Annotated in this window: 104 protein-coding genes (2 of these 104 running past the window's edge); 74 read left to right on the top strand and 30 right to left on the bottom strand. The window is 62.3% G+C overall.

Features of this window, described 5'->3' with window-relative positions; all coding sequences use genetic code 11:
- From JH15_RS05085 to JH15_RS05075, 3 genes are all read right to left on the bottom strand, one after another.
- Positions 1-1,047, bottom strand: partial view of a porin family protein gene (locus tag JH15_RS05085; protein ID WP_043527607.1) — the 5' portion only. Its footprint begins 78 nt before the window's first position; 1,047 of the gene's 1,125 nt are visible here — the first part of the coding sequence; the start codon lies at positions 1,045-1,047; its stop codon lies beyond the left edge, outside the window.
- Positions 1,048-1,380: 333 nt separating this feature from the next.
- Positions 1,381-2,307 carry a LysO family transporter gene (locus tag JH15_RS05080; protein WP_043527605.1) on the bottom strand — a complete coding sequence of 309 codons (927 nt, stop codon included), beginning with the start codon at positions 2,305-2,307 and terminating at the stop codon, positions 1,381-1,383.
- A gap of 121 nt (positions 2,308-2,428) precedes the next feature.
- Positions 2,429-3,097 (bottom strand): hypothetical protein, encoded by a 669-nt coding sequence (locus JH15_RS05075; protein WP_043527603.1) that lies wholly within the window; start codon positions 3,095-3,097, stop codon positions 2,429-2,431.
- A 182-nt stretch (positions 3,098-3,279) separates the two neighbouring features.
- On the opposite strand from JH15_RS05075, the gene JH15_RS05070 reads away from it, so the two are divergent.
- The 4 genes from JH15_RS05070 (at position 3,280) to JH15_RS05055 (ending at position 6,495) form a co-directional block, all read left to right on the top strand.
- Entirely contained in the window at positions 3,280-3,837 is a 558-nt protein-coding gene (locus JH15_RS05070; RefSeq protein ID WP_043527601.1) for a DJ-1/PfpI family protein, read from the top strand.
- A gap of 52 nt (positions 3,838-3,889) precedes the next feature.
- The gene (locus JH15_RS05065; RefSeq protein WP_043527599.1) at positions 3,890-4,489 is read left to right on the top strand and encodes a TetR/AcrR family transcriptional regulator; all 600 of its coding nucleotides are present in this window, start codon (positions 3,890-3,892) and stop codon (positions 4,487-4,489) included.
- A 95-nt stretch (positions 4,490-4,584) separates the two neighbouring features.
- Positions 4,585-5,688 (top strand): alkene reductase, encoded by a 1,104-nt coding sequence (locus tag JH15_RS05060; RefSeq protein ID WP_043527597.1) that lies wholly within the window; start codon positions 4,585-4,587, stop codon positions 5,686-5,688.
- Between the two features lie 69 nt (positions 5,689-5,757).
- Entirely contained in the window at positions 5,758-6,495 is a 738-nt protein-coding gene (locus JH15_RS05055) for an SDR family oxidoreductase (RefSeq protein WP_043527594.1), read from the top strand.
- Positions 6,496-6,588: 93 nt separating this feature from the next.
- Here the strand turns inward: JH15_RS05055 and JH15_RS05050 are convergent, their stop codons facing one another.
- Complete coding sequence (locus JH15_RS05050) at positions 6,589-7,515, bottom strand: 2-hydroxyacid dehydrogenase (protein ID WP_043527591.1); 927 nt, start codon at positions 7,513-7,515, stop codon at positions 6,589-6,591.
- 274 nt (positions 7,516-7,789) lie between these two features.
- Here JH15_RS05050 and doeA point away from each other — a divergent pair, with 274 nt between their 5' ends.
- From doeA to JH15_RS05005, 9 genes are all read left to right on the top strand, one after another.
- The gene (gene doeA / locus JH15_RS05045) at positions 7,790-8,989 is read left to right on the top strand and encodes an ectoine hydrolase DoeA (protein ID WP_043527589.1); all 1,200 of its coding nucleotides are present in this window, start codon (positions 7,790-7,792) and stop codon (positions 8,987-8,989) included.
- 29 nt (positions 8,990-9,018) lie between these two features.
- On the top strand, positions 9,019-10,047 hold the full coding sequence (gene doeB / locus JH15_RS05040; protein WP_043527587.1) for a N(2)-acetyl-L-2,4-diaminobutanoate deacetylase DoeB: 1,029 nt from the start codon (positions 9,019-9,021) through the stop codon (positions 10,045-10,047).
- A gap of 49 nt (positions 10,048-10,096) precedes the next feature.
- Complete coding sequence (locus tag JH15_RS05035; protein WP_043527585.1) at positions 10,097-10,567, top strand: Lrp/AsnC family transcriptional regulator; 471 nt, start codon at positions 10,097-10,099, stop codon at positions 10,565-10,567.
- A gap of 196 nt (positions 10,568-10,763) precedes the next feature.
- Positions 10,764-12,245: an NAD-dependent succinate-semialdehyde dehydrogenase gene (locus tag JH15_RS05030; RefSeq protein ID WP_043527583.1), complete on the top strand. Its 1,482-nt coding sequence runs from the start codon at positions 10,764-10,766 to the stop codon at positions 12,243-12,245.
- A gap of 117 nt (positions 12,246-12,362) precedes the next feature.
- Positions 12,363-13,769 (top strand): aspartate aminotransferase family protein, encoded by a 1,407-nt coding sequence (locus JH15_RS05025; RefSeq protein ID WP_043527580.1) that lies wholly within the window; start codon positions 12,363-12,365, stop codon positions 13,767-13,769.
- Positions 13,770-13,876: 107 nt separating this feature from the next.
- Positions 13,877-14,863, top strand: coding sequence for a hydroxyectoine utilization dehydratase EutB (eutB, locus tag JH15_RS05020; RefSeq protein WP_043527578.1), 987 nt, complete (start codon positions 13,877-13,879; stop codon positions 14,861-14,863).
- Between the two features lie 35 nt (positions 14,864-14,898).
- Positions 14,899-15,846, top strand: a complete 948-nt coding sequence (locus tag JH15_RS05015; protein WP_043527575.1) for a cyclodeaminase — start codon at positions 14,899-14,901, stop codon at positions 15,844-15,846.
- 43 nt (positions 15,847-15,889) lie between these two features.
- Positions 15,890-16,420, top strand: a complete 531-nt coding sequence (locus JH15_RS05010; RefSeq protein ID WP_043527572.1) for a cupin — start codon at positions 15,890-15,892, stop codon at positions 16,418-16,420.
- Complete coding sequence (locus JH15_RS05005; protein WP_043527570.1) at positions 16,417-17,085, top strand: haloacid dehalogenase type II; 669 nt, start codon at positions 16,417-16,419, stop codon at positions 17,083-17,085. The genes JH15_RS05010 and JH15_RS05005 overlap by 4 nt, the downstream gene beginning before the upstream one ends.
- On the opposite strand, the gene JH15_RS05000 is transcribed toward JH15_RS05005, so the two are convergent.
- Together JH15_RS05000 and JH15_RS04995 are read right to left on the bottom strand one after the other, a co-directional pair.
- Positions 17,048-17,713, bottom strand: coding sequence for a TIGR04282 family arsenosugar biosynthesis glycosyltransferase (locus JH15_RS05000; RefSeq protein ID WP_081948891.1), 666 nt, complete (start codon positions 17,711-17,713; stop codon positions 17,048-17,050). The two genes, JH15_RS05005 and JH15_RS05000, sit on opposite strands and share 38 nt — an antisense overlap.
- Positions 17,703-18,404: a TIGR04283 family arsenosugar biosynthesis glycosyltransferase gene (locus tag JH15_RS04995; protein WP_043527567.1), complete on the bottom strand. Its 702-nt coding sequence runs from the start codon at positions 18,402-18,404 to the stop codon at positions 17,703-17,705. The genes JH15_RS05000 and JH15_RS04995 overlap by 11 nt, the downstream gene beginning before the upstream one ends.
- 124 nt (positions 18,405-18,528) lie before the next feature.
- Here JH15_RS04995 and JH15_RS04990 point away from each other — a divergent pair, with 124 nt between their 5' ends.
- The 6 genes from JH15_RS04990 (at position 18,529) to JH15_RS04965 (ending at position 25,867) form a co-directional block, all read left to right on the top strand.
- Positions 18,529-20,391 (top strand): DUF748 domain-containing protein, encoded by a 1,863-nt coding sequence (locus JH15_RS04990; RefSeq protein WP_043527565.1) that lies wholly within the window; start codon positions 18,529-18,531, stop codon positions 20,389-20,391.
- A gap of 21 nt (positions 20,392-20,412) precedes the next feature.
- The gene (locus JH15_RS04985; protein ID WP_043527562.1) at positions 20,413-21,864 is read left to right on the top strand and encodes an NfeD family protein; all 1,452 of its coding nucleotides are present in this window, start codon (positions 20,413-20,415) and stop codon (positions 21,862-21,864) included.
- Positions 21,865-21,922: 58 nt separating this feature from the next.
- Complete coding sequence (locus tag JH15_RS04980) at positions 21,923-22,702, top strand: slipin family protein (RefSeq protein ID WP_043527560.1); 780 nt, start codon at positions 21,923-21,925, stop codon at positions 22,700-22,702.
- Between the two features lie 307 nt (positions 22,703-23,009).
- Entirely contained in the window at positions 23,010-24,500 is a 1,491-nt protein-coding gene (locus JH15_RS04975) for a SulP family inorganic anion transporter (RefSeq protein ID WP_043527558.1), read from the top strand.
- Between the two features lie 90 nt (positions 24,501-24,590).
- On the top strand, positions 24,591-25,445 hold the full coding sequence (locus tag JH15_RS04970; RefSeq protein WP_043527556.1) for a universal stress protein: 855 nt from the start codon (positions 24,591-24,593) through the stop codon (positions 25,443-25,445).
- Between the two features lie 59 nt (positions 25,446-25,504).
- Positions 25,505-25,867 carry a RidA family protein gene (locus JH15_RS04965; RefSeq protein ID WP_043527554.1) on the top strand — a complete coding sequence of 121 codons (363 nt, stop codon included), beginning with the start codon at positions 25,505-25,507 and terminating at the stop codon, positions 25,865-25,867.
- On the opposite strand, the gene JH15_RS04960 is transcribed toward JH15_RS04965, so the two are convergent.
- From JH15_RS04960 to JH15_RS04950, 3 genes are all read right to left on the bottom strand, one after another.
- Entirely contained in the window at positions 25,864-26,484 is a 621-nt protein-coding gene (locus tag JH15_RS04960) for a hypothetical protein (protein ID WP_043527552.1), read from the bottom strand. The two genes, JH15_RS04965 and JH15_RS04960, sit on opposite strands and share 4 nt — an antisense overlap.
- Positions 26,485-26,576: 92 nt before the next feature.
- Positions 26,577-27,302: an outer membrane lipoprotein carrier protein LolA gene (locus JH15_RS17465; RefSeq protein WP_052383901.1), complete on the bottom strand. Its 726-nt coding sequence runs from the start codon at positions 27,300-27,302 to the stop codon at positions 26,577-26,579.
- A 47-nt stretch (positions 27,303-27,349) separates the two neighbouring features.
- The gene (locus JH15_RS04950) at positions 27,350-28,219 is read right to left on the bottom strand and encodes a MurR/RpiR family transcriptional regulator (RefSeq protein ID WP_043527549.1); all 870 of its coding nucleotides are present in this window, start codon (positions 28,217-28,219) and stop codon (positions 27,350-27,352) included.
- Between the two features lie 269 nt (positions 28,220-28,488).
- Between JH15_RS04950 and zwf the strand changes: the two genes are divergently transcribed.
- From zwf to JH15_RS04935, 3 genes are read left to right on the top strand one after another with little or no spacing between them, the layout of a single operon-like run.
- Complete coding sequence (gene zwf / locus JH15_RS04945; protein ID WP_043527547.1) at positions 28,489-29,982, top strand: glucose-6-phosphate dehydrogenase; 1,494 nt, start codon at positions 28,489-28,491, stop codon at positions 29,980-29,982.
- 1 nt (position 29,983) lies between these two features.
- Positions 29,984-30,649 (top strand): 6-phosphogluconolactonase, encoded by a 666-nt coding sequence (gene pgl / locus JH15_RS04940; protein WP_043527545.1) that lies wholly within the window; start codon positions 29,984-29,986, stop codon positions 30,647-30,649.
- Between the two features lie 15 nt (positions 30,650-30,664).
- Positions 30,665-31,327 carry a bifunctional 4-hydroxy-2-oxoglutarate aldolase/2-dehydro-3-deoxy-phosphogluconate aldolase gene (locus tag JH15_RS04935; protein WP_043527544.1) on the top strand — a complete coding sequence of 221 codons (663 nt, stop codon included), beginning with the start codon at positions 30,665-30,667 and terminating at the stop codon, positions 31,325-31,327.
- Positions 31,328-31,410: 83 nt separating this feature from the next.
- Here JH15_RS04935 and mgrA read toward each other — a convergent pair whose 3' ends face one another.
- From mgrA to edd, 7 genes are all read right to left on the bottom strand, one after another.
- Entirely contained in the window at positions 31,411-32,442 is a 1,032-nt protein-coding gene (mgrA, locus tag JH15_RS04930) for an L-glyceraldehyde 3-phosphate reductase (RefSeq protein WP_043527543.1), read from the bottom strand.
- A gap of 22 nt (positions 32,443-32,464) precedes the next feature.
- A complete protein-coding gene (locus tag JH15_RS04925; RefSeq protein WP_043527542.1) occupies positions 32,465-33,427 on the bottom strand; it encodes a carbohydrate kinase family protein in 963 nt (320 codons plus the stop codon).
- The gene (gene pgi / locus JH15_RS04920; RefSeq protein ID WP_043527541.1) at positions 33,424-35,076 is read right to left on the bottom strand and encodes a glucose-6-phosphate isomerase; all 1,653 of its coding nucleotides are present in this window, start codon (positions 35,074-35,076) and stop codon (positions 33,424-33,426) included. The genes JH15_RS04925 and pgi overlap by 4 nt, the downstream gene beginning before the upstream one ends.
- A 123-nt stretch (positions 35,077-35,199) precedes the next feature.
- On the bottom strand, positions 35,200-36,075 hold the full coding sequence (locus tag JH15_RS04915) for an aldo/keto reductase (RefSeq protein WP_043527540.1): 876 nt from the start codon (positions 36,073-36,075) through the stop codon (positions 35,200-35,202).
- On the bottom strand, positions 36,072-36,977 hold the full coding sequence (locus JH15_RS04910; RefSeq protein ID WP_043527537.1) for a D-hexose-6-phosphate mutarotase: 906 nt from the start codon (positions 36,975-36,977) through the stop codon (positions 36,072-36,074). The genes JH15_RS04915 and JH15_RS04910 overlap by 4 nt, the downstream gene beginning before the upstream one ends.
- On the bottom strand, positions 36,974-37,942 hold the full coding sequence (locus tag JH15_RS04905) for a glucokinase (RefSeq protein WP_197053272.1): 969 nt from the start codon (positions 37,940-37,942) through the stop codon (positions 36,974-36,976). The genes JH15_RS04910 and JH15_RS04905 overlap by 4 nt, the downstream gene beginning before the upstream one ends.
- Positions 37,939-39,828 (bottom strand): phosphogluconate dehydratase, encoded by a 1,890-nt coding sequence (gene edd, locus JH15_RS04900; RefSeq protein ID WP_043527536.1) that lies wholly within the window; start codon positions 39,826-39,828, stop codon positions 37,939-37,941. The genes JH15_RS04905 and edd overlap by 4 nt, the downstream gene beginning before the upstream one ends.
- A 193-nt stretch (positions 39,829-40,021) precedes the next feature.
- Here edd and gap point away from each other — a divergent pair, with 193 nt between their 5' ends.
- The 17 genes from gap to JH15_RS18030 all read left to right on the top strand — a co-directional run bounded on the left by gap (position 40,022) and on the right by JH15_RS18030 (position 55,601).
- Entirely contained in the window at positions 40,022-41,023 is a 1,002-nt protein-coding gene (gap, locus tag JH15_RS04895) for a type I glyceraldehyde-3-phosphate dehydrogenase (protein WP_043527535.1), read from the top strand.
- 230 nt (positions 41,024-41,253) lie between these two features.
- On the top strand, positions 41,254-41,583 hold the full coding sequence (locus tag JH15_RS18035) for a hypothetical protein (protein ID WP_156105247.1): 330 nt from the start codon (positions 41,254-41,256) through the stop codon (positions 41,581-41,583).
- A 58-nt stretch (positions 41,584-41,641) separates the two neighbouring features.
- Positions 41,642-42,940 carry a sensor domain-containing diguanylate cyclase gene (locus JH15_RS04885; protein ID WP_043527533.1) on the top strand — a complete coding sequence of 433 codons (1,299 nt, stop codon included), beginning with the start codon at positions 41,642-41,644 and terminating at the stop codon, positions 42,938-42,940.
- A 24-nt stretch (positions 42,941-42,964) separates the two neighbouring features.
- Positions 42,965-44,128: a GNAT family N-acetyltransferase gene (locus tag JH15_RS04880; protein WP_052383900.1), complete on the top strand. Its 1,164-nt coding sequence runs from the start codon at positions 42,965-42,967 to the stop codon at positions 44,126-44,128.
- A gap of 78 nt (positions 44,129-44,206) precedes the next feature.
- Positions 44,207-44,560: a cell division protein FtsB gene (gene ftsB / locus JH15_RS04875; RefSeq protein ID WP_052383899.1), complete on the top strand. Its 354-nt coding sequence runs from the start codon at positions 44,207-44,209 to the stop codon at positions 44,558-44,560.
- Complete coding sequence (gene ispD / locus JH15_RS04870) at positions 44,557-45,303, top strand: 2-C-methyl-D-erythritol 4-phosphate cytidylyltransferase (protein ID WP_043527530.1); 747 nt, start codon at positions 44,557-44,559, stop codon at positions 45,301-45,303. The genes ftsB and ispD overlap by 4 nt, the downstream gene beginning before the upstream one ends.
- Before the next feature lie 2 nt (positions 45,304-45,305).
- Positions 45,306-45,791 carry a 2-C-methyl-D-erythritol 2,4-cyclodiphosphate synthase gene (ispF, locus tag JH15_RS04865; RefSeq protein ID WP_043528849.1) on the top strand — a complete coding sequence of 162 codons (486 nt, stop codon included), beginning with the start codon at positions 45,306-45,308 and terminating at the stop codon, positions 45,789-45,791.
- A 24-nt stretch (positions 45,792-45,815) separates the two neighbouring features.
- On the top strand, positions 45,816-46,874 hold the full coding sequence (gene truD, locus JH15_RS04860; protein ID WP_043527527.1) for a tRNA pseudouridine(13) synthase TruD: 1,059 nt from the start codon (positions 45,816-45,818) through the stop codon (positions 46,872-46,874).
- Between the two features lie 33 nt (positions 46,875-46,907).
- A complete protein-coding gene (gene surE / locus JH15_RS04855; protein ID WP_043527525.1) occupies positions 46,908-47,654 on the top strand; it encodes a 5'/3'-nucleotidase SurE in 747 nt (248 codons plus the stop codon).
- Positions 47,641-48,306: a protein-L-isoaspartate(D-aspartate) O-methyltransferase gene (locus JH15_RS04850; protein WP_043527523.1), complete on the top strand. Its 666-nt coding sequence runs from the start codon at positions 47,641-47,643 to the stop codon at positions 48,304-48,306. Before surE ends, JH15_RS04850 begins: the two co-directional genes overlap by 14 nt.
- Positions 48,303-49,238 (top strand): DUF368 domain-containing protein, encoded by a 936-nt coding sequence (locus JH15_RS04845; RefSeq protein ID WP_043527521.1) that lies wholly within the window; start codon positions 48,303-48,305, stop codon positions 49,236-49,238. The genes JH15_RS04850 and JH15_RS04845 overlap by 4 nt, the downstream gene beginning before the upstream one ends.
- On the top strand, positions 49,231-50,469 hold the full coding sequence (locus tag JH15_RS04840; protein ID WP_043527518.1) for a peptidoglycan DD-metalloendopeptidase family protein: 1,239 nt from the start codon (positions 49,231-49,233) through the stop codon (positions 50,467-50,469). The genes JH15_RS04845 and JH15_RS04840 overlap by 8 nt, the downstream gene beginning before the upstream one ends.
- Before the next feature lie 105 nt (positions 50,470-50,574).
- Positions 50,575-51,552, top strand: coding sequence for an RNA polymerase sigma factor RpoS (gene rpoS, locus JH15_RS04835; RefSeq protein WP_043527516.1), 978 nt, complete (start codon positions 50,575-50,577; stop codon positions 51,550-51,552).
- 121 nt (positions 51,553-51,673) lie between these two features.
- Complete coding sequence (locus tag JH15_RS04830; RefSeq protein WP_043527513.1) at positions 51,674-53,131, top strand: TolC family outer membrane protein; 1,458 nt, start codon at positions 51,674-51,676, stop codon at positions 53,129-53,131.
- A gap of 123 nt (positions 53,132-53,254) precedes the next feature.
- Entirely contained in the window at positions 53,255-54,391 is a 1,137-nt protein-coding gene (gene alr, locus JH15_RS04825; RefSeq protein ID WP_052383898.1) for an alanine racemase, read from the top strand.
- Between the two features lie 33 nt (positions 54,392-54,424).
- On the top strand, positions 54,425-55,339 hold the full coding sequence (gene lpxL, locus JH15_RS04820) for an LpxL/LpxP family Kdo(2)-lipid IV(A) lauroyl/palmitoleoyl acyltransferase (RefSeq protein WP_043527511.1): 915 nt from the start codon (positions 54,425-54,427) through the stop codon (positions 55,337-55,339).
- A 106-nt stretch (positions 55,340-55,445) separates the two neighbouring features.
- Entirely contained in the window at positions 55,446-55,601 is a 156-nt protein-coding gene (locus JH15_RS18030; protein ID WP_156105246.1) for a DUF1328 domain-containing protein, read from the top strand.
- 57 nt (positions 55,602-55,658) lie between these two features.
- Here the strand turns inward: JH15_RS18030 and ettA are convergent, their stop codons facing one another.
- The 4 genes from ettA to JH15_RS04800 form a co-directional block, all read right to left on the bottom strand.
- On the bottom strand, positions 55,659-57,320 hold the full coding sequence (gene ettA / locus JH15_RS04815; protein ID WP_043527508.1) for an energy-dependent translational throttle protein EttA: 1,662 nt from the start codon (positions 57,318-57,320) through the stop codon (positions 55,659-55,661).
- Positions 57,321-57,419: 99 nt separating this feature from the next.
- Positions 57,420-57,641, bottom strand: a complete 222-nt coding sequence (locus tag JH15_RS04810) for a PA3496 family putative envelope integrity protein (RefSeq protein WP_231566370.1) — start codon at positions 57,639-57,641, stop codon at positions 57,420-57,422.
- 189 nt (positions 57,642-57,830) lie between these two features.
- Complete coding sequence (locus JH15_RS04805) at positions 57,831-58,259, bottom strand: PAS domain-containing protein (RefSeq protein WP_043527503.1); 429 nt, start codon at positions 58,257-58,259, stop codon at positions 57,831-57,833.
- A 148-nt stretch (positions 58,260-58,407) separates the two neighbouring features.
- The gene (locus JH15_RS04800; RefSeq protein ID WP_043528846.1) at positions 58,408-59,724 is read right to left on the bottom strand and encodes an MFS transporter; all 1,317 of its coding nucleotides are present in this window, start codon (positions 59,722-59,724) and stop codon (positions 58,408-58,410) included.
- A 77-nt stretch (positions 59,725-59,801) separates the two neighbouring features.
- On the opposite strand from JH15_RS04800, the gene JH15_RS04795 reads away from it, so the two are divergent.
- On the top strand, positions 59,802-60,071 hold the full coding sequence (locus JH15_RS04795) for an Rdx family protein (RefSeq protein WP_043527500.1): 270 nt from the start codon (positions 59,802-59,804) through the stop codon (positions 60,069-60,071).
- Between the two features lie 199 nt (positions 60,072-60,270).
- A complete protein-coding gene (locus JH15_RS04790) occupies positions 60,271-61,182 on the top strand; it encodes a DMT family transporter (RefSeq protein ID WP_043527498.1) in 912 nt (303 codons plus the stop codon).
- On the opposite strand, the gene JH15_RS04785 is transcribed toward JH15_RS04790, so the two are convergent.
- Positions 61,152-61,769, bottom strand: a complete 618-nt coding sequence (locus JH15_RS04785; protein ID WP_422730552.1) for an arylesterase — start codon at positions 61,767-61,769, stop codon at positions 61,152-61,154. The two genes, JH15_RS04790 and JH15_RS04785, sit on opposite strands and share 31 nt — an antisense overlap.
- Positions 61,770-61,857: 88 nt before the next feature.
- On the opposite strand from JH15_RS04785, the gene JH15_RS04780 reads away from it, so the two are divergent.
- The 6 genes from JH15_RS04780 (at position 61,858) to rfbC (ending at position 69,190) form a co-directional block, all read left to right on the top strand.
- Complete coding sequence (locus JH15_RS04780; protein ID WP_043527496.1) at positions 61,858-62,574, top strand: ABC transporter ATP-binding protein; 717 nt, start codon at positions 61,858-61,860, stop codon at positions 62,572-62,574.
- A complete protein-coding gene (locus JH15_RS04775; protein WP_081948887.1) occupies positions 62,571-65,210 on the top strand; it encodes an ABC transporter permease in 2,640 nt (879 codons plus the stop codon). The genes JH15_RS04780 and JH15_RS04775 overlap by 4 nt, the downstream gene beginning before the upstream one ends.
- Positions 65,211-65,417: 207 nt before the next feature.
- Positions 65,418-66,458 carry an NAD-dependent epimerase/dehydratase family protein gene (locus JH15_RS04770; RefSeq protein ID WP_043527494.1) on the top strand — a complete coding sequence of 347 codons (1,041 nt, stop codon included), beginning with the start codon at positions 65,418-65,420 and terminating at the stop codon, positions 66,456-66,458.
- A gap of 33 nt (positions 66,459-66,491) precedes the next feature.
- Complete coding sequence (gene rfbF, locus JH15_RS04765; RefSeq protein WP_043527492.1) at positions 66,492-67,268, top strand: glucose-1-phosphate cytidylyltransferase; 777 nt, start codon at positions 66,492-66,494, stop codon at positions 67,266-67,268.
- A gap of 24 nt (positions 67,269-67,292) precedes the next feature.
- Positions 67,293-68,645: an NAD(P)H-dependent oxidoreductase gene (locus JH15_RS04760; protein ID WP_043527489.1), complete on the top strand. Its 1,353-nt coding sequence runs from the start codon at positions 67,293-67,295 to the stop codon at positions 68,643-68,645.
- Positions 68,645-69,190: a dTDP-4-dehydrorhamnose 3,5-epimerase gene (gene rfbC, locus JH15_RS04755; RefSeq protein WP_043527487.1), complete on the top strand. Its 546-nt coding sequence runs from the start codon at positions 68,645-68,647 to the stop codon at positions 69,188-69,190. The genes JH15_RS04760 and rfbC overlap by 1 nt, the downstream gene beginning before the upstream one ends.
- Positions 69,191-69,216: 26 nt before the next feature.
- Here rfbC and JH15_RS04750 read toward each other — a convergent pair whose 3' ends face one another.
- Complete coding sequence (locus JH15_RS04750; protein WP_081948885.1) at positions 69,217-70,203, bottom strand: glycosyltransferase family 2 protein; 987 nt, start codon at positions 70,201-70,203, stop codon at positions 69,217-69,219.
- Positions 70,204-70,435: 232 nt separating this feature from the next.
- Between JH15_RS04750 and JH15_RS04745 the strand changes: the two genes are divergently transcribed.
- From JH15_RS04745 to JH15_RS04730, 4 genes are all read left to right on the top strand, one after another.
- Positions 70,436-71,848: a hypothetical protein gene (locus JH15_RS04745; RefSeq protein ID WP_043527485.1), complete on the top strand. Its 1,413-nt coding sequence runs from the start codon at positions 70,436-70,438 to the stop codon at positions 71,846-71,848.
- A gap of 147 nt (positions 71,849-71,995) precedes the next feature.
- On the top strand, positions 71,996-73,261 hold the full coding sequence (gene glyA, locus JH15_RS04740; RefSeq protein WP_043527483.1) for a serine hydroxymethyltransferase: 1,266 nt from the start codon (positions 71,996-71,998) through the stop codon (positions 73,259-73,261).
- Positions 73,262-73,489: 228 nt separating this feature from the next.
- A complete protein-coding gene (locus tag JH15_RS04735; protein WP_043527481.1) occupies positions 73,490-74,374 on the top strand; it encodes an HAD-IIB family hydrolase in 885 nt (294 codons plus the stop codon).
- Complete coding sequence (locus JH15_RS04730) at positions 74,371-75,591, top strand: glycosyltransferase family protein (protein WP_043527480.1); 1,221 nt, start codon at positions 74,371-74,373, stop codon at positions 75,589-75,591. Before JH15_RS04735 ends, JH15_RS04730 begins: the two co-directional genes overlap by 4 nt.
- Before the next feature lie 43 nt (positions 75,592-75,634).
- On the opposite strand, the gene dsbG is transcribed toward JH15_RS04730, so the two are convergent.
- Positions 75,635-76,396, bottom strand: coding sequence for a thiol:disulfide interchange protein DsbG (dsbG, locus tag JH15_RS04725; protein WP_043527479.1), 762 nt, complete (start codon positions 76,394-76,396; stop codon positions 75,635-75,637).
- Between the two features lie 124 nt (positions 76,397-76,520).
- Between dsbG and JH15_RS04720 the strand changes: the two genes are divergently transcribed.
- Positions 76,521-78,815 carry a heavy metal translocating P-type ATPase gene (locus tag JH15_RS04720; protein WP_231566369.1) on the top strand — a complete coding sequence of 765 codons (2,295 nt, stop codon included), beginning with the start codon at positions 76,521-76,523 and terminating at the stop codon, positions 78,813-78,815.
- Here the strand turns inward: JH15_RS04720 and JH15_RS04715 are convergent.
- Positions 78,789-80,570, bottom strand: coding sequence for a sugar phosphorylase (locus JH15_RS04715; protein ID WP_043527477.1), 1,782 nt, complete (start codon positions 80,568-80,570; stop codon positions 78,789-78,791). The genes JH15_RS04720 and JH15_RS04715 overlap by 27 nt on opposite strands.
- Before the next feature lie 155 nt (positions 80,571-80,725).
- On the opposite strand from JH15_RS04715, the gene nrdR reads away from it, so the two are divergent.
- The 11 genes from nrdR (at position 80,726) to JH15_RS04660 (ending at position 92,946) form a co-directional block, all read left to right on the top strand.
- Positions 80,726-81,205 (top strand): transcriptional regulator NrdR, encoded by a 480-nt coding sequence (gene nrdR, locus JH15_RS04710; RefSeq protein WP_043527474.1) that lies wholly within the window; start codon positions 80,726-80,728, stop codon positions 81,203-81,205.
- A gap of 2 nt (positions 81,206-81,207) precedes the next feature.
- Positions 81,208-82,344, top strand: coding sequence for a bifunctional diaminohydroxyphosphoribosylaminopyrimidine deaminase/5-amino-6-(5-phosphoribosylamino)uracil reductase RibD (ribD, locus tag JH15_RS04705; protein WP_043527472.1), 1,137 nt, complete (start codon positions 81,208-81,210; stop codon positions 82,342-82,344).
- 151 nt (positions 82,345-82,495) lie between these two features.
- A complete protein-coding gene (gene ribBA, locus JH15_RS04700) occupies positions 82,496-83,632 on the top strand; it encodes a bifunctional 3,4-dihydroxy-2-butanone-4-phosphate synthase/GTP cyclohydrolase II (protein ID WP_043527470.1) in 1,137 nt (378 codons plus the stop codon).
- 116 nt (positions 83,633-83,748) lie between these two features.
- Entirely contained in the window at positions 83,749-84,231 is a 483-nt protein-coding gene (gene ribH, locus JH15_RS04695; protein WP_043527467.1) for a 6,7-dimethyl-8-ribityllumazine synthase, read from the top strand.
- Positions 84,228-84,725, top strand: coding sequence for a transcription antitermination factor NusB (gene nusB, locus JH15_RS04690; protein WP_043527464.1), 498 nt, complete (start codon positions 84,228-84,230; stop codon positions 84,723-84,725). Before ribH ends, nusB begins: the two co-directional genes overlap by 4 nt.
- Positions 84,726-84,749: 24 nt before the next feature.
- Complete coding sequence (gene thiL, locus JH15_RS04685; protein ID WP_043527461.1) at positions 84,750-85,697, top strand: thiamine-phosphate kinase; 948 nt, start codon at positions 84,750-84,752, stop codon at positions 85,695-85,697.
- Positions 85,694-86,167, top strand: coding sequence for a phosphatidylglycerophosphatase A family protein (locus JH15_RS04680; RefSeq protein ID WP_043527458.1), 474 nt, complete (start codon positions 85,694-85,696; stop codon positions 86,165-86,167). The genes thiL and JH15_RS04680 overlap by 4 nt, the downstream gene beginning before the upstream one ends.
- A gap of 63 nt (positions 86,168-86,230) precedes the next feature.
- Positions 86,231-87,130 (top strand): DUF945 family protein, encoded by a 900-nt coding sequence (locus tag JH15_RS04675; RefSeq protein WP_043527455.1) that lies wholly within the window; start codon positions 86,231-86,233, stop codon positions 87,128-87,130.
- Between the two features lie 100 nt (positions 87,131-87,230).
- Positions 87,231-89,651 (top strand): endopeptidase La, encoded by a 2,421-nt coding sequence (gene lon, locus JH15_RS04670; RefSeq protein ID WP_043527453.1) that lies wholly within the window; start codon positions 87,231-87,233, stop codon positions 89,649-89,651.
- Between the two features lie 182 nt (positions 89,652-89,833).
- Entirely contained in the window at positions 89,834-91,678 is a 1,845-nt protein-coding gene (ilvD, locus tag JH15_RS04665; RefSeq protein ID WP_043527451.1) for a dihydroxy-acid dehydratase, read from the top strand.
- A gap of 191 nt (positions 91,679-91,869) precedes the next feature.
- Positions 91,870-92,946: an oxidoreductase gene (locus JH15_RS04660; protein WP_043527449.1), complete on the top strand. Its 1,077-nt coding sequence runs from the start codon at positions 91,870-91,872 to the stop codon at positions 92,944-92,946.
- Positions 92,947-92,970: 24 nt separating this feature from the next.
- On the opposite strand, the gene nudE is transcribed toward JH15_RS04660, so the two are convergent.
- Positions 92,971-93,546, bottom strand: coding sequence for an ADP compounds hydrolase NudE (gene nudE, locus JH15_RS04655; RefSeq protein ID WP_043527447.1), 576 nt, complete (start codon positions 93,544-93,546; stop codon positions 92,971-92,973).
- 88 nt (positions 93,547-93,634) lie between these two features.
- Here nudE and yrfG point away from each other — a divergent pair, with 88 nt between their 5' ends.
- From yrfG to rsd, 9 genes are all read left to right on the top strand, one after another.
- Positions 93,635-94,300, top strand: coding sequence for a GMP/IMP nucleotidase (gene yrfG / locus JH15_RS04650; protein ID WP_043527445.1), 666 nt, complete (start codon positions 93,635-93,637; stop codon positions 94,298-94,300).
- A gap of 7 nt (positions 94,301-94,307) precedes the next feature.
- On the top strand, positions 94,308-94,694 hold the full coding sequence (locus JH15_RS04645) for an RNA-binding S4 domain-containing protein (protein WP_043527443.1): 387 nt from the start codon (positions 94,308-94,310) through the stop codon (positions 94,692-94,694).
- 3 nt (positions 94,695-94,697) lie between these two features.
- Positions 94,698-95,573, top strand: coding sequence for an Hsp33 family molecular chaperone HslO (gene hslO / locus JH15_RS04640; RefSeq protein WP_043527441.1), 876 nt, complete (start codon positions 94,698-94,700; stop codon positions 95,571-95,573).
- Positions 95,574-95,827: 254 nt separating this feature from the next.
- Complete coding sequence (locus tag JH15_RS04635) at positions 95,828-97,417, top strand: phosphoenolpyruvate carboxykinase (RefSeq protein WP_422730547.1); 1,590 nt, start codon at positions 95,828-95,830, stop codon at positions 97,415-97,417.
- A gap of 130 nt (positions 97,418-97,547) precedes the next feature.
- Complete coding sequence (gene msrB, locus JH15_RS04630) at positions 97,548-98,045, top strand: peptide-methionine (R)-S-oxide reductase MsrB (protein ID WP_043527439.1); 498 nt, start codon at positions 97,548-97,550, stop codon at positions 98,043-98,045.
- Positions 98,046-98,281: 236 nt separating this feature from the next.
- Complete coding sequence (locus JH15_RS04625) at positions 98,282-100,666, top strand: Tex family protein (RefSeq protein ID WP_043527437.1); 2,385 nt, start codon at positions 98,282-98,284, stop codon at positions 100,664-100,666.
- 140 nt (positions 100,667-100,806) lie between these two features.
- On the top strand, positions 100,807-102,432 hold the full coding sequence (gene gshA, locus JH15_RS04620) for a glutamate--cysteine ligase (RefSeq protein WP_043527435.1): 1,626 nt from the start codon (positions 100,807-100,809) through the stop codon (positions 102,430-102,432).
- A 5-nt stretch (positions 102,433-102,437) separates the two neighbouring features.
- Entirely contained in the window at positions 102,438-102,959 is a 522-nt protein-coding gene (locus JH15_RS04615) for a disulfide bond formation protein B (protein WP_043528830.1), read from the top strand.
- Positions 102,960-103,080: 121 nt separating this feature from the next.
- Entirely contained in the window at positions 103,081-103,584 is a 504-nt protein-coding gene (gene rsd / locus JH15_RS04610) for a sigma D regulator (protein ID WP_043527432.1), read from the top strand.
- Here the strand turns inward: rsd and JH15_RS04605 are convergent.
- The 4 genes from JH15_RS04605 to JH15_RS04590 all read right to left on the bottom strand — a co-directional run bounded on the left by JH15_RS04605 (position 103,581) and on the right by JH15_RS04590 (position 110,375).
- On the bottom strand, positions 103,581-106,640 hold the full coding sequence (locus JH15_RS04605; RefSeq protein WP_043527430.1) for an efflux RND transporter permease subunit: 3,060 nt from the start codon (positions 106,638-106,640) through the stop codon (positions 103,581-103,583). The two genes, rsd and JH15_RS04605, sit on opposite strands and share 4 nt — an antisense overlap.
- A 3-nt stretch (positions 106,641-106,643) precedes the next feature.
- Positions 106,644-107,804 carry an efflux RND transporter periplasmic adaptor subunit gene (locus JH15_RS04600; protein ID WP_081948883.1) on the bottom strand — a complete coding sequence of 387 codons (1,161 nt, stop codon included), beginning with the start codon at positions 107,802-107,804 and terminating at the stop codon, positions 106,644-106,646.
- A 139-nt stretch (positions 107,805-107,943) separates the two neighbouring features.
- Positions 107,944-109,485: a malate dehydrogenase (quinone) gene (mqo, locus tag JH15_RS04595; protein WP_081948881.1), complete on the bottom strand. Its 1,542-nt coding sequence runs from the start codon at positions 109,483-109,485 to the stop codon at positions 107,944-107,946.
- 236 nt (positions 109,486-109,721) lie between these two features.
- Positions 109,722-110,375, bottom strand: coding sequence for a histidinol-phosphatase (locus JH15_RS04590; protein ID WP_043528825.1), 654 nt, complete (start codon positions 110,373-110,375; stop codon positions 109,722-109,724).
- Between the two features lie 151 nt (positions 110,376-110,526).
- Here JH15_RS04590 and JH15_RS04585 point away from each other — a divergent pair, with 151 nt between their 5' ends.
- Together JH15_RS04585 and ptsP are read left to right on the top strand one after the other, a co-directional pair.
- The gene (locus JH15_RS04585) at positions 110,527-111,030 is read left to right on the top strand and encodes an RNA pyrophosphohydrolase (protein ID WP_043527425.1); all 504 of its coding nucleotides are present in this window, start codon (positions 110,527-110,529) and stop codon (positions 111,028-111,030) included.
- A 62-nt stretch (positions 111,031-111,092) separates the two neighbouring features.
- Positions 111,093-113,366 (top strand): phosphoenolpyruvate--protein phosphotransferase, encoded by a 2,274-nt coding sequence (gene ptsP, locus JH15_RS04580; protein WP_043527423.1) that lies wholly within the window; start codon positions 111,093-111,095, stop codon positions 113,364-113,366.
- Between the two features lie 8 nt (positions 113,367-113,374).
- On the opposite strand, the gene JH15_RS04575 is transcribed toward ptsP, so the two are convergent.
- On the bottom strand, positions 113,375-113,967 hold the 3' portion of the coding sequence (locus tag JH15_RS04575) for an NRDE family protein (protein WP_043527419.1). 199 nt of this gene lie beyond the right edge of the window; the window shows 593 of its 792 coding nt (coding positions 200-792); its start codon lies beyond the right edge, outside the window; the stop codon is at positions 113,375-113,377.

Below are 113,967 nucleotides of genomic sequence, written 5' to 3'. Positions count from 1 at the left end.
TTGTTGAGCAAAGCGATCGCCACTCACCCGGTCAACCTGGGCCTTAAAAGCGATGTTTCTGGCCGCGTCCCAACGCACGCCAACCGCAGTGGTATCGGTGTTAGCGCTCAAGCCATAACCGTCGCCCTTGGGCTTGAAATGGGCATAGGTGGCGTACGGCATCAATGAGCCGAAGCGATATCCCGCAGTAAGGTAGTAGCTGTCGCTATCGAATTTGCCATCCACAGCGCCCTCGCCGCTAAAGCGCCGCATGACATATTCCGACATGGCCAGCAGGCTGCCGTTGTCGTACTGAAGGCCCGTACTATAAAAGTTGTCGTCGCCTTCGAGATACTTCGCCCCCATCAAATCGAGCCTATTCTCGGACTTGTAGGTATAGCCGACGCGCCCCGTCCAGTCGCCCTTCTGGGCCTTGACGTCAATTGAATAAAGCCTGTCGCTCTGCTCTTGGAATTCAAGAACGTTGTTGCCGATAAAGTTGACATTGATAGTACTATCGCTGGCTTTACCCGCCGACAGACGTGTCGTGATGTTGTAATCGCCAAGCTCGTTTTGTAGCACACCCTGGAGACCATCGAACGAGGAGGTCAATGAAGCGTCATAAACCTCGACAGGCGCACGCAGCCAGTGCTGGGCATAGCCCACATTGCGCGAATCGGAAATAAGGAAGGTAGGAACGACCATGCGCCCGGCACGCAGTGTGGCCCAGTCGGTCACGTTTGCTTGCAGGAACAGCCACTCCAGGTCGGGAGAGGAATCGCCATCACGACGACTGGTGTATCCTTGACCGACAGCAGAGAACCACTCATTGAAGGTAAGGTTCGCCTGTAACCCAAGGCGACTATCCACTCCCCAATCCCCCGAATCGGTAGCCCCTTTATGTTGCCGCCGGCTAGCGCGGAACTGGGCATCGTTGGTATCGGTGGTGACGTAACCCAGAGTACCGAAGCCGGATAAGCGAAGATCGGGAGCGGCCAAGGCGAGCTGAGTGTTCGCGCACAAGGCTGCGCCGATCAATGCCGCCGGAAGGAGCTTACGGTTTTTCATCATGACTTCCTGGTAAAAGAATCTGCAAAAGCTTGCAAACTTACTATCGGTTACCGGGCAGATAAATTTAGCAAAACATTACAAAAGTTCGTTTTTTTGTGATTGTTTTTTCCAATCAAAAAAATAATTTTTCCTATTAGATTTTTCCCTTGGTTTAAGGTATGTCCATGTAAGTAGCTTCTCAAAGTTAGCCTAGCCGCTATGCGTAAGTCCGCTGACCTTGCTCGCAGAAACGTCCTTACCGAGGCCTGCTCTGACAGCGGGGCGGTGGAGCCCGGCTAGTCAACCGAGGTGTAATCAGGGCGCGGGTCGGTTCGCTGGCCTACGCCCTTTTTATAGCGAAAGGAAAAACAGGATCAATGGCGGCGAGAGTAGCGAAAGCAGAAAGCCGCTGACCACGGCCACCGGCACGCAGGCGACACCACCGTGTTGCTGAATGACAGGCAAGGTGAAATCCATCGACGTGGCCCCGCCATAACCGATGGCCAGCGGTGTCAGGCGATGGATGGTGATCGGGATCAGCAGAAACGCCAGCAGTTCGCGGCTCAAGTCATTGAAGAAGGCGACACCACCCATGACCGGACCGAGCTGGTCACCGATCAGGATGGCTGATAGTGAGTACCAGCCGAACCCGGAGGCCATCGCCAACCCTTGGTTCCAGGCAATGCCCAGCAGTGGGGCGGCCAGCAGGCCGGCGACGAGCGAGCTACCGGCTACGGTCAGCGCAATGAAAAGGCCGTTTCGATTGAGCAGGATTTGGCGCAGCGGCATGCCTGAATTGCGCAGTTGGCAGCCGATCAGGGCCAGTAACAGGTAGAGCACCCACTCGGCCAGTGTCTCGGCCAGGTCATGCAGCTGCCCCAGGCCGAGCCAACCTATCGCCATGCCCATGACGACACCGAGGATGACCACGCCGACCAGCAGCAGCGAGCCGCGCATGGCCGCCCACTTGCTGGTCGGGGCGCCTGCCACGATCGGCGATGCGCCGCTGCGCAGGGTGCTATGCCGCGACAACCAGGCCAGGGCTGCCAGGTTACAGGCGGTGGTGATGGCGAGCAGGACGGCGGCCTGGCCCCCCATGCGCGATAGCTGCTGGCCGAGGTCTTCCAGGGCCGCCAGGCTGATGCCCATCAGCAGCAGGATCACGTAGATCGACAGGTTCACCGCATGATTGATCGCCTGCACGAGGGCAGGCCGGGACACGCGGACGAGGTAGCCGAGGATCAAGGGCAACAGCACGATCAGCACGCCGGACAGCATCGGAGCTCCTCGGTAAAAGGGGAGACAGCCGAGTCGCGGCTGCAAGGAGCCCGACGATAAGTAACCTTGCATATGAAGGCAAATATTTGTCCTGAAGGGCGATCGAAACGGCTTATGTCGATCAGGGCGAGAAGGCGATCAAGCGCAGTTGGCTGGTGAGCTCGCCGTCGCGTCGATAGTCGACGCTCAAGAGCAGCCCCGGATAGTCGGGATGGAAGCGAAACGTCAACAGGCGCTCGGGCTCATCGGGCTCCCATGTCTCGACTCTGATCGCCTCGAAGTCGCCGGCCGGCAAGGTCACGGGGGCGCGTTCGCCGACACGATAATGAAGTGTCTCCTCGCGCCCCTTGTGATCCTGATAGGTAAGTTCACAAGGCGGGGCCGTTGCCGTGCAGCTTGCCGTGTTCGCCTGACGTGACAACGCGATCAGCGCTGCCTGGCGGTCGAGTATCGGGGCGAGTTCCTGGTGACCGAGTCGATAGGAGCCCCCGATACCCAGCAGGGAATAACGACTGCTGTAAGCCGTCGCCCGGATGGTGTCCTCCTCGATGCGAAAGCGGCTGCGTTCGCTACCCTTGGCGAGCGCGACCGCCGCTTGCATATCGCTTTGCCAATGCTCGCCTTGACGGGAAAGGCGATGCGCGACACGGGCATCCGGCCAACCATCGATCCCGAGCTGGTACTCGGCGGCGAACGGTTTCAGAGAGGGCAGTGCGGCCAGGGCCAGCGTCGGCGAGACGAGCAGTGTCAATGCTAGGCCTTGCAGCAAGCAACGTAGCGAGATGGGCATTACCGGCGCTCCGGGGGGGTCAATAATCCTGTCACTAAGAGGCGGGAGACGCGTACAAGGTTCCTGCAGCTTGCCCCTCGTGCGTGATTTTTTCGTGTCGATCCACCTGCTTTTCGCAATGCCCGGGCTTGGCTACGCTGTGCTTAGCGCGTTTCAGCGCTTATTCCCGCTAGGAGCAGACCATGGCCAGACTGTTGTTGATTGCCGGTGATTTCGTCGAGGATTACGAATTGATGGTTCCTTTTCAGGCCTTGCAGGCGATGGGTCACACGGTCGATGCCGTCTGCCCCGACAAGCGCGAGGGCGACACCATCAAGACGGCCATTCATGATTTCGAGGGCGACCAGACCTATAGCGAGAAGCCCGGCCACAATTTCGCCCTCAATGCCACGTTCGGGGATATCGATCCGGCCGATTACGATGCCCTGGTGATTCCCGGCGGGAGAGCGCCCGAGTACCTCAGGCTCAACACCCGCGTCCTGGAATTGGTGGCCCATTTCTTCGAGCATGACAAGCCCGTGGCCGCGATCTGTCACGGCGCCCAGTTGATGGCTGCCGCTGTTTCGCTCAAGGGCTATCGAGTTTCGGCTTACCCAGCCTGTGCCCCTGAAGTGAAACTGGCGGGAGGCGACTTTGCCGACATCCCCGTCGATCAGGCGGTCACCAGCGGCCGTTTGGTAACCGCACCAGCCTGGCCGGCTCATCCCGAATGGCTGAAGCAGTTTCACGCCCTGCTGTAACTCCGGAGAGCGGCGCTTTACAGAATAGACCGACCGGTCTATTCTGTTTCGCATGACAACCATCACGTCGCGAGACAAGTTGATCCAGGTCGGGGCCGAGCTCATCGCCGAGCATGGCTACACCGCCACGGGCATCAACACGATCCTCAAGCAATCCGGTGTCCCCAAGGGCTCCTTCTATCACTACTTCGGTAGTAAGGAAGACTTCGGCCTGGCGGTCATCGAGAGCTTCGCGGACGCGTTCGATGAACAGCTGGCTTCCACCCTAAGGGATACATCGCAGCCGCCACTATCACGGCTGCGTCACTATTTTTCCTCGGTCAAGGAAGAAATCGCCCGGCATGAATGCGTGCGGGGCTGCCTGATCGGCAACCTGGGGCAAGAGCTTTCGTCTCACAGCGATATTCTTCGCGATCGGCTCGAAAAGGTCTTTCGTGGCTGGGAGCAGAACTTCATTGCCTGCCTCAGCGATGCCCGCGCCGCAGGGGAGATCGACGACTCTCTCGATCCCGAAACGCTGGGCAGCTTCATCCTGGTGGGCTGGGAAGGTGCCATTCTGCGTGCCAAGACGGCACGTTCGGTACAGCCCATGGAGGCCTTCGAGGCCGTGCTTTTCAAGCATGTTCTAACGTCACCCTCTCAGAGCGTCTGACTGACACAGTGCAACGTTGCCTGTCGGTGTAGCGCTTTATCGTCCGATGACTAGTAGACCGGTCTAGTCACGACTTTGTCACACAGGAGGTAGTAATGAGCGATCCACTCTTCGAACCGCTTCAATTGGGTGAGTTGAACCTGCCCAACCGTATCGTGATGGCGCCGCTGACACGTTCGCGTGCCGCCCAGCCGGGGGACGTCCCGCAGGCGATGAACGTCGAGTATTACCGTCAGCGGGCCGGAGCCGGTCTGATCATCGCCGAGGCCACGCAGATTTCGCCTCAGGGCAAGGGCTATGCCTTCACCCCGGGCATCCACTCCGAGGCCCAGGTCGAGGGCTGGCGCCAAGTCACCGATGCCGTGCATGACGCGGGTGGACGCATTCATCTTCAATTGTGGCACGTAGGGCGCATTTCGCATCCCGACCTGCAGCCCAACGGCGAGCGTCCGGTAGCGCCTTCGGCCATCAAGCCCAAGGCCCAGACGTTTGTGAGTGCCGAGTCGGGCATGGTCGATATCCCCGAGCCGCGTGCGCTGGAAACCGACGAGATTCCCGGCATCGTCGAGCAATATCGCGTTGCCGCCGAGAACGCCAAGCGTGCCGGATTCGACGGTGTGGAGATTCATTGCGCCAACGGCTACCTGCTCGATCAGTTTCTTAAAAGTGACAGCAACCAGCGCACCGATGCCTACGGCGGCTCGCTCGAGAACCGTATGCGTCTGCCGCTGGAAGTCGTCGAGGCGGTTGTCGGCGTATGGGGTAAGTCACGGGTCGGCATTCGTGTCAGCCCCACCGGCAGCTTCAACGACGTGCACGATGCCGATCCGGTCGAGACCTACGGTGAATTGGCCAAGCGCCTGAATGACCTGGGCATCGCCTACATCGAGGTCGTCGAGGACTCCTTCCAGGGCAACCATGCCAATGGGCGTCCCCAGTCGGTCATCGATGTCATTCGTGGCAATTTCAGCGGTGTCTATATCGGCAATGGCACCTACACCGCCGACGAGGCACGTGAACGCATCACAGCGGGGCAAACCGGTCTCGCCTCGTTCGGGCGCCCCTTCATCGCCAACCCCGATCTACCGGAGCGATTCCGGCAGGGTGCCGAGCTCAACGAGTGGGATGGCTCGACCTTCTACGGCGGCGACGAGCACGGCTATACCGACTACCCAAGTCTTGCCGATCAGCAGCGCTAACTGAGCTGACGGCGAGCCAAGGGCGGCTCGCGGTTGCGAGCCGCCAAACGACGCGAAAAAGGAGCATTCATGTCCGAGATTCAGGATAAGGTCGTCATCATTACCGGGGCCAGCAGCGGTCTGGGCGAAGCCACTGCGCACCGTCTCGCCAAGGGCGGGGCGAAGCTGGTACTGGCCGCACGTCGGGAAGAGCGTCTCAAGGCGCTGGCAGACGCCATCGTCAAGGAAGGCGGCGAGGCCATCTACCAGGTGACCGACGTCACCGATCGCGACCAGATGGCCTCCCTGGCCAAGACGGCACGCGACAAGTACGGCCGCATCGATGTGCTGATCAACAATGCCGGTTTGATGCCGCTGTCCCCCCTCGATCAGGTCAAGGTCGACGAGTGGGACCAGATGGTCGACGTCAACATCAAGGGGGTGCTCTACGGCATCGCCGCGGTCATGCCGATCATGCGCGAGCAGCATGCGGGCCACATCATCAACCTGTCCTCGGTGGCTGGCCATGTGGTGTTCCCGTCGGCGGCGGTCTACTGCGCCACCAAGTACGCCGTGAAGGCGCTGTCCGAAGGGATTCGCCAGGAATCCGAGGGTGAGATCCGAGCCACCAATATCTCGCCGGGAGCGGTGTCGACTGAACTGACGCACACCATTACCGATCCCCAGACGGCGGAAGGGGTCGATGAGCTCTATCAGATGGCCATCGATGCCGATGCCATCGCACGGGCCATTGCCTTCGCCATCGAGCAGCCGGGCGACGTGGACGTCAATGAGATGATCATTCGTCCCACCAAGCAGCCCCTGTAACCCGCTCTCGAATGGGTAAGACTCGGCACGCCGCGACAGTCTCTGTCGCGGCGTTTTCTTGTCAGCGCGTTGAGGAACACCGGCGATAAAAAATCAGTAACCGCTCTGAGGGTCCACCGTCTCCACCGTTTCGCCCGCTTCCCAGGCGCGCAGTGTCTCGGCGACCTGATCGGCGGCTTCCTCGACCGGGGTCGGCGCGGCCATGTGCGGGGTGATACGTACGCGGGGATGGGCCCAGAGCGGATTGTCTGCGGGCAGGGGCTCCTCGGGAAAGGCGTCGAGCAGGGCCCCGCGCAGGCGACCTTCGTTTTCGGTGTCGCCCAGCGCCTCGAGCAGCGCGGCTTCGTCGATCAGCGTGCCGCGCCCCGGGTTTATCAGCGTGGCCCCCTCGGGCAGGGCGGCGAGTGTCTCGGCATTGATGATATGGCGTGTCGCCGCGGTATCGGGCAGCAGCGTGACCAAGGTGCGAACACGGGTTAGCAAGGTATTCAGGCCGTCATCGCCGTGATGACAGGTGACGCCCTCGATCTCCTTGGGCGAACGGCTCCAGCCATGCACGGGAAAGCCGTCGGAGGCCAGGGCCTGGGCCACGTGCTTGCCGATGGCGCCGAGTCCGAGAATGCCGACCGCCCAGTCACGTTTGGCGACCAGCGGTACTTCCTTCCACTGTGCATTGCGCTCCTGGCGCAGGTAACGGTCGAAATCACGCTGGAAGTGCAGTACGCCGTAGCGCACGTAATCCGCCATGAACTCGCCCATGCCGGCATCCCGCAACTTGACGATCGGCATTCCCTTCGGCAAGCCGGGGTTGTTCAGCAAGGCGTCCACCCCGGCGCCCAGATTGACGATACCGCGCGCATTGGCATGTCGCTCGAGTAGAGAGGCGGGTGGTTTCCACACCGCCAGATAATCGATATCGTCGACCCCATCGTCGCTGGTGAAGACCTCGGCCTGGGGTAGACGTGATTTCAATGCGTCCCGCCACATCGGGGCATCGTCGATGTGCACCAGAATGCGCATGCTTGTCTCCTGTCATGGGTTCCTTTTCAGCATCATGGGCGGCGAGACGCTGTCAAGTAAAGCCAAGCGCCGAATAGGGCCTCTCGATGCGTTGAAAGCCTTTGACGGCGGGCTTGGCCGGGGTGCTAGTATCAGGGTCGGAAAACACTGTAGAAGTATCTCTCAACCGCCCTTCCTAGCCGGCGGTTTTTCGGGTCCCGATCTAAGGGCCTGGAGGTTCGGTCACCCCCGCGGGGCGGCCGGTTTCGGCGATTATCGTATGGCGAGTGGTCCAATGCCCCAGGTTTCCCTGCCTTTCACTCGTGAGGAATACGCGCAGCGACTATGGAAGGTCCGTGCGGAAATGGCCCATCGCGGTATCGACGTGATGGTCATCAGCGATCCTTCCAACATGGCGTGGCTGACCGGCTATGACGGCTGGTCGTTCTACGTGCATCAGTGCGTTCTGCTCGGCCTGGAAGGCGAGCCCGTCTGGTACGGGCGCCGTATGGATGGCAACGGGGCGCTGCGGACCTGCTGGATGGAGCCGGAAAACATCACCCATTATCCGGATTACTACGTGCAGAATCCGGACATGCACCCCATGGACTACCTGGCCCAGTCGATCATGCCCGACCGCGGTTGGCATCAGGGCGTGATCGGCCTGGAAATGGACAACTACTATTTTTCGGCCCAGGCCTATCTGAGCCTGGTCCGCGAGTTGCCCCATGCGCGGTTCATGGACGCCAATTCACTGGTCAACTGGTGCCGTGCCATCAAGTCTTCCCAGGAAGTGGCCTACATGCGCGTAGCGGCCAGGATCGTCGAGTGCATGCACACCACGATCCTCGACATGATCGAGCCGGGGCTGCCCAAGAGCAAGCTGGTCTCCGAGATCTACCGTGCCGGCATCGAGGGCTGGGTCGACGATACTGGCAAGGTCTTTGGCGGCGACTATCCCGCCATCGTGCCGATGCTGCCCACCGGCAAGGATGCGGCAGCGCCCCACCTGACCTGGGACGACACGCCGTTTCGCCAGGGGGAAGGCACATTCTTCGAAATAGCCGGAGTGTATAAGCGCTACCATGCGCCACTGTCGCGGACCGTCTTCCTGGGCAGGCCGCCCCGCGATTTCGTGCGTGCCGAATCGGCCCTGCTCGAAGGTATCGAAAATGGCCTGGCGGTGGCCAAGCCCGGCAACCGGTGCGCCGATATCGCCATGGCCCTGGGCAGCGCCATGGACAAGTACGGATTCGACCGGGGCGGGGCCCGCTGCGGCTACCCGATCGGTATCAGCTATCCTCCCGACTGGGGCGAGCGCACCATGAGCCTGCGCCCCTCCGATGAGACGATTCTCGAACCGGGCATGACCTTTCACTTCATGCCTGGGCTGTGGGAAGTGGACTGGGGGCTCGAGATCACCGAGTCGATCCTGATCACCGAGACGGGGGCCGAAACCCTGGCCGACTTCCCCCGGCAGCTTTTCGTCAAATGAGTGCAACCGGTTCGTCAAGCGAGGACACCATGAGCAAGCGTTCCACCCCGATGCGTCCCAGCCCGATTTCCGCGACTGTCGATTTCGAGGCCGACGGCGTCCAGCACGGCTTTCTCAAGTTGCCGATCTCCACTGACGAATCGGCCTGGGGGGCGGTGATGATCCCGGTGACGGTGGTCAAGAACGGCGAAGGTCCTACGGCGCTACTCACCGGCGGCAATCATGGCGACGAATACGAAGGCATCACTGCGCTGCTGAAACTCGCCCGGTCGCTGACAGCGAACGACGTTCACGGGCGGGTGATCATCGTGCCGATGATGAACATGCCGGCCGCCATGGCCGGCAAGCGGACCTCACCGATGGATGGCGGCAATCTTAACCGCAGCTTTCCCGGCGACCCGGACGGTACGGTCACCCAGCGTATCGCCGACTACTTCACACGTTATATGGTGCCGCTGGCCGACGTGGTGCTCGATCTGCACTCCGGCGGGCGGACGCTGGATATCCTGCCGTTTGGCGCCTCGCACCTGCTCGATGACAAGAATCAGCAGCGCCAGGCCCTGGCGGGCGCCAAGTCCTTCGGGGCACCGTACGCCATGATGATGTTCGAGCTCGACGCCGCGGCCCTGTTCGATACGGCGGTGGAAAGCCAGGGCAAGGTCTTCGTCGCCACCGAGCTTGGCGGCGGTGGCTCGAGCACTCCCGAGCGCATGGCCATTACCGAGCGTGGTATTCGTAATTTCCTGATCCATTACGGCTTGACCGACGGCGAGGGGGAAATGCCCGCCGAGCCCCAGATCTATCTCGATATGCCCGATGCCTCGTGCTACGTCCAGAGCGAGCATACCGGACTGCTGGAACTGACCCTGGCCTTGGGCGATACCGTCAGCAAAGGGCAGGTGATCGCTCGGGTCTACGACATGACGCGCACCGGCGCCGAACCGGTGGAATACCGTGCCCAGCGCGACGGACTGCTGGTGGCACGGCGCTTCCCCGCCCTGGTCAACATGGGTGATACCCTCGCCGTGATCGCCGAAGTGGTCGAGTCGCTGGACTGACTGGAACCGGGGCTGACTGGAGCCGTGCCGCTTGGACACTAAAGACCCGATGAAGCTCGATCGCTACGATCTGAAGATTCTGGACATCCTGGCGACCGATGGCCGGATCACCAAGTCGCGGCTGGCCGAAGCCATCAATCTCTCGGTCAGCCCCTGCTGGGAGCGGGTCAAGCGCCTAGAGAAGGCCGGTATCATCGAGGGTTATAGCGCCCGCATCAATCCGCACGTCGTGGTCAAGCGCAACCCCGTATGGGTACAGATCGAGCTCAAGGCGCACAATGCCGATAGTTTTCAGCGCTTCGAGGCTGCGGTTCAGGAAACCGCCTCCGTGACCGAGTGTGTGGCGGTGGGCGGGGGTGTGGATTACCTGATCAAGATCGAAGCCGAATCCATCGACGCCTACCAGCGCTTGATGGATCACTGGTTAATGTCGGATATTGGTATCGAGCGCTATTTCACCTATATCGTGACCAAGACGGTCAAGAGTACGCCTCCCCCCTTGGCGTGGAAGGCGGAATAACCACTTGCCGCCAAAAGTTCTGCAACATCTCTCGCCTTAGACGAAAAAAAAGCCATGGGATGCATGGCTGAACAAAAAGTCTGCTGCCCAACAAGCCGTTACCCTGTGGGTATCGGACGGCCGTGCCCGTCAGACCATTTTCGTTTCTACCGGGCAGTCCACGTTTCAGCCTGCCCGGTGCGTCGGGGAGGTACTCATGACTCAGACCATCAAGCTCAGCGATCCGCGCCTGTTTCGCCAACACGCCTACGTCGGCGGCAAGTGGACCTACGGCGACGGTGGCCGCGAGGAAGCCGTGACCAACCCGGCCAATGGCGAGGTGCTGGGCCATATTCCCTGGCTCGAGCCCGATCAGATCCGCGCTGCCGTGGATGCCGCCGAGGGTGCCTTTGCCAACTGGCGGGCACTGCGCGTCGACGAGCGCTGCGAGCGTCTTCTGGCCTGGCATGACCTGTTGCTGGAGAACCGCGAAGACCTGGCGATTCTCATGACCCATGAGCAGGGCAAGCCGCTGCCCGATGCCCGCGGCGAAGTCGAATATGGTGCGAGCTTCATTCGCTGGTTCGCCGAAGAGGGCAAGCGGACCTTCGGCCAGACCATTCCCAGCCACATTCCCAATGCCGCACTGGGCACCATCAAGGAGCCGGTAGGGATTGCCGCGCTGATCACCCCCTGGAACTTTCCGCTGGCGATGATCACCCGCAAGGCGGCGGCGGCCATGGCCGCGGGCTGTCCTGTCATCGTCAAGCCCGCCGGCGAAACCCCCTTCACGGCGCTGGCGCTGGCGGAACTGGCCGAACGTGCCTCGATCCCGGCCGGTATCTTCAACGTGGTTCTGGGCGATGCGCCCCAAGTCTCGGAAGTGCTGTGTGCCGAGGAGCGCATCAAGGCATTGTCGTTCACCGGGTCCACCCGGGTTGGCCGCCTGCTGCTCGAGCAGAGCGCCAATAGCGTCAAGCGTGTCTCGCTGGAACTGGGCGGCAATGCGCCGTTCATCGTGGGGCCGGATGTCGACCCCAAGGAAGCGGCATTTGCAGCGGTATCCGCCAAGTTCCAGACGGGCGGACAGGATTGCCTGGCTGCCGATCGCATACTGGTACACGAGTCCGTGCACGATGCCTTCGTCGAGCATTTTGCCGAGCGCATGGCGGCACTGACCGTCGGTAACGGCCTGGACAGCGAAATCGACCTGGGCCCGTTGATCCATGGCAAGGCGGTCGAGAAGGCGATGGGCATCGTCGACGATGCGATTTCCCAGGGCGCGACGCTGGTGGCTGGCGATCAATCCCAGGCGCCCGGCCCCAACTACTTCATGCCGGTGCTGCTCACCGGGGTCACCCCGAGCATGAGCGTCTGGCGCGAAGAGAACTTCTCGCCGGTGGCCGGTATCACCGCCTACAGCACCGACGACCAGGCGCTGGAAATGGCCAATGACACCGAGTACGGCCTGGCTGCGTACGTGTATACCCACGACATCCGCCGCATCTGGAAGATGTTGCGCGGTCTGGAGTACGGCATGGTCGCGGTCAATTCGGTGAAGATGACCGGTGCACCCATTCCGTTCGGTGGCGTCAAGCAGTCGGGACTGGGCCGCGAAGGCGGCACGGCGGGCATCGAGGAGTTTCTCGAGACCAAGTATTACTGTCTCGGCGCACTCGGCTCCGTCTCGGGTAGCTAGCTGAGCACTGGCCATACGGCGTTAAATCTCACTGCCCCGTTTCAAATAGCGGGGCTTGATCAACGACAAAAAACCAACATCCGGCGCAGGGCCGGCCATACCACAAGGAACATCGAGATGAGCGACCATCAGGACCTGATCGACCGTGACCGCAAGGTCACCTTTCATGCCTCCACCCACCTGCGTGATTTTGCGCACGGCGATATGCCGGGGCGCGTCATCACCGGGGGCAAGGGCATCAATATCGTCGACAAGGACGGTCGTGAATTTATCGACGGCTTTGCCGGCCTGTATTGCGTGAATATCGGCTACGGCCGTACCGAGGTGGCCGAGGCGATCTACCAGCAGGCGCTCGAGCTTTCTTACTATCACACCTACGTGGGGCACTCGAACCCGCCGCAGATTGCGCTCTCCGAGAAGATCCTCGAGCTCGCCGGCCCGGGCATGTCAAAGGTCTATTACGGCATGTCCGGCTCGGATGCCAACGAGACCCAGCTCAAGATCGTGCGCTACTACAATAACGTGCTGGGCCGCCCGCAGAAGAAGAAGGTGATCTCGCGGATGCGCGGCTACCACGGTTCGGGCATCGCCTCCGGCTCGCTCACCGGGCTCAAGGCGTTTCACGATCATTTCGATCTGCCCATCGATACCATCCGCCATACCGAGGCGCCTTGCTACTATCTGCGCAGTGCAGAGCAGGAAGGCATGAGCGAGCGTGAATTCTCTCGCCATTGTGCCGCCAGGCTCGAGGAGATGATCCTGGCCGAGGGGCCCGAGACGGTGGCTGCCTTCATCGGTGAGCCGGTGCTGGGCACGGGCGGCATCGTGCCGCCGCCCGAAGGCTACTGGCAGGAAATCCAGGCGGTGCTGGCCAAGTACGACGTGCTGCTGATCGCCGATGAAGTGGTGTGTGGCTTCGGCCGTATCGGCACCGATTTCGGCAGCCATTTCTATGGCATCAAACCGGACCTGATCACCGTCGCCAAGGGGCTGACCAGTGCCTACCAACCGCTCTCGGGGGTGATCGTCGGCGACCGGGTCTGGCAGGTACTCGAGCAGGGGACGGGCGAGTTCGGTCCCATCGGCCACGGCTGGACCTACTCAGGGCATGCCCTGGGCTGTGCCGCGGGCCTGGCCAACCTGGCGATCATCGAACGCGAAGGCTTGACCCAAAACGCCGCGGAAACCGGGGCCTACCTGCAGACCCGCATGCAACAAGCCTTCGGCGAGCATCCCATCGTGGGCAACGTACGCGGCGTGGGCATGCTCGCCGCGCTGGAGTTCTCTCCCGCGCCGAGCGCCCGCAGGGCCTTCGATCCCGCACTCAAGGTGGGGCCTCGGATTGCCGCAGCGGCGCTCGACGAGAACCTGATCGCCCGGGCCATGCCGCAAGGAGACATCCTCGGCTTTGCACCGCCGCTGGTGACGACGCGTGACGAGGTCGACGAGATCGTGGCGCGGGCCAAGCGGGCGGTGGATCGGGTGCTGGATGAACTGACCAATTCAGGTGACCTTCAGAACTGAGACTGGGTTGCTATGCTTATCGCCGTAGGGGGAGACCCTGCGACCCTGCGGCGTTTTCGTTTCCGTACACATCACGCCGTTCCTGGTGATGGCCCTGGAGAATGATTATGACACCCGCACATGGCGTGACCCTGGCGGAGATCTATGCGGCCCGTAAACGCATCGCAGGCCAGGTGACGCGTACGCCCCTGGTTCGCTCCGAGTCCCTGTCGTCACGCTTCGAGGCCGAGGTCTACCTCAAGCTCGAGACCCAACAGCCGACTGGCGCCTTCAAGCTGCGTGGCGCCACCAACATGATCGCGGCCCTCATCGAGCGTCATGGCCGTGAGGCGTTGGCCCAAGGCGTGACGACCGCCTCCACCGGCAATCATGGGCGGGCCGTGGCCTATGCCGCCGGCCGTCTGGGGGTACCGGCAACCATCTGCCTGTCGACACTCGTACCGGCCAACAAGGTCGCTGCCATCGAAGCGCTGGGTGCCGAGGTCAGGCGTGTGAGCAGGAGCCAGGACGAGGCGTTTCTGGAGGTCGAGCGGTTGGTTGAAGAGGCCGGCATGACGGCCATTCCTCCTTTCGACGATCCGTTGATTGCCGCCGGCCAGGGCACCATCGGCCTGGAATTGCTCGAGGACAGGCCCGAGCTCGACCGTGTGATTGTCGGTCTGTCGGGAGGCGGGCTGCTGGGGGGGATCGGGGCCGCCCTCAAGGGTATCCGACCCGAAATACAGGTGACCGGGGTGAGTCTCTCGCGCGGCGCAGCGATGTGGGAGAGCCTGCAAGCCGGGCGGCCGGTGGCGGTCGATGAGGTCGAGAGCCTGGCGGATTCGTTGGGTGGCGGTATCGGTCTCGATAACCGCTGTACCTTCGCCCTGGTGCGCGAGGTGATGGATGACCACTACGCTGTCTCCGAGAAAGCGATCGCCCATGCCATGGTCGACGTTCTCGCCCATGAAAAAATGCTGGTCGAAGGCGCTGCAACTGTGGGACTGGCAGCCCTCGATGAGCACCGAATCGACATCCGAGGCCAGACGGTAGCGCTGATCCTGTCGGGTAATGGCGTCGATCTCGAGACCTTCGACCGCGCCCGGGCGATGTGACCGGTATATACCAACCGTCAATCGAGGAGAGGCTCATGCAGCTCTATCAACGCGATGCCATCGAGCAGGTGGTCAAACTCGACCGCGACGCGATGATGACCGTCGAGGAAGCGTTTGCCGCCCTCGGGCGAGGCGAGGTGGTCCAGCCGCCGATCATGTCGATGGTCATGGAGGAATATCACAGCGAAGTCGACGTCAAGACCGCGCACATTCGCCACTGGCCGCGCTTTGCGATCAAGGTGAGCACCGGTGCCTTCGACAACCCCCAGCGTGGCTTGCCGAGTCTCAACGGACTGATGATGGTATTTTCCGCTGAAACCGGCGTGGTCGATGCCGTGCTGTTCGATGAGGGCTATCTCACCGCGGTGCGTACCGCCCTGGCCGGCGCGATTGCCGCCAAGGCCCTGGCCCGTGCCGATAGTCGCCGGGTCACGGTGATCGGGGCCGGCGAACAGGCCCGGCTTCAGCTCGAGGCACTTGCCCTGGTGCGTGACATCGATCATGTCGATGTCTGGGCGCGTCGTCGCGAGCAGGCCGAGGCGTATGCCGGGACCATGGGGGAGAAGGGCTTTAGCGTCGAGGTTCACGAGGATATCCGCAAGGCATGCAGCCAGGCCGACATCATCGTCACGGCGACCCCGGCGCGCGAGCCGTTGCTGGAAGCCTCGATGCTCCCCGAGGGGGTGCATGTCACCGCGATGGGCTCGGATAGCCCAGACAAGCGTGAACTCGACGATGAGGTACTGGTGCGTGCCGATGCCTTCGTCTGCGATACGCGCGCCCAGAGCGAGAACAATGGGGAGCTCAAGGGCTACGCGGCGCAGGGAAAGGCGCCTCCGTTCAAGGTCTACGAGTTGGGCCGGGTCATTGCCGAGCAGCAGAAGCTGCGTCTCTCTGATGCCACTATCACGGTCTGCGATCTTACCGGTACCGGCGTGCAGGATACCGCCATCGCCAACTTTGCCCTGAGACGCCTGGAATGATCGTCTACGCTCAGCCTTAACACCTTGGCTAGCAGGAGGTTTCATGGCGACATCCATTCCCAGGCCCCACATCACCGAGCCCGAGACGCTGTATTTCGAACCCGGCGCAGGCTTTCCCAACTCGCGGTTACCGGTGTTGCTCTACCGCCAGGTGCTGACCGGGGAAGGCGATGCCTTGGCCGCGCAATTCGAGACCCTGTTCGAGGCCCACCAGTGGCCGCCGCAGTGGCGGTACGGATTGCTCGATTTCGACCATTTTCACTCCACCGCCCATGAGGCCTTGGGCGTTTTCCGCGGCGAGGCGCATATTCGCCTGGGTGGGCCCAAGGGCCAGGAGCTCGATGTCGCCGCGGGAGATGTCATGATACTGCCCGCCGGTACCGGCCATGCCAGCCTGTCGTCGAGCAGCGATTTCGAGATGGTCGGGGCCTACCCTCCCGGTCAGGAGTGGGAGGTCGAGCGTGGTGACCCGGACCAGCTCGAGGCGGCGCGAGAACGGGTCGAGCGGATGCCGCTGCCCGCCGACGATCCGGTGGGCGGTACGCTATTGCGCCTTTGGAGGGCAGCGTCATGAAAGCGACCCTGGCCTTCGATGTGTACGGCACCCTGATCGACACCCATGGCGTGATCGTCGAGCTCGAAGCCGAGCTCGGTGAGCGTGGCATGGAATTCTCCCAGCGCTGGCGCGACAAGCAGCTGGAGTACGCCTTTCGACGCGGCTTGATGGGCGCCTACGTCGACTTTGGCCAATGCACTCGCGAGGCATTGGAGTTTACCGACAGGGCGCTGCGTACCGAGCTTTCGGAGCGCCACAAGGACCGGTTGATGGCGACCTATGCGCGCCTGCCGGCGTTTCCCGACGTACCCGAGGCGCTGGCTGAGCTTCGTCGTCGCGGCCACACCTGCGTGGCGTTTTCCAATGGTACGCGTGAGGCGGTCAAGGCGTTGCTCGAGCAGGCAGGCATCGTCGATTGTTTCGATGACATCGTGAGTGTCGACGAGATCAAGCGCTTCAAGCCGGACCCAGCGGTCTATGCCCACTTGCGCACGCGGCTGGAAGTCGACGCTAGCAAGACCTGGCTGGTTTCAAGCAACCCCTTCGACGCGATCGGGGCACGCCATGCCGGGCTGCATGCGGCCTGGGTGAGGCGAAGTGCCGAGGCGCCCTTCGATCCCTGGGGGGGCGAGCCGGACTGTACGGTCAGCGATCTGGTTGAATTGTCCGAGCGGTTGGGCTGAGCAGGGCGGCCCAGGCTCCGTCCTTTATCAGGCGACGGTAGTCTTCGTGTCGGTCGACGTCCCAGACCACCTCGGGGCAAACGAGCTTCCAGCCTAGCTCGGCGGTACGGCGGCGGGTCTGGGTCATGACGTGCTCGCTGCCCCAGTCGACCCCCTTGAATGGCTGGTAATTAGGGCGGCGCATCCCGACCAGGGCGTAACCGCCATCCTCGGCGGGCAGGAACACCGCATCGGCCTGGTTCAGGGCCGCATGACAGCGGATCAGCAATGCCGGCTTCAGCACCGGACAGTCGCTGCCGACCACCAGGCCGGGACCCTCCATGGCCGCCAATGCCTGATACATGCGTTCGCCCAGGTCGCCACCGCCTTGGGGGCGAAGCGTCAGGCGGTAGGTATCGGCCAGCTCGCGAAATAGCGCGTGATCGTGATCCAGGGCCGTCCACAGCACGACGTTAGTGGTGGCTTCGACGGCTATCGCTACCGTCTGCCGCAACAGGACTTCGTGAAGCGTGGTGGCGCCTTGCGCACCCAGATGCGGAATCAACCGCGTCTTGACCCGGCCGGGCACGGGCGCCTTGGCCAGAATGGCGAGGGGAAAATCACCACGATGAGCGAGGCTAACGGGCATGACGGTAGACCTTGGCCAATTTTGCGCTATCCACGCCCCGCCAGTAGCGATAGCGCAGTCGCCACATCAACAGAATCGTTCGCCACACGCCGTGGCGCTCCCAGCGGCGCCCCGAGCTGATCACGCACTGGTGCAGGCAGACGGGGCGCGAAAGGGCCTTGAGACGCCTGGACATCTCGATGTCCTCCATCAGTGGTTGCTCGGGAAAGCTACCGGCTCGCTCGAAGGCGTCGCGTGTCATGAACAGGGCTTGATCGCCGGTCGCAATGCCAGTGAGACGGGAGCGCGCGTTCATGCAGCGGGCGATGACAGGCAACAGCCTGGCTTGCCCCGTGAGACGGATATCGAAACGGCCCCAGGCCGCACCCGTTGCAAGGGCCTGATAGATGCATTGATCCGCGTCTTCCGGCAGACGGGTATCGGCATGTAGAAACACGACGATGGCACCTTGGCTCGCGAGGGCGCCTGCATTCATCTGCCGGGCCCGGCCGGCTGGCGATGCCATGACGCGATCACACCAGGGGGCTGCACGCCGAACGGTGTCGTCGCGGCTGCCGCCGTCGACGACGACCACCTCCGCCCCGCGCTCACGCAGGTGCGCCAGCGCGCTCAGGTGCGCCTTGATCCCCAGGGCTTCATCGAGCGTGGGAACGATGACACTCAAGGGCACAGGGCGAGGGGACAACGACATGCCGGAGTACCGCTACGTGAATGGGACATTGCCACGATACACCAGCCGAGCAGTGACGGCAGGCGGAATTGGCAAGAATCTTCCCCGGCTGCCACGCTGAACATAGCGCATACAGGAGCACATCATGGAGGAGTCTCATTTCGCCCCGGAGCAGGGCCGACGTCGCCGTGTGCGTATCGTGTGGCTGTCGCTCGCCCTTGTCGTGGGCCTTGTGGCGTTATTGTTGGTGCTTGCCTGGCAGTGGGCCTTGCCGCGTTACGTCGAGTCGCGCCTGACCGAGACATTTTCCCAACTGACCGAACGCGAGGTCACCATCGAGAGCGTCAGCTTCGACGCTCTCGATCTCGACCCTCCCGGGGTGCAGGTGCGTCTGAACGAGGCCCGCATCCCCGGTGAGGGCGATGGGCCGATGTTCGGCAGTGATGTCATCGTGGCGGAGGTTCGGTTGGCGTCGTTGTGGTCCTCGCTCTGGCACATCGACCGTCTGCGGCTGGCATCGCCCCGCCTGCACATGGTCCAGGACGCCGAGGGTGCGTTGAACCTGGCGCAGCTTTCCGTCGGCGACGAGGCGTCCGAGGGCGACGCAACGTCGGTTCGAATCGACCGTATCGATATCGAGGACGGCCGCCTCGACTGGACCAATCGCCGCCTGGAGCCGCCGGTAACGCTGACCCTGAACGCCCTGCAGGCCGAGGCCCATGGCTACGACAGCCGGTCCGACGAGCCCTTCACCCTGCAAGGTGAGGCCGACTGGAACGGAGGGACGCTGTCGGGGGAAGGGGAAATGGGCTTCTCGCCCTGGACGGTGGATGTCGAGCTTGCACCCCGCGATCTGCCGCTGACCACGCTCTCGGACTATATCGACACCTTGATGCGCGCGCGCACCCATGCCGGTCAGCTGGCAGCCGATCTCCGCGTCCAGTCCGGGGCAGCGGGCGAGGGCGCCACACGGGTATCCGGCCAGGGCACGCTCACCGGGCTCGACATGCTTGCCCCCGAGGTAGATCGCTCCCTGGCGACGGCGGAGCGTATCGATATCGAGGGGTTTGACTTCGACAGCGGTCAGCCACGGCTCGACATCGAACGGGTCGGCCTGCAATCCGCCTGGATGGACGTGCGTATCGAGGAGGACCTGTCCACCAACCTGACCGCCTGGTTGCCTCCCCAGGACGATAGCCAAGACCAACAGACACAAGACGAGAATCCGCTTCAGTACCGCATCGGCACCCTCGCCATCGAACAGGGCGCGGTGGCGTTCTCCGACCACCACCTGCCGCAACCGTTCGAGATCGATTTCTCAGCCCTTCAAGGCGAATGGCGGCAATTGAGTTCGGCGCAGGAAGGCGACGGGCAATTGGCGCTTGTCGGGGAAGTCTCCGAGGGGTCGCCCATGCGTATCGAGGGGATGTTCGACCCGCTGGGCGACAGGCTTCAAGGCAACCTGCGCCTGGAATTCGAACGCCTGGCGATGACCCACTTCGCGCCTTACGTGCGCGAGTTTGCCGGTTACACGGTTGAACAGGGTGAGGCCACGCTATCCCTTGATTACCGCCTCGAACAGGGGCAACTGAACGCCGACAACCATTTGATTCTGCGGCAGGTGGAGCTCGGCGAGGAAGTGGATGCCTCGGTGACCGATCTACCGCTGCGCACACTCGTAGGCGTACTCAAGAGCGATGACGGCGTCATCGAGCTGGATATCCCGATGCAACTGCCCCTGGACGATCCCTCCGAAGTCGATTTCGGTAGCATCATCGGCCAAGCGATTCGCCAGGCGCTGGAGAGCCTGGTCTCCTCACCACTGGAGACGCTATCCGAGGTGGTCGAGGGGGAAGGGGAAAACGATAGCGATGACGGGAACGAGGGCGACAGCGAGTCCGCCGAATCGGGCGATCCGAATTCGGCGGACGCGCAATCCAGCGCGAGTGACGAAGCGGAATCGAGTGAGGAGACGGGGCTCTACGAACGAGCCAGAACACGCCAGTGATACACGCGAGGAGTCGATGCCATGCAGCGATACCTGATCCAGCGCCATGTACGCCTACTTCTGTGGTCGCTCTGCCTGCTCGGCGGGATGCTGCTCGGCTGGAGTGCCTGGTCGCAAGACGCACCGCGCGGCACGGCACTGATCCTGACTATCGACGATGCCATTGGTCCTGCCACCAGCGATTACTTCCAGCGCGGCCTGGAGGAGAGCGAGGAGCGGGATGCCGAGCTGATGGTTGTCCAGCTCGATACGCCGGGCGGTTTGGATGCCTCGATGCGCGACATGATCAGCGCCATGCTGGGCGCATCGGTGCCGGTGGCCATCTATGTCTCACCGAGTGGCGCCCGAGCGGCGAGCGCAGGAACCTACCTGCTCTACGCCAGCCACGTGGCAGCGATGGCACCGGCCACGCACCTGGGCTCGGCAACCCCGGTTCAGATGGGCGGAGGGGGCGGCTTCCCCGGTACTGGAGGCAACGAGGAAAGCGAGGGCAGCGAAGCTGCCGGCACGCAGGAGAGCGAGACGACAAGCGAGGACTCACCACGGCGTGGCGAGACCGCCATGGAGCGCAAGGTACTCGAGGACGCAGTCAGCTACATTCGCAGCTTGGCACAGCGCCATGGACGCAATGCCGACTGGGCCGAAGCGGCAGTGCGTGAGGCAGTCAATCTAACGGCCAGCGAAGCCCTGGAGCGCAACGTGATCGATGTCGTGGCCAGCGATCTCGATGATCTGTTGGCTCAGCTCGATGGCCGCGAGGTCGTCATGGATGACGGTACGCGCATCCTCGATACGTCCGAGCTTAGCGTCGAACGCGTCGATCCCGATTGGCGGACCCAACTGCTGGCAATCATTACCAATCCCAACATCGCATACTTCCTGATGCTGCTAGGGTTTTATGGGTTGCTCTTCGAATTGATGAGCCCGGGCAGCCTGGTGCCGGGCACGATCGGGGTGATCTGCCTGGTACTGGCGTTGTATGCCTTCCAGGTTCTGCCTATCAACTATGCCGGGTTGGCGCTGATCGTGGCCGGGCTGGGGCTGATCGTGGGGGAAGCCTTCATGCCCAGCTTCGGCGTATTGGGTATCGGTGGCATCGTGGCGTTCGTGTTTGGTTCGGTGATGCTCATGGACGATGACAACCTGAGCATTTCTCTGCCGCTTATCGGGGGCGTCGCCCTGTTGGCGAGCGGCCTCATGCTGTGGGTCGTGACGCGCTTCCTGGGACTACGCAGACGCAGGCCCCGCACGGGGCAGGAGGAGATCGTCGGGTCCCGCGCCGTTGCGGCAGGCGATTTCGAAGGGGCCGGACGTGTGCGCATGCACGGTGAGCTGTGGAATGCCCATGCCTCGGTACCAGTCGGCAAGGGGCAGACACTCGAGGTCATCGGCATCGATGGCCTTACGCTCGAGGTGTCACCCCTCGATAACGATGGGTCCCCCGCCCCGCGTTCGCGTAGCGGGGCGGATTGAGCCATGGCCGACTAAGACGCTTACACGTTTAGCAACCTGAAGACCAAGGAGAGACATCATGATGATTTCGTATCTCGTACCGGTTGTACTGGCGCTCATGCTATTGGCCGCTTCGATTCGTATCCTGCCCGAGTACAAGCGGGGGGTGGTGTTCTTCCTTGGGCGTTTTCAGGGGGTGAAGGGGCCGGGGTTGTTTTTCATTCTTCCGGGGATTCAGAAGATGGATGTCGTCGATCTGAGGGTGATCACCATGGACGTTCCCGAACAGGATGTGATCTCCCAGGACAACGTCACGGTGCGTGTCAACGCGGTGCTGTATTTTCGCGTCGTCGATCCCGAGAAGGCCATCATCCAGGTCGAGAACTTCGTCAATGCCACCAGCCAACTGGCCCAGACAACACTGCGCTCTGTGTTGGGCAAGCATGATCTCGACGAAATGCTATCCGAGCGTGACAAGCTCAATGACGATATCCAGGAGATCATCGACATCTCGGCCGAGGGTTGGGGGATCAAGGTCGCCAATGTCGAGATCAAGCACGTCGATCTCGATGAGAGCATGATCCGCGCCATTGCCCGCCAGGCCGAGGCCGAGCGCGAGCGTCGCGCCAAGGTCATCCATGCCGAAGGCGAGATGCAGGCCTCCGAGAAGTTGCTCCAGGCGGCCAACGTCATGTCCGGCAACCCAGCCGCGTTGCAACTGCGGTATCTGCAGACCATGAGCGACATGAGCAACAAAAACGCGTCGACCATCGTCGTGCCTCTCCCCATCGACTTGATGGATGCCTTCAAGCAGATGGGAAGCAACAAGGGATCGGGGAGTGGTCCGGACTCGGCGTGATGCGTGATTCTCCCTGATCTGATAGAATTCGCCCCTTCTCGGCAAGAGCGCCTAAGACGAAAGTCCAAGGCGTTCTTCTATCTTCATGAGCAAAGGGATCGACAGCGCGTGAGTTTCGTTACTCCCCGCAGCACGCCCCAGGCCGGCTGCACGCCACCCTAGCGCACCCTCTCCCCGTCATGTCGCCCGATAATAGGGCGGCATGCATGACACGCCTGCCCGGCATTCCCCGTGCCGGGCAGGCGTGTGCGATTCCCGTTTTCCTGGTGCTCTGGCGCCTTATCTGACCCCTGGATTGGACCGCAGCATGATACGCTCCATCAAGCAAGAATGGTTTTCCAACCTCAAGGGCGACACCCTGTCGGGTATCGTCGTGGCCCTGGCGCTGATTCCCGAGGCCATTGCCTTCTCGATCATTGCCGGTGTCGACCCTAAGGTCGGCCTGTATGCCTCGTTCTGTATCGCCGTCGTGATTGCTTTCACTGGCGGACGGCCGGGAATGATTTCCGCCGCCACCGGGGCCATGGCGCTGCTGATGGTCACGCTGGTCCGCGAATACGGACTCGAGTATCTGCTGGCAGCCACGTTGCTCACCGGGGTACTGCAGATCGTGGCGGGCTATCTGAAGCTTGCCGACCTGATGCGCTTCGTGTCACGCTCGGTGGTCACCGGTTTCGTCAATGCCTTGGCGATCCTGATTTTCATGGCTCAGATCCCCGAACTCACCAATGTCACCTGGCATGTCTATGTCATGACCCTGGCGGGCCTGGGAATCATCTATCTGTTTCCCTATCTTCCCGCCATCGGCAAGAGCGTACCGTCGCCCCTGGTATGCATCGTGGTGCTAACTCTTGTGTATATCTTCTCGGGCATGGATATCCGCACGGTGGGCGACATGGGCGAACTTCCCGATACGCTGCCGGTGTTCCTGTGGCCGGACGTACCGCTCACCCTAGAAACCCTCATGATCATTCTGCCTTATTCCATCATGCTCAGTGTGGTAGGGCTTCTCGAGTCGATGATGACGGCGACCATCGTCGATGACCTGACCGACACCGGAAGCGACAAGAATCGTGAGTGCAAGGGCCAGGGCATCGCCAACATCGGTTCCGGCCTACTGGGTGGCATGGCGGGCTGCGCGATGATTGGCCAGTCGGTGATCAACATAAAATCCGGCGGGCGGACCCGGTTATCCACGCTGATTGCCGGCGTCGTGCTGCTGCTGATGGTGGTCTTCCTGTCCGACTGGGTATCCCAGATTCCCATGGCGGCTTTGGTGGCGGTGATGATCATGGTCTCGATCGGGACCTTCAGCTGGGAATCGCTACGTGATCTCAAGAAGCATCCGATGTCGACCAATATCGTGATGGTAGCCACCGTGGTGGTGGTGGTGTGGACCCACAACCTGGCGATCGGTGTATTCGTCGGCGTGCTGCTGGCAGCGATGTTCTTCGCCAACAAGGTCGGCAATATCCTGTACATCGGCTCCCAGGCAAGCGAGGACGGGCGGGGTCGTGAATACGCGGTGGTGGGCCAGGTGTTCTTCGCTTCATCCGAGCGCTTCATGGCGGCCTTCGATTTCAAGGAAACCGTCGAGAAGGTGGTGATCGATCTTTCCCGAGCGCATTTCTGGGACATCACCGCCGTACAGGCGCTGGATCGTGTGGTGATCAAGTTCCGCCGCGAGGGGACCGAAGTGGAGCTGGTGGGACTCAACGAGGCCAGTGCGACGATCGTCGATCGCTTCGCAGTCCATGACAATCCCGAAGCCGTCGAGAAATTGATGGGCGGACATTGATCTGGCGCAAGCGTCGGGGATGTTCACCCCCGGCGCAATGCGGTACAACGGGACGATATCGACAATGACGCCAGTAAGGAAAATCACACGATGACCGAACAGGTGATGGCCGCTATCGACGGCTCGCAATTCTCGGAAGGGGTGTGCGATTACGCCGCCTGGGCCAGCCTCGCGCTAGGCGCACCGCTCACCTTTCTCCATGTGGTCGATAACCACCCGCAAACCGCTGAGGCCGATCTTTCCGGTCACATCGGTCTGGGGTCTCGCGAACACCTGCTCGAGGAACTGGCCAGTCTCGATGAAAGGCGTGCCAGAATTGCCCAGGAGCGGGGACGGTTGATGCTCGATGCCGCCAAGTCGCGTGCCCAGCAGGATGGGGTGGAAGCGCCTGCAACCCGTCAGCGCAACGGCGAACTGGTCGAGACCCTGACGGAACTGGAAAGCGAGATTCGTCTGCTGGTCGTAGGCAAGTGTGGCGAGACGGCGCACATGGCGATTGAACATCTTGGTTCCAATCTCGAGCGTGTCGTACGCAGCCTGCATCGTCCGATCCTGGTAGTGCCTGATGCCTATCGCAAGCCGGCGCGAATCATGGTGGCCTTCGACGGTAGCAAGACCACCCGCAAGGGGGTGGAGATGATCGCCCAGAGTCCCTTGTTCAAGGGCATTGAGGTGCACGTGATCATGATTGGCGCGGGGCTGTCCGATACGCGGTCGCAACTCGACTGGGCCCTTGGGGCCCTGCACGATGCCGGTTTCGAGGCGCACGGCGAAATTCGTGCTGGTGATGTCGAAGAAAGCCTGTGCGGCTATCAGCGAGAGCACGACATCGACATGTTGGTCATGGGCGCCTACGGCCACTCGCGAATTCGCCATCTCCTGGTGGGCAGTACCACCACGGCAATGCTGCGCCATGCAAGCATCCCGGTACTGCTGCTGCGCTGAACCCGATAGGGGCACGGCGACCAGGCCACGAGACATACTCACATCGAAACGAGGACGACATGACCATAGTCAGACATGACGCCCAGGCACGCATGAGCCGCGCAGTAATCCATAATGGCGTTGCCTATCTTTGCGGTCAGGTAGCCGGCCCCGAGGCCCGCGGGCAGGATGTGACCGCACAGACCGAAAGCATGCTGGCGCGTGTGGATGCGCTGCTCAAGGAGATTGGCTCCGATCGTGATCGGCTGCTGTCGGCCACGGTTTATCTCAAGAATGCGAGTGATGTCGCAGCCATGAATGCCGTGTGGGATGCGTGGGTACCCGAAGGCCATGCGCCGGCACGTACCTGTGTCTGTGCTCCGATGCCTGCCGATGACCTGAATGTCGAGATCACCGTGACGGCGGCGATACCACCCGTCTAGGCGTCGGTCGCTTCCTCGCTGGCGGTCTCCACGCGCTTCGGTTGGTGCCGCAGGAAGGCCGCCAGCCGCTCCGCTTCACATTCCCCTACCTGGCACAATTGGCTGGCGAGCTCAGCGTACTGACGCAGTATCGGATCGATCAGTCGCATGCGGGTCTTGTCGCCCTTGGCTTCGTCGGCCTCGTCTGCCAGCCACTCGAACAGTCTGCCCAGTCGAGCGACGTTAGGATCGCCGCGTCCGGTGTTGCCACGCAGGGCATCGACGGCCAGGCAGCGCAGCACCGTACGCTTGTTGGGATCGAGGCTCTCCTTGTCGAGCAGGGCCTCGGCCTGATGTACGAAGCGGTCCATGAGATGGGCGGTTTCTGCGGCACGCAGTTGGCGGTACTGGGCCTCGAGGCTCATGGTCAGTGCTCGTTGTTGGCTACGCAGCCCATGCAGCAGGGCCACCAGCAGGAGCAGAAGACTCATGGCGGCGACCAGCGTGAGGCCGAAGGTGCCCAGAGGCGCCAGGTCCTGAGGCGAAGGGGGCCAACGCAGGCCGCTTCCGGCAAGGGCCAGTCCCGCGATGGCGAGCGTGGCGATGACGATCGATATCGAAAGGGGCTTGGCGGGCATCTGGGCTCCTGGGGCTACGGCCGAAACGGCGAGGGAATATACGGTTATCGGCCAGCGCGCCGAGAACTGAAGCCAGGCCCTGGGCTCAAGCGTTAGTCGTCCTCATCCTCGCCTTCGTCATCCTCGCTCAGGTCCACCTCGATGGTTTCCGTCTCCGTCTCCGGCTGTTGCCGGCTGAACCAGGTCTGAATGAAGTTCTGCAAGCCGATATCCACCACGGCACGTTGTTCGAGCAGCGTGACTTCCAGGGAATCGCCTATGCGACTGACTAGGCTGATGCGGTCCAGCCGTTCGCCACCTTCCAGCGTCAACCGGCCATAGTCATTTTCCTGGGGCGGGGCGAGAGGCAGAAGCTGGACCTGCCAGGCCTCGGCATCCCCTTCGAAGCGCAACTCGTAAAAGTCATCGAGCGTTTCCCAATCGCCTCCCATCATCGCAACCAGGTGCCGTGCGAAGGCATAGCGGTCGTCGAGCAGCATGAACGCGGCTTCGACCGATTCGGCCTTGTCGTCACGGCTACCCGGGGCAGGCATGCCCTCGTAGAACGCCAGCGTCATGGTTTCGGGGGTCAGTAATTGCCAGATGACCCGTGTATCGCGTTGGTAGAGGAAGCGTCCGTCGCCGTGCAGCTGGGTCTGCTGCTCTTCACGCCAGCTGCGTTGTTCGAAGCGACCCTGCAAGGCGGCGGGCTGGGCCAGGCGTTCCCCCAGCGCCTCGAGATCGAAGGCATGGGCTAGCGGGGGCAGCAACAGCATGACAAAAAGCAGTGACAGGCCGGCGCAAAGACGTATAGCCGTGGCAAGATAAGCGGCGGGCATCGTAACGGCTCGTATCGAAGAGTGTGACTCTATCTTAACGGAAAATGTCAGGGTGTCTCGCTATTACCCGCGGGGAAACGCGTCGCCTGCAGACTATCCTTGATCTTCTTCAAATGAACGAGGAAGTCCTCCCCACGCCGCAGGGTCACGCCGGTGGCCAGGACATCGATCAACGCCAAATGGATCATGCGCGAGGTCATCGGCATATAGACGTCGGTGTCCTCGGGCGTGATCACCTCCAGGGTCTCGGTGCACTCACTGGCCAATGGCGAGCCCGGTGCGGTGATTCCGAGAACCACGGCGCCATTGTCGCGGGCCAATCTTGCGATCTCGACCAGTTCACGGGTTCGCCCGGTGTACGAGATGATGACCACGACATCCCCGGTATGGCAGGAGGCGGCCACCATGCGCTGCATGAGGACATCCTCGTAGGCCATCACCGGCAGGTTGAAGCGAAAGAACTTGTGCTGCGCATCCTGCGCGACGGGCCCCGAGGCACCGAGTCCGAAGAAATGAATCTGCTTGGCCTGGATCAGGTAGTCCACCGCGCGTTCGACGCGTCGGGCATCGAGGGCACGCCGGGCATCGTCGAGGGCGGCGATGGTCGCCCCGAAGATCTTGTCGCCATAGCCCGCGGCATTGTCATCACGTTCTACACTACGGCTGACATAAGGCGTGCCGCCAGCCAGGCTCTGGGCCAGCTTGATCTTGAAATCGGGATAGCCCTTGGCCTCGAAATTGCGACAGAAGCGATTGACGGTGGGCTCGCTTACCGAGGCGGCCTGGGCCAGTGTGGCAATGCTCATGCCGGTGGCTGAGGCCGGATCCTGAAGGATGACTTCGGCGACCTTGCGCTCAGAGCGGTTCAGTTCATCGAGGCGCGTACGGATGCGAGCGATCAGATCGTGGCTGGCCATGAAGAGAAGGACACTCCGTGACGGGTAACAGGGGGAAATCGGACCACGAGGTGAGGCTGTGCCACACTGTAGTGACGTGACCAGGGGAGTCGGTCTACCGATGTGGTGATATAACTACATGGGAGACATCCTAGCGCGAGCCAAAGGCCCGGCCAAGCGGATTAGCGCAATGGGGTTTTATTGGTGGTAACATTACTTAAAATATTGCCTTCAACGGGCCCGGTAACGTATTTTGTGCGTAATTTAACCATTTTTTTCAGGGGGCGTGGATGAGCCAGCAAAGCAGGGCATTGGGACTGACCGATACCGAAGTCGACCTGGCGCTTTTCGGCGCACTGGGCGACTTGTCGCTGCGCAAACTCTATCCGGCATTGTTTCAGCTCGATCGTGAGAGACTGCTACCCGAGTCGACCCGCATTCTTGGGTTGGCGCGTCAGGAGTACGACACTGACACGTTCAAGGCCAAGGTCGAGACAGCGCTGAAGAAACGCGTCAAGGCCAGTGAACTCGATGAGCAGGCACTGTCCCGTTTCCTGGCCCGCCTCGAGTACGCTCAAGTGGACTTTACCCAGAGCGGGGACTTCGAGGCGATTCGTCGCTGGCGCGAAGGGGCTACCCAGCCGATGGTGGTCTACCTGGCCGTGCCCGCGAGCATCTACGGCGCGATCTGCGGCAACCTGCAGGCCAGCGGTAGTATCGACGAAGATACCCGCGTCGTCGTCGAGAAGCCCATCGGTTACGACCTCGAATCCTCGAAAGAGATCAATGACGCCATCGGCGAGGTCTTTCCCGAAACCCGGGTCTACCGCATCGACCACTACCTTGGCAAGGAAACCGTACAGAACCTGATCGCCCTGCGCTTCGCCAACCCGCTGTTCGGCACCCAGTGGAACCAGAACCACATCTCCCATGTTGAAATCACGGTTGCCGAGCAGGTGGGGATCGAAGGGCGTTGGGGCTACTTCGACCAGGCGGGCCAGTTGCGCGACATGGTGCAGAACCATCTATTGCAGCTGTTGTGCCTGATCGCCATGGACCCGCCGGCGAACCTCGATGCCGATGCCATTCGCGATGAAAAGGTCAAGGTGCTCAAGGCGCTGAAGCCCTTTGGTATCAATTCCCTGGGGCGAGACGTGGTACGCGGCCAGTACACCGCCGGAACCTGCAACGGCGAGAGCGTCCCAGGTTATCTCGAGGAAGAGGGCGCCAACACCGACAGCAACACCGAGACCTTCGTGGCCATGAAGACCGAAGTGGCCAACTGGCGGTGGGCTGGAGTGCCGTTCTACTTGCGTACCGGCAAGCGCCTGCCAGACAAGCTGTCGCAGATCGTGATTCACTTTCGCCAGCAGCCGCACTATATCTTCGACCCTGACCAGCGCAGCCTGGCCTCCAACAAGCTCATCATTCGCCTGCAGCCCGAGGAAGGCATTGCGCTGGAAGTCCTGACCAAGGACAGCGGGCTCGACAAGGGCATGCGCCTGCGCCCGGGGCCGCTGCATCTCGACTTCAACAGTGCGTTCCCCAAGTCTCGTATTCCCGATGCCTACGAGCGTCTGTTGCTCGAGGTCATGAAAGGCCAGCAGTACCTGTTCGTGCGGCGCGACGAGGTGGAACATGCCTGGCAGTGGTGCGACCAGCTGGTCGAGGCCTGGGCCAACCATGACCGTCCGCCGCGCCGCTATCCGGCCGGTTCCTGGGGGCCGGTGGCCTCGATTGCCATGATCACGCAGGATGGACGTAGCTGGTACGAGGATTATTGATATGAGCCAGACACGTGAAAACCTGGCCAGGCAGCTGGCAGAAGCCGTCAGCGAGGCGCTGAGGGCCGACCTCGAGCATCAGGAGCGAGCCCTGTTGGTCGTGTCGGGAGGCTCGACACCCGTGCCTTTCTTCGAGGCTCTTTCGAGCATGGCGCTGCCGTGGGAGCGGGTCGATGTCACGCTGGCCGACGAACGCTGGGTCGACGAGAGCAGTGACGCGAGCAACGCGCGGCTGGTGCGGCGCCACCTGCTGACCGCCGCCGCCGCTAAAGCCAATTTCGTCCCGCTGACCACCGATGACGCTACCCCGGAACAAGGTGTCGAAACCGTCGCGGCACGTATTGCACAGCTCTCCTGGCCGGCCAGCGTGGTCATCCTGGGGATGGGGGGCGATGGCCATACGGCTTCCCTGTTTCCCGACAGCCCCGAACTGGGGCTGGCCTTGTCCACCGACGAAAGTGTCGTCGCCGTGCGTACCCCGAGCCAACCACAGCCTCGCATTACCCTGAGTGCGGGCTGTCTACACCAGGCGCGTCGCCACATGCTGCACCTCAACGGCGAAGATAAACGGGCCGTACTGGCATCGGCGCTGGCTGGCGACGACGTTCGCAAATTGCCGATTCGCGCCTTCCTGGCCTGCCCCCTGGCCGTTTACTGGGCCCCCTGATCTGTGGAGCAAACCATGACCATCGAAAAGCAACTGCCGTCTACCCGGACTTCCGAACTCGATAGCATCTGTCTCAAGGCGGAGATCATTCCGGTGATCACCATCGAGCGGATCGAAGACGCCGTACCGCTGGGCCGCGCTCTGGTCGAGGGCGGCTTGCCGGTGCTCGAAATCACCCTGCGCACCGCTTGTGCACTGGACGCCATCAAGCGCATGCGCGACGCGCTGCCGGGTGCGAGCATCGGGGTGGGGACCGTGCTGACGCCGGCCCAGTATCGTCAGGCGGAGCAGGTCGGCGCCGACTTCGTGGTGACTCCGGGGGCCACCGATTCGCTCTATCGTTACGGGGTCAGCAGCCCGGTGCCGATGTTGCCGGGGGTCTCGACCATTTCGGAACTCATGAATGGCTGGCAATACGGCTACCGTCGGTTCAAGTTCTTTCCGGCCGAGGCGAGTGGCGGGGCCAAGGCCATCAAGGCGTTCGGAGCACCGATTCCCGAGGCCCGCTTCTGCCCCACGGGTGGCATTACCGTCAACAATGCCGAAGAGTACCTGTCACTGCCCAATGTGATGTGCGTGGGGGGGTCCTGGCTGACCCCCAAAGAACTGATCGAAGCCGAAAACTGGGACGGTATCCGCGAACTCGCTCGTCAGGCCGCGGAGCGCTTTCACCACTGAATTGAACCCGTCGGACTCGACACATCTCTCTCTCGACAGCCCGTGCTGTTGTTTCGACCCGCCATCAGGCGGGTCTTTTTTCTTTAGAGCGTCGACGATTTCGCCCATAGGTTGACCTCGCCATCCACGGCGTAGCGGTCGATCTCCTCGAGTTCCTCGGCGCTGAAATCGAGACGTTCCAGGGCGGCGACATTTTCACGTAACTGCTCGGTGCGGCTGGCGCCGATCAGTACCGAACTGACCCGAGGGTCGCGCAGCAGCCAGGCCAGGGCCATCTGCGCCAGGCGTTGGCCGCGGCGTTCGGCAATCGTATTGAGCGCACGCACCCGCTCCAGGTTCTCCTCGCTCAAGTGCTCAGGCATCAGCGAACCGCCACCGGGTTGGTTGATACGCGCCGAGTCAGGTGCTCCATTGAGGTATTTCCCCGTCAACAACCCCTGGGCCAGCGGCGTGAAGGCGATGCAGCCCATGCCTTCCGCCTCCAGCGTGTCGAGGAGCTCGGACTCGACCCAACGATTGAACATGTTGTAGGCCGGCTGATGGATCAGGCAGGGCACCTGCCGCTCGCGCAGGAGTTGGCTTATTTCGCGTGTGCGTTCGGCAGAATAGGAGGAGATGCCGACATAAAGCGCCTTGCCCTGCTGGACGGCGGAGGCCAAGGCCGAGGCCGTCTCTTCGGCGGGCGTGTCGGGATCGACGCGGTGTGAGTAGAAGATGTCCACGTAGTCCAGGCCCATGCGTGACAGGCTCTGGTCGAGACTGGCCAGCAGCGACTTGCGCGAACCGCGCTGGCCGTGCGGGCCGGGCCACATCGGATAGCCCGCCTTGGTCGAGATGATCAGTTCGTCGCGATAGGGACGAAAATCCTCGCGTAGCAGCCGGCCGAAGTTGCGTTCGGCACTGCCCGGCGGCGGTCCGTAATTGTTGGCCAGGTCGAAGTGATTGATGCCAAGGTCGAAGGCGGTGCGCAACAGGTCGCGCTGGTTGTCGAGAGTGTCGACATCGCCGAAATTGTGCCACAGGCCCAGCGACAGGGCCGGCAGGTCGATTCCGCTGTTGCCGCAGCGGCGGTAGGGCATGCTTTCGTAACGCGATTCGTGTGCCTGGTAGGGCATGGAGCGCTCCTGGTTGGATGGATTACAAACCGAGGCTCACGAGGTCCTCATGGGTGGGTAGCGCGGCGTATGCGCCTGGCCGGGTCACAGCGTGGGCACCGCAATGGCAGGCGACCGACACGAAACGCTCGAGTTGCGCCGCGTCCTGATACCAACCCTGATCGAGTCCCGCCTTGGCGATCATGGCAAGCAGGCCGCCGATGAAGGCATCGCCCCCTGCGGTAGTGTCGACGGGCACCACCATGGGCGGGGTGACTGACAAGGTCGAGCCGACCGTACGGACTTCTACATCGTAGGGGCCATCGGTGATGATGACCAGACGTACGCCGGCTGCGAGGCGCTCGGCAAGCCAGGCATCGGCAGGATGATCGGCACGCAGGTAGTCGAGTTCCTCACGCGAGAGCTTGAGCAACTGGGCGCTGTCGAGCAAGCGAGTGACCAGGCCGATCTCCGCGTAGCCGGTCGGCCACAGGTTATGCCGCAGGTTGGCATCCACGCTGACCAAACAGCCCGCCTTGGAGGCCATGTCGGCCAATGCCAGCGTGGTTTCCGCAATGCCCGCGTCGGTCAGGCTGTTGGAGCAGAGGTGGAAGATCGCGGGTTCACCGAAGACGCCGGTGGGGAGGTGCTCGAGACGATAAAGCAGATCCGCCGCGGGGGGGCGGTAGAAATCGAACGTGCGCTCGCCTTGGGCATCGCGTGATACGAAGGCCAGGGCCGTGCGTGCCGCATCGGTACGTACCACGCCGGAAACATCCACCCCATGATGGGCAAGCTCAGCGGCCAGGAAGTCGCCAAAGTAATCGCTGCCCAACATGCCGAGAAAGCGACTGGGCACGCCCAGCCGAGCACAGGCTACCGCCACGTTGGCCGGCGCGCCGCCGGCGTAAGGGGTGAATGTCTCGGGCCCTTGCGCGGCGTCATCACCCAGTCGGTTCGAGAGCATGTCGACGAGCGCCTCGCCGAACGCGATGACTGGAGTCATTGCGGTTTCTCCTTCCTGTTTTTGCGGCCGTCCTGGGGCTGGGTTGCTTCCACCGCCTCGGACTTGCCGAAATTCTGGCGTACCAGGGCCAACAGGCCCTGCGTCGATGCGTCGAAGTCCTGGCTGCGCTCATCGATACGCTCGCTGATCTCCCCGGCGATACGCTTGCCAAGCTGAACGCCCCATTGGTCGAACGAATTGATGTTCCATATTACGCCCTGGACGAACACCTTGTGTTCATAAAGGGCGATCAGCGCGCCCAGGTTCTTGGGGGTCAGCTCGTCGAGCAGCAGTACGCTCGAGGGGCGGTTGCCGGGGCAGCTGTAAGGGTCGAGTTGACTGCCTTGCTGACTGCCTTCCATGAAGGCGTTGGCCTGGGCCAGCATGTTGGTGAGCAGCGCGAAGTGGTGTTCCTCGACCCCTGTCTCCGGCTTGAGCGAGGCAATGAAGTCGATCGGAACATAGCGGGTGCCCTGGTGGAGCAGCTGGAAGAAGGCATGCTGGCCATTGGAGCCGGTCTGCCCCCAGACGATCGGCCCGGTCTTGTAATCGACCGGGTGCCCGAAGATATCCACCGACTTGCCATTGGATTCCATGTCGAGCTGCTGAAGGAAAGAGGGCAATTGGTGCAGCGCCTGGTCGTAAGGCACGACGGCTTGCGTTTCAGCACCCTGGAAATTGATGTACCAGATACCGATTAAGGCCATCAGCACCGGCATGTTGCGGTCATTGGGCGCGCTGATGAAATGCTGATCCATCTCATAGGCACCTTCGAGCAGCTCCATGAACCCCTCGAAACCGATGGAGAGCGCGATGGGCAGGCCGATCGACGACCACATCGAATAGCGCCCCCCGACCCAGGCCCAGAACTCGAAGACGTTCTCTTCGCGAATGCCGAACTCCGTGGCGGCCTTGATATTGGTGGACGCCGCGATGAAGTGCGCCCCGACGTCGGCGTCCTCGCCGGCGTTGTCGAGGAACCAGCGACGTGCCGTCTTGGCGTTGAGCAGGGTCTCCTGGGTGGAGAACGTCTTGGTGGAGACGATGAACAGGGTGGTCGCCGGATCGAGCCGCTTGAGCACCTTCTGTATGTGTGCGCCATCCACATTCGAGACGAAGTGAAAGTTGAGCTCAGGTTGGCGGTACTTGAGCAATGCCCGGCAGGCCATGTTGGGGCCAAGGTCCGAACCGCCGATACCGATGTTCACCACATCGCGGATCCGCTCCCCGCTATAGCCTTTCCATTCGCCACTGCGCACCGCCTCCGAGAAGCGCCTGATCTGCTCGCGGGTGCGCTGTATCTCGGGCATGACATCCTGCCCATCGACCATCAGTGGCTCATTGCCGAGGTTGCGCAGGGCGGTATGCAGGACCGGCCGATTCTCGGTGACATTGATGATGTCACCCGAGAACATCTGCGCGCGGCGCTGCACCAGGGCCGAGTGGTCGGCGAGTTCGAGCAGCTTGGCGAGCACGGCATCCGAGACGTGATGCTTGGAATAATCGAGAAACAGCCCGCCGACACGCAAGCTCATTTTCTCGAAGCGCTGGGGATCGTTGGCGAAGTAATCGCGGATACGGTCCTGGGCGGTGTCTTGATGGAGTCGCTCGAGCGCCCTCCAGGTCACGCTGCGGGTGAGTCGGAACATGGCGAGAGTCCTGTTCTTGTGCTGTTTGAAGCGGGCGGCCAACGACTTTCTACGACTATAACGCTGAGGTGAATCGTGTCACCTTTAGACGTTTGTGGTAATCGTCGGCGAGGGCAATGTCTGTCAGGCTACGCGTTCACCGCGGGCCTCTTCGAGCAGGGCGAACCAGGTCGGCCGGTCGAGTGTCAGGCTGGCGCCCGCGAGCAGTTCGTCGATACGTGACTCGCGCAAGGTGCCGATCACCGGGACCGGGTGGCCGGGAAGGGCGCGTAGCCAGGCCAGAGCCAGGCCGGACGAACTGGCGTCATAGTCGGCTGCCAGGCGCTCCAGGGACTGGCCCAGCACGTCCTCGAAAACCGTGCCGCCGCCTAGCGGTGACCAGGCCAGGGGATTGAGCCCATCGGCCAATACGGCATCGAACAGGCCATCGAAAAGCGGTTCGGGGTGGGCCAGGGAGAGCTGCAGCTGATGACTTGCCAGGGTGTTCGACATGCATGCCTGCAGACGACGCCACTGCTCGGGAAAGAAGTTCGATACACCGACCGCAGCGACCTTGCCGCTGGCAATGGCCCTGTCCAGAGCCTCGCCGGTAGCCTCAGTATCCATGAGTGGGTCAGGGCGGTGCAGCAGGAAATGATCGAGTCGCTCGACCCCGAGTCGCTTGAGGGACTCGTCGATCGATTGGGACAGGTACTCGGGTGAACTGTCGTAATGCTTGACCCCATGGCGCGACGTGTCACGTGCCGGGGTCACGATGCCGCCCTTGGTCACGATATGCACGCGCTGGGCCAGGGCGGGCCTGGCCCTCAAGGCATTGCCGAATAGGGTCTCACCCTGACGATCGCCATAGATATCGGCATGGTCGAACCAGTACAGGCCCTGGTCGAGGCGAGCCTCGATCCAGTCGGCCATCGCTTCGGGCTTGTGAAGTTCTTCACGCTCGCGAAGGCGCATCATGCCGAGCATGAAAGGCACATCGATGGTCAGAGCCTCGCTCATGCCGTGGCCTCGCTGATCGTTGCCGCCAGAAGGTGTTGAGCGCCAGGCACCAGCCACACCGGATCGAGGCGCGTGCAGGCGGTTTCCACACACAGAAAGCGTGGCGCAGCATCGATTGGCGTGTCGTCTGGCGGGGCATCGCCCGGATGCCACACGACCGTGGAGTCGCTTCCCTGCTTGGCGATGCGCAAGCGGCGACGGCCATCGTCGAGTATCGTGACCCGGTTGGATTCGTAGATACGATCGACTGGCCCGCGAATGCCCAGCTCACCTTGCTGGAACTGCTCGGCAAATCCCTGGTTCTTGTCCAGGTAGCGGGCCCCGGCCAAGCCTTCGACACGACACCGCTGGGCCTCGGCCACGGCAAAATAGCTGTGCAGCGCGGCCGTCATCTTAGCCGGCGTCTCGCCGCGGTGCTCGGTGATCAGCTCGACATGCAGCCGCTGGGCATTGGCCTGGATCACTGCGCGCGGCGACAACTGGCTGTGCAGGCGCTGGGTCGGCGACAGATGCAGCTCGATGCCTTCCTCATGCTCATCGACTGCATCCAGGTGCCACTCGGCCTTGCGTGCCGGGCCATGCATCGGGCCGGAGCGATCGGGTGTCTCGTCGGCCGTATGCTCATCGGCGAACCATGGCCAGCACAGTGGAATGCCGCCGCGAATGGCGCCGGGCAGGTCTTGCGGGGTCGGGGTGACCCACAGCCAGCCGGCGTCCTGGTGTGGCGGAGCGTCCGGAGGAGTGGCGCCGTAAGGCAGGTAGTGCAATACCTGAGCACCCTGCAGCGATACCGCAATCTCGCCCCAGGATTCGCGAGCCAGCCACACGTTGCGTCCGGCCCATTCTGCCTGGCGCTGCCCTTGTGTCGCGTCGAGCAATTCACGCAGCGACGACGGAATCATGCCACCTCCTCGTTATGCAATGCTTCGGCTGCCCCGAGCAGACCTGTCCAGGGCGCGGTCACTACCCAAATGGGAATGTCCGCATTGTAGGCACTCATGCGCCCCTTGTCGGCAAAGGCCTCACGGAAGCGGCTTTTCGGCAGCCAGTCGAGAAGCCGTGGCAGAATGCCGCCACATAAATAGACACCGCCCCGCGCTCCCAGCGTCAGCGCTGCGTCGCCACACACGTCACCGAGGATCTTGAGGAAGCGCCTGATCGTCTCCTCGGCGATGGCATCGCCCTGGTTGGCTGCGTTGGTCACCTCGGCAGGGCTTTCGTGACGCGGGTTGGCCCCCTTGAGTGCGCAGTGCGCCGCATACAGGTCGAGCAGGCCCTGGCCGCACAGCACGCGCTCTACCGAGACGCGACCGTAGCGGTTATTGAAATAGCGCAACAGGTTGTGCTCGCGCTCGTCGGTAGGGGCAAACGTGACATGGCCGCCCTCGGTGGGCAGCGGCACCCAGGCGTGCTGGCCGGGGAATACCCCGGCCACGCCAAGCCCTGTGCCCGGGCCGATCACCAAACGCGCCGCGCCGGCCGCGGGCTGTCCCCCACCCACGGCAACCAGGTCGCTGGCATCGACGTGCGGAACGCCCAATGCCTGGGCGGTAAAGTCGTTGATCACCTTAAACAGCTCGAGCCCTAGGTCGGCCTTGACCTGACGCTTGGAGAACGTCCAGGCGTTGTTGGTCATGCGCACCTGGTCGTCATGGACCGGGCAGGCGAAGGCCAGGCAGGCCTCGCGGGGTGCCTGTTCGCCATCATGGCCGACCTGAGCAAGGTAGTCGCGCACCGCGTCGGCCAGTGTGGGGTAGTCGGCACAGGCCAACTGTCGAATGTCCCGCAGCTCGAAAGTATCCGGGGTCACCAGGCCAAAGCGGGCGTTGGTACCACCGATGTCACCAATCAGGGCAGGGCGGATCATTGATCCTCCTGCTGGATCTTTTCGAGTTCACGGGACATGACATCGTTCTCGAAGCCGCCGAAGACCCCGGCCCCTTCCTCGGCGCCTGCCGCCAGGTGGCGGAAGCCGGAGAACAGCTCGCGCCCCATGCCGAAGTGGTTGTGCTCCAGGTTGGGATCCAGCAAGGGGCGGCCAGACAGTTCGGCGTCATCGACCAGGGCCCGCAGCTCGCCCTTGTCGGTATCGAGTCGCACGACATCACCATCCTTCAGCTTGGCCAGCGGCCCGCGATCGATCGCCTCGGGGGTGATATGAATGGCGGCAGGGACCTTGCCCGAGGCCCCCGACATACGCCCATCAGTGACCAGGGCGACCTTGTAGCCGCGATCCTGCAGCACGCCAAGGAACGGGGTCAGCTTGTGCAGCTCGGGCATACCATTGGCCTTGGGCCCCTGGAAGCGCACCACGACCACCACATCACGATCCAGCTCACCGGACTCGAAGGCCGCCTTGACCTGGTTCTGGTCGTTGAAGATGCGCACTGGGGCCTCGACGACGCGGTGTTCCTGCTTGACCGCCGAGACCTTGATCACGCCACGCCCCAGGTTGCCGTCGAGGACCGTCAGGCCCCCGGTGGGCGAGAAGGGCTCGGCAACCGGACGCAGCACGTCGAGATCATGGCTCTGGGCCGGGCCCTCGCGCCACACCAGCTTGCCGTCTTCGAGGAAGGGCTCCTGGGTATAGGCGGTGAGGTCGGTGCCGAACACGGTCGGAATGTCGGCGTGAATCAGCCCGGCGCCGATCAACTCGCGGATCAGCAGGCTCATGCCGCCGGCCGCCTGGAAGTGGTTCACGTCGGCCTGACCGTTGGGGTAGATGCGCGTCATGCTGGGGATGACCGCAGAAAGCTCGGTGAAATCATCCCAGGTGATGGTCAGGCCGGCCGCCGCGGCCATCGCCACCAGGTGCAGGGTGTGATTGGTGGAACCGCCCGAGGCCAGCAGGCCCACCATGGCATTGACGATGGCTCGCTCGTCGATCTGCTTGTAGAACGGCCGATAGTCGCCGCTCTGCTCGGTATTGCGAATGGCCTGTTCGGTGGCGTAGCGAGTCAGTGCATCACGAATCGGCGTGCCAGGATTGACGAACGAGGCGCCGGGCAGGTGCAGCCCCATCATCTCCATCATGAGCTGATTGGAGTTGGCGGTGCCGTAGAAGGTGCATGTCCCCGGGCTGTGGTAGGACTGTGACTCGGCTTCGAGCAGATCCTCGCGGCTGGCCTTGCCTTCGGCGTAGAGCTGGCGCACACGCGCTTTCTCGTTGTTGGGCAGACCGCTGGTCATCGGTCCGCCTGGCACGAATACCGCCGGCAGATGACCGAATCGCGCAGCGCCGATGAACAGACCCGGCACGATCTTGTCACAGATACCAAGATATAAAGCAGCATCGAACATGTTGTGCGACAACGCCACGGCGGTGGCCATGGCAATCACGTCGCGGGAGAACAGCGACAGTTCCATGCCTGGCTGGCCTTGGGTCACGCCGTCGCACATGGCTGGGACACCGCCAGCGAACTGGGCCGTGCTGCCCATGCCGCGTGCCGCTTCCTTGATGGTTGCCGGATAGTCCTCGAAAGGACGATGCGCCGACAGCATGTCGTTATAGGAGGAAACGATGCCCAGGTTGGCGCTGTTGGTCAGCTTGAGGCGATCCTTGTCGCCCGGGTGATCGCAGCCGGCGAACCCGTGAGCCAGGTTCCCGCAGGAGAGTTCGCCACGATGGACGCCCTGCCGGTGTTGTTCCTCCATGTGCTGCTCATAGAGGTCGCGACGATGACTGGAACGTTCACGGATGCGTCGGGTGACTCGGTCGACGGTTTCGTGAAGGGGAGGCGGTTGAATGGCCATGGAATCCTCGCTTGCCGGTCTTGGTCAGTATGTTGGTAAATTTAACAAAAATTCGCCTTGAATGTCGCCGTTTTCTGGGGCAGATTAGCCCAATCATGTAGGATTATTTCGCTGTTGTCGGGTGTCGCGGTCTTTCGTTTGCTTCCACAACAGCCACGCTCTCCCAACAGCATAGATGTATGAGGATGCCGCCATGACGTTACGTGTAGCCATCAACGGGTTTGGCCGGATCGGTCGCAACGTGCTGCGTGCACTGTATGAGAACGGCTACCGCGATCGGATTCAGGTCGTTGCGATCAATGACCTGGGCGATCCCGCACTCAACGCCCATCTGCTCAAGCACGATAGTGTGCATGGTCACTTTGCTCAGTCGGTCTCGCATGACGAGGAAAGTCTTATCGTCGACGGCGAGCGAATCAAGACGCTTTCCGAACGCGATCCGTCACGGCTGCCCTGGCAGTCGCTGGAGATCGATCTGGTCATGGAGTGTACCGGGCTATTCACCAAGCGTGCCGGTGCCGCAAAACACCTGGAAGCCGGCGCCAAGCGCGTGCTCATCTCGGCACCTAGCCCGGATGCCGATGCCACCGTGGTCTATGGGGTCAACGAGCGCGTACTCAAGCCCGAACATACCGTGGTCTCCAACGCCTCGTGCACGACCAATTGCCTGGCGCCGGTGGCCAAGGCACTGAATGACGCCATCGGCATCGAAAACGGCCTGATGACCACCGTGCATGCCTACACCAACGATCAGAACCTGTCCGACGTCTATCACACAGACCCGTACCGGGCGCGTAGTGCTACCCAGTCCATGATTCCCACCAAGACCGGTGCGGCTGCGGCAGTCGGGTTGGTGCTGCCCGAGCTCGATGGCAAATTCGACGGCCTGGCGGTACGCGTGCCGGTCATCAACGTGTCGCTGGTCGACCTGGTATTCACGGCGAGTCGTGATACCACCAAGGAAGAAGTCAACGAGATCGTCACCCGGGCGGCCGAAGCGTCTTCGGTACTGGCCGTCAATGCCCAGCCGTTGGTGTCCATCGACTTCAATCACGATCCGAACTCATCTACCTTCGATGCCAATCACACCCGCGTCAATGGCCGCATGGTCAAGGTCATGGCCTGGTATGACAACGAGTGGGGCTTCTCCAACCGCATGCTGGATACGGCCCTGGCGATGCAGGCCGCTGGCTGACATCCGCTAGCTGATTCACGGCTTGGGGACATCCTTGGATGTCCCTTTTTTCGCTCTGGCTGTGCCCGCTCGCGCGTCGTGCACATCAATAGCTCGTTAGCTGGCCAATCCGGCCGCTGTATCCTCACGTTTATGGCCAAACCTGCTAAGCTGCGAAATTACGTATAGGTTAAAGCTACATTCCTCGATTGACACAATTGCTCGGTTTACAGGACGGATGGTCGACTGCGATGCGCAATAGCGTAGACGATGTGCAACTACTGCTGGGGTCACGAATACGGGACGCGCGCCATGACAGAATGGGACGTATCGTGGGCGTCGACCAGACACGTGATCTCCCGGCATTGCTGATCGCCTGGGCGGGCACGCGTGGCGTCGTCAGGGTTGACATCAGCCGTGACGAACTGCGCGGGTTGCTGGCCGCACGCCAGAGCATCTCGGTGAAGCGTCCCGCAACCCGGACCAGCGGAGGGCGCGACGATGACGCCGAGAGCACCAGCCGACAGAAGGAGATCGAGGAGAGAGAGCCGTTGGCGACAGGAACCGCCACACTGCGATGATCCTGTTACGTTGCCCCGTCGCAGCGTTGGGCAGGGCGGTGAAGGTCAAGGGACTACCATGAACATGACGACCCAGATTTCGGAAGGCTTCGAGCTGTTGAAGCGTTTCGAACGCCTTAGTGAGCAATTGCCAGGCACCCTTTATCAGTGTCGTCTCGCTCCGGACGGTGCCTTCAGTTTTCCCTTGGTGAGTGCCAGCATGCAGCGTATGTTCGGTCTCGACGCCGAGGCTGTAATGCAGAATCCGCAACTCGTCCTGTCCCGGATTTACCCTGACGATTCCCATTGTCTATGGCATAGCGTCCAGCGCAGTGCCATGAGCCTCACTGAGTGGCAGCACGAATTCCGCTATTGCCACCCCCTGGAAGGGGTGCGCTGGGTGTCGGGGCATGCCACCCCGCAACGAGAAGCGGATGGCTCGATTCTATGGCACGGTTTCTGTGAGGACATCACCCGCCACAAGAATTCGCAACTGGCCCTGCTCGAGAGTGAGCGCCGTTATCGTTTCATTGTCGAAAATGCATCCGACCTGATCGTACTAATAGATAGCGAGGGGGTCTGCCGCTTTGTCTCGCCTTCGGCTACCTCGGTGCTCGGCTACGATGCACAGGCCCTGGATGGCCAGGAACTGATTCGCTGGCTGCCGCCTGACGATGCGCCACGCATTCAGCGTCTGATTCATGAAGCCGCGGCACGAGGGCAGTCGATACAGCTCGAGCTCCGTGTACGCCATGCCAACGGTCACTATCTGTGGCTGGAGGCCAACTGTTCTCCGTATATCAGCCCCATGACGGGCCGCTATCAGTGGCTACAGGTGGTGGGGCGCGACATCACCGATCGCAAGCGACGCGACATGCGCCTGCACGAACTCTCGACCACCGACAGCATGACCGGTGCACTCAATCGTGCGGCGTTCATGGGATGTCTGGAGAGCGCGCTCGAGTCCGCCGATCATACGCATACCCGGCTGTCTCTGGTGGTTTTCGATGTCGATCACTTCAAGGAGACCAACGACGCCTGGGGGCATGCTGCCGGCGACCTGGTGCTCGCCTGCCTGGGTGAAGTCTGTCGTACGACACTCAGGTCCAACGATATCTTCGGGCGGATCGGTGGCGAAGAATTCGCCCTGGCGCTGAGTGGTCAGTCGCTACAGGAAGCGATGATGCTGGCTGAGCGCATGCGTGCCAAGTTCGAGGAACTCCAGGTGGAGTTCCACGGCCACTGGCTGGGATTGACGGTCAGCTTCGGCGTCGCCGAGCGCATACGTGGCGAATCCATGGCAGAGTTGCTGCATCGTACGGACATGGGGCTGTATACCGCCAAGCGTCTGGGACGCAACCGCGTTCAGCAAGCCTAGTCGTCCCACGCCCAAGGAAATACAATGTCAGAAACTGCTCCGCAGCCCGGCCGTGGCGCGTTGTCGCTTGTTTGCCTCGATTCCATCGATGACGTATCCGCCGAGGTTTGGGATGGTCTCGTAGGTCACGCCTACCCCTTTCTTCGCCATGCCTTTCTACACGCTCTGGAAGCCAGCGGTGCCGCCAGCTCTCGCAGCGGCTGGGTTCCGTATCACCTGACCCTATGGCAACAGGACAGGTTGGTCGGTGCCATGCCGCACTATCGCAAGGCCCATTCCTATGGAGAATACGTCTTCGATTGGGCCTGGGCCGATGCCTGGCAGCGGGCCGGCGGCGACTATTACCCCAAGGGCCTGTCGGCGATTCCGTTCACCCCCGCGCCCGGGCCGCGGCTGGTACTCGATCCGGGCGTTGACCCCGTCGAGGCACGACAGATCATGGCCGAGGCATGGTCGTCGGATGACGTTTCCAGCTGGCATCTTCTCTTCGCCGAGGATCGCGAGATCGATACCTGGCGCAGCGCCTGCCCTCAACTGATCGAGCGCCACGGCGTGCAGTTCCAGTGGCACGACGATGCCTATGGCGACTTCGAAGGCTTTCTTGCCGCGCTGACCTCGAAGCGACGCAAGGAGATCCGCCGTGAACGGCGGCGGGTCGCCGATCAGGGGCTAACGCTGACGCGGCGCGTGGGGAACGAGATCACATCTGCCGACCTGGCGCATTTTTATCGTTGCTACCAGATGACTTACCTGGAGCGCGGACAGCAAGGCTATCTGAACCTGGACTTCTTCGGGCGGTTACTGGCGACCATGCCCGAGACCCTGGTACTCATCCAGGGGTGGCACGCATCGCGGCCGGTCGCCGCCGCCTTGTGCTTTCAGGGCCAGGACACCCTATATGGTCGTTATTGGGGCAGTGAGGTTGAAGCCGATTGCCTGCACTTCGAGGCGTGCTACTATCAGGGCATCGAGTATTGCCTGGCTCAGGGGCTGAGTCATTTCGATCCCGGTACCCAAGGCGAGCACAAGTTGGCCAGGGGCTTTGCGCCGAGACGGTTACGCTCGCTCCATTACCTGGCCGACCCCGGGCTTCGCCATGCCGTGGCCCGTTTCTGTGCCGAGGAGCGCCAATACCTGGTGGCATATCATCAGGAACTGAGCGCGTCCCTGCCCTATAAGCAGCACTGAATGCAATGCGTACTCGGCGTGGCGTCGGCGAAGATGGCATAATGCGCGGCATCATGAATCGCCGACGGGACGTCGTGAATGTTGAAGTGGCTCGCAATCGTGCTGGTCGCCTTGCTGGGACTGCTGCAATACCGCCTGTGGTTCGGGGAGGGCGGCCTGCAGGAGCTGGCCCAGATCCGGGCGCGGGCCGATGCCCTGGAAGAGGAAAACTCGCCGCTGCGGGCACGCAATCAGCGCCTGGCGGCTGAAGTCGTCGACCTCAAGAATGGCCTCGATGCCATCGAAGAGCGTGCGCGTAGCGATATCGGCATGGTGCGCGAGGATGAACACTTCTACTGGGTTCCGGGCGTCGCCGCCGAGGCAGCTATCGTCGAACAGCAGGCCATGCCCGTCGATTCTCTCCCGAGCGATGCCCAGGAGACCCCCCGATGAGTCGCGTGTGGTGGATCGTGCCCGCGGCAGGTCAGGGCCGCCGGATGGGCGGCGATCGCCCCAAGCAATATCTTGAACTGGGCGGCCGACCCATTCTTGCGCATACCCTCGAGCGGCTTCATGAAGCCTTGCCCGACGCCGAACTTTGCCTGTGCCTGGATCCCGATGACCAGTGGTTCGATCCCGCCTGGGTGCCCTTCGAGCATTGGCGGCGCGTACCCGGAGGGGCCGAGCGGGCCGACTCGGTGGCCCATGCCCTGGCGGCCATCGAACTTGAAGCGGCGCGGGACGACCTGGTGCTGGTGCACGATGTGGCGCGCCCCTGTGTGAGCGTCTCGGACCTGGCCGCATTGATGGCAACGCTTAGCGATGCCCCCTGGGGGGCATTACTGGCGGCACCGGTCGCCGACACGGTCAAGCGTGACGATGACCGGGGCCATGTCCAGGCCACCGTGCCACGCCAAGGGTTGTGGCAGGCGCAGACCCCGCAAGGCTTCCGCTACGGGGTATTGAGCGATGCCCTGACCGCTGCCTGTCGCCAAGGCTTGGCCTTGACCGATGAGGCGTCGGCCGTCGAGGCGTTCGGTGGCAAGCCCCGGCTGGTCGCCGCCCGGCGCGATAACCTCAAGGTCACCCATCCCGAGGACCTGGCCCTGGCGGCCCATATCCTGGCAACCCAGGCGGCGGCCTCGTCGGCGGGGTCCCCCCCTTCCATCACTCCTACTCAAGAGAGCGGCGAATGAGTCTGCGAATCGGCCATGGTTTCGATGTGCATCGCTTCGGTGACGGCGATCATCTGAAGATCGGCGGCGTCGCGATCCCTTTCAGCCAAGGCTTCATTGCCCATTCCGATGGGGATGTGCTGTTGCATGCCGTCAGCGATGCCTTGCTCGGGGCATGTGCCCTGGGCGATATCGGACGTCACTTTCCCGATACCGATCCGGCCTGGAAGGGCGCGGATAGCCGCGCATTGCTACGCCACGTCGTATCGTTGGTGGCTCAGTGCGGTCATCACGTGGTGAATGTCGACGCCACGGTGATCGCCCAGGCACCGCGCATGGCTTCGCATATCGAGACGATGGTCGCCAATATCGCCAGCGACCTGTCGATGCCACTGGATGCGGTCAACGTCAAGGCCACCACCAGCGAGCGCCTGGGCTTCACCGGCCGTGGAGAAGGTATCGCTGCCGAGGCGGTGGTGCTCCTGCAGAAGGGCGGCTCGGGTGAATGAGGTCATGGATGAGCGGGGTCATGGATGACTGAGACGGCATCCGCCTGGCCCCCGAGCTGGTCACGGGTCCTGAATAATCTCATGGGACCGCCACCTGCGGGAGCGTTCCGTGCTAGCCCCGAGGACTTTCAGGTCGAGGAGCAACTCGGGTTCGCACCGGAGGGACAGGGCGAACACCTCTGGCTGTGGGTCGAGAAGCGCGACATGTCCACGCTGGAGGTGGCCAGACGTTTGGCACGCGCCTGTGAGGTCACGCCTCGCGATATCGGCTATTCGGGCATGAAGGATCGGGTGGCAGTGACTCGGCAGTGGTTGTCGGTCCACCTGCCGGGCCGTGAGGCGCCTGTCGACCTGGTTCAGCGGCTCGACGATACACCCGTGGTAATACATGAGCAGGCGCGCCATCCGCGCAAGCTCAAGCGGGGAGTGCACCGTAGCAACCGCTTCGTGCTGCGCCTGACGGGTGAGGTCGCGCGTGACCCTGACGTGGAACGGCGCTGGCAATGGCTGTGCGATCATGGCGTACCCAACTTTTTCGGCCCCCAGCGCTTCGGCCCGGGAGGACGTAACCTGGTCCAGGCGAGGCGAGTGCTCGCACGTGGCTGGCGCAAGCGCGACGATCGTGATGGCATGATGTTGTCGACGGCCCGCAGTTTTCTGTTCAATGAGCTGCTGTCACGACGCGTCGCCGATGGAAGTTGGCGAACCGGGCTACCCGGTGAGGTGATGATGCTCGACGGTACGCAGAGCCATTTCCTGGCCGAGCGCATCGATGGAACATTGTCGGATCGTCTGGCCTGCCTGGATGTGCATCCGACCGGCGTGCTCTGGGGCAGTGGCAACCTGGCTTCCCAGGGCCAGGCCCAGCAGGTTGAAGCCATGTTGGCCGAGCGCGAGCCCTCGCTGTGTGAGGGGCTGGATCGTGCTGGGGTTCGGATGGCCCGCCGAGCACTACGGATTCGCCTGGGCGAGCCGATGTTAATACGGGAGGCGCAGGCCTTGACGCTGCGCTTCGATCTACCTGCCGGCGCTTTCGCCACGTCGGTATTGCGCGAACTGATGCATCACGCCGACCTCTGCTAGCGCGGGTCGATATAGGACACTCGGGAATAGACGATGCGTAAACTGTTGCTGTCAAACGACGATGGTGTGCATGCCCCGGGACTTCGGGCGCTTTACGATGCTCTGACCGCCCATGCCCGGGTCCGTGTAGTGGCGCCGGATCGCGACAAGAGTGGGGCAAGCAACTCCTTGACGCTGACACGCCCCTTGGCGCTCAACGCGTTGGATAACGGCTTCTACAGCGTCGACGGTACCCCGGCTGATTGCGTCTACCTTGGGGTGAACGGGGTCTGGGACGAGCGCCCCGACCTGGTGATTTCAGGTATCAATCATGGCGGCAACCTGGGCGACGACGTGCTCTATTCGGGGACCGTGGCTGCGGCGATGGAAGGGCGCAACCTGGGGATGGCGGCGATCGCGATGTCGCTGGTTGGCTCGCGCTATTTCGATACGGCGGGGCGCGTCGCCGCGAGCCTGGTCGGGGCGGCCGACCAGCTCTCGCTGCCCCCGCGTAGCCTGCTCAACGTCAATGTGCCCGACGTTCCCTGGGAAGAGCTCAAGGGGTTTCGCGTCACACGAATGGGCTATCGTGGCCCGGCGGCTCAGCCGCTCAAGGTGCTCGACCCGCGCGGTCGCGAGCGCTACTGGATCGCCGCGGTCGGTGCCAGTGCCGACGACGGCGAGGATACCGATTTTGCCGCCGTCGAGGCGGGTTATGTCTCGATCACACCGCTGCAGACCGACCTGACCCGGCATGCGGCCTTGCGCGACGTTCAGGGTTGGTTGGATGCACTCACATGAACTGAGCGGTGTCGGCATGACATCGCAGCGAACCCGGGATCGACTCGTGGCTCGTCTCAAGTCGTCAGGCATCGAAGACTCTCGGGTACTCGATGTGATGCGGCGGGAGCCGCGTCACCTGTTCCTCGACGAGGCCTTGTCGCATCGGGCTTATGAGGACACGGCGCTGCCTATCGGTCACGGCCAGACGCTGTCCCAGCCGTGGATCGTGGCTCGCATGACCGAGCTGGTGCTCGATGAAGCCCCTGAGCGGGTACTCGAAATCGGCACGGGATCGGGGTACCAGACACTGGTGCTGTCGCGGCTGGTGCCGCAGTTATGGTCCATCGAGCGGATTGCCGCACTGCACCGGCGCGCCGGTGAACGTCTGCGTCGGCTGGGGGCCAATAATGTTCGTCTGCGCCTGGCGGATGGCGGCCATGGCTGGCAGGAGGCCGCTCCCTTCGATGTGATTCTGCTCACGGCCTGCGCCAGCGAATTACCGCGGGAACTGCTCGCTCAGCTCGCCGAAGGCGGGCGACTGATCGCCCCGGTGGAGGAGCCGGATGGCAGCCAGTGGCTGACCCAGGTTCGCCGTCGCGATCGGATTTATGATTACCAGCGCCTCGAGCCGGTGCGTTTCGTCCCACTTTTGCAAGGAGTCATTCATTGAAGCGAGCGTTTTCCCTGTTTCTCAAGGGAGCCGGCATGGGAGCCGCCGATGCGGTCCCCGGGGTCTCGGGCGGTACCATCGCCTTCGTCACTGGCATCTATCGGGAACTGATCGACACCATCAGCCGCTTTGGGCCCAGTGCTTTCCCCGTATGGCGTCGCGAGCGATGGCCGGGGCTTGTGAAGCATTTCAACCTGGCCTTCCTGGCGCCCCTGTTATTGGGCATAGCCATCAGCCTGCTTAGTATGGCGCATGCCGTGACCTATCTGATGGAAGAGCATGGCCTGTTGCTGGATGCCTTTTTCTTCGGCCTGGTAGCGGCCTCGGCCTTCGTCGTCAGCCATCGGATACGGCGTTGGCACTTGTGGCACGTGTTACCGTTGATCGCCGGGTTGCTGCTGGCGAGGCAGCTGCCGGGATTGATGCCGAGTGTCGCTGCATTGGGCGCGGATTGGCTGATCCTGGCCGTGGGCGGCAGTATCGCTATCAGCGCGATGTTGTTGCCCGGGGTATCGGGAAGCTTCCTGCTGTTGAGCATGGGACTCTACGGAACCGTGATGCAGGCCATCAAGAGCGTTGAACTCGGTCTCCTGATGCCGTTTGCGGCAGGGTGCGCCCTTGGCCTGTTCTTCTTCTCGCGGTTATTGTCCTGGCTGCTGCGGAGTTATCCCGTTGCCACCTTGCAACTCTTGATCGGGTTCATTCTCGGCTCGCTGCCGACCCTCTGGCCTTGGCGAGAGTTGATCGGGTACCAGTTAGGGCCTGACGACAGAATGATCCCGTTGGATTATCGCTATCTACTTCCCGGCGATTACGCCCTGCTGACCGGCGAATCTGCACAGCTTTACGGCGTTTTGGCCCTGATGCTGGTCGGCCTGGGTCTGGTCATCGTCATCGATCGTTTTTCTCTGGAGGAGGACTCCTATGCGTAAGGCCCTTTTGATTTCCGCCATGGCCTTGGGTGTGGCTGGCTGCACGACACAGCAGCAGGGGCCCTCCCAAGTACAGGTGCAGGACCTATCTGTAAGCCGCGAGCGTGGGGCGGCGAGTTCCTATACCGTCGAGCCCGGCGATACGCTGTATGGCATTGCCTGGCGTCACGACATGGATTTTCGCGAGCTTGCAAGGCTCAACGCCATCGGCCCGCCTTACCGCTTGCAGCCCGGCCAGGAGCTTCGTTTGGGCGGCAGCGGCGAACAACAGGCCCAGACGCAGCGTCGTGACATGGCGCAAGCGACGGCGACCGGCACGCAAGTCAGCGGCGCGATTGATGTCGACGCCAGCGGCGGCAACCCTGATTGGCTGGCACCGGATGAGCGTGCCATCGCCCGCAACAGTCAGCTGAACGCGCGTTCCATAGAGGAGTCCGGTACCAGCCCGGCGGCCCTCGGTGCGGCTGCCGTGGCGGGCGGTCAGCAGGCCGCCCAAGGAACGACCGGTGGTGGCCCTGGCCCGATATTCAATTACGACAGCCCCGGCGCCGATGGGCGGCTCAGTGAGCGGGACCTGAGCGAGCGTGAGATCCTAGAGCGTCAACAGGCCCAGGCCCAGCAGCAGCCTCAGGCACCGACGGAAGCCGGTAACGCCTCTGCCGCCTCCAATGAGGGCGGCCAGGACACACGGCAGGCGTCGCAGCAGTCCTCGCAACAGCCCTCGCAGGACGCCTCGCAGCCGGCAACCGATGAGCCCCGGCAGCAGCCTTCCCAGGCGCCGGATGCCGGCACGGCAGGGGGGGGCGAGCCGGCGCCAGCCGCCGCAGAGCGTAGCGGTCGCAGCTATACGCCCGTCGAGGAGGTGCCCTGGCAGTGGCCTGTCGAGGGTTCGGTATTGAGTCGTTTCGGCGATGGCTCAAGTATCACCGCCGGCATTGATATCGGCGGGCAAAAGGGGCAACCTGTCAAAGCGGCCGGACCCGGGATCGTGGTCTATGCAGGCAGCGGGGTACGCGGCTACGGGAACTTGATCCTGTTGAAACACAACGATCAATTCCTGAGCGCCTACGCTCACAACGAGAGCCTTCGTGTGAAGGAAAACGATGTGGTCGAGGCGGGAGAAGTGATTGCCACCATGGGAGACACGGATGCCGATGGTGTCAAATTGCACTTCGAAGTGCGTCGTAACGGGCAGCCCCAGGACCCCTTGGAATACCTGCCATCGCGCTGAGCAAGACAAGACCGCACGACAACAATGGGCACTGCCCGGCGCCAGGGAAAGGTTTCCGCAACATAGCGGTCATATTCAAAGGTAGCACTGAAACGAGGTAGCGACATGAGCATGCTTGAACGGGATATTCAGGATGTGGACCTCGAGGCGGTAGACGACGCGTTCGAAAGCGACGTGGAAGAGTCAGGCGCCAAGGAAAGCGAACAGGAATTCGAAAAGGCCGTTAGCCGCGAAGAAAATCAGTACCACCACAGTCTCGATGCTACACAGATCTACTTGAACGAAATCGGCTTTTCGCCGCTTCTGACCCCCGAGGAAGAAGTTTATTACGGCCGGCTGGCCCAAAAGGGCGACCCGGCCGGTCGGTCGCGCATGATCGAGTCGAACCTGCGCCTGGTGGTCAAGATCGCCCGCCGGTATCTCAATCGGGGATTATCGCTGCTCGACCTGATCGAAGAGGGCAATCTGGGCTTGATCCGCGCGGTGGAAAAGTTCGATCCCGAGCGCGGCTTTCGTTTCTCTACCTACGCCACCTGGTGGATACGCCAGACCATCGAACGTGCGCTGATGAACCAGACACGCACCATTCGCTTGCCTATCCATGTGGTGAAGGAACTCAACATCTACCTGCGGGCCGCACGTGAGCTGACACAGAAGCTCGATCACGAGGCGACTCCCGAGGAAATCGCTGATTACCTCGACAAGCCGGTGGCCACGGTCAAGAAGATGATGGGGCTCAATGAGCGTGTCTCGTCGGTCGATTACCCGATGGGCGGCGAGAGCGACAAGCCATTGATCGAGACCATCGCCGATGACAGCGACGTGGGCCCTGAATCCTCTCTGGTCGATGGTGACGTCAAGCAGCATGTCGACGATTGGCTGGCCGAGCTGACCGACAAGCAGATGGAAGTGGTGATCCGTCGCTTCGGGCTGCGGGGGCATGAAGCGGCGACGCTCGAAGAAGTCGGCGAGGAGATCGGCCTGACCCGCGAGCGGGTTCGCCAGATCCAGGTCGAGGCACTGAAGAAGTTGCGTCGTACACTCGAGAAGCAGGGGTTATCGCTCGACGCCATCTTCGAATAACGGCGAAAGCGACCGGTCGACTGGGTGCTTTGTACACAGTTGGCCGGCCGATTCAATCATGTTCTTTGCACGAACCGCTGGCATACTGGACGCGTACACAATCGCCAACTAAGGAATGCCCATGTCGGCTGACACTCCTTCGTCACGTCTAACGCGTTATTCCGTTTCCCTCTTGCTGGCGCTGATGCCGGCAAGCTCTGCCTTTGCTGCGGACCTGTGGACCGTCGCGCGCGATGCCTTGGATAACAACGCCACGCTCTCCTCAGCCAGGGCCGGGTTCGGTAGCGTCGAAGCGGCACGAGACGCCCAGCGCGGTACGCTGTTGCCACAGATCGGTGGCTCCGCCAATGCGGCGCACAATCGCATCTACAACAGCCAAGATTCGATACAACAATCGCTGTTCAGGCCGGGGGGGAGCGGCGACAGTGAAGACCACTACAATTCCGCCAGTCTTTCCCTGGAAGCCACGCAGGCACTCTACGACCCTTCCAACCGGGCACAGTTGGAGCAGGCCGAACGCCAGATCGGCCAGCAGTCGATGTCTGTCGAGGCCACCCGGCAGCAGATTCTCTACGAAGTCGCTGAAGCCTACTTCGAGATCCTTCGGGCCCATGACGTGCTTGCGGCACGCCGTGCCCAAGAAGCCGCCATTGTTCGTCAGCTCGAGCAGGCGCGCGAGCGTTTCGAGGTCGGTCTGGTTGCGATCACCGACGTTCACGAGGCGCAGGCGTCTTATGACCTGGCTCGCTCACAGCGCATCGCGGCTGAAGGGGCCATGCAGGTCAGTTTCGAGGCGCTGGAACGCTTGACCGGCAAGCGCTACGCTAACATCGAGGCGCTGGCCGACGAACTACCGATCGAGCCGCCCGAACCCGCCAATCGCGATACCTGGGTCGAGCTGGCCATTGAGAACAGCCCGGCGATCCGGGGCGCCGAATTCGCCGTGGAAATCGCGCGCAGTGGCATCGACGTATCGCGCGCCGGTCAGCTCCCCCTGGTCGAAGCGTTTGCCAACTACCAGTATGCCGATAGCGATCGCGATAGCCTGGAAGGCTACGATTCAAACAGCCAGATCGGCCTGCGTGCCAGCCTGCCGCTGTATACCGGCGGTTCCACCACGGCGCAGATACGCCAGAGTACGTTTGACCTGGAAGCCAGCCAGTACGATTTCGAGGCACAGCGGCGCGATACCGTTCAGCAGGTACGCTCACTGCACACCCAGGCCAATAATGCCGTCGAGACCGTCGAAGCGCGGCGCCAGGCCATCGAGTCCAACCGCAGTGCGCTGGAAGCCACCCGTTCTGGTTATGAAGTGGGCACCCGCAATATCGTCGATGTGCTGAATGCTGAGCAAAGCCTGTTCACGGCCATCGCCGATCACGCCGAAGCACGCTACGACTACGTGCTTACCTTGTTGAACCTGCGTCAACAGTCAGGCCTTCTCGATGCGCAGACGATCCAGACGGTCAACCAGTGGCTGCTCGAGAACGAGCCGGTCTCGCCGGAGCTCCCCGAGGCGCCAGAAGGCCCCGAAAGTCGGGTGACCAACATCGGCTCGCGCCCTCAGATGCCGCAGTGACGTTCTCGATGCGCTTCTAACCATGAAAACGCGCGAGTAATCGAAAATAGTTGTTCTCACTCAAGAGGTGCTCACAGCCAGGCTGGAGTGCCTCTTTTTATGGGATGATTGTGGAGACTCGTTATGGCTCGGCCGTTGATCGCCGATATCGACCTCGATGCGCTGCGTCACAACTATTGCCTGGCGCGTGACCTGGCGCTCAATAGCCAATCCCTGGCGGTGATCAAGGCTGATGCCTATGGCCACGGTGCCATTGCCTGCGCTCGGGCGCTTGCCGACCTGGCGCCTGCGTTTGGCGTGGCCTGCATCGAAGAGGCGATCGCCCTGCGGCAAGGCGGGATCGAAGCACCCATCGTGCTGCTCGAAGGGTTCTTCGAGGCGGAGGAGCTCAGTAGCATCGATACCTTGGGCCTGTGGACCACGGTACATAGCGAATGGCAGCTCGACGCGTTGCTGACGTATTCTCCCCGCCGCCCGATTGCGACCTGGCTGAAGGTCGATTCGGGCATGCATCGGCTGGGTTTCTCGCCGCAACAGGCCGAGCAGGCGTGGGCACGACTCATGGCCGCCCCCGAGCGGGTCACGGATGTGCACCTGATGAGCCACTTCGCTACGGCGGACGCGCTGAATTCCAGTTATTTCCGTCGTCAGGTGGCCGTGCTCGATACGTTGGCCGCACGTCTTGGCGCACCGACGTGTCTGGCCAACTCGCCAGCGACACTGGCCTGGCCCGAGGCGCATGGTGCCTGGAATCGCCCCGGGGTGATGCTTTATGGCAGTGATCCGCTCGAAGGGGCCAATGATGCCAGCCGACGCCTGGCTCCGGTCATGACGCTGCGCTCTGAAATCATCGCCGTCAGGGAGTTGGCCGAGGGCGAGCCGGTAGGTTATGCCGGACGCTGGCGGGCACCGCGCGACTCTCGCATCGGGGTGGTGGCGTGCGGTTATGGCGATGGCTATGACCGCCACGCGCGGGATGGCACACCCGTGCTGGTCGATGGCATTCGTGCGCCCCTGGCTGGCAAGGTATCGATGGACATGATGACAGTCGACATCACCGACCTTCCCGAGGCTGACATCGGTTCGTCGGTGGTGCTGTGGGGAAGTGGCCCGCGAGGGGGGCGGTTGCCGGTCGATGAGGTGGCCCGCTACTGCGATACCATCAGCTATACCCTGCTGACCGGGGTGCTTCCGCGGGTGCCGAGACGTTATCATGGTGGCCCGGTCGGGACGAAAAGCCCTGACACGCCCAATCACTAGAGGAGACCTGCCTCTCGCGAGGCACGCCGGCGCATGGCCAAGACCGACTATCCCCGTTCCTTTGCCCACCCCCGCTATTGGCCCACGTGGCTGTCAATCGCCCTGATGTACATCGGCGCCTGGCTTCCCTGGCGTCTCAAGCTTGCCGTGGGCAGGCTCCTCGGACTGGCGGTATGGCGTCTGTCCGGGCGTCGCCGCCACATCACCGATACCAACCTGAAACTGTGTTTCCCCGAAAAGGACCTGGAACAGCGGCGACAACTCGTACGCGATACCTTCATTGCCAATGGTATCGGGATTCTCGAGACGGCCACCGGCTGGTGCCGGGATCCCGAGCACCTGCGCCACCGGGTCACGTTCAAGGGACAGGAGCACATGGAACGTATCCAGGCCGAAGGCAAGGGCGCCTTGATCATCGGCGTGCATTTTTCGACCCTGGACCTGGGTGGGGCACTGCATTCACTGTTCTTCCCCGCCGATGTGGTGTATCGCCCCCATGACAATCCGCTGTTCGAGCGATTCATGACTCGGGCGCGTAGCCGCATCTTCGGCCAGGCCATCGACCGGCGTGACCTGCGCGGCGTCCTGCGTCGCCTGAAGACGGGACATAACGTATGGTATTCCCCCGACCAGGACTTCGGGCGTGATGCCAGCGTGTTCGCGCCGTTCTTCGGCATCGAGGCAGCCACCATCAAGCTTACCGCCAAGATCGCGCGGCTGACCGGAGCGCCGGTGCTTCCTTTCATGTTTCATCGCAATCCCGATGACCGAACCTACACGCTGGAATACCTCCCCCCGCTGGAAAACTTCCCCACTGGCGATGAGGTCGCCGATGCCACGCGCATCAATGCGTTCATCGAGCAGGCAATCCGCAAACGCCCGGAGCAGTATCTCTGGTTACATCGTCGCTTCAAGACGCGCCCCCGCGGTGAGGCGGGTTTCTACTGAGATAAGCATGGCTGGGTTACAGGCCCTAACCTAAGTTAACTTGACCCTCCCGCAGGCGAAGTCGAGGCTGAATTGAAGTTGCTTCGACCTTGGCCACGGAGGCGCCATGCTCGGGAACGTGCTGTTGTCGTTGGTGATTACCGTGATCCTCGGCGTGCTGGTCTCCAGCACGTTTGCCAGCGTGACCGTCATCGTCGCCCAAGGGTTATTCGTTATCTTCCTGGGAGGCTTCTTCTGTTCGCTATTTCGCGGACGCCGTTAAAAATCCCGCCTCGAGAAGGCGGGATTGTTGTCTATCCAATAACGCAGCCGGCGAAGGTCAGGCGTCGATACGCTTGTACTTGATCCGATGTGGCGTATCGCTGCCCACGCGCTTGCGGTGGACCTCGTCGTACTCCGTGTAGTTACCTTCGAAGAAGACGACCTGCGAATCACCCTCGAAGGCCAGGATATGCGTGGCGATACGGTCGAGGAACCAACGGTCGTGAGAGATCACCATTACGCAGCCGGGGAAGGCGAGCAGGGCGTCCTCCAGCGCGCGCAGGGTCTCTATGTCGAGATCGTTTGAGGGTTCGTCGAGCAGCAGCACGTTGGCACCCTGCTTCAGCGTCTGGGCCAGTTGCAGTCGCCCGCGCTCGCCCCCCGAGAGTTCCGACAGGTACTTCTGCTGGTCGTTGCCCTTGAAGTTGAAGCGGCCCACATAGGCGCGCGACGAGACTTCATAACCGTTGATGCTGAGGATGTCCTGGCCTTCGGAGACCGCCTGCCATACGGTCTGCTTGTCATCCAGCGCATCGCGCAGCTGTTCGACATAGGCGATATCGGCGGTCTCGCCGCGCACCACTTCGCCGCTGTCGGGCTGCTCCTGGCCGGTGATCAGCTTGAACAGGGTGGACTTGCCCGCCCCGTTGCCGCCGACCAGGCCGACGATGGCGCCCTTGGGCACGCTGAACGAGAGATCCTCATAGAGGAGCTTGTCGTCGAAGCGCTTGGTCACGTTGTGGAACTCGATGACCTTGTCGCCCAGGCGCGGACCGGGCGGGATATAGATTTCGTTGGTTTCGTTACGCTTCTGGAAGTCGCCGGATTGCATTTCCTCGAAGCGGTTGAGGCGCGCCTTGCTCTTGGCCTGGCGGCCCTTGGCATTGCTGCGTACCCACTCGAGCTCCTGCTTGATGGCTTTCTGGCGAGAGGCTTCCTGCTTGGCTTCCCGTTCGAGTCGCTTCTCCTTGGACTCGAGCCATTGTGAATAATTGCCCTCGAAGGGGATGCCATGGCCCCGGTCGAGTTCGAGGATCCAGCCGGCGACGTTGTCCAGGAAGTAGCGGTCGTGGGTGATGGCCACTACGGTGCCGGAGTAGTCGTGCAGGAAGCGCTCCAGCCAGGCGACCGACTCGGCATCGAGGTGGTTGGTCGGCTCATCGAGCAGCAGCATGTCGGGGTTGGACAGCAGCAGGCGACACAGGGCCACGCGGCGACGTTCACCGCCCGAGAGGTTGCCGACACGTGCATCCCAGGGCGGGAGACGCAGGGCCTCGGCGGCCACGTTGAGCTTGCGCTCGAGGTTATGGGCGTCAGAGGCCTCGATCAGATTCTCGAGCCTGGCCTGTTCGCTGGCCAGGGCATCGAAATCCGCGTCAGGTTCGGCGTAGGCTGCATATACGGCATCCAGCTTTTCCTGGGCCTGCTTGATCTCGGTAAGGGATTCCTCGACGGTTTCACGGACGTTCTTGTCATCGTCGAGTTCAGGTTCCTGGGGCAGGTAACCGACGTTGATGCCCGGCATCGGACGGGCTTCGCCCTCGTACTCGGTATCCACACCCGCCATGATTCTCAGCAGGGTGGACTTACCCGCCCCGTTGAGACCCAGTACGCCGATCTTGGCACCCGGGAAGAAGGAGAGCGAGATATCCTTGAGAATCTCGCGCTTGGGGGGCACGACCTTGCCCACCCGGTTCATGGTGTAGACGTATTGCGCCATGGGCATCCACTTGGGTTGAGGGGTTTAGGTGGACACCGATGATAGTGGCGGACCCGCCGAAAGGCCAGTCCGCCCATTCGTTACCTGCGCACTGACGAGTCAGTAATCCTCGTCATCCTCGTCGTCCATGTCGAGAAGCCAATCATCTTCGATGGCGCGCTTCAGTCGACGTTCCTCGAGCAGGGCTTCGACCTGGCGGCGTGCCTTGAGCGTGTCGGCGCGGCTGCTTGGGCGGCTACGCGTGTACTGCTCATCGTTGACGGCGTCGAAGAAGTCCTGCTCATCATCGAGTGAGTCTTCGACCAGATTCTTTTGGCTCATGCGATTGCCTCCCATGACCCTGGAGAGGCAAGACCATGCTTGCTCCCCGGACGGACGTTACACCCTGTATTTCAGGCGCGTTCGAGGTTCGGACTCGCCTGCTAGGGCGCCTACAGGCACCGGGCGGTGACTGACGCGCTCCTTATAGCGTCAGTTGCGGGTCGTGGCAATAGGCGAGGCGCAGTATTTTCAGGGAGAGGTGTTACGCAGCCGTTCGAGCTCCATTTGAGCTTCGACACGTTCGGTGACGTCCTTCTGCACACCGATGAAATAGGTGAGCTGATCGGCATCGTCGTAGACGGGCGTGATGGAAAGTTCGTTATAGAACAGGGTCCCATCCTTGCGATAGTTGCGCAGCACCTCACGGCAGGGGCGTCCTTCGCTCAAGGCCTGGCTTATCGTCCGCAGCCCGGGTTGGTCACGGTCGCCCTGTTGCAGGAAGCGACAATCCTGATAGAGGATCTCGTCGGTGCTGTAACCGGTGAGGCGCTCGAAGCCCTGGTTCACGTAAATGAGGATGTTGTCGTCACCCTCCTGTTCGGCGATCACGATGCCATCTTCGGAGGCATCGACGATGCGTTCCAGCAGTTCGGGACTGATCATGGGCGGTCTTTTCATACGCGAGTTTCCTATCGATGCCTCATTCATCACGGGGCTCGTGCCCCCGTTACCATGACTCCCGCCATGATATCAGTCACTAGGCCGTGAATATCGCCTCATCATGGCGAGGCGGCCGCTTAATTTCAACGCATTGCACGCTTTTGGTTCAGGTCTCCACCTCGGGGAGGTAATGCGAGCAGAGTGCGGCCGCCAGGGCGATGGCGGCCAGCACCGCCAGCAACGCGGAGGTTCCCAGCCATTGGGCCAGCCCACCGAGTATTCCGCCTACGACCAGCATCAGAACGCCGGTAAGCGTATTGGATATGGCGACATAGAGTGCGCGGTTCTCGTCCCCTGCCATATCCACCACGTAGGTCTTGCGGCCCAGGCGCACACCGGCATGGGCGATGACCAGGGCGGCGTAGGCGATGGCATAGGGCCACATGGTGGCGCTCCAACTGGCTGGCAACCAGGCGATCCCTGCCGCCAGCAGGCAGCACACGGCGGCCCCCAGTCCCGCGTCGCGCATCACCTGGCGGCTCGAAGCGTCGGCACGCTTGCCCCAGATCGGGTTCGCCAGCATCCCACCGAGCCCCGACACCACGATCAGAATACCCAGCCCGCCCAGCTCGTCGCCGCTCTGCTGCTGGCCGAGCAGAGCGATGAAAGGCAGTGCCAGGGCGCTGGATAGCAGCAGTGCCCGGGCCAGGTTGAAATGCAGGAAATGGCGGTCGTCACGAAGCAGGACCAGCCCATATTTGACGCTACTCCAGGCGTTCTGTCCGCCCTTGACGGCCCCGGGCGCTTCTTCGATGCGCGCTGCCAGAAGGGCATTGAGCAGCCAGCCGAACGCTGCGATCAACAGTAGAATGGCTAGAGCCAGCTGACCCGGGCGATCGTCGAAGACCAGCAGTACCAGCCCGGCCAGCAACGTCACCCCGCCTGCGACACTGGCGCTCCAGCCCATCAGCGTGCCGCGTCGCCGCTTGGCAATGGTCTTGCCCATGACATCCTTGGTGGCGACCGACGAAAGGCCGCGGGCCAATGACAGGCCTGTCAGGGCCAGCAGTACCAGGGCGCCTCCCAGCGTGCCGCTGCCCGATAATGCCAGCAGGGCGAGAGCCAGCGCGGCAATGGCCTGGACAACCGCACCGACAACCCATGTCCACTTGCGCCGCGGCTGAAGCCGGATGAAGCCGGCGACGAAAATCTGCGGCAATAGGGCGCCTGCTTCTCGAATCGGTACCAGCATGCCGACCATCCATACCGGTGCCCCGATCACGCCAAGCAGCCACGGTAGTACCAGGCGCGCATTGGATAGCTCATCGGCCAGCTTGTTACCCAATGCGGCGATCAAATGGCGGACGAAATTGCGTGGCTGGACCCGACAAGCCTCGTCGGGGATGTCCTTGCAAAGGCGGGTGTCCTCATCGCCGGTCATCCATTCATAGAGTCGTGACTGGCTGACTGGGGCCGGGGGCATGGATTTCTCCTCATCGCCGCTCGCCTCATCGTAGCGGCTTGTTATCATGGGTCGACATCGTTAAGGGAAACGACGGCATGGCACGAGTTCGCATCCATTATTGCACGCAATGCCAATGGCTTCTGCGTGCCGGCTGGTACGCTCAGGAACTACTTTCCACTTTCGGCGAATCGCTCGAGGAGGTGGCCCTGGTCCCTAGCCACGGCGGATATTTCGAAGTCTTCTACGATGACGATTCGCTGTGGGAGCGCAAGCGCGATGGCGGCTTCCCCGATATCAAGACGCTGAAGCAGCGCGTACGCGATCGGCTCGACCCCGAGCGCGACCTGGGGCATATCGACCGCTGACTGGCCGAATGTTCGCCTCAGGCTGACCGAATGTCGCTGCCTAAGGCCGTGGTGGGTAAGCGAAGCGTCTTTTTCAGGGATGAAAAAGCCGAGCGTCCAGGGATGGATTCATAGCGTCTTCGCGTCCCATTACGGCCTTCCTTCGATACGCATGGGCTAAAACACCGGGTCGAAAGAGAACCCATGACAAGGAGAACACATGACACAGGAACGCCAGGCGATGCTCTGCGGCCTGGGCGCGGTGGCCTTGTGGTCGACGGTCGCCACGGCCTTCAAGGTGGCCTTGGGCTATATGTCGCCGGTGGAGCTGATGTGGATCGCCGCGTTGGTTTCCTGGGCCTTGATGGGTGGGCTCATGGTGCGTCAGGGGCTGCTGAGCGATGCGCTGCGCCGGGGTTGGCGAACGGCGGCCTGGGCGGGCCTGATGAATCCGGTGGGTTACTACCTGGTGCTGTTTGCCGCCTACGATCGGTTGCCGGGGCAGGAGGCCATGGCGCTGAATTACACCTGGGCGCTGGCGATGGCGTTCCTGGCCGTGCCGCTGCTGGGCCAACGCCTGACGCGGATCGACATCGTCGCAGGATTGATCGCCTATGCCGGGGTATGGGTCATCGCCACGCGGGGCCAGGTGTTGAATGTCAATTTCGCCGATCCGTTTGGCGTAGTGCTGGCATTGGCATCGACCCTGCTGTGGGCGCTCTATTGGTTGCTCAACGCGCGGGATTCGCGCCCACCCCTGGTAGCGCAGTGGCAGAACTTTACTGTCGGACTGCCGATACTCACGGCGATCGTGGCGTTCGGCCCCGGCTTCACCTGGTATGGCTGGGCGGGGCTCGGCTCAGGTATCTACGTTGGGCTGTTTGAAATGGGGATCGCGTTCATTCTGTGGCAACTGGCCGTACAACGCATTTCGCGTACCGCGCGTGTCGCCAACCTCATTTTCCTGTCGCCTCCGGTATCGCTGCTGTTGCTTTATCTGATAGTCGGCGAGCCGATTTTGCCATCGACGCTGGTGGGTCTGGTGCTGATTCTCGGTGGGCTGGGTTTGCAGCAGCGTCAGAAGGCACCGCCACCGGTCAGTCAATCCGACGTCACCGACACCTCGGTATGACGCGCCAGCAACGATTCGAGTTCAGGCCAAATGTTTTCCAGGATGATGGGCTGGGCATCGGCGGTAGGATGGATGCCATCGTCCTGCATCAATGTGGTCTCCAGGGCGATGTCTTCGAGAATGAAGGGGACCAGGGGAACCTCGTATTCTTCGGCAAGCTGCGTGTAGGTGCTACGAAAGGCGTCCCGATACGCCTGGCCATAGTTGGGCGGGATATCGATGCCCAGCAGCAGCACCTGAGCGCCCGCATCGAGGCTTTCCTCGATCATGCTGGCCAGGTTGGCCCGCATCTGACGGGGCGGCAGGCCGCGCAGGCCATCGTTGCCCCCGAGTTCCAATAGCACCAACTCGGGTTCATGCTGTCGTAACAGGTCGGGTAGGCGCGACGCGCCACCGGATGTGGTTTCGCCGCTTATGCTGGCATTGATCACCCGAACCTTGCCGTCCAGGCGTTGCTCGAGCAAGTGGACCCAGCCCAGCTCCTGCTCGATGCCATACGCTGCGCTCAGGCTGTCCCCCATCACGAGCAGGGTGGGTCGCTCGTCCGCCTGGGCCGGAAGCGTCAGACAGAGCAACATCAGGCTCATCAGGCTCATCAGGCACGCCAGCCAACGCCGTGCAGCCCAAGGCTGCGGGCTTTCAGGAAAATGCAGGTACATAGGGATTCCTTTCATCATGTCCGACTCCTCACGACTCGACTCAGCTCCGATTCTACACGCACAGGGCCTGGCCAAGCAGGTCGCCAGTGGCGATCGGCAATTGACCATCCTGAGTGAACTGGCCCTCTCGGTATTCCCAGGGGAAACGGTGGCCATTCTCGGCGCCAGTGGCGCCGGCAAGTCGACCCTGCTGGGCCTGCTGGCTGGGCTGGATGCCCCAAGTAGCGGCGAACTGACCTTGTTCGGGGAGTCGCTGGCCGCGTTGGATGAGGATGGTCGCGCCCGTCTGAGGGCCGGCCGCGTCGGCTTCGTGTTCCAGAATTTCCAGCTATTGCCGACCCTGACCGCACTCGAGAATGTCCTGTTGCCCCTGGAACTCTCCCCATTGCCCGATAGCGAAACCCGGGGGCGCGACTGGCTGGGCCGAGTCGGGCTCGCCGAGCGGCTCGATCACTTGCCCAAGCAACTATCGGGCGGGGAGCAGCAGCGGGTCGCGCTGGCACGAGCCTTCGTGACCTCACCACAGCTTGTCTTTGCCGACGAGCCTACCGGCAATCTCGATCATGCCACCGGTAACCGTATCATCGAGCTACTCTTCGATCTCAACCGCGAAGCCGGAACCACTCTGGTGCTGGTCACCCATGACTTTGCCCTGGCGCGTCGATGCGACCGTTGCCTGCGACTCGATGCGGGCCGCCTCGTCGAGATGCAACAGGACGAGGTGCAGGCATGACCGAGTTGACACGTACCGGTAGCGATGGCATCGCCTCACAGGGCGCGGCATCCGGCGTGCTGCGCTGGGTATCGCTATCCTGGCGCGGGCTACGCCGTGACCTGAGGGCCCCAGACGTTCGTGCGCTGTTCGTGGCCCTGGCCCTTGCCGTGGCTGCAGCCACCATGATCGGTTTCTTTCTCGACCGGCTCGAGCGCGGCCTGGAGCGCCAGGCCGGGCAGTTGATGGGCGGTGATCTCGTCCTCGAGCAGTCGGAGCCGTTTAACGAAAGCGTGCGGCAGGAACTCGAGGATGCCGGCCTCACGCTCAGCGACCAGGTCGATCTGATCTCGATGGTCAGTCGTGACGGTGCGTTTCAGCCAGCGAGCCTCAAGGTGGTGGATGATCGCTACCCGCTTTACGGGGAAGTACGCGTGAGACGTGGCGATGAACCCGAAATGCTTGCGCATGGCCCTGCGCCCGGTGAGGTGTGGCTAGCGCCCCGCCTGGCCCAGATACTCGACGTATCCATGGGGGAGCCGGTTCGCGTGGGGGAGGCCGAGCTCACCGTGGGCGGGGTAATCGAGCGAGAGCCGGATCAATCCGCCGGTTTCAGCAGCTTCAATCCTCGCCTGATGATGCATATCGATGATCTCGAAACCACGGGGCTGGTACAGCCCGGTTCACGGGTCGAATTCGAGCTGTTGGCAGCCGGCCCGCCCGAGGCCGTAGCCAGCCTTGAGAGTCGCTTGGAGCAGCTGCGCCGAGATGGTGTCGAGGTACGTGATGTGCGCGTCGACCGCCCCGGGCTTGGCCGCTCGCTGGAGCGAGCCGAGAAGTATCTGAGCCTTTCCGGCCTGGCCGCAGTGCTGCTTGCCGGTGTAGCGGTGGCCATGGCCACACGTCGCTATGTCGACCGTCACCTGGATACGGCTGCGCTGTTGCGCTGTTTTGGCGCTTCCCAGGCGCAGCTGACGCGGCTCTTCGCGTTACAGCTGTTATGGCTGGCGCTGGCGGCCTCGGCCGTCGGGGCATTTCTCGGCTTGGCCGGTCAGGCGGTTCTGTTGGCTCTACTCACGCGCTTTCTTTCGCTGGAGTTGCCGCCGCCGGGACTCTTGCCGTTGTGGCTGGGTATTCTCACTGCGCTTGCAGTGCTGGTCGGCTTTGCCGGACCTACATTGCTGCGCCTGAAGCGTGTAAGTGCGCTCAAGGTACTGCGTCGCGAGCTGGACCCGCTGCCGGCCTCGGCGTGGCTGGTGGTAGCCGTGGCCAGCCTGGTGTTCGGTGGCCTGCTGTGGCTCTACTCCGGTGACCTGACGCTCTCCTTCGGGCTGCTCGGTGGGGGACTGGTCATGCTGGCGGTCCTGTGGGGCCTGGGCTGGCTGATGTTGGCGGGCGTGTTGCGGCTGGTAGCCAAGTTACCGAGCCACAATGAGGGAGGGGGCAGCGTCAACCGGCAGGCGTTACGCCTGGGCGCGCGCCAGCTGGCCCGGCGCCGGCAGGCCAGCCTGGGGCAGATGCTGGCATTCTCGGTGACCTTTGCCGCCATGGCCATGATCGCCTTGGTACGTGGCGACCTGCTGGATACCTGGCAGGCGCAACTTCCCGAGGATACCCCCAACTACTTCGCCATCAATATCCAGCCCGGCGAACGTGATGCCTTCGTCGACACGCTGGAAGGCGCCGCCGATGAACTGACCTCGCTCTACCCGATGGTTCGCGGACGCATCACTGCCATCAATGGGCAGGAACCCCGCGAGGCCGTGCCGGCCGAAGCTCAAGGCGAAAATGCCCTGCGTCGCGAGCTCAACCTGACCTGGCGCGAAACCGTGCCCGAGGGCAACCGAGTCGTCGAAGGGCAGTGGTTCGATACCCTCGAGTCCGAGCAGCAGGCAGGCCAGGGCTGGTACGGCGAAGTGGCGGCCGAAGGCGAACCCCGCGTGCCGATTTCCGTCGAGGATGGCCTGGCGAAGAGGCTCGGACTGGGGCTGGGCGATACCATGAGTTTCACCATCGGCGGGCAGGAAATCACCGGCGAGATTGCCAGCTTGCGCAATCTGGACTGGGATAGCTTTCGTCCCAACTTCTTCGTGATCTTTCCGCCCGACGTGCTCGAGCGCTTCGGGCATAGCTATATCACTGCCTTCTATCTGCCTGACGAGGAGAGCGATACCTTGCAGCAATTGGTGGAGAACTTCCCCGGGGTATCGCTGTTGAATGTCGAGGCGATCCTCGAGCGGGTACGTGACCTGCTGGCGCATGTCACACGAGCGGTGGAATTCGTGCTGGGATTCGTTTTGTTGGCGGGAGTCAGTGTGCTCTATGCCGCGCTTACCGCCAGCCGACCGGTCCGGGCCCATGAGGGCGCACTGTTGCGCGTCTTCGGGGCCGGCAATCGGCTCATCTCTCGCACCCAATGGGCCGAATTCGCCCTGCTTGGGCTGGCCAGCGGCCTGATGGGCGCCTTGTTGGCCGAACTCGCCGCCGCCGGCATCTATCTTGGCTGGCTCGATCTCCCGCCGCGAATCCATTGGGGACTATGGCTTGCCTTGCCGTTCGGAGGGGCGCTTTTGATCGGAGCGATCGGCCATTTGCTGTCGCGTGGTGTGCGCCGCGAAGCACCAGTGAAGAGCCTGGGATTATTGGGAGAAACCTGATGGAAAAGGCTGAGTACCGTGCCACTCGGTTAAACCGAGAGTAATCAAGAGCTTCAGCCTTTTGTCTGTTTTAGTGACATAACGTTACAAGTTGTCTTGACGGTGTGTCTGTTCTGTCCGAAACCAGTAGTAGCCCTGAAGCTGCAAGGGGCTACGAGGCGTCCTCATAGAAGGCGCTAGCAGGGAGATCAGGATTGAAGGGACACAATGAAGATACTTATCGTGGGGAACCTCGGTTACGTCGGCCCGGTGGTGGTACGCCACCTGGCCGAACGTTTCCCCGAGGCTGTCATCGATGGCTACGACAACGCCTATTTCGCTCAATGTCTTAGCGGCCCTTGCGAGGCGCCGGAACGCTATCTGACCCGGCAATACTACGGCGATGTTCGGCTGTTGCCCGACGGCTTTCTCGACGGATACAGCGCTGTGGTCCAGTTGGCGGCCGTTTCCAACGACCCCATGGGACATCGCTTCGAATCGGTAACCCGCCAGATCAACGAACAGGCCACGGTGTCGCTGGCTAATGCTGCCTCAGTGGCAGGTGTTCGTAACTTCGTCTTCGCCTCCAGTTGCAGCATCTATGGCGTAGCGCTGGAGGGCGCTCGGAGCGAAACCGACCCCGTAGCACCCGTTACGGCGTACGCACACTCCAAGGTGGAAGCGGAGCGATCCCTGGCCAGTATCGACAGTGACATGGTGATCACCAGCCTGCGCTTTGCCACGGCCTGTGGCATGTCCCCCCGTCTACGGCTGGATCTCGTACTCAATGATTTCGTGGCCTGTGCGCTGAGTCAGCAGCGTATCACGGTGCTCAGTGATGGTTCCCCATGGCGCCCACTCATCGACGTCCAGGACATGGCCAGGGCCATCGAATGGGCGATCCAGCGTCCTGCAGAGCAGGGAGGACGCACTCTCAGCGTCAATACGGGAACGAACGCTCGCAATCATCAAGTCCGTGATCTTGCCTATGCCGTGGCCGATGCCGTGCCGGGCACGTCGGTCTGCATCAATCATGAGGCCCCGGCGGATAGCCGATCCTATCAGGTTAACTTCGACCTTTTTGCCGATCTGGCGCCCGGCTACCAGCCAACGATGACGCTCCAGGATTCGATCCAGGGGCTGATCGATGGGTTACAGAAAATGGATTTCAGGGATAGCGACTTCCGTTCTTCTGCCTGGATGAGACTGCATGTGCTGCAACGCCATATCGATGAAAGGCGCCTGGATGAACAGCTGAGCTGGATCTAGGCAAGGACAAGAATAGTGACAGGGGAGGCAGTCATGAAGGTGGTTATATTTGCCGGCGGGTTCGGTACTCGGCTCAGTGAAGAAACCTCGATAAGACCCAAGCCTATGGTGGAGGTCGGTGGCCGACCCATCATGTGGCACATCATGAAGATGTATGCCCACCACGGCTTCAGTGATTTCATCGTCCTGGGCGGCTACAAGGTCGACTTCATCAGGGATTATTTCATCAATTACCGCAATCGCTGTACCGATTACACCATCGACCTGAAGACAGGGGCGATCGATTGGTTACAGAGCTCCGGCGAGGACTGGAAGGTGACGGTACTCGATACCGGTGCCGACGCCATGACCGGCGGCCGGTTGAAGAAAGCCATGCCGCTGTTGACCGGAGGCACCTTCTGCCTGACCTACGGCGATGGGGTCAGTGATATCGATATCGGCGCGTTGATCGAGACGCATACGAGCAGTGACAACTGGTGCACCCTGACGGCGGTCTCGCAACCCGGACGATACGGGGCGTTGAATCTGGAAGAAGGTGCGCCAAAAGTCATGGGGTTCCGTGAAAAGGGAGCGACTGATGGCGGCCTGATCAATGGCGGCTTCTTCGTCTGCGAGCCCGAAGTGTTCGAGCTCATCGACAATGCGCAGACCACCTGGGAAAACGAACCCATGCAGCGCATGGTCGATCTGGGGAAGCTGGGATACTACCGCCACGACGGTTACTGGCAAAGCATGGATTCCCTGCGCGACAAGATGGTGCTGGAGGCAGCGTGGGCCGAAGGGGCCCCCTGGAAACGTTGGGCTGACTGATGCAACCGATCGCCGAGGGAAACTATGTTAATTGTCGATAATGCCCTGGCCAGACGGCACGCGAATGACGATCCGATCCGGGTTGGTCTGGTGGGGGCCGGGTTTCAAGGCAAGGGAATCGCCTTGCAGTGCTTGACGGCCATGCTCGGGATGCGCTTGTGCATAGTAGCCAATCGTCACCTACAAGCGGCCGTCGAGGCGTATACGCAGGCAGACATTCAGCCGACGGTGTGTAACACACAGGCCGAGATCGAGCATGCCATTAGGCTAGGGCAGCCCGCCGTGACGGAAGATGCCTTGGCCATGGCGCGCGCAGAGGGACTGGATGTCATCATCGAGGTCACGGGGTCGGTCGAATTCGCCGCCCAGGCGGTGCTGGCTGCGATCGAAAGCGGCAAGCACGTGGTCCACATGAATGCCGAACTGGATGGCACCGTGGGCACTATTCTCAAGGCCAAGGCCGATGCCCATGGTGTCATCTACAGTTTCTCCGATGGGGATCAGCCTGGCGTACAGATGAACCTTCACCGCTTCGTCTCGGGATTGGGGGTTGAGCCCGTATTGTGCGGCAACATCAAGGGGCTGCATGATCCCTATCGCAATCCGACGACCCAGGAGGCCTTTGCCAAGCGCTGGGGGCAGAAGCCCGCCATGGTCGCCTCGTTTGCCGACGGTACCAAGATCTCCTTCGAGCAGGCCATCGTGGCCAATGGCACGGGCATGCACGTTGCCCGGCGCGGAATGTTGGGGATCGACTTTTCCGGCCAGCAGCCCGATGCCCCGCTGGTTCCCATCGAAGAGGCAGCTCAGGCATTCGAGCCGTATCTCGAGCAAACGACAACCGGGCTTGTGGATTATGTCGTCGGCGCCCGGCCGGGGCCTGGCGTCTTCGTCCTGGGCAAGATGGAGGATCCTCGAAAGCGCCATTACCTGGAACTCTACAAGATGGGGAAGGGGCCCTATTACTGCTTTTACACTCCTTATCATCTGTGCCATTTCGAAGTGCCCAACTCGGTGGCACGTGCTGTCTTGTTCAATGATGCCGTGTTGGCGCCACGCGCCGAAGGTCCTTACGTGGGCGTCGTTGCCATTGCCAAGAAAGACCTGGCCCCTGGTGAGGAAATCCAGGCGTTTGGCGGTTATGAGGTCTACGGTGTCGCGGAAAACATGCCAGCGATACGAGATGAAGCCCTGCTACCCATCGGTCTTGCCATCGGAGCGCGACTCATCAGGCCAGTAAAGAAGGACACGGCTTTGACCTTCGATGATGTGAAGTTCCCCGAGGGACGGCTGATCGACCGCCTGTATCGCGAGCAGGAAAGCCAAGCTGCTGCGAATCGACCCTCCACCCCGCTACTTGACGAAATGGGCCCCTGATGATTTTTCATTCGACGTTATTGGAAGACGCCTGGTTGATTGAACTCGAAGCACGGGGGGACGAGCGAGGCTCGTTTGCCCGGACCTTCTGCACCGAGGAATTCGGCTTGCATGGATTGGAAACCGTTTATCCTCAGCAGAATACGTCGTTTTCCAAACAGCGAGGAACGCTGCGAGGCTTTCACTATCAGCAGGCACCCCATGAAGAAGCCAAGTTGATACGCTGTATCCGGGGAAAGATCCTGGATGTCATCGTCGACCTGCGCCCAGCATCCAGAACCTACATGCACCATCAGGGATTCGAGCTGACCCAAGACAACCGCCATCAGCTTTACGTGCCTGCAGGATTCGCGCACGGTTTCCAGACGCTAAGTGATGATGTCGAAGTCAGCTATCTCGTTTCTTCCCCCTATTTCCCGGCCTCGGAGCGAGGGGTGCGCTACGACGATCCGGCCCTGGGCGTCGAATGGCCTTTGCCGGTCAGCGTGATATCCCAGAAGGATGAAGCCTGGCCGTTGCTTGGCCATGAGGCTGGTTCACGCTAATCATATACGAGCCATAGTGGATGACATCAGGCATCGGGGAGCTCGCTCGCTGGCCTGATGTTGCCCGTCACGGGCTCTTTTGTCTGGCTATCATCGGGAACGAGCGGGACATCAGCGGATTGCCGCACAGGGGAGAAATAGAGGCTTTCAATAATGGCGGAAAATACGGTCCAGGATTTTCTATATTCTCTTTTGAATAAGAACTTGGTGGCGAGTTTCCCATTTCTAAATAGTTCAACAAGGAACCTGGGATAAACCTTGTGCTTTTTCGATATGAAGATCTTGTTTCTGATGTGGTGTCGATATAAAGGGATACGTGAGGGGTTGGTTTCCTTGTTGATGTTGATGGGCCCAAGATCCTGGCGTAAATGTATTACCTTGCTTGCACCTACCATATATCCCGGTGAATCTCGTGAAACCCTCATGGTGTATTCCGTGTCCTCTCCCCAAATGAACATTTCCGAGAAAGGCACCCCATAATCGTCCAATGTCTTGCGCGGAACCAGTATGGAGACGAAGGTGGCTTGCTGAACGGGGACCAGGCCATGAGCCAGGGTGGCCGGCCAGTTGCGGTAGCCGATGGTATTGCATAGCGGGCTGATATTCGGGGTATTGGTAATGATGCCGCGCTCGGTATATGCCGTAGAAAGCAGGTAGCTTCGTGCCAGCCCCATGTCGGACAGTGTCTCATTGGCATCGAGCAACCGCTGTAGGGCGTCAGGCTCGGGAAGCACATCGTCGTCCATCATCCAGACAAAATCCGCCCCTCGCTGGTAGCCGAGACGAAAGCCGACATTGAACCCCCCGGAGGCACCGACATTCTTCGCCAGACGATAAATGTTACGGGGAGCGAGGCCAAGGCCTCTCAGCATGTCTTGTGTGCCATCCTGGCTGGCATTATCGATAACGAGGATCTCGTCGCAGGGGCGGGTTTGCGATTGGATGGCTTCGAGGCACCGCCTGAGAAGCTCCTTGCGATTATAGGTGAGGACAACGGCATGGATTTTATTCATGAACTTCTCGCACGGATAAGCATCGGCGACCAGAAAGCGTTCTCAGCGATGACGAGTTGGATTATATTTAAGATATGTTTTTTGTTTAGTTTTGTTAAGTTGAATTTCCTCCCTCGCATTGCATGAGGCGCATGGGAAGAAAGAGTAACCATGATGACGTTTTGCACGTCCAGCACAGTCTTCGCCTCATGTGCCGGCTCGCAGGCGTATCGATCCTGCAGGAGATGAGTGAATGAAATACAGGCGGTGTATGGCCATGCTGGGCGTGATGCTGGGGCTGCCTTTCATGGCAGTGGACGCGATAGAGGCTAGCCCCGAACGTCTGGAGTCCGACCTGCGCGAGGCGTTTGGAACGCATGGATCGCTCAGCATCGGCGAGCTCTCCTCGCCCAGACTGTCCCTGGGCCAACGTGCCGTGGCCGAGGCGCTCGTCTTCGATAGTGGCGAAGGCGAGCGTGTGTCGATCGACCGTTACACGGTTCGTGGCGATTACGACGCCCCCGATGCCGTGACGATCGAAGGCCTGCGCGTCGAGGATGACCTGACCGGGCTGACCGTGGTCGATATCGCGAGCCTGACCTTCGAATCGCCCTCGCATGCCGTGTTTCCGCTGCACGACACGTCATCGACCTCGTCATGGCAGGCCGAGGGGCTCACGCTCGACTCCCTGGCCCTCGATCTGACCTCCGAGATAGCCAAGAGCGGCATTGGCGACACCCCCATGGCCGGTAGCCGTGGGCGGCTCAAGGTCGCGCGCATCGAAGGCAGTGATCTCGCCGAGAATCGGGTGGGCTCGCTGGTCTTCCACGATCTTGCGGGGGAGGGCCAAGCGCTCGGTGAGTTGGGATCAGGATATTTCCGTCTGGCATCGCTTTCGATTACCGATGCCCATGACCTCGATGACGAAGCCACAGCCAGGGTCGGTGAGCTGCTTATGAAGAGTCTCCAGGTCGAGGCCGACCGCCTGGTGGGGCGTCTCGACTCGCTACGCCTGGATGGCAACATGGAAGATGGTGAGGGTGGGCTATGGCTCGATGCGCTGTATCTGGATCTCAATCGCATGATCGAGATGGCTCCCCCTGCCGAGCGCGCACAGCTACGTATGGTGAGCAATGTATTGACCGGCAGCAGTGGGGAGCTTGCCCTTGACGCCGCCTTTACCGGTCGCTGGCAGCCCGAAGGCGGCGCCTATCGTCTCGTCACCGAGAGCCTGATCGATATCACCGATGCCGTGCGCCTGGGGTTCGATATGGATCTGCCGGTTGAGATTCCCTCGGGTGTCGAGCCCTCGACGTACCTGGCCGGGCTGGACGATGTCGAGACGTTGACACTGCTGGGCGGGGACGTGGTGCTGCGCCTCGAGGAGCTCGGGCTGTTTCGCCGCATCGCGCCGGTGGGTGCGGCCATGGCCGGGGTCACCGAGCAGCACTATATCGAACAGGCACGGACCCAGGCGCGGGGCTTCGGCATGATGCTCGGCAGGGAGGTGCAGACGGTACTCTTGGCCCTGGTCGACATGCTGGCAGGGCAGGTCAGCGAAATGACGGTCTCGGCGAGCCTGCCCGCCGAGAGCGATCTGGGAACCTATCGCGACGATCCATTGGCCTTGCCGCAACGCCTCCAGTTGCAGGTCGAAACCCGCTGACGATGCGCCCAACGGCACGCTTCAGTCTCGCTAAACTCAGAGTGAGAAATTCTCGCCTTTGCAATGACCGCCTTTCATGTGAAAGGCGGGGAGGGCTGGGGTATGATTGTGGCTTCGATTTTCCCGTGATTTCGAGGATCCCCTCCGATGTTCAGCCGTGACATGCAGATCGCCGGTTTCGATGACGCCCTGTTCGATGCGATGCAGAAGGAAGTCGCTCGTCAGGAAGCGCACATCGAGCTGATCGCCTCCGAGAACTACGCCAGCCCGCGGGTCATGGAAGCCCAAGGTACCCAGCTGACCAACAAGTACGCGGAAGGCTACCCAGGCAAGCGCTATTATGGCGGCTGCGAACACGTCGACGTGGTTGAACAGTTGGCCATCGATTACGCCAAGCAGCTGTTCGATGCTACCTATGCCAATGTCCAGCCGCACTCCGGCTCTCAGGCCAACGGGGCGGTATTCCAGGCCTTGGTCAAGCCGGGCGATACCGTTCTCGGCATGAGCCTGGATGCCGGCGGCCACTTGACCCACGGCGCCAAGCCCAACTTCTCGGGCAAGCACTACAATGCCGTGCAGTACGGCATCGATGAGAGCGGTCGCATCGATTATGACGAGGTGGCGCGCCTGGCGCGGGAAAGTCAGCCGAAGATGATCGTCGCGGGCTTCTCGGCCTATTCCCAGATCATCGACTGGGCCAAGTTCCGGGAGATCGCCGATGAAGTGGGCGCCTACCTGCTGGTCGACATGGCCCACATCGCGGGCCTGGTTGCCACCGGCCACTACCCCAGCCCGCTGCAGCACGCACATGTGGTAACAACCACGACGCACAAGACGCTGCGCGGCCCGCGCGGGGGGCTGATCCTGTCCGCCGAGGGCGATGCCGATATCGAGAAGAAGCTTCAATCGGCGGTATTCCCGGGGGGCCAGGGTGGCCCGCTGATGCACGTGATCGCGGCCAAGGCGGTGTGTTTCAAGGAAGCCATGGCGCCGGAGTTCAAGACCTACCAGGGCCAGGTGGTAAAGAACGCCCAGGCCATGGCCAGCGTCTTCATCGAACGCGGCTATGACGTCGTCTCCGGCGGCACCGAAGATCACCTGTTCCTGCTGTCCTTGATCAAGCAGGGGCTGACCGGTAAGGATGCGGACGCCGCGTTGGGTCGTGCCCACATTACTGTAAACAAGAATGCGGTACCCGGCGACCCGCAGAGCCCGTTCGTCACCTCGGGACTGCGTATCGGCACGCCGGCCGTGACCACCCGCGGCTTTGGCGAAACCGAATGCCGCGACCTGGCCGGCTGGATCTGCGACATTCTCGACGCCATGGCCAAGGGCGATTCCGCCACGGCCGAAGCCGACGTCAAGGCCAAGGTCGAAACCGTCTGCGCCCGCTTCCCGGTTTATCGTGGCTGACCGCGACCGTAGTTGTCCGCTTGCTAGTACACGCCCCGGCCTTGCCGGGGCGTTTTCGTCATGGGATAGGGCGGGATCCGCCACTAATGCACCAAGGCGGTGCGCGGCAGGCGTGGCGTCTCGCGATGCGCGGCTCCCATGCGGCGTGGTAGCCGCGTCGTCTGCGATTCGGCGAGGTGGCACGCGACGTGCTAGCTTCACCGTAGAACGTCAGCTTGAGGTGTCGATATGCCCCCTTCAACGAGCTCTTGCGCTCCCCTACAACCGCGCCTGGTATTTACCGATCTCGATGGGACCTTGCTCGACCACGATACCTACGACTGGGAGCCCGCCAGCGGCTGGCTGGCACGGCTCAAGCAGGCGGGAGTCCCCGTCATCCCGGTGACCAGCAAGACCCGCGCGGAGCTTCTGTCGCTGCGACTCGAGCTCGGTCTTGGCGAGTGTCCATTCATCGCCGAAAACGGGGCCGTCATCGGCTTGCCCCCAGCCTGGCAACATGCGCGTCTCGACCGGGATCCGGCCAATGTCGATGGTTTGCAGATCAAGACGCCAAGCCTGGATATCGGCTTCATTCGACAACGCCTGGAAATCCTGCGTGATCGCCTCAATGTTCGCTTTCGCAGCATGGGGGACATGAGTCTCGAGGAGATAATGGAGGCTACCGGGCTGCCCGACCCCAAGGCCCGACAGGCACGGGTACGTGAAGGCAGCGAACCGCTCTTGTGGGACGACGGCGAGGACGCCCTGGAACGCTTCGTCGACGCGCTGGGCAACGATGGGCTGCGCCTGACACGCGGGGGACGGTTCTTCCATGTGATGGGTGACGTTGATAAAGGCGGGGCCCTTCACTGGCTTACCGAGCGCTTTGTATCGCTGCGCGGTCATCACCCGGTAACGCTGGGGCTGGGCGATGGCCCAAATGACATTTCGTTGCTCGAGGCAACGGAACTGGCCGTGCTGGTTCGCGGTCGGCATGGGCACGCGGTCGATGTCGACGCCAAGCGGCTCTATCGAACAGACGCCTATGGCCCACAAGGTTGGGCCGAAGGATTGGAACATTGGTGGGGGAGGGACATTCCCCCGTTAGCCAAGGCCGAGGAGGGCCATGCATGAGCGATTTCTATCAGAATGGAATCATCACCAATTTTCACAACTTGACCCGACGCCCTGTCGAGGCGCTCGAGGCGGATCTGGTGCGTTTCTCGATGCGCCGGCCGATGGGATTAATCCTGCCCTCGCTCTATGCCGAGCTCGAGGGACCGGCGTTGTCGCACATCGTCGACGAGCTATCCAAGGTACCTTATCTCTCCGAAATCGTGATCGGTCTGGACAAGGCCGACCGGGACCAATTCCTTCAAGCCCGTGAGTTCTTCTCTCGCCTGCCGCAGCATCATCGCATCCTGTGGCACGACGGGCCGAGGCTGCAGGCGCTGGATGAAGAACTCGCCGAAATGGGGCTGGCACCGTCGGAGCCAGGCAAGGGGCGTAACGTCTGGTACTGCTCGGGATATATCCAGGCTTCAAGGCGATCCGAGGCGGTCGCCCTGCATGATTGCGACATCGTGACCTACGACCGTTCGCTCCTGGCGCGATTGATCTATCCGGTCGCCCACCCCCAGTTCAACTACGAATTCTGCAAGGGCTATTACTCGCGCATCGCCGAGGGCAAGCTCAACGGCCGTGTGGCTCGCCTGATGGTTACTCCGCTGATTCGTGCCCTGAAGAAGATCTACGGGCCGCTGCCCTTCCTGGATTATCTCGACAGCTTCCGTTATCCGCTGTCGGGCGAATTCTCGATGCGGGCCGACGTGTTGGATGATATTCGCATTCCCAGCGACTGGGGCCTGGAGATCGGTGTTCTGTCTGAGGTTCACCGCAACTACTCGACCAAGCGCCTGTGCCAGGTCGACATCGCCGACATGTACGACCACAAGCATCAGCCGGTCTCCCAGGATGACCCGGGCGGCGGTCTCAATCGCATGAGCCTCGACATCGCCAAGGCGCTGTACCGCAAGCTGGCCACCCTCGGTGTCCAGATCAATGCCGAGAGTTTCCGAACCATCAAGGCCACGTACTATCGCATCGCCCTCGACCTGATCGAGACCTATGACAACGATGCCACCATGAACGGGCTCAAGCTCGACCGGCACAGCGAGGAGCAGGCCGTGGAGATGTTTGCCTCGAACATCATGGAAGCGGGTGAAGCCTTCCTCGACAACCCGCGGGACAAGCCCTTCATTCCCAGCTGGAACCGCGTACAGGCGGCGATTCCCGATCTCCTCGAGCGGATGCATGCCGCCGTCGAACTCGACAACAAGGGCAAGGTGTAGCGGGACAGAACGTAGCGTGAGAATCGGGATGCCGGGGCGGGGCTCATTGACCCGTGCCGGCAGGTTCCTCGCTTCCCATCACCTCGGACAACTGCCCCGCTTCCGGCAGGCCATGGGCGGCCTCGACCAACCCATCGCGCTGATAGAGCGTACTGGGTGTCGCCTGAAAGCCCAGGCTCTCGAAGAGCTGGTGGTTCTCGAGCAGGGCCACCTCCCACTTCCTGGGCAACGTCTCGAGCCATTCCACCGGTTCGCCATGATGATTGGCAATCAGGGCCGCGCTGGGGTCCTCCGCGGCGAGCAGCGATACTGCCTTGCGGGGGCTGTCGTGCTCGAGAATACCCACCATGATATGCCGAAGCTGGACCTTGCCGGCCTCGACCCAGGGTCGTGTCTGCTCCCAGAATTGGCGGCAGTAGGCGCAGTTGGGATCAGTGAAGGTGTATACGATTCGGGGCGCGTCCGTATCGCCGTCACGAATCCAGTGGCTGTTGCCCAGGTCTTGCCATAACTGGTTATCCTGCGGGGCGCGCACCAGGCGTTCGAGCGGGGCCAGCGACAGGTTGTTCCCTTCGGCATCCACCAGGTTGCCAACCACCGCATGCTCGCCATCCTCGGTCAGGTAGATGGCCATCTCCTGGCCCTGGTAGCTGGCGGCATAACCGGTGAGTCCGCCGGGGGCTTCGAAGGCGTCGTGGATGGTCAGCCCCTGGTCGGCCATGGCCTGAACGGGGGCCGGCCAGTCGGCAGCCAGTGCGGGGCCGGCGGTCAAGGCAACAAGCGCGGTAACGAGGCGTATCAACATGGGGTCTCCTGCCAAGGCAAAGCCGGTGCACAAAGGCCAACCATAGCATGGCGGGGCGGGCCAGGCTGGCCCCGCTTTGGGTTTGCCCTAAGCTGAATGCAGACCCACCATCGAGGAGCGACGCATGGAAGCGACGGCTGCGGCCCCCGAGGAGTCGATAGCGGGTGAGGAGGCGCTGTACTCGGTCACGGGCATGTGGTGCACGAGCTGCGCCCTGGCCATCGAGGCTGAACTACGGCGCCGCGCCGGCGTGGCCGAGGCGCGGGTCAACTACGCCACGGCCACGTTATGGGTCAGGGGTACCGCGGAGGGGATCGCGCAGGACGGCTTGGCGCGACAGCTCGAGCGCCTGGACTATGGCGTGGTGCCCCTGGCCGAGGTCGCCAGTGCCGAAGCCCGCCTGGAAACCGAGAGCCGGCTGCTGGTCATGCGCCTGCTGGTGGCGATGAGCTTTGGCATGTGGACGCTGCTGGCCTCACTGCTGATCTATGTGGATGCCATGGGTGATGCGCGTCTGGACAGGATTCTGGCGCTGGTATCGGGGGCGTTCGCGCTGCCGGTCGTCGTCTATGCGGCGCGGCCTTTCTATCGGGCCGCTTGGCGAACCCTGCTGGCACGTCGACCGGGCATGGATGTCCTGGTGTCACTAGGTGTCCTCGGGGCCATGCTGGTGTCGCTGTGGTTGCTGTGGCAGGGCGTCGTCGATGTCTATTTCGACACGGCCGTCATGCTGGTAACCCTGTTGCTGGCGGGGCGGCTGGTCGAAACGCTGGCCCGCTACAAGGGGCTACGGGCACTTGGCAATTTATATACGCCGCCTGATTCGGTCACACGCCTCGAGGCGGGTCGCTGGGTAGAGGTTCCACGCAGCACGGTGACGCACGGCGATCGTTTGCGGGTCGACACCCAGGATACCGTGCCTCTGGATGGCACGCTGATCGATGCCGAGGCACGCCTCGACCTGTCATCGGTGAGTGGTGAGAGTCGCCCGCAGCATCGGACCCGGGGCGATGCACTGACGGCAGGGTGCCGCAATCTTGGGCCTCCACTGACGCTTGAGGTCACGGCAGTCGACGGCGAGGGCTATCTGGATCGACTGCAGCGTCGCACGCTTGAGTTGCATGCCCGCAAGCAAGGCCTTCAACGCTTGGCCGATCGCTTTGCCGCCTGGCTGAGTCCCTTGGCCATGGTGCTGTCGGGGCTCGTATTGGCCGTACTGCTGCTGACTGGGTTACCCCCCGAGGAAGCCTTCGTGCGTGCGCTCTCGGTGTTGGTGGTCGCCTGTCCCTGTGCCGTGGGGCTGGCAATTCCCATGGTATTGCTCTCGGCCTCCGACCGGGCCGTGGCCCAAGGCATCGCGTTTCGTGATCTGACCGCACTGGAGAGTGCCGGTCAGGCACGCGCTGTGGCGTTCGACAAGACGGGCACACTGACCGAGACCGGCAGCGTGACACTCACTGCCATGGAAGCGGCCGAAGGCGTCGATGCGTCTGGATTGCTGACATGGGCAGCCCGACTCGAGGCGACGAGCGAGCATCCACTGGCCAGAGCCATTCGCCAGGCCGCCTGGCAGCGCGGCCTTCTGGCTGACGATAGCGAAACCATGCTCGAAGGTGCCCCTGGCGCTTTTAGGGATTCAGACGCCATCAAGGACGTGGCCGGGGCCGGCCGTGAGTGGCAGGAAGGCGGTGAGACCTGGCGCATCGGGCGTAGCGATTGGCTGAGCGCATGCGGCATTGAGGTGCCGGCGCTGGAGGGCAGCCCCCATCTCGAGGTTCACGTGGCATGTGGCCACCGCTGGTTGGGACGCTTGCTGCTCGACGATTCGACTGCGCCCGGTGCCGCGTTCCAATTGCAGCGCTTGCGCGATCAAGGACTGACGCTTGCCATGATCAGTGGAGATCGTCCCGACCGGGTACGGGAACTCGCTTCCCGTGTGGGATTGGCAACAGACGAGTGCTTTGCCGGGCAGACGCCTGAGGGTAAGGCGCGTCTGGTTGCAGCCTTGCCCAAGCCCAACGTGTTTGTCGGCGACGGGATCAATGACGTGCTGGCTTTGGCCACCGCCGAGGTGGGTATCGCGCCGTATCAGGCCACATCCCAAGCCCGGGACAGTGCGGCCATCCAGCTGCTCAAGCCCGGGCTGGATGGCGTAGTGCAGGCGTTGGCGCTGGCGCGGCGTGCCAGGCGCATCATGCGACAGAACCTGGTGCTGTCAGTGCTCTATAACGCCCTGGCGTTGGGCATCGTCGTGGCGATGCCCATACCGCCGCTGGTGGCGGTCCTGGCCATGGCGTTCAGTTCGCTGAGCGTGGTCGGTAATGCGGCGCGGCTCTCGCTTGGCAAGGCAGCGCCAATCCAGAGCGACGGGGACATGCCCCAGTTAGGGGCGTCACGTGCCCCGTTGCACCAGCCATAGGCTGCGGTAAGGGCGCAGCTCACGAACCTCGCTATCCCAAGGTGCATCCTCGAGCAGGTCGTACCAGCCTGGCTCGTCCAGCTCGGGGAGGTCGAGCGGCTGACGCTTGGCCGTCACGTTGTAGATGGCCAGCAGGCGACGCCCGTTGGGTAGTGGCCCGCGCTCGATGCATAGCAAGGTATCCGGGGTGTCGATGACTTGCTGCGGGGCTTCGGGATGGAAGCAGGGTTCCTGGCGACGCAGGTTGAGGCGCCGCTTCAGTGCCATGAATACTTCGCGGGTCGGGGTGTTGCGGCTATCCAGCAGCTCGTCGAGTTCGTCCATCTGCCAATGACGACGGTTGATCGAGCGCAACTGGCCACTGCGCTCGATGCCCTCATGGTCGTTGAGCGTGGCAGTCATGGAGTGGATGTAGACCGCCGGGATGCCCTGCAGCGCCATCATTAGATGCTGACTGCACAGGAAGCGTTCGGCCTGCCAGGGGTCCGGGCCGCGCCGGGTGCCCTTGAGCGCTTCGAAATAACCGATATTGATCTCGTACGGGGTATCCGTGCCATCCGCATTGGCCCGCATGCTGACGAAGCCACCGAAGCGATGCATGAGCTCGAGCAGGGAGTCAACTTCGTAATCGGGGAGCAGGCCCTCGAGCGCACGGACCCCGATGCCGTCATGACTCGCCGTAAAATTGAGATAGCTGCAGCCAGAAGGCAGGGCCGGCAGGCTACGCAGCCAGGTGGCCAGTGTCCCGGCTTCGCCGCTGGTCAGGGTATGCACCAGTAGCGGTGGCAGTGTGAACTGGTAGACCAGATGGGCTTCGTCGGGCATTTCCTGGTCTGGCGTCATGCGCTCAAGACCGAAGTAACTTAGGTTCTCGCGGTGCGGCACGTTGGTTTCAGTGATCAGCAGCGTGCCTGGGGCCAGATGGTCGACCACGGCACGCAGCAGGCGCACGATGGCATGGGTCTGGGGCAGGTGGATGCAGGTCGTGCCGACCTCTTTCCACAGGAAGGCGATGGCATCGAGGCGAATGATCCTGGCGCCCTGTTCGATATAGAAGAGCAGGATGCCGATGAACTCCAGCAGTACATCGGGGTTGGCGAAGTTGAGATCGATCTGGTCTTCGGAGAACGTCGCCCAGAGATGACGCTTGCCACGACGCGTCGCTACCGGCACCAGCAGCGGTGAACTGCGAGGACGAGTCACCGTGCTGAGGTCGGTCTCGGGGTCCATTTCGATGAAGTAGTCGCGCCCCGGTTGGGAGCCGGCCAGGTAATCGACGAACCACAGCGAATCGCGGGAGACATGATTGATCACCAGGTCGACCATCAGGTCCCGATGATTGGCCAGGTGGCGGATGTGAGACCAGTCACCGAGTTCCGAATTGACTTCACGATAATGGATCACTGAAAAGCCGTCGTCACTGCTCCATGGAAAGAAGGGCAGCACGTGCACACCACTGAATGTGTCGCCCAGGCGGGCTTCCAGAAACTCATCGAGCACCTTCAAGGGCGGCCTGTCACCGTCGAGCAGCGAGTCGCCGTAGGTGATCAGCCACTGATCGCGTTCACTCCATAGCGTGGCGGGCCGCTGGATCTTTTCCAGGGCGCTGGCATGGTGCGAAAGCAGGGTCTGAAGGCGACGAAGCGCCTCCTCGGTGCGAGGACCGTAGACATCGTTGAGACGCTCGCGGGCAACGTCGATGAACGCGGGCTCATCGAGACGTCGTCCAGGGGTCGGGGGAAGGTTGGCTGACATGGAGTCGCTCCGGGCTCGGGTGGGCGGCGGACGTTCTCATCGTCTTGCGATAGACGTGCCAGAAGCTCGTCCGGCACGTACAAGGCTGTGCGCCTATAACGCCAAACCGTTACAATACCTCGGTAAACTCCGCTTTTATATCCCGGGCCCCATCGATGCATTGTCCTTTCTGCGGTACGCACGACACCAAGGTGACCGATTCCCGACTGGTCGCCGATGGCGATCAGGTCCGCCGCCGCCGTCAATGCGCCGTGTGCAGTGAACGCTTCACGACCTACGAGACGGCTGAATTGATCATGCCCCGCGTGGTCAAATCCGACGGGTCGCGAGAAAGCTTCGACGAGGCCAAGCTGCGGGCCGGCATGTTGCGGGCCTTGGAAAAGCGTCCGGTGAGTGCCGAGTCGATCGAGGCTGCCGTGGAGCGCATGCGTCAGCGCCTGCGCGCCAGGGGCGAGCGAGAGATCCAATCACGCGAGATCGGTGAGGAAGTGATGCGGGCCCTGAAACGCCTCGACCAGGTAGCCTACATACGCTTTGCCTCGGTTTATCGCCGCTTTCAGGATATCGATGAATTCCGTGCTGAAATCGACCGACTCGCCCAGGAACCCCAGTTTCCGCCCAACGACGAGCAGTGAACATGCCCAAGCAGACCCATGAGACATGGATGGCCCGGGCGCTGACCCTGGCCCGCCACGGCCTCTATACCACCGATCCCAATCCGCGGGTCGGGTGCGTGCTGGTACGCGATGGCCATGTAGTCGGCGAGGGCTTTCATCGACGGGCCGGCGAGCCGCATGCCGAAATCAATGCGCTGCATGCCGCGGGCGAGGCGGCCAGGGGCGCAACGGCCTATGTCACGCTGGAACCCTGTGCCCATCATGGGCGTACCGGCCCCTGTGCCGACGCCTTGGTCGAGGCGGGCGTCGCGCGGGTCGTGGTCGCCATGCAGGATCCCAACCCCCAGGTGGCCGGCGCGGGCCTTGCCATCATGCGCGATGCGGGCATCGATGTGATAACCGGCATACTCGAACACGAGTCACGGCGGCTGAATCCCGGCTTCCTCTCGCGCATGGAGCGCGGCCGCCCGTTCGTGCGCCTCAAGATGGCGACCAGTCTCGATGGGCGCACGGCCATGCGCTCCGGTGAATCCCAATGGATCACGGGCCCGGCGGCCCGTACCGAGGTTCAGCGTTTGCGTGCCCGTTCGAGTGCCATCATCAGCGGGGTGGAATCGATCATCTTCGACAATTCGCGGCTGACGATTCGGCCCGAGCAGTTGCAGCTGGAGGAGGGTGAGGCAATCGCTCGGCGCCAGCCGCTGCGCGTGATCGTCGATACCCAACTGCGCCTGCCCTTGGCGGCGGCCTGCCTGCGTGAGCCGGGCCGCACCCTGATCGCCACATGCAGTGACGATGCCGAGCGACGCCAGCGTCTCGAATCGGCGGGTGCCGAGGTACTGATACTGCCCGCCAGTCCGGAAGGGCGGGTCGAGCTTGCATCGTTGCTCCGCTACCTGGCGCACGCTGAAGAGGCCAACGAAGTGCTGCTCGAGACCGGGGCGACATTGGCCGGGGCCATGCTCGATGCCGAACTGGTGGATGAGATCCATCTGTTCATGGCGCCGATCCTGCTGGGGGGCGAGGCTCGCCCGCTGTTCGCTCTGCCGGGCATGGAGCGCATGGATCAGCAGCGTAGCCTGGACATCGACGACATCCGCGCGGTTGGGCGCGACTGGCGCATCATTGCCCGCCCTGTGGCCGAGGCGCTGCGCTGACGCCCGACAGCGCGCCAGGGGCCTTCCTACTGGCGCCCGACGCCGCGCCAAGGTACCCTGAGCGCCGATTGCGCGGGGGAGCACCCCAGGCGGTACGCCTGAGGAGCGGATTCAGCGGTCATCACGCCCGCAACCACTGTTCGGAGTTTGCATGGTGAACGATGCGACGCAGGCATCCAGCCTGGCACGGGTCGAAGAGCTGATCGACGATATCCGCCAAGGCAAGATGGTGATCCTCATGGACGATGAGGATCGTGAGAATGAAGGCGATGTCATCATGGCGGCCGAGAAGGTCCAGGCCGAGCACATCAACTTCATGGCCCGGCATGCGCGGGGCCTGATCTGTCTGCCCATGACGCGGGAGCGTTGCGAGCGCCTCAAGCTACCGCTGATGGTGCGTGACAATGGCTCGGGCTATGGCACCAAGTTCACGCTTTCCATCGAGGCCGCCGAAGGCGTGTCGACGGGAATCTCGGCGGCTGACCGCGCGCGTACCGTGCAGGCCGCCGTCGCACGCGATGCGCGTGCCGAGGATATCGTACAGCCCGGTCACATCTTTCCGTTGATGGCCGAGCCGGGTGGCGTGCTGCGTCGTGCCGGGCACACCGAAGCCGCGTGCGACCTGGCCTCGATGGCCGGTCTCGACCCCAGCGGGGTCATCTGCGAGGTGATGAACGACGACGGCAGCATGGCGCGTCGTCCCGAACTCGAGCGCTTCGCCGCCGAACACGGCCTCAAGATCGGCACCATTGCCGACCTGATACACTATCGTATCCATAACGAGCAGACCGTCGAGCATCTCGAGGCAACACCGGTGGCCACCGCCTTCGGCGAGATGGTGCTGCACGTCTTTCGGGATCGCATCCAGGGGGCGCACCACCTGGCCCTGGTCAAGGGACGTCCCGACCCCGAGCAACCCACCACCGTTCGGGTGCACCTGGCCGATACGCTTCGCGACTTGCTGACCCTGTCCAAGCCGGATAGCCAGAGCTGGACGGCTCAAGGGGCGCTGGCCGAAATCGCCGCAGCCGAGCGAGGCGTTTTCGTTCTGCTCGATGACGGGCGGGAACACCAGGATTTCAAGGCGCAACTCGATGTTCTGCTGGAGCGAAAGCGGGCACCGCGCAGCAGCGAGTCCGATGGCGCCGGCAACTACCTGACCATTGGTACCGGGTCACAGATACTCCGGGACCTTGGGGTCGGCAAGATGCGTCTTCTCAGTTCGCCCTGGAAGTTCTCGGCATTGTCCGGTTTCGATCTCGAGGTCGTGGATCGTGTGAGTCCTTGATGTACTCTGGCGCGGCCCGGCTGTTATCGTGCAGTGTGGCGTCGTTCGTGGGGCGCGTCAGCCCCCTTTAGCACGTGCCGATCGTGGTGCGTTGTCGTTTAGCAGGATTGAAAACCATGCAACCTATCTCTCAAGTCGAAGGTGACTTCACCGATGTCGATGGCCGCTACGTGATCGTGGTGGGCCGTTTCAACCATCATGTGGTCGATAGCCTGGTCGAAGGTGCCATCGACAGCCTGGTGCGTCATGGGGTCGACAGCGAACGCATTGATATCGTTCATGTTCCAGGCGCCTGGGAATTGCCGCTGGCCGTCAAGCGGGCCTTGCGTGTCGTCAAGCCCGATGCGGTAATTGCCCTGGGGGCCGTGATTCGTGGTGGCACCCCGCATTTCGAATATGTCGCCGGAGGCTGCAACGCAGCCCTTGGCAACCTGCAGCTCGAATTCGATACACCGATTGCCAACGGCGTACTTACCGTCAATTCCATCGAACAGGCCATCGAGCGTTCCGGCACCAAGGCGGGCAACAAGGGGGCCGAAGCGGCCATGGCCGCCATGGAGATGGTCTCGTTGCTGCGCCATTTCGGGGGTGAGCAATGAGCCAGACGCGTCGCCAGCCTTCCAAGGCCCAGGAGGCACGTCGCGCCGCGCGAGAGCTTGCCGTCCAGGGGCTCTACCAATGGCAGATGACCGGCAAGCCGATCACCACGGTGGAAGCCGAGTTTCGCAGCCAGATTGCCGATGATGATCTCGAGGCACACGAGAACTGGCGCAAGGTCATGGAGATCGCCGACCTGGCACTGTTCCATGAATTGCTGATCAACGTGGCTCGCTTCCAGGCCGATCTGGACGCCAGCATCGAACCGTTGCTCGACCGCCGTATCCAGGATCTCGACCCGATCGAACTCGCCATCCTGCGCCTGGGTGCCTACGAGCTGTCCCGGCGTATGGAAGTCCCGTACCGGGCGGTGATCAACGAGGGGGTCGAACTGGCCAAATCCTTCGGGGCGACCGATGGGCACAAGTACGTCAACGGCATACTCGACAAGCTTGCCGCCCGGCTGCGCTATCAAGAGGTCAGCGCCCGTCGCTGACATGCCCGGACGATGTCTAGCCCGATGCCCAGCGAGTTCGAGCTGATCGCCCGATATTTCACACGGCAGCCAGGTGACGATGCTGTGCTGGTGGGCGTGGGGGACGATTGTACCCTGCTTCAGCCCGCCCCGGGGCGTTGCCTGGCTGTCAGTGTGGATACGTCCGTCGTCGATGTGCATTTTCCCGCTACTGCTCCGGCCTTTGCCATCGGCTATCGTGCCTTGGCGGTGAGCCTGAGCGACCTCGCGGCCATGGGGGCCGAGCCCCGTTGGTGTCTGATGGCGTTGACCCTGGAGACGGCCGGTGATCCGTGGCTATCCGAGTTCTCGCGTGGCTTCTACGAACTCTGCCAGCAAACCGAGGTCTCCCTGGTGGGGGGAGATATCACCCGGGGTCGTCTTAGCATTGGCGTGACCGTGCATGGTGAGCTTCCCCCAGGGCAGGCCTTGCGCCGCAGCGGGGCGCGCGCTGGCGATATCCTTGCCGTGACCGGCTCGTTAGGTGGCGGCTACGGTGGGTTGGTGGCCTGGCAATCGGGCGAACGCAACCTCGACGACCCGTTACTGGGCAAGTATCTGTTGCCCCGGCCCCGGGTCGAGGCTGGCGTCGTCCTGCGGTCGCTGGCGACGTCGGCCATTGACGTCTCGGATGGTCTGCTCGCCGACCTTCAGCACCTATGCGATGCCTCGAACGTGGGGGCCACCCTCGATGTCGCGGCACTACCCCTCACGCAAGGTTTGGTCGAACGTCTGGGGCCCAGCGAGGCTCAGCGTGCGGCACTGGGCGGCGGTGACGATTACGAATTGCTCGTCAGCCTGCCTGCGGCTAGCCTCGATGAGGCCTGCCAGCGGCTGGCGGAGCAGGGGTTGGCATTGACACCCATCGGCCGTTTCGACGAGACGCCGGGGGTGCGCGGCGTACCGGATACGCTGCCTGCTGGCTGGCTGCACTTTCAGGGAGAGACGCCATGAACCGTGCCCCGGCGAGCGTATGGCGCCGGCCGACGCACTTTCTGGCCTTTGGGCTGGGTAGCGGCGCCGTGCCCTGGGCGCCGGGTACGTTCGGTACCCTGGCGGCCATTCCCTTCTACTGGCTGCTCTCGGAGCTTCCGCTGGGTTGGTACCTGGGGGTGGTGGGCATCGCCATGCTGATTGGCATCTGGTTATGCGACAAGACTTCCCACGACCTGGGGGTACACGATCACTCCGGTATCGTCTGGGATGAGTTCGTCGGCTATTGGCTGACCATGGCGGCAGTGCCCTTCTCGTGGGAGGCTGCGCTGTGGGGGTTCGTCGTGTTTCGTATCTTCGATGTCTTCAAGCCCTGGCCCATCCGCTGGGCGGATCGTCGCGTCGCGGGCGGTTTCGGCATCATGATCGATGACGTGATGGCTGCCGTCTATGCATGGGGCACCATCCATCTTTGGCTGTGGCTACATTGAGCCAGGTACTAAAAGGTACCTGAGCCGGCAACGAGACCGGAATGACGGGAAAGGGAGAACCGGATGCGCAAGGGAGTGATCGCGGTCGTTGTAGTAGTGCTGCTTGCCGGGGGGTATGCCACAGCACAGTTTGTTTCCAGTCTGCTCTTCGAACGTGAGCTGTCCCAGACCATCGAGCGTCTCACGGAACGCAGCGATCTTGAGGTCCACCGGCGCGATGTCGAGCGAGGCTGGTTCGTTTCGCACGGCACGCTGTTGGTCGAGCCTCGGGTCGATCCGAGCTGGAACCTCGAAGTGCCCTATACGGTCCGGCATGGCCTGCTGACGACGCGGGCCACTGGCGAGCTGGTGCCGATCGACAGCGCCAGCAGGGAGCCACGAGTCGGTGATTCCCTGCCGGTCGCCGCGCCACGCTGGCACGCCGAGTATCGGACCCTGTCGGATGCAGTCGAAGCACGCATCGAGTTCGCTGCATTCGAATTCGTTCGGGACGGACGTGACATCGCCTTCCAAGGCGGCAATCTATTGATCGAAGCGGATGATGAGCAGGTGCAGGTCGACGCCCGCCTCGGGCCGCTCGATATTGCCCAGGGCGAGGAAACCCTTCACGTCGATCCCCTGAACCTCGAGACCCATTTCCGCATCGGAGACGACTCCCGCCCGCCACGCTGGATGCTGGAGACACTGCAGGTGTCTAGCCCAACCCTTGGCATCGATATCGATGTCACCGGCGAACTGCGCTTCTTGGGCGACGACTGGTCCGCATTCCGCATGACCGACCTCGAGAGTGAGGAAGGTCGACGGTACTGGCTGTCGCAGCTCGAAGGCTATTTCCGTTGGCCGGATCCGCCGGCGCTGGTCCTGTTACAGCTCGGCTTGCCACTGGCCACCGAGAGTCTGGATCTTGCCTTCGAGCAGGGCGAGGTCACCCTCAACGGACGTCCGATGAGTTCGCTTTATTAGGCCTGTCTGCGCTTTACAGGGCAACTTGGCTTGAAGTTGCCCTTGTCTGCCCGCATTGCAGTATCCAACGTTGTCCTTTGACTCCAGAGACAGGATGGATATGACCGAGCGCGACGACGAACTAAACGAGATCATTTCCGACGCCGCCGACGAGCACGGCGCCCAAGAGCAGCATGAATCGCGGGGCGCGATGGTTCCGGCCCAGGATTATCTACCCGAACGGCTCTATCTGCTGCCGATACACAACCGCCCCTTTTTCCCCGCCCAGGTACAGCCGCTGGTGATTCATCGCCCGCGGTGGGAAGAGACCATGCAGCGGGTGGCCAAGACACCGCACCATACGTTGGGGGTCGCGTTTGTCGGCGATACGCGGATCGAGGAGCTCGATCCCGACCAGTTCCCCGAGATCGGTACGGCCGTTCGTGCACATAAAGTGCAGGGGGAGGATGAGCAGATTCAGTTCATTGCCCAGGGCATGCGCCGCTTCCGTATCGTGCGCTGGTTATCCAGAAAGCCGCCGTACCTGGTCGAGGTGACCTATCCCAAGGAGCCGGTCAACGCCGAGGAGGACGAGACGCGGGCCTATGCCATGGCATTGATCAATGGCATCAAGGAGCTGCTGCCGATCAACCCGCTCTACGGCGAGGAACTCAAGCACTATCTCAACCGCTTCAGTCCTCACGAGCCCGGCCCGCTGACTGACTTCGCTGCCGCGATCACCTCGGCCAAAGGCGACGACCTGCAGGCCATCCTCGAAACCCTGCCTGTGATGGCGCGCATGCAGAAGGTACTGCCGCTGCTGCGCAAGGAGATTGAGGTCGCGCAACTGCAGAGCGAGATCAGCGAGCAGGTCAATGCGCAGATGCAGCAGCGTCAGCGCGAGTTTTTCCTGCGCGAACAGCTCAAGGTGATTCAGCGCGAACTGGGTATCTCCAAGGACGACCGTGAAAACGACGTCGACACGTTCCGCAATCGCCTCAATGAGCTGGACGTACCCGAGCGGGTGCAGTCACGCATCGACGATGAACTGGATAAACTCTCGGTACTCGAGACCGGGTCGCCCGAATACGGCACGACACGCAACTATCTCGATTGGCTGACCTCGCTGCCGTGGGGTATCACCAGCCAGGACCAGCTCGACCTGCAGCATGCCAGGGGCGTGCTCGACCGCGATCACGATGGTTTACAGGACGTGAAGGAACGCATCATCGAGTTCCTGGCCGAGGGCACCTTCAAGGGCGATGTGGGAGGCTCGATTCTGCTGCTTGTCGGCCCGCCAGGTGTCGGCAAGACATCGGTGGGTCGATCGATCGCCGAGGCCCTGGGGCGTGAGTTCTATCGCTTTTCCGTCGGCGGCATGCGCGATGAGGCCGAAATCAAGGGGCACCGCCGCACCTATATCGGTGCCATGCCCGGCAAGCTGGTGCAGGCCCTCAAGGAGGTCGAGGTCGAGAATCCGGTGATCATGCTCGACGAGATCGACAAGCTCGGCCAGTCGTTCCAGGGCGACCCCGCTTCGGCGCTGCTCGAGGTGCTCGATCCGGAGCAGAACGTCGATTTCCTGGACCACTATCTCGACGTGCGGCTCGACCTTTCCAAGGTGCTGTTCGTATGTACGGCGAATACCCTGGATTCGATTCCCGGGCCGCTGCTCGATCGCATGGAGCAGATTCGCCTGTCGGGGTATATCGCCGAAGAGAAGATGGCGATTGCCAAGCATCACCTGTGGCCCAAGCTGCTCAAGCGCGACAAGATCCCCAAGAAGCGTATCAATCTTACCGATGCGGCGTTGCGCCAGGTCATCGAGGGCTATGCTCGCGAGGCCGGGGTGCGCCAGCTCGAAAAGCAGTTGCACCGCATCGTGCGCAAGGCCGCCGTCAAGCTGCTCGAGAACGACGAGGAGAACGTCAAGGTTTCGGTCAACAACCTCGAGGATTACCTTGGCGCACCGTTGTTCCGCAAGGACGAAGTGCTCCGGGGAGAAGGGGTGGTGACCGGCCTGGCCTGGACCTCCATGGGTGGCGCCACCTTGCCGATCGAAGCGGGCAAGGTTCACGCACTGAATCGCGGCTTCAAGCTGACGGGCAAGCTGGGCGAAGTGATGCAGGAATCGGCCAATATCGCCTACAGCTACGTGCAGGGGCATCTGTCCGATTACGGTGCTGACGCCGACTTCTTCAACGATGCCTTCATTCACCTGCACGTTCCTGAAGGCGCCACGCCCAAGGACGGCCCCTCCGCCGGGGTGACCATGGCGACGGCATTGATCTCGCTGGCACGACACCAGTCGATCAAGCGGCGTCTTGCCATGACCGGTGAATTGACACTGACCGGGCAGGTCCTGCCGGTGGGAGGGATTCGCGAGAAAGTAATCGCTGCGCGCCGTAGCGATATCTTCGAGCTGATCCTGCCCGACGCCAACCGCCGCGATTACGAAGAGCTGCCCGATTACCTCAAGGAGGGCATGACGGTGCACTTCGCCAAGCGCTACCGGGACGTGGCGAAAGTCGTTTTCGATTGAGGTTCTTCGAGTTTCGGCTGAGATTCCCAGTATGGCCTCTCGCGCTCGGGCGTGACAGAATCTACGCCCGACTGGACACCTAGACCGTCAACGCCGATCGCGTGTCGGCCTGCGCCAACTTTACTGGCGCAGGCCGCGTCGCGTTCGTACAAAGACGGCGACACCGAGCACGAGAGGACACCATGCCCCAATACCGTTCCCGCACCACCACCGCCGGCCGCAACATGGCAGGCGCCCGCGCCTTGTGGCGCGCCACTGGCATGAAGGACGACGATTTCCACAAGCCGATCGTGGCGGTGGCCAACTCCTTCACGCAGTTCGTTCCAGGGCATGTGCACCTGAAGGATATGGGGCAGCTGGTGGCGCGCGAGATCGAGAAAGCCGGTGGCGTCGCCAAGGAGTTCAACACCATTGCGGTGGACGACGGCATCGCCATGGGGCATGACGGTATGCTCTATTCGCTGCCGAGTCGCGACATCATTGCCGACAGTGTCGAGTACATGGTCAATGCCCACTGCGCTGATGCCCTGGTGTGCATTTCCAACTGCGACAAGATCACACCGGGAATGCTGATGGCTGCCATGCGCCTCAATATCCCCGTTATCTTCGTCTCAGGTGGGCCTATGGAAGCCGGCAAGACCAAGCTGCTCGATCACGGGCTCGACCTGGTCGATGCCATGGTGATGGCGGCCGACGACAGCGTCGATGACGAGCTGCTGGCCGAGGTCGAGCGCAGCGCGTGCCCTACCTGCGGCAGCTGTTCGGGCATGTTCACGGCCAACTCCATGAACTGCCTGACCGAGGCGCTGGGCCTGGCGCTGCCGGGCAACGGCACCGTGGTGGCAACTCACACCGACCGTCGCCGCCTGTTCGAGACGGCGGGCCATCGCATCGTCGAGCTGGCCAAACGTTATTACGAAGGCGAGGAAGCGCATTTGCTGCCGCGGGCCATCGGCTCGCTGGCGGCATTCAAGAATGCCATGACCCTGGATATCGCCATGGGGGGGTCGACCAACACGATCCTGCACCTGCTGGCCGCTGCCCAGGAAGCCGAGCTCGATTTCACCATGACCGACATCGACCGGCTGTCGCGGGAAGTGCCGCAGTTGTGCAAGGTGGCGCCCAATACCCAGAAGTATCACATCGAGGATGTGCATCGCGCCGGTGGCATCATGGCGATTCTCGGCGAACTCGACCGCGCCCACGTGCTGGATACTTCGGTACCTACCGTCTACGGCGATACGCTCAAGGATGCGCTGGACGAGTGGGATATCATGCGCAACCCTTCTCCCGAGGTGGTGGAATTCTTCAAGGCCGGCCCTGGCGGCGTGCCCACCCAGACGGCCTTTTCCCAGAGCGCACGTTGGCCGAGCCTGGACGGCGATCGTGCCACCGGGTGTATCCGCGACCTGGAGCATGCGTTCTCTAGAGAGGGTGGGCTGGCCGTGTTGCGCGGCAATATTGCACTGGATGGCTGTGTGGTGAAGACGGCCGGTGTCGATGAGTCGATTCTCGTCTTCGAGGGCCCTGCCCATGTGGTCGAGTCCCAGGATCAGGCGGTCGAGCACATTCTTGCCGGCGAGGTAAAGGAAGGCGAGGTGGTGGTGATTCGCTACGAGGGTCCCAAGGGCGGGCCGGGCATGCAGGAAATGCTCTATCCGACCTCATATCTCAAGTCCAAGGGACTCGGCAAGGGCTGCGCCCTGCTCACTGATGGTCGCTTCTCAGGCGGCACGTCAGGCCTCTCGATCGGCCACGTGTCCCCCGAGGCGGCAGCCGGCGGGGCCATTGCGTTGATCGAGTCGGGCGACATCATTCGTATCGACATCCCGGCACGCACGATCAATGTCGATCTGCCCGATGAGGACCTGGCACGCCGTCGTGCCGCGATGGAGGCCCAGGGCAGTGGTGCCTGGAAGCCGAGCATCGAGCGCGAGCGCAAGGTGTCGGCCGCGTTGAAAGCGTATGCACTGCTTGCCACCTCGGCGGATAAGGGGGCGGTGCGCGATCTGTCGAAGCTCGACTGATCGGAGTGCATAGGCTTTCGAGGTGAGGCATGACGAGACCCGCGCCCAGGTGCGGGTCTCGCTTTTTTGTTGCGTATGCCCATAAGGCAAGGTGTTGAGTGGGCTCGGGACTCGGTCCAGACTAGTCATACTGTAAAGGTCCAGAAAGGACCCAGACCAAGGACGATTCTCAAACCAGACAAGGAGTAGGCATGACGGAGCATTTCTCGGTTGGCGTCGTGGGCTATGGGTTTGCCAGCCAGACCTTTCACGTTCCCCTGATCCAGTCGACCCCTGGGCTGGATCTGGTCGCGGTATCCTCGAGCGATGCAGGCAAGGTTCAGGCCGCGTTGCCGGGTGTCGAGGTCGAGGCGAAACCCCAAGGGCTTTTTGCCCGTGACGATATCGACCTGGTCGTCATCCCGACGCCCAACGAGACGCACTTTCCCCTGGCCAAGGCAGCGCTTGCGGCAGGCAAGCACGTGGTGCTCGATAAGCCCTTTACCGTAAGCGTCTCCGAGGCGCGTCAGCTCAAGGCCCAGGCCGAAGGGAACGAGTTGCTGCTGTCGGTGTTTCATAACCGTCGCTGGGATAGCGATTTCATGACGCTACGCGGCCTGCTCGCTGACGGTACCCTGGGGCGTGTCGTCAATTTCGAATCGCGTTTCGATCGCTTCCGCCCCGAGGTCCGCGATCGCTGGCGAGAGCAGCCCAAGCCGGGCGGGGGAATCTGGTACGATCTGGGGCCTCATTTGCTGGATCAGGCCCGGGAACTGTTCGGCATGCCTCGCGCCATCTTTCTCGATTTGGCCAATCGCCGCGACAATGCCAAGACCGATGACGATTTCCTGGCGCTGCTGGATTACGACAGTTTGCGGGTATCGCTCAAGGCGAGCGCCCTGGTCGCCGAGCCGACGCCGCGCTTCGCCGTGCATGGCACACGGGGTAGCTACGTCAAGTTTGGCCTCGACCCACAGGAAGACCGGCTCAAGGCGGGCGAGAGCCCGGCCCCGCAGTGGGGTGAGGACACCCGCCACGGTAGCTTGACCCTGCGTGACGGGGAGGACGAAGAGTCGCCCCTGGTAAGCCAGGAGCACCCCACGTTACCGGGGGATTACCTGGCCTATTATCAGGGAATTCTGGATGCGCTTCGTGGCGACGCGACCAACCCGGTCGAGACCGAAGGCGCCCTGGCCACCATGGTGCTGCTCGAGGCAGGCCTCGACAGCTATCGCCAAGGCCGCTGGGTCAAGCTCAAGGAAGGATCGCCCTCGAAGCGTATCGGCTAGCCGTGCGTTTATCGCGATGATCTTTTACCAAAGCTGGGGTCGGCTGATCTCGTTGCGCAGCCGGTCCCGCGCGATAAAAAGGGCGGCGATTGCCCGCGCCTCGTGAAAGTCCTCGCGCGCGAGCAATGAAGGCAATTCCTCGATGGCGTGGGTCTCGACGATCAACGGTTCCGGCTCGTCGCCGGGCAGGCGTTTTTCGTAGAGATCCGTCGCCAGCATGACCTGCATGCGATGACGCATGTAATTGGGCGCAAGCGACAGTTCGACCAGGGGCTCGATATTGTGGGCGCCCACCCCGCACTCTTCCATCAATTCACGGTTCGCGGCAGTGACGATGTCTTCGCCGGGGTCGACCAGTCCCTTGGGCAGGGTCAGCACGTAATCCTCGAAACCGGCCGCATACTCGCGAATCAGCAGCACGTGATCCGGATCGGGCATGGCCACGATCATCACCGCGCCGTTATCGGTACCCATGAGGCGCTCGAAGGTTCGCTCGGCGCCGTTGGAAAACCGCAGGTCGAGCGACTCCACACGGAACAGCTGGCTACGAGCGACTTCGCGTTGCGAAAGAATGCGCGGTTTTTCATGAGAGTGGGACATGGGGCCTCCGGCCAAGCAGTGCTGTGTTGCCTATCCTGATGATCCCGTACAATAGCACTCACTTTCTCTATTGCGGAGCCTATGGCCGATGATCGACTGGCGCGCCATCGATACCGTGTTGCTGGACATGGACGGTACCCTGCTGGACCTGCATTTCGATAGCCATTTCTGGCTTGAACATTTACCGCGCCGTTATGTCGAACTTCACCGACTCGACGAAGCCACCCAGGAAGAGGTCCGGGCGCGTATCCTTCGAGAGCAGGGCACGCTCAACTGGTATAGCCTGGCTTACTGGAGCCGTGAACTGGGGGTGGATATCGTTGCTCTCAAGCGCGAGGTACAGCATTTGATCGGCTTGCGTAGCGACGCCCTGGATTTCCTCAAATGGCTCAAGCGGGCCCATCCCCGCGTCGTGCTGGCCACCAATGCCGACCGGGAAAGCCTGGCACTCAAGCTGCCATTGACCGGCCTCGAAGAGTATCTGGACGCGATCGTCTCATCGGCGGATGTCGGCGTGGCCAAGGAGGCTCAGGAGTTCTGGTTTGCGCTTCAGGAGATCGAGCCCTTCGACCCACAGCGCACCCTGTTCATCGACGACAACCCTGTCGTGCTCGAGAGTGCCCGCGAGTTCGGCATCCGGCATCTGCTGGGCATCAAGCAACCCGATAGTAAGCGCCCCGAGCGCGAACTCGAAGAATTCATCGCGCTGGACCGTTTCGCCCCGCTCATGCAAGGCGAGCGACCGCGCCCCTGAGGTGACGATGGAAACAGTAAGACTCGATAAATGGCTTTGGGCCGCTCGCTTCTTCAAGACCCGCGCCTTGGCCAAGAAGGCCGTTGAGGGCGGTAAAGTGCAGTACAACGGGGCCCGCGCCAAGACCAGCAAGAATGTAGAGTTGGGCGCCCTGATCAAGGTACCCCAAGGCTGGGATATCTGGGAGGTCGAAGTCCTTTCGCTGTCGGATCAGCGGCGAGGCGCGCCGGAGGCCCGCGCGCTCTATCAGGAGACCGAGGGAAGCCAGGTGCGCCGCGAGCGCGAGGCCGAACGCCGTCGGTTGGCCAACCAGGCCATGCAACAACCCGCACATCGACCGGACAAGAAACAACGCCGTGAACTTCAACGCCTGCAGCGCCAGGGAGAAGAGTGAATCATGACCGATCAGATCCAACGCTTTCTATTCGATGAAACCAACGTGCGTGGCGAGGTGGTGGGGCTCGAACAGGCCTATCGGGACGTGCTCGACAAGCACGCCTATCCGGCCCCGGTCAATGCCTTGCTGGGCGAGCTGCTGGCCGCTGTGGCCCTGCTGACCGAGACCGTCAAGCTCGACGGTACGTTGAGCGTGGAAGTGCGCGGCGACGGCGCCCTTTCGTTATTGATGGCCGAGTCCAACCCCGGCGGCGAATTGCGGGCGATCGCCCGGCTATCCGAACAACAGGTCCTCCCCAGCGAGACCGGGGATTTCCGTGACCTGCTCGGTGACGGGCGCATCGTGATTACCCTGGATCCGCGTGGAGGCAATCGCTATCAGGGCATCGTGGCCCTCGAAGCCGCGTCGCTGGCGGGGTGTCTGGAAGACTACTTCTCCCGCTCCGAGCAGTTGCCGACTCGCCTATGGCTCTCGGCGGATGGGCAGCGTGCCGCCGGCCTGCTGCTTCAACAGCTACCGGACGATGCCAACAGCAAGGACCCTGATGCCTGGGAGCGTACCGTTCATCTGGCCTCGACGCTTCGCGACGAGGAGTTGCTCGGCCTGGATCAGCGGGAGTTGCTCTACCGCTTGTATCACGAGGAAACCACACGGGTCTTCGATCCCAAGGCGTTGCGCTTCGGCTGCACCTGCTCGCGCGAACGGATCGCCCAGGCACTGCATGGCCTCGGTGAAGACGAACTGCGCAGCATCCTCGAAGAGCAGAAGGCCATCGATACCCAGTGTCACTTCTGTCACACCCCGTATCACTTCAGCGCCGCCGATATCGAGGCCCTGATCGATTCTCCGGATGCGCCTGCGCCGATCCTGCATTGAGTGTCGATGGGTCCCGACTACAGAAAACACCCTCGAAATCGCATTATGTAGTAGTAAAACTACAAGAAAATCAGGCAACTTCAGCGTTTTCCATTTGCCAGGTTTTTGCCATAATGCAGACCCGAGTTGCTCGGTCGATGAGCTACACCAGAAATGGGACCACCCATCCATGTCGGCCGGGTTCATTGTATTGTCCCGTAACGAACGCCGCGGGCTAACGAGAGAGAATCGGCCGCCAGGCCAAGGACACGACCATGACCATGACCCATGCTGCCGCCAACAGGGAGGGCGCCGCGCAGATGGCAAGCCCCAGAATTCAAACCAACCTGACCAGCGCCGAGCTGGTCGAGCATGCCATTCGTTTGGGCGAAGGCAATCTCGCCGCCAATGGCTCCCTGGTGGTGAAGACAGGCAAGCGGACCGGCCGCTCCACGGCGGATCGCTTCATCGTCGACGAACCGTCCACCCGCGATCAGATCGACTGGGGAAGCATCAATCGACCCTTTGCGGCCGATAAGTTCGACGCGTTGTGGTCTCGGGTCGAGGATTATCTCGGAGAGCGCGATCACTACGTCGCGGAACTCCACGTCGGTTCGGATCCGCATCATTACCTGCCGATCCGCGTGAATACTGAAACGGCGTGGCACAACCTTTTTGGGCGCACCATGTTCGTACGCCCCGAATCCTACAATCCTGCGGGCAAGGATGAGTGGACCATCATCAACGCGCCGCACTTCGTATGTGAGCCTGCGCGTGACGGCACGAATTCAGAATCCACCGTCATCATCAGCTTTGCGGCTCGCAAGGTGCTGATCGCCGGTATGCATTACGCCGGTGAAATGAAGAAGGCCATGTTCTCGGTGCAGAATTTCCTGCTGCCCGAGGCCGATGTCCTCCCCATGCATTGCAGCGCCAATGTGGGTGACGACGGCGAGACGACCCTGTTTTTCGGTCTTTCAGGCACTGGCAAGACTACGCTGTCTGCCGATCCGGCACGTTACCTGATCGGCGACGACGAGCATGGCTGGGGCGAAGGCACCGTTTTCAACATGGAAGGCGGTTGCTACGCCAAGTGTATCGACCTCTCTGCCAAGAACGAGCCGATCATCTGGGATGCCATCAAGTTCGGTGCCGTACTCGAGAACGTGGTGCTCGATGCGCAACGCGAGCCGGACTATACCGATGATCGCCTGACGCAGAACTCCCGGGCCGCTTACCCGCTCGAACACGTCGAGAAGCGGGTGGAGGAGAACCGTGCCGGTGAGCCCAACGCGATCATCTTCCTGACCTGCGACATGAGCGGTGTGTTGCCGCCGGTCTCGGTCCTTTCCAAGGAAGCGGCGGCGTATCACTTCCTGTCGGGCTACACCGCCAAGGTGGGCTCCACTGAAATGGATTCGTCGTCGAATCTGGAAGCCACGTTCTCAACCTGCTTCGGTGCGCCGTTCTTCCCGCGTCCGGCCAGCGAATATGCCGATCTGCTGATTCGTCGTGTCGAGGCTTATGGCTCGCAAGTCTATCTGGTCAATACCGGCTGGACCGGCGGTAGCTACGGCGAAGGTGGATCACGCTTTTCGATACCCACTACCCGCGCGATCATCGCTGCGATTCAGTCCGGTGCACTGCGTGATGTCGAGACCAAGACCATCGAGGGGCTCAACCTCGAGGTTCCGGTCGAGGTACCAGGTGTCGATACGCAACTGCTCGACCCGCGCGAGACCTGGGCGGACCGCGACGCCTACGATCGCCACATGGCGGAACTGATCGGCAAGTTCGTCGATAACTTCGAGAAGTTCTCTGGTGTCGACGAGGCGATCGTCAAGGCAGGCCCTCGGCTGGCCTGATCGCGATAGGGCGGTTGCCGAACGAACCTCGGCGGCCGCCGACGGTCAAACGGGGTGAGTCATTGACTCACCCCGTCGTTTTTTACGTCATTCGCAGGTATTGCCGCGTCGGATGGCAGGGAGTCATGTCATGCAACGTCGTTTCTTTCTCGGCCTGTTGGGGATCGGTGGCCTGGCCAGTGCGATACCCGGTGTCGTGTCGGCGCGACCCAAGCCCGATCTGTCGCGTGCCGAGGGCATTCAGCCGGTGACGCTCAGTGAAGCAGAGTGGCGCCAACGGCTCAGCGAAGCGCAGTACGAGATTCTTCGCGATCATGGGACGGAACCGGCGCATTCCAGTCCGCTGGACAAGGAAACCCGGGAAGGCGAGTACCGCTGCGCCGGTTGCGAATTGCCTTTGTTCACCAGTGCCATGAAATACGATTCGGGTACCGGCTGGCCGAGCTTTTTCGAGCACATCAATGGCCATCTGTTGACCGAGGCCGACTATTCCATGATCTGGCCCCGTACCGAATATCACTGCGCCCGCTGCGGGGGACATCAGGGCCACGTATTCGAGGACGGCCCCGAGCCCACCGGGCTGCGCTGGTGCAATAACGGCCTGGCGTTGACCTTCGCGCCAGCGTAGTCAGGCCGTAAGGGTAGGGCGCTAGAACGCCTGTTCCATAGGACGTGTCGTATTGCGGCCGATGGCTCTGGAGGCAGGCCCGGCTACCGGGGCCATCAGCGCGACATGGTCTTGTTCATTGCCTGAGCGGAATGTCGTATGTCTTACCTGCCGAGGTCGCTGTGACGAGCGGCGCCGGCTTGAGGTTTGTGATACCTTGTCGCGATATTTTTTGACGTTTGATCGCCAAGGATTTCATGGACGCACACGCCAAGATCATTGCCCGTCTCGCTGAAGAACTCGCCGTTCGCCCGCAACAGGTGACGGCCACGGTGGAACTGCTCGACGGTGGAGCCACCGTGCCCTTCGTTTCCCGTTACCGCAAGGAAGTCACTGGCGGCCTCGACGATACTCAGTTGCGTCAACTCGATGAGCGCCTGCGCTATCTTCGCGAACTCGAGGAACGTCGTGAGGCGGTACTTGCCGCCATCGACGAGCAGGGCAAGCTGACCGATGCGTTGGCGGCACAAATTCGTGGCGCCGATACCAAGCAGCGCCTTGAAGACCTCTATTTGCCGTACAAGAAGAAGCGGCGCACCAAGGCGCAGATCGCCCGTGAGGCTGGCCTCGAACCGTTGGCCGATGCACTGCTGGCGGATCCGACCCTCGACCCCGAGCGTGAAGCGCAAGGCTACCTGCGCGCCGCCGATGGCGACATTCCCGCTATCGAGGATGCCAAGGCGGCACTTGATGGCGCCAAGCAGATTCTCATGGAGCGTTTCGCTGAAGATGCCGAGTTGGTGGGTCGCCTGCGTGAACGCTTGTGGGACGAAGGCGAGCTCAGTGCTCGGGTGATCGATGGCAAACAGCAGGACGGCGCGAAGTTCTCGGATTATTTCGAGCACGACGAGCGGCTCGCGAAGACGCCGTCCCACCGTGCGCTGGCGATGTTCCGGGGTCGCAACGAAGGCATATTATCGCTGGCCATCAAGCTGCCCGGCGAGGATGAAGCACCGCGCCATCCCGGCGAGATCGCCATTGCCAAGCACTTCGATATCCACGACGAAGGCCGGGCCGCCGATCGTTGGCTCAAGGAAGTGGTGCGCTGGACCTGGCGGGTCAAGCTGTATACCCACCTCGAGACCGAATTGATGGGCCGCCTGCGCGAGCGGGCCGAGAGCGATGCGATCGATGTCTTCGCGGCCAACCTGAAGGATTTATTATTGGCGGCCCCGGCGGGGCACAAGGCGGCGCTGGCCATCGACCCGGGCCTGCGAACCGGCTGCAAGGTAGCGGTGGTCGATGCCACCGGTCAATTCCTCGATCACGCCACTATCTATCCTCATGCGCCGCAGAATCGCTGGGATGAATCTTTGGCGGTGCTGGCCAAGCTGGCTGACAAGTACGACATCGAGCTGATTGCGGTCGGCAATGGCACCGCGAGCCGCGAGACCGATAAATTGGCGGGTGACCTGGTCAAGCTGATGGTCGACAAGCGTCGACTGTCGAAGGTAATGGTCAGTGAGGCCGGTGCCTCGGTCTATTCGGCCTCAGAGTATGCGGCGCGTGAATTTCCCGATCTCGATGTGACCATACGCGGTGCCGTTTCGATCGCACGCCGACTTCAGGATCCCCTGGCCGAGCTGGTCAAGATCGAGCCCAAATCGATCGGCGTGGGCCAGTATCAGCACGACGTTTCGCAGGTTCAGCTCTCGCGCAGCCTCGAGGCGGTGATCGAGGACTGCGTCAACGCGGTGGGGGTCGACCTCAATACCGCGTCCAGCGCGCTGCTTTCCAGGGTATCGGGCCTCAACCCGGCCCTGGCCGAGAATATCGTGGCGCGGCGCAACAGCGACGGGGCATTTCGAAACCGCAAGCAGCTGCTCGATGTTAGCCGGTTGGGCCCCAAGACCTTCGAGCAGTGCGCCGGCTTCCTGCGCATCATGAACGGCGACAATCCACTGGACGGCAGTGCCGTACACCCGGAGGCCTATCCGGTCGTTGAGCGCATCGCCGCGAGCGACAAGCGAGAGGTTGCCAGCCTGATCGGCGACAGCGCCTACCTGAAAACGGTCAAGCCCCAGGCTTACGTCGATGAGTCATTCGGCGTGCCCACCATTACCGACATCCTCAAGGAACTCGACAAGCCGGGCCGCGACCCACGCCCCGAGTTCCGGGCGGCCGAGTTCCGCGAAGGGGTGGAAACCTTGAAGGACCTGGAGCCGGGCATGGTGCTGGAGGGCACGGTAACCAACGTGACCCACTTCGGTGCCTTCGTCGATATCGGCGTTCACCAGGATGGCCTGGTACATATTTCGGCGCTTTCCGACAAGTTCGTCGAAGATCCGCGCACCGTGGTCAAGGCCGGGGATATCGTCAAGGTCAAGGTGATGAGTGTCGACCTGCCTCGGGCGCGCATCGGCCTGTCGATGCGCCTGACCGACTCGCCCGATGCAGCCCAGGACGAGGGGCAGCAGGGTGCCAGGCGACAGGGCAACGCAGCGGCCAAGGGTACCCGCAAGCCACGGCAGGGCGGGGGCCAGGGCGGGGGCCAGGGCGGAGGGACGCCGGCCGGCTCGGACAGCGGCCAGCTCGGTGCCTTGGGCGCGGCGCTGCTGCAGGCACGCAAGGGCAACAAGTAAGCGAGCTAACTTTCGATGGCAGGGCGGCTTGAAAGGCGCCGCCTCGCCACCATAATCTGAAATTTGGTAGCGTCGCTCGGCAGGTGGCGTTTCCGTGGTTTCACGAGCGAGGCGGCCGAGGGCCGTCTCCATGACATGGGGTGTTCACCTTGTCCGAACAACTCGCCACCACCATCGCCCGGCTCAAGGAGCCGGCCCGGCGTGGTCAGATCGGCCGTCTGCGGCGCGGTATTGAAAAAGAAGGCCTGCGTGTCGATGCCTCGGGCCGTATCGCTCAGACGCCTCATCCCGCGGCCCTGGGGTCCAAGCTGACCCACCCGCATATCACCACGGATTACTCCGAAGCCCTGCTCGAGTACATTACCCCCGTCTATTGTCGTCCCAGTGACGCCATGGATTTCCTCGGCGACTTGCATCGTTTCAGCTATCGCCACCTGGCCGACGAGCTGATCTGGCCGGCGAGTATGCCGGCCCGCCTCGACGGCAACGAGAGCATTCCCATCGCCGATTACGGGCGCTCCAATGTGGGTACCATGAAATCGGTGTATCGCAAGGGGCTCGACGTGCGTTACGGGCGCATCATGCAGTCGATCGCCGGGGTCCACTACAATGTCTCGCTGCCCGAGGACCTGTGGGCTCTGCTGCGCGAAATGGATGGCCAGGGACAGCTGAACCTCGGCGATTACCGCTCGTCGCGTTATTTCGGCCTGATACGCCATTTTCGTCGCCACAGCTGGCTGCTGATGTTCCTGTTCGGCGCCTCTCCCGCGCTCGATCGAAGCTTCCTTGAACATTCGCCGACACCCGACAAGCTCCGTGCGCATGCCCGGCGGACATTGATGGCACCCTATGCCACGAGCCTGCGCATGTCGGACCTTGGCTACCAGAACAAGGTGCAGGCCCAGTTGAAGATCTGCTTCAACTCGCTCTCCAATTATGTCGGTACCCTGCGCCATGCCATCGCCACGCCCTGGCCCGCCTACGAGCGTCTGGGCGTCAACGTGGACGGAGACTGGCGCCAGCTCAACGCCAATATCCTGCAGATCGAGAACGAGTATTACAGCGACATCCGCCCCAAGCGGGTGACACGCCATGACGAGACACCCAGCCAGGCGCTGGAGGCTCGCGGCGTCGAATACATCGAAGTGCGTTGTCTGGATCTCAATCCATTCATGGCGATGGGGATCGACGAGACCCAGATGCGCTTTCTGGATGCGTTCCTGATGTGGTGCCTGCTGGCCGACAGCCCCTGGATTCCCGACGAGGAGTGCGATCGCCTGGACGACAATCGCGCCCTGGTGGTGGATCGCGGTCGCGATCCTGAGCTGCGCCTGGCTGTCGACGGTACCGAGCGCCGCCTGGCCGAGTTGGGTCATGACATCTTCGACGAGATCGCTCAGGTCGCCGAACTCATGGATATCAGCGAGACCGGAACGCCACATGGCGATGCCATCGCCCGCCTGGCGCCGCGCCTGGACGATCCGAGCCTGACGCCCTCTGGACAGATGCTGACGCTCCTCGAAGGCGAGGGCGAGGATTTTGTCGATGCCATGCTGGCTCTGGCACGCCAGCAGGCCGATCAGTTACGTAGCGAGCCGATGGATAGTGCGCGTGACGCCCTGTTTACCCAGCTCAGTGACACCTCGCGCCAGCAACAGGGCGACATCGAGGCCGGTGACAGTCTCGCCTTCGACGAGTTTCTCGAGGAGTACTTTGCTCGCGCCCGGGAGCCGAGAGCGACCCACAAGGAGGCCGCCGGTCGATGAGCCTGATGCCTCATTCTCTCAAGGACGTTAGCGTTCGTCAGGCGAGCGTTGCCGGGCTGCTGTTCTGTGTGCTGATGATGGCCGTCGCTCTGTTCCTCGAACACGTGATGGGCCTCGAACCGTGCCCCTTGTGTATCTTCCAGCGTGTTGCGGTGCTGGCGACAGCCGCGGTGTTGGCTGTAGCGGCCCTGCACAATCCCAAAGGCCGTTGGGGCATCCTCTATGGCGTGCTGGGGTTGGTCGGTGTCGCGGGTGGCATCGCCGTGGCAGGACGCCACGTATGGCTGCAGTCGTTGCCGCCCGATCAGGTGCCGAGCTGTGGCCCGGGGCTCGATTACATGATGGACGTGCTGCCGATGCGCGATGTGCTGACGCATGTGCTTACCGGCTCGGGCGAATGTGCCGACATCGATTTCCTGTTCCTCGGCCTGTCGCTACCGGCCTGGACGCTGGTGGGCTTCGTGGTGCTGGGGCTGTTTCCCTTGGCCATTCTGGTGCGTGGCATCCGCGGACGGGCCGTGGCGTGATTTCATCGCTTCCCAAGCGATATAAAGCGGGATTGACAGCGGGCCTCGGTCGAGTGAGTCTGTCAGTCCGCGCCGGCGGCTGGAATGACGTCGGGATTGCCGAAGAAGTAGGGAGACGCCGATGCTGGAAAATTGCCAATCCGCCCTGGAGCGCTGGGGGGGCGTGCATCAGCTGATCGATCGTTGGCTCGACCAGCGACGTGAGATGCTGGTCAATTTCGTCGAATTGCAGGAAGCCTGCGACGCCGACCTCGACGCCGTGGAAAAGGCCCGCATCGACGCCTTCAGCGAAGTGCTGATGGACTACATCAGTGCCGGCCACTTCGAGATCTATCCGCAACTTCGCGAAGAAGCCAAGGCCTTCAACGATACCGAGGCCTTGGCGATCGCCGAGCAGTTGTTGCAGCGTCTGGAAATGTCCACCGAAATGGTGCTCGCCTTCGATGAGGATTACGCCTCGCCCATCCGCTGCCAGCACTACTTGCCACGGCTACCCGCCTGGTTGGAGCGTCTGGCCAGAGGGCTGACCGAGCGCTTTGCCCTTGAAGATCAGTTGATCGGGCGTCTGCATGCCGCGCATTCGCCGCCCCCGGGAGCCCAGGCCAACTCGCCGACGTCTGCCTAGCGATGCTTGAATAGTCGCGCCCCCAGTACCAGCATGCAGGGGGTCAGGAGCAGGGTCAGCCCCGTGGCGAAGGTCAAGCCTCCGGCGATGGCGCTCGACAACTGGGTCCACCACTGGGTGGACGGGGCGCCAATGCCCAGTGAGGGGGCGAACAGGTTCACGTTCACCCCCAGTACCATCGGCATCAGGCCCAGAACGGTGGTGATCGCGGTCAGCAGGACCGGCCGCAGGCGTAGCCCACCTGCTTCCAGCGCGGCCGACAGGGGCTCCAGTCCCTCGCTTCGCAATTCATTGTATGTATCGATCAACACGATGTTGTTGTTCACCACGATGCCCGCCAGGGCAATGATGCCCATGCCCACCATGACGATACCGAACGGCTGCCCATTGACCAGCAGACCGATCAGCACGCCCGCCGTCGAGAATACGATCGCCGAAAGTACCAGGGCGGCCTGATACAGGCTGTTGAATTGGGTTACCAGAATCACCGTCATCAGGAAGATCGCGATCAGGAAGGCGGAGCCCAGAAAGCGCGACGTTTCGGCCTGATCTTCCAGTTCCCCGGCCACGTTGACCTGCACGCCGTCAGGCAGTGACGCCATGGCGTCGCGCAGGGCCTGGATGCGCTCATCGGCTTGATAGCCAGCCTCGACATCGGCTTCCAGCGTGATGGCACGTCGCCCGTCGATACGCTGCAGTGTGCCTACCTTGGGTGCCGGCTCAAGCGAGACGAAATGATCGATGGGCACTTGCCCGCGCGGGGTGTTAAGGGTCAGTCGCCCCAGCTGGTCGAGGGAGCGCCAGCCTTCTGGCAGGCGTACCCGGATATCCACTTCATCAGTGACGTGAGCCGGGCGATAGGTAGCCAGCAGCAAGCCGTTGGTGACCAATTGAACGGCGCTGCCGATGCTGGCGATATCGGTGCCGAAGCGAGCGGCAGCCTCGCGATCCACTTGTACACGCCACTCGACGCCCGGCAAGCTGCGGTTGTCCTCGATATCGCGAAAGCCCCCCAGGCGATTCATGGCGCCGCGCAACTCATCCACGGCCGTCAGGGTGCGCTCCTGTTGGGTACCGCTGACTTCGAGCTGGATCGGCTTGCCCGCGGCAGGCCCCTCCTCCTGTTGGCGAAACTCGAGCACGATGCCCGCCAGATCATCGGTACGGCGATCCATCTCGGCCAATATCTCGCTGGCTGGGCGCCGCTCCTGCCAGTCGATCAGCTGGAACTGCACCACACCGATCACGTCGGGACCGATCTGCTGGTCGGGGGCTGCGAAAGAACGGGCGTACAGCGCCTTGACCTCACTCATGCCGGCCAGGCGCTCTTCCACACGACGCACCAGGGCGTCCTTTTCATAGACGGAGAAATCCCCACGTGCACGCACCAGCACCTGGGCACTGTCCGGCTCGACTTCGGGGAAAAACTCCACCCCGTGATTGAAGCGGGCATACCCCACGTACACGAGGGCCATTACCGCAACGGCCGCCAGCAAGGTCATGCCGGGGTGGCGCAATAACGTGGCGAGCAGGCGCCGGTAGGCGGTGCCACCAGGCGCGGCGGTGGTCTGGGGCTGGGGCTTGCGTTCACCGCGGCTGAATACGGCGCCCAGGGTGGGCAGGAAGATCAGTGCCATGGCCAGTGATGCCAGCAGGCAGAGGATGACCGTCGCCGGCAGGTATTTCATGAATTCGCCGACCACGCCGGGCCAGAACAACAGGGGCACGAAGACCGCAAGGGTGGTCGCGGTCGAGGCGATCACCGGCCACGCCATGCGGGCCGCCGCGTTGGCCCAGGCATCCGCGGGGGCTTGGCCCTCTCGCAGGTGGCGGTCGGCCAGTTCACTGACCACGATGGCGCCGTCGACCAGCATCCCGGCGACAAGAATCAGCGAAAACAGCACCACGATATTCAACGTGAAACCGATCGACCAGATCATCAGGATGCCGGTAAGGAAGGCGCCCGGGATCGTCAGCCCCACCATCAGCGCGGCGCGAACCCCCATGGCGGCGACGATCACGATCAGTACCAGGACGACGGCGGTCAGCACGTTGTTGAGCAACTCGGAGAGCATGTCCTCGACGGTCTGTGACTGGTCGAGAATGGTGGTGACCTCGAGCTCATCGGGCAGCAGGTCGGCTGACTCGGCAAGGATCGCCTGTACCGACTCGATAGTGGCGATGATATTGGCACCGGCGCGCTTGGAGATTTCCAGTACCAGTGCGGGTTGGTCGTTGATCCGGGCGAAACCCGCCGGGTCCTTGAAGGTCGGACGAATGCGCGCGACATCGCCGAAGGTCACCACCTCGTCGCCCTCGACCTTGACCGGCATGGCCATGACGTCCTCGAGTGTCTCGATGACGCCGGGAACCTTGACGGCCATGCGACCGGCCCCGGTATCCAGGCTGCCGGCAGCCACCAGGCGATTGTTGCGCGAGACGAGATTGAATAGCTCATCGAAATCGATTCCGTAGCTGGCCAGGACCAACGGATCCACGACGATTTCCAGCAGGTCCTCGCGCTCCCCGGCAATGTCCACCTCGAGTACCTCGGGCACCCCTTCGATTTCTTCCTTGAGACGTCGAGCCACGGCCACGATCTGGCTGTCATCCAGCGGACCGGACAAGCCGATCGAGAGGACCGGGAACAGGCCGACGTTGACCTCGACCACGCGCGGCTCATCGGCCTCGTCGGGGAGCGAGCTACGGGCGATATCGACCTGCTCACGAACATCCGCCAAGGCCTGCCGCGGATCGAACCCCGCATCGAACTCCAGTGTCACGGCGGCGTGCCCCTCACTGGCCTGGGAGGTCATCTTGCGTACCCCTTCGATGGCACGCAGCTCCTGCTCCATGGGGCGCACCAGCAGACGTTCGCCGTCTTCAGGGCTCACCCCCTCGAGGGTCATCGAGACATAGATCATGGGGATGGCGACGTCGGGATTGGCTTCCTTGGGGATCGCCTGGTAGGCCGCGGCGCCAGCGCCCAGCAGAAACACCAACACGAGCAGGGTCGTGCGCGACCGGTCCAGGGCGGCCAGGATCAGGGTGCGCATGCCTCAACGCTCCTCGTCGGGGCCAGGCGCGGCCAGGCCGCTGCCCGAGAGGGTGCTGGCCTCGAGTCCCAGCGTGTCGCCCGGCCCCTGCTCGGGAGCGGCCACGGCCTCGACCCGGTCACCGACCTCGACGAAACCGCCACCCACGGTGATCAATCGCGTCGTATCGGGCAGACCGCTCACCCAAGCCCGGCGGCTGGTCGCGGCGAGCAGGTCGATACGCTGGAAAGCCACACGGTCCTCGTCGTCGAGTCGCTTCACACCGAGTTGGCCTTCTTCGTCGAGCACCAGGATGGCAGGGGAGACCGAGTGGGCCTGGCGTGGTTCCAGAGCGATATCGAGCGTGGCACTGACGCCCCCCAGCCGACGACGCTCGGGATTGTCGAGACGCGCTTCGATAGCGAAGGTGCGTGTGCTGGGATCGGCGCGACTGGAAACGTAACTCACCTCACCGCTCAGGGGGGTGCCGTCCAGCAGTGTCAGGGTCACGGTCTGCCCCGGCGATAGTGCATGCACGTCGCGTTGGGAGACCGACGCGTCGGCCTTGAGCCGATCGTCTTCGATCAGCAGTGCCCAGGATTCGCCCAGCTGTACGTAATCCCCCACTTCTACATCGAGGCGGTCGAGCCGCCCGCTGAAGGGTGCCTTGGGCTGCGTATGCGCGAGCGACTGGCGCAGACGGGCGACTTCGGCACTGGCCTGGGCGACCCCGCTCGATAGACGCAGCAGCTCGGTTCTCGACACCAGGTCGCGCTCACGCAGGCGCTGGGAGGCGGAAAGCTCAGCGCGTGCTAGCTCGAGGTCGGCCTCGGCACGCTCCAACTGTGCGGGTAGGTCCTCCTGGTCCAGCGTGAGCAGCGTCTGGCCAGCCTCGACATCCTGGCCTTCCTCGACGGCCAGCGAGGCGACCTGGCCGCTGGCTCGCGCCCGTAACTCGACCTCGCGCCATGGCATGAGCTGCCCTTGGACGACCAGGCTGGGTTGGTAGCGCTGTGCCTGGCTCGTCTGGAACTCGACCCGGGGCAGGGCTTCCTCAGCCCTCGGCTGGGATTCGGGGGCGTCGGCACGAAACCGATTCACATCGCCAAACGCCAGCCACAATAGCAGTAGCAGGCTGAATGCGATGGCGGCCAGCAGAGACAGCGGAGGACGACGCAGCGTCATGAACCATCCTTGGATAGCTGTAGGTTATTCGGAAGGAGCACCAGCATAGCCTAGCCGCCTGCGCTTCGCACAGGGCCGAAACGCCGTTGCCCCGGCGGGGCGGCGCCAGGGCAACGGGAAGCGATAGAGCGGCGTGGATTCAGGCGTCGGGATGACCCAGCTTGAGTACCTGATGTGAATGACGACGGTTCGCTCGCAACAGCTCGGCATCTTCGGCCAGGGCCTTGGCACGCGCCGGGATCATCTCTGCCAGACGCTCCTTCCACTCCTGGGAGGCATACTTCTGCGGAAAGCAGCGTTCGATCAGGTTGAGCATGATCGACGTCGCCGTCGAGGCCCCGGGGGAGGCGCCGAGCAGGGCGGCCAGCGACCCGTCGCTGGCCGTGACCATCTCGGTGCCGAACTGCAGCACGCCACCCTTTTCGGGGTCCTTCTTGATGATCTGCACCCGCTGGCCGGCCACTTCGAGACGCCAGTCGTCCGTCTTGGCCTCGGGGTAGAACTCACGCAATTCCTCGACCCGTTCCTCGTGAGACAGGCGAACCTGCTCGATCAGATATTTCATCAAGCTGAAATTGTCACGCGCCACCGCCATCATCGGGCTGAGATTCGAGGAACGCACGGACTTGGCCAGGTCGAAGATCGAACCGGTCTTCAGGAATTTGGTTGTAAAACCGGCAAACGGCCCGAACAGCAACGACGGTTTGCCATCGACATTGCGTGTGTCCAGGTGGGGCACGGACATCGGCGGTGCGCCGATGGGCGCCTTGCTGTATACCTTGGCGTTGTGACGGGAGACGACTTCGGGCTTGTCGCAGCGCAACCACTGGCCGCTGACCGGAAAGCCCCCAAAGCCGCGCGCCTCGGGAATTTCGCTCTTCTGCAACAGGTGCAGTGACGCGCCTCCCGCACCCAGGAACACGAAGCGGGCGTTGATCTCGCGCCGTGAGCCGTCGTTGACCTCGACCTTCAGCTTCCAGGTGCCGTCGTCGTTACGCTCCAGGTCGGTAATGGCCTGGCCGGTACAGGTGCGTATCTGCTCATCAGGGTGCGATTCGAGACGCGCAATCAATTGGCGGGTCAGTGCGCCGAAATCCACATCGGTGCCGGCTTCGACCCGGGTGGCGGCGATCGCTTCATTGCCGTTGCGGCCGTCGAGCAGCAGCGGTGCCCATTGGGCGATCTCGCTGGGGTCCTCGCTGTATTTCATGGCTTCGAAGCACGGATGGCTCTGCAGGGCTTCGTGGCGAGCGCGCAGGAAACGGACGTCCTTTTCGCCGCGCACGAAGCTCATGTGCGGGACCGGGCTCACGAAGCGTGCGGGATCGCCGAGGTTGCCATGTTCGACCAGGTAGCTCCAGAACTGCTTGGACTCCTCGAACATGGTGTTGATATGGATGGCCTTGGTGGTGTCGATGGAGCCGTCGCTGGCCTCGGGCGTGTAATTCAGCTCGCACAGGCCGGCATGACCGGTACCCGCATTGTTCCAGGCGAAGGAACTCTCGTTGGCCGTCGTGTCGAGGCGCTCGATGATCTCGATACGTGCCTCGGGCTCCAGCTCGTGCAGAAGCGTGGCCAGCGTGGCGCTCATGACACCCGCTCCCACGAGTACGACGTCTACTGCTTCATCCATAGTGATCAACCATTCGTGTCGCTGAAGATGGGGCCGGCAGGTCGCCATGACCGGCGATGAATGGTGGCATTATAGCGAGTCGATCAGGGAAAAACTGCAGTCAAAAGCTCGACTTTATGATTAAGCGGTTGGCCATAAGGAAAACCTTGGGTAAGAGCCGTGGCGATTTAAGCCTGACGAATCATGAGGTTAGGGTGATTCGCCAGGCCTGAGGGCGTTGTGCATTGCAATATAAATTTTTTCTATCGCTTCGATGGCGAGAGAGGGGGCTGAGTGTTCGGAGATCAGCGCAGGCTGAGGATCTTCCAGCCACGCGCCTCGGCGACCTGGCGCAGGGTGGGATCGGGGTCCACTGCCACGGGATGGTCGACGCATTCGAGCAGGGGAAGATCATTATGGGAGTCGCTATAGAACCAGGCGTCGTCCAGGGTGAAATCGCTATTCTCCAGCCAGGATTCGACCCGGGTGATCTTGCCCTCACGATAACTGGGCACGCCCGAGACCCGGCCGGTATATCGACCATCGACGCTTTCCGGCTCTACGGCGATCAGATGATCGACCCCCAGGCGTGCGGCAATCGGCGCGGTAATGAAGCGATTGGTTGCCGTGACGATCAGCAGGGTGTCGCCGCGGGTGCGATGGCGCGCCAGCAACTCCTCGGCCTTGGGCAAGATGTGAGGCTCGATCTTGCTGGCCATGAATTGCTGGTGCCAGGCACTGAGCTGCTCGGGGGAATTCTCGGCCAGGGGTTTCAATGCCACTTCGAGAAAGGCATGGATATCGAGCGTGCCGGCCTCGTAATCGCGCATGAAGCGCTCGTTGGCCTCACGGAAGCTCACGGGATCCACCGCCCCCTGTTCGAGCAGGAATTCGCCCCAGGCGTGATCGCTATCGATGGAAATCAGGGTGTTGTCGAGATCGAAGATGGCCAGGCTCAAGTCGAGCTCCTCGTGAATTGCATGGCGGCGCCGATTATTGCAGAGACCTTGAAGCATTGACACCGCTTCACCCCCGTCATGACGCGTATTGATGCCCTTTCGGCCTTTGTGGAAGAATGGGCTTCAATAGAGCTTTCATAAGGTGACGTCCGTGATCGACGCTGACGGCTTCCGCCCCAACGTTGGCATCATCATCGCCAACCGCCAGGGCCAGCTGCTTTGGGCGCGTCGCGTAGGACAGAACGCATGGCAGTTTCCCCAGGGAGGCATCAAGGCATACGAGACACCACAACAGGCCCTTTATCGAGAGCTTGAAGAGGAAATCGGCCTGACCGCGGCCGATGTCGACGTGCTGGCGTGTACCCGAGGGTGGCTGCGCTATCGTCTACCGCGGCGCATGGTGAGAACACACTCACGGCCGGTCTGTATCGGCCAGAAACAGAAGTGGTTCCTTTTGGAGATCCGCTGCCAGGACAATCGGATCTGCGTGGATGCGACGCCCAAGCCCGAGTTCGATGGCTGGCGTTGGGTCAGTTACTGGTATCCGCTGGGCCAGGTGGTGCCTTTCAAACGCGAAGTCTACCGACGCGCGCTGCGAGAGTTGGCGCCGCGTGCCCAGCGCCTGGCGCAAGGCATGAGCGAACGCGATGAGTGAATCGCGCCCCTGGCATGGTCGGATCGACCATGCTTCGACCCGGCCCAACAAGAAGACTATCTATGCTTGAGGTCCTTCGTCGCATCGTCCAGGAAGTCAACGGGGCCCGTAACCTCAATACGGCCCTGTCGACCATGGTGCGTCGTATTCGCAAGGCCATGAAGACCGATGTCTGCTCGTTCTATCTTTTCGATACCGAGCAGCAGCGTCTCATTCTCATGGAAACCATCGGTCTGCACGCCCAAGCCGTGGGTCAGGTCTTCCTGCGCCCCGGTGAAGGCCTGGTGGGCCTGGTGGCCCAGCGTGAAGAGCCACTCAATCTCGAGGATGCCCACGGTCATCCGCAATTCCGCTATTTCGCCGAAACCGGGGAAGAGCGCTTTGCGAGCTTCCTCGGCGTGCCGATCATTCACCAGCGCCGCATGCTTGGGGTGCTGGTCGTGCAGCAGCAGGACAAGCGTCGCTTCGACGAAGGCGACGAGGCGTTTCTGGTGACCATGGCCGCGCAACTCTCGGGCGTGCTTGCCCATGCGCTGGCGACGGGCGGGCTCAATCGGCCATCACGTGACACCGCCCAGGAATTGAGCCAGGCGACGTTCAAGGGGCTTGCCGCCTCGCCGGGCATGGTCATTGGCGAGGCGGTGGTGATCGCGCCGCCGGCCGATCTCGATGGCGTCCCCGACTTGATTCCTACCGACATCGAGTACGAGATAGTGCGCCTCAAGGAGGCGATCTATCGCGTTCGCGATGAGATCCGTGCGGCGGGCGAACGCCTGGCCAGTCGGATCAGCGCCCAGGAGCTGGCGCTGTTCGAGGTCTACCAGCAGATGCTGGGCGAGGCCGCGTTGACCCAGGAAGTCGAGAAGCGCATCCGTGAAGGGCAGTGGGCCCCGGGGGCCCTGGCCGACGTGGTGCGACGCCACGTGCAGTACATGGAGCGAGTCGACGACAATTACCTGCGCGAGCGCGCGGCCGATATCCGCGATCTGGGGCGCCGGGTGCTGGCGCATCTTCAGGAGGGCAGCCCCCAGACGCCCGAGTCGTTCCCCGAGCGCACCGTATTGATCGGTGATGAGATCAGCGTGGCCTCGTTGGGGGAGGTGGCGCGCGACAAGCTGGTCGGACTGGTCTCGATTCGCGGTTCGAGTTCGTCGCACGTGGCCATCCTGGCACGCGCCATGGGCATTCCCACGGTACTGGGCATGGTGGATCTACCGCTGCCACGGCTCAATGGTGCGCCGGTAGTACTCGACGGACATCGGGGCCGGTTGTTCGTGCGCCCCGACGAGGAGCTGCTCAGCTACTACCGTGGGATGATCGACGAGGAGGCCGCCCTTGCCGAAATGCTCGAACATGAACAGGACTTGCCGAGCCGAACGCCCGACAACTACGACATGCCGCTGATGGTGAACACCGGCCTTGCGGTGGATGCCGTGGCGTCGCTCAAGTCGCGCATCAGCGGGGTGGGGCTTTACCGCACCGAAGTCCCGTTCATGATCACCGAGCGCTTCCCGGGCGAACAGGAGCAGATGCGCCTGTATCGCGATCAGCTCGAAAGCTTTGCCCCCCTGCCGGTCGTCATGCGTACCCTGGACATTGGTGGTGACAAGGATTTGCCCTATTTCCCCATCGACGAGGCGAACCCGTTCCTCGGCTGGCGGGGGATTCGTGTCACGCTCGACCACCCCGAAGTGTTGATGGTGCAATTGCGGGCCATGCTGCGCGCGTCACAAGGCGTGGGCAATCTACAGATCCTGCTGCCGATGATCACCAATGTGGACGAGGTCGATGATGCCCAGCGACTGATCGCCCGGGCGCAGGCCGAGCTGGCGGAGGAGGGGGTCAAGGTCGAGAAACCGCGTGTCGGGGTCATGATCGAGGTGCCTGCAACGCTTTATCAGCTCGAGGCCTTGGCCCAGCGCGTCGACTTCTTCTCGGTGGGCAGCAACGACCTGACCCAGTATCTACTCGCGGTGGACCGTAACAATCCACGGGTCGCCGGGCTCTACGATGCCTGCCATCCCGCCGTGCTGTCGGCACTGGTGCGGCTGGCCCGGGAGGCGGCTGCATTGAACGTACCGACCTCGGTATGTGGCGAACTGGCCGGCGATCCTGCCGGCGCGTTGCTGCTCATGGGCATGGGGTTCAATGCACTGTCGATGAATGCGCCCAGTCTGCCGCGCGTCAGGGCGGCGATTCGCCGAGTGCCGTTGACCTCGGCGCAGACCCTGGTCGATGAAACGCTGGGATTGGCGAGCCCACGCGAGGTACGTATGCATCTCGAGAAGCGCATGGGCGAATGGCAGTTGGCTCACCTCATGCCGCCGCGTGACTGAGCCTTAAATCACGCTTCCAGCGACAGGGTCAGTTGTTGCTCATCGAGCCGGGTGCCATTGGGACCGAAGCGCCGTTCCCCGATCGTCAGCGTGCCGTTCGTGCGCCATTCGAGCCAGCTCATCGCTCGGGTCCCATAGGTATCGCCCACGATGAACGGGGGGGAGAGGCGGCGCTCCATTTCCAGGCCGATTCCCGTATCGGGGAGTCGCTCGGGTGGATCGACCGGCTGGCTCTCCTGCATCATGTCAAGGGCGGCCTCACGCCAATTCCCGCCGGACGCGTGCGGGTTGCCGAGGTTCTCGGCGAGCCCTTGCCGAACGCGTGCCACCTTGGGCCAGGGTGTATCCAGGTCGGCATTGGAGACAGCATGAACACCCGGTGTAACGCGCTCGAGATGCACCGAGTCGCGTCCACGGTGAAGATGCCAAAGATTCTGCCCATCACCGGCCAGAAGGTTGAAGCCGGCATAGTCGATGGCGCGGCCTTCAGCGAGCATGTCGAGCCAGGCCGGCAGGTGCTGGCAGGTGAGAGCGTCATGCACCAGGTGGCCGCGGCTTGGGGTATCAATAGGCATGATGAGGCGCGGGTCGCGCACATTGG

Source organism: Litchfieldella xinjiangensis, assembly GCF_000759345.1.
GTDB classification, from domain to species: domain Bacteria; phylum Pseudomonadota; class Gammaproteobacteria; order Pseudomonadales; family Halomonadaceae; genus Litchfieldella_A; species Litchfieldella_A xinjiangensis.
The sequence above is the reverse complement of the archived record's forward strand: the minus strand, read 5'-3'. Positions and strand labels throughout refer to the sequence as shown.

What these genes read in the sequence shown, in the direction of transcription:
- mgrA (WP_043527543.1), bottom strand. Translation starts at nt 32,442, where the DNA reads ATGCCCTACCAGGCACACGAATCGCGTTACGAAAGCATGCCCTACCGC.
- lon (WP_043527453.1), top strand. Translation starts at nt 87,231, where the DNA reads ATGACCGAGCGCGACGACGAACTAAACGAGATCATTTCCGACGCCGCC.
- JH15_RS05015 (WP_043527575.1), top strand. Translation starts at nt 14,899, where the DNA reads ATGCAGCTCTATCAACGCGATGCCATCGAGCAGGTGGTCAAACTCGAC.
- msrB (WP_043527439.1), top strand. Translation starts at nt 97,548, where the DNA reads ATGCAACGTCGTTTCTTTCTCGGCCTGTTGGGGATCGGTGGCCTGGCC.
- rpoS (WP_043527516.1), top strand. Translation starts at nt 50,575, where the DNA reads ATGAGCATGCTTGAACGGGATATTCAGGATGTGGACCTCGAGGCGGTA.
- pgi (WP_043527541.1), bottom strand. Translation starts at nt 35,076, where the DNA reads ATGTTCCGACTCACCCGCAGCGTGACCTGGAGGGCGCTCGAGCGACTC.
- rfbC (WP_043527487.1), top strand. Translation starts at nt 68,645, where the DNA reads ATGATTTTTCATTCGACGTTATTGGAAGACGCCTGGTTGATTGAACTC.
- JH15_RS04635 (WP_422730547.1), top strand. Translation starts at nt 95,828, where the DNA reads ATGACCATGACCCATGCTGCCGCCAACAGGGAGGGCGCCGCGCAGATG.
- JH15_RS05025 (WP_043527580.1), top strand. Translation starts at nt 12,363, where the DNA reads ATGAGCGACCATCAGGACCTGATCGACCGTGACCGCAAGGTCACCTTT.
- JH15_RS04625 (WP_043527437.1), top strand. Translation starts at nt 98,282, where the DNA reads ATGGACGCACACGCCAAGATCATTGCCCGTCTCGCTGAAGAACTCGCC.
- JH15_RS04995 (WP_043527567.1), bottom strand. Translation starts at nt 18,404, where the DNA reads ATGTCGTTGTCCCCTCGCCCTGTGCCCTTGAGTGTCATCGTTCCCACG.
- JH15_RS04795 (WP_043527500.1), top strand. Translation starts at nt 59,802, where the DNA reads ATGGCACGAGTTCGCATCCATTATTGCACGCAATGCCAATGGCTTCTG.
- mqo (WP_081948881.1), bottom strand. Translation starts at nt 109,485, where the DNA reads ATGGCGACCTGCCGGCCCCATCTTCAGCGACACGAATGGTTGATCACT.
- JH15_RS04615 (WP_043528830.1), top strand. Translation starts at nt 102,438, where the DNA reads ATGCCTCATTCTCTCAAGGACGTTAGCGTTCGTCAGGCGAGCGTTGCC.
- glyA (WP_043527483.1), top strand. Translation starts at nt 71,996, where the DNA reads ATGTTCAGCCGTGACATGCAGATCGCCGGTTTCGATGACGCCCTGTTC.
- JH15_RS04660 (WP_043527449.1), top strand. Translation starts at nt 91,870, where the DNA reads ATGACGGAGCATTTCTCGGTTGGCGTCGTGGGCTATGGGTTTGCCAGC.
- JH15_RS05005 (WP_043527570.1), top strand. Translation starts at nt 16,417, where the DNA reads ATGAAAGCGACCCTGGCCTTCGATGTGTACGGCACCCTGATCGACACC.
- JH15_RS04810 (WP_231566370.1), bottom strand. Translation starts at nt 57,641, where the DNA reads ATGAGCCAAAAGAATCTGGTCGAAGACTCACTCGATGATGAGCAGGAC.
- doeB (WP_043527587.1), top strand. Translation starts at nt 9,019, where the DNA reads ATGAGCAAGCGTTCCACCCCGATGCGTCCCAGCCCGATTTCCGCGACT.
- ribBA (WP_043527470.1), top strand. Translation starts at nt 82,496, where the DNA reads ATGGTGAACGATGCGACGCAGGCATCCAGCCTGGCACGGGTCGAAGAG.
- ftsB (WP_052383899.1), top strand. Translation starts at nt 44,207, where the DNA reads ATGTTGAAGTGGCTCGCAATCGTGCTGGTCGCCTTGCTGGGACTGCTG.
- ispD (WP_043527530.1), top strand. Translation starts at nt 44,557, where the DNA reads ATGAGTCGCGTGTGGTGGATCGTGCCCGCGGCAGGTCAGGGCCGCCGG.
- JH15_RS04970 (WP_043527556.1), top strand. Translation starts at nt 24,591, where the DNA reads ATGACCGAACAGGTGATGGCCGCTATCGACGGCTCGCAATTCTCGGAA.
- JH15_RS04980 (WP_043527560.1), top strand. Translation starts at nt 21,923, where the DNA reads ATGATGATTTCGTATCTCGTACCGGTTGTACTGGCGCTCATGCTATTG.
- JH15_RS04600 (WP_081948883.1), bottom strand. Translation starts at nt 107,804, where the DNA reads ATGACGCTGCGTCGTCCTCCGCTGTCTCTGCTGGCCGCCATCGCATTC.
- JH15_RS04840 (WP_043527518.1), top strand. Translation starts at nt 49,231, where the DNA reads ATGCGTAAGGCCCTTTTGATTTCCGCCATGGCCTTGGGTGTGGCTGGC.
- JH15_RS04885 (WP_043527533.1), top strand. Translation starts at nt 41,642, where the DNA reads ATGAACATGACGACCCAGATTTCGGAAGGCTTCGAGCTGTTGAAGCGT.
- JH15_RS05035 (WP_043527585.1), top strand. Translation starts at nt 10,097, where the DNA reads ATGAAGCTCGATCGCTACGATCTGAAGATTCTGGACATCCTGGCGACC.
- JH15_RS04720 (WP_231566369.1), top strand. Translation starts at nt 76,521, where the DNA reads ATGGAAGCGACGGCTGCGGCCCCCGAGGAGTCGATAGCGGGTGAGGAG.
- JH15_RS05060 (WP_043527597.1), top strand. Translation starts at nt 4,585, where the DNA reads ATGAGCGATCCACTCTTCGAACCGCTTCAATTGGGTGAGTTGAACCTG.
- JH15_RS04645 (WP_043527443.1), top strand. Translation starts at nt 94,308, where the DNA reads ATGGAAACAGTAAGACTCGATAAATGGCTTTGGGCCGCTCGCTTCTTC.
- JH15_RS04715 (WP_043527477.1), bottom strand. Translation starts at nt 80,570, where the DNA reads ATGTCAGCCAACCTTCCCCCGACCCCTGGACGACGTCTCGATGAGCCC.
- eutB (WP_043527578.1), top strand. Translation starts at nt 13,877, where the DNA reads ATGACACCCGCACATGGCGTGACCCTGGCGGAGATCTATGCGGCCCGT.
- JH15_RS04950 (WP_043527549.1), bottom strand. Translation starts at nt 28,219, where the DNA reads ATGGCCAGCCACGATCTGATCGCTCGCATCCGTACGCGCCTCGATGAA.
- JH15_RS04805 (WP_043527503.1), bottom strand. Translation starts at nt 58,259, where the DNA reads ATGAAAAGACCGCCCATGATCAGTCCCGAACTGCTGGAACGCATCGTC.
- JH15_RS04830 (WP_043527513.1), top strand. Translation starts at nt 51,674, where the DNA reads ATGTCGGCTGACACTCCTTCGTCACGTCTAACGCGTTATTCCGTTTCC.
- surE (WP_043527525.1), top strand. Translation starts at nt 46,908, where the DNA reads ATGCGTAAACTGTTGCTGTCAAACGACGATGGTGTGCATGCCCCGGGA.
- JH15_RS04800 (WP_043528846.1), bottom strand. Translation starts at nt 59,724, where the DNA reads ATGCCCCCGGCCCCAGTCAGCCAGTCACGACTCTATGAATGGATGACC.
- JH15_RS05010 (WP_043527572.1), top strand. Translation starts at nt 15,890, where the DNA reads ATGGCGACATCCATTCCCAGGCCCCACATCACCGAGCCCGAGACGCTG.
- JH15_RS04775 (WP_081948887.1), top strand. Translation starts at nt 62,571, where the DNA reads ATGACCGAGTTGACACGTACCGGTAGCGATGGCATCGCCTCACAGGGC.
- truD (WP_043527527.1), top strand. Translation starts at nt 45,816, where the DNA reads ATGACTGAGACGGCATCCGCCTGGCCCCCGAGCTGGTCACGGGTCCTG.
- JH15_RS05070 (WP_043527601.1), top strand. Translation starts at nt 3,280, where the DNA reads ATGGCCAGACTGTTGTTGATTGCCGGTGATTTCGTCGAGGATTACGAA.
- JH15_RS04735 (WP_043527481.1), top strand. Translation starts at nt 73,490, where the DNA reads ATGCCCCCTTCAACGAGCTCTTGCGCTCCCCTACAACCGCGCCTGGTA.
- JH15_RS05050 (WP_043527591.1), bottom strand. Translation starts at nt 7,515, where the DNA reads ATGCGCATTCTGGTGCACATCGACGATGCCCCGATGTGGCGGGACGCA.
- ribH (WP_043527467.1), top strand. Translation starts at nt 83,749, where the DNA reads ATGCAACCTATCTCTCAAGTCGAAGGTGACTTCACCGATGTCGATGGC.
- JH15_RS04910 (WP_043527537.1), bottom strand. Translation starts at nt 36,977, where the DNA reads ATGATTCCGTCGTCGCTGCGTGAATTGCTCGACGCGACACAAGGGCAG.
- JH15_RS04880 (WP_052383900.1), top strand. Translation starts at nt 42,965, where the DNA reads ATGTCAGAAACTGCTCCGCAGCCCGGCCGTGGCGCGTTGTCGCTTGTT.
- JH15_RS05080 (WP_043527605.1), bottom strand. Translation starts at nt 2,307, where the DNA reads ATGCTGTCCGGCGTGCTGATCGTGCTGTTGCCCTTGATCCTCGGCTAC.
- JH15_RS04965 (WP_043527554.1), top strand. Translation starts at nt 25,505, where the DNA reads ATGACCATAGTCAGACATGACGCCCAGGCACGCATGAGCCGCGCAGTA.
- JH15_RS04975 (WP_043527558.1), top strand. Translation starts at nt 23,010, where the DNA reads ATGATACGCTCCATCAAGCAAGAATGGTTTTCCAACCTCAAGGGCGAC.
- rfbF (WP_043527492.1), top strand. Translation starts at nt 66,492, where the DNA reads ATGAAGGTGGTTATATTTGCCGGCGGGTTCGGTACTCGGCTCAGTGAA.
- ettA (WP_043527508.1), bottom strand. Translation starts at nt 57,320, where the DNA reads ATGGCGCAATACGTCTACACCATGAACCGGGTGGGCAAGGTCGTGCCC.
- JH15_RS04905 (WP_197053272.1), bottom strand. Translation starts at nt 37,942, where the DNA reads ATGATCCGCCCTGCCCTGATTGGTGACATCGGTGGTACCAACGCCCGC.
- edd (WP_043527536.1), bottom strand. Translation starts at nt 39,828, where the DNA reads ATGGCCATTCAACCGCCTCCCCTTCACGAAACCGTCGACCGAGTCACC.
- hslO (WP_043527441.1), top strand. Translation starts at nt 94,698, where the DNA reads ATGACCGATCAGATCCAACGCTTTCTATTCGATGAAACCAACGTGCGT.
- JH15_RS17465 (WP_052383901.1), bottom strand. Translation starts at nt 27,302, where the DNA reads ATGCCCGCCGCTTATCTTGCCACGGCTATACGTCTTTGCGCCGGCCTG.
- rsd (WP_043527432.1), top strand. Translation starts at nt 103,081, where the DNA reads ATGCTGGAAAATTGCCAATCCGCCCTGGAGCGCTGGGGGGGCGTGCAT.
- JH15_RS04745 (WP_043527485.1), top strand. Translation starts at nt 70,436, where the DNA reads ATGAAATACAGGCGGTGTATGGCCATGCTGGGCGTGATGCTGGGGCTG.
- JH15_RS05055 (WP_043527594.1), top strand. Translation starts at nt 5,758, where the DNA reads ATGTCCGAGATTCAGGATAAGGTCGTCATCATTACCGGGGCCAGCAGC.
- dsbG (WP_043527479.1), bottom strand. Translation starts at nt 76,396, where the DNA reads ATGTTGATACGCCTCGTTACCGCGCTTGTTGCCTTGACCGCCGGCCCC.
- doeA (WP_043527589.1), top strand. Translation starts at nt 7,790, where the DNA reads ATGCCCCAGGTTTCCCTGCCTTTCACTCGTGAGGAATACGCGCAGCGA.
- zwf (WP_043527547.1), top strand. Translation starts at nt 28,489, where the DNA reads ATGAGCCAGCAAAGCAGGGCATTGGGACTGACCGATACCGAAGTCGAC.
- pgl (WP_043527545.1), top strand. Translation starts at nt 29,984, where the DNA reads ATGAGCCAGACACGTGAAAACCTGGCCAGGCAGCTGGCAGAAGCCGTC.
- JH15_RS18030 (WP_156105246.1), top strand. Translation starts at nt 55,446, where the DNA reads ATGCTCGGGAACGTGCTGTTGTCGTTGGTGATTACCGTGATCCTCGGC.
- JH15_RS04935 (WP_043527544.1), top strand. Translation starts at nt 30,665, where the DNA reads ATGACCATCGAAAAGCAACTGCCGTCTACCCGGACTTCCGAACTCGAT.
- ribD (WP_043527472.1), top strand. Translation starts at nt 81,208, where the DNA reads ATGCCCAAGCAGACCCATGAGACATGGATGGCCCGGGCGCTGACCCTG.
- JH15_RS18035 (WP_156105247.1), top strand. Translation starts at nt 41,254, where the DNA reads ATGCGCAATAGCGTAGACGATGTGCAACTACTGCTGGGGTCACGAATA.
- JH15_RS05075 (WP_043527603.1), bottom strand. Translation starts at nt 3,097, where the DNA reads ATGCCCATCTCGCTACGTTGCTTGCTGCAAGGCCTAGCATTGACACTG.
- JH15_RS04760 (WP_043527489.1), top strand. Translation starts at nt 67,293, where the DNA reads ATGTTAATTGTCGATAATGCCCTGGCCAGACGGCACGCGAATGACGAT.
- JH15_RS04985 (WP_043527562.1), top strand. Translation starts at nt 20,413, where the DNA reads ATGCAGCGATACCTGATCCAGCGCCATGTACGCCTACTTCTGTGGTCG.
- nrdR (WP_043527474.1), top strand. Translation starts at nt 80,726, where the DNA reads ATGCATTGTCCTTTCTGCGGTACGCACGACACCAAGGTGACCGATTCC.
- JH15_RS04925 (WP_043527542.1), bottom strand. Translation starts at nt 33,427, where the DNA reads ATGACTCCAGTCATCGCGTTCGGCGAGGCGCTCGTCGACATGCTCTCG.
- JH15_RS04750 (WP_081948885.1), bottom strand. Translation starts at nt 70,203, where the DNA reads ATGAATAAAATCCATGCCGTTGTCCTCACCTATAATCGCAAGGAGCTT.
- JH15_RS05030 (WP_043527583.1), top strand. Translation starts at nt 10,764, where the DNA reads ATGACTCAGACCATCAAGCTCAGCGATCCGCGCCTGTTTCGCCAACAC.
- ptsP (WP_043527423.1), top strand. Translation starts at nt 111,093, where the DNA reads ATGCTTGAGGTCCTTCGTCGCATCGTCCAGGAAGTCAACGGGGCCCGT.
- JH15_RS05000 (WP_081948891.1), bottom strand. Translation starts at nt 17,713, where the DNA reads ATGCCCGTTAGCCTCGCTCATCGTGGTGATTTTCCCCTCGCCATTCTG.
- JH15_RS04675 (WP_043527455.1), top strand. Translation starts at nt 86,231, where the DNA reads ATGCGCAAGGGAGTGATCGCGGTCGTTGTAGTAGTGCTGCTTGCCGGG.
- thiL (WP_043527461.1), top strand. Translation starts at nt 84,750, where the DNA reads ATGCCCAGCGAGTTCGAGCTGATCGCCCGATATTTCACACGGCAGCCA.
- JH15_RS04960 (WP_043527552.1), bottom strand. Translation starts at nt 26,484, where the DNA reads ATGCCCGCCAAGCCCCTTTCGATATCGATCGTCATCGCCACGCTCGCC.
- JH15_RS04790 (WP_043527498.1), top strand. Translation starts at nt 60,271, where the DNA reads ATGACACAGGAACGCCAGGCGATGCTCTGCGGCCTGGGCGCGGTGGCC.
- lpxL (WP_043527511.1), top strand. Translation starts at nt 54,425, where the DNA reads ATGGCCAAGACCGACTATCCCCGTTCCTTTGCCCACCCCCGCTATTGG.
- JH15_RS04915 (WP_043527540.1), bottom strand. Translation starts at nt 36,075, where the DNA reads ATGAGCGAGGCTCTGACCATCGATGTGCCTTTCATGCTCGGCATGATG.
- JH15_RS04680 (WP_043527458.1), top strand. Translation starts at nt 85,694, where the DNA reads ATGAACCGTGCCCCGGCGAGCGTATGGCGCCGGCCGACGCACTTTCTG.
- JH15_RS04730 (WP_043527480.1), top strand. Translation starts at nt 74,371, where the DNA reads ATGAGCGATTTCTATCAGAATGGAATCATCACCAATTTTCACAACTTG.
- nusB (WP_043527464.1), top strand. Translation starts at nt 84,228, where the DNA reads ATGAGCCAGACGCGTCGCCAGCCTTCCAAGGCCCAGGAGGCACGTCGC.
- gap (WP_043527535.1), top strand. Translation starts at nt 40,022, where the DNA reads ATGACGTTACGTGTAGCCATCAACGGGTTTGGCCGGATCGGTCGCAAC.
- JH15_RS04850 (WP_043527523.1), top strand. Translation starts at nt 47,641, where the DNA reads ATGCACTCACATGAACTGAGCGGTGTCGGCATGACATCGCAGCGAACC.
- JH15_RS04605 (WP_043527430.1), bottom strand. Translation starts at nt 106,640, where the DNA reads ATGCGCACCCTGATCCTGGCCGCCCTGGACCGGTCGCGCACGACCCTG.
- JH15_RS04770 (WP_043527494.1), top strand. Translation starts at nt 65,418, where the DNA reads ATGAAGATACTTATCGTGGGGAACCTCGGTTACGTCGGCCCGGTGGTG.
- JH15_RS04990 (WP_043527565.1), top strand. Translation starts at nt 18,529, where the DNA reads ATGGAGGAGTCTCATTTCGCCCCGGAGCAGGGCCGACGTCGCCGTGTG.
- JH15_RS04780 (WP_043527496.1), top strand. Translation starts at nt 61,858, where the DNA reads ATGTCCGACTCCTCACGACTCGACTCAGCTCCGATTCTACACGCACAG.
- ilvD (WP_043527451.1), top strand. Translation starts at nt 89,834, where the DNA reads ATGCCCCAATACCGTTCCCGCACCACCACCGCCGGCCGCAACATGGCA.
- JH15_RS04785 (WP_422730552.1), bottom strand. Translation starts at nt 61,769, where the DNA reads ATGAGCCTGATGTTGCTCTGTCTGACGCTTCCGGCCCAGGCGGACGAG.
- JH15_RS05065 (WP_043527599.1), top strand. Translation starts at nt 3,890, where the DNA reads ATGACAACCATCACGTCGCGAGACAAGTTGATCCAGGTCGGGGCCGAG.
- yrfG (WP_043527445.1), top strand. Translation starts at nt 93,635, where the DNA reads ATGATCGACTGGCGCGCCATCGATACCGTGTTGCTGGACATGGACGGT.
- nudE (WP_043527447.1), bottom strand. Translation starts at nt 93,546, where the DNA reads ATGTCCCACTCTCATGAAAAACCGCGCATTCTTTCGCAACGCGAAGTC.
- alr (WP_052383898.1), top strand. Translation starts at nt 53,255, where the DNA reads ATGGCTCGGCCGTTGATCGCCGATATCGACCTCGATGCGCTGCGTCAC.